102 protein-coding genes and 1 pseudogene (1 of these 103 running past the window's edge) are annotated in these 115343 nt (G+C 59.0%); 65 read left to right on the top strand and 38 right to left on the bottom strand.

Annotated elements, in window-relative coordinates; genetic code table 11:
* A protein-coding gene (gene dnaA, locus BLR20_RS23115) for a chromosomal replication initiator protein DnaA (RefSeq protein ID WP_010428490.1) crosses the window boundary here: on the bottom strand, window positions 1–1429 show its 5' portion. It extends 107 nt beyond the left edge of the window; the window shows 1429 of its 1536 coding nt (coding positions 1–1429); the start codon lies at window positions 1427–1429; the stop codon falls past the left edge of the window.
* Window positions 1430–2013: 584 nt separating this feature from the next.
* Between dnaA and rpmH the strand changes: the two genes are divergently transcribed.
* From rpmH to tssI, 24 genes are all read left to right on the top strand, one after another.
* Entirely contained in the window at window positions 2014–2148 is a 135-nt protein-coding gene (gene rpmH, locus BLR20_RS23110) for a 50S ribosomal protein L34 (protein ID WP_002551315.1), read from the top strand.
* A 16-nt stretch (window positions 2149–2164) separates the two neighbouring features.
* On the top strand, window positions 2165–2566 hold the full coding sequence (gene rnpA / locus BLR20_RS23105; protein ID WP_002551314.1) for a ribonuclease P protein component: 402 nt from the start codon (window positions 2165–2167) through the stop codon (window positions 2564–2566).
* Window positions 2559–2804 (top strand): membrane protein insertion efficiency factor YidD, encoded by a 246-nt coding sequence (gene yidD / locus BLR20_RS23100; protein ID WP_002551313.1) that lies wholly within the window; start codon window positions 2559–2561, stop codon window positions 2802–2804. The genes rnpA and yidD overlap by 8 nt, the downstream gene beginning before the upstream one ends.
* A gap of 2 nt (window positions 2805–2806) precedes the next feature.
* Complete coding sequence (gene yidC, locus BLR20_RS23095) at window positions 2807–4498, top strand: membrane protein insertase YidC (protein ID WP_003315945.1); 1692 nt, start codon at window positions 2807–2809, stop codon at window positions 4496–4498.
* A 78-nt stretch (window positions 4499–4576) separates the two neighbouring features.
* Window positions 4577–5947 (top strand): tRNA uridine-5-carboxymethylaminomethyl(34) synthesis GTPase MnmE, encoded by a 1371-nt coding sequence (gene mnmE / locus BLR20_RS23090; protein ID WP_032611250.1) that lies wholly within the window; start codon window positions 4577–4579, stop codon window positions 5945–5947.
* Window positions 5948–6536: 589 nt separating this feature from the next.
* A complete protein-coding gene (mnmG, locus tag BLR20_RS23085; protein WP_054993407.1) occupies window positions 6537–8429 on the top strand; it encodes a tRNA uridine-5-carboxymethylaminomethyl(34) synthesis enzyme MnmG in 1893 nt (630 codons plus the stop codon).
* Window positions 8426–9070, top strand: coding sequence for a 16S rRNA (guanine(527)-N(7))-methyltransferase RsmG (gene rsmG, locus BLR20_RS23080; protein ID WP_032611247.1), 645 nt, complete (start codon window positions 8426–8428; stop codon window positions 9068–9070). The genes mnmG and rsmG overlap by 4 nt, the downstream gene beginning before the upstream one ends.
* Before the next feature lie 18 nt (window positions 9071–9088).
* On the top strand, window positions 9089–9880 hold the full coding sequence (locus tag BLR20_RS23075) for a ParA family protein (RefSeq protein WP_054993385.1): 792 nt from the start codon (window positions 9089–9091) through the stop codon (window positions 9878–9880).
* A gap of 9 nt (window positions 9881–9889) precedes the next feature.
* Complete coding sequence (locus BLR20_RS23070; RefSeq protein ID WP_003315951.1) at window positions 9890–10762, top strand: ParB/RepB/Spo0J family partition protein; 873 nt, start codon at window positions 9890–9892, stop codon at window positions 10760–10762.
* Between the two features lie 146 nt (window positions 10763–10908).
* Window positions 10909–11316, top strand: coding sequence for a F0F1 ATP synthase subunit I (locus BLR20_RS23065; RefSeq protein WP_002555989.1), 408 nt, complete (start codon window positions 10909–10911; stop codon window positions 11314–11316).
* Between the two features lie 16 nt (window positions 11317–11332).
* Window positions 11333–12202, top strand: a complete 870-nt coding sequence (gene atpB, locus BLR20_RS23060) for a F0F1 ATP synthase subunit A (protein ID WP_010428465.1) — start codon at window positions 11333–11335, stop codon at window positions 12200–12202.
* 139 nt (window positions 12203–12341) lie between these two features.
* Window positions 12342–12599, top strand: coding sequence for a F0F1 ATP synthase subunit C (gene atpE / locus BLR20_RS23055; RefSeq protein WP_002555987.1), 258 nt, complete (start codon window positions 12342–12344; stop codon window positions 12597–12599).
* Window positions 12600–12656: 57 nt separating this feature from the next.
* A complete protein-coding gene (locus BLR20_RS23050) occupies window positions 12657–13127 on the top strand; it encodes a F0F1 ATP synthase subunit B (RefSeq protein WP_003401414.1) in 471 nt (156 codons plus the stop codon).
* 12 nt (window positions 13128–13139) lie between these two features.
* Window positions 13140–13676 (top strand): F0F1 ATP synthase subunit delta, encoded by a 537-nt coding sequence (locus BLR20_RS23045; RefSeq protein ID WP_003315956.1) that lies wholly within the window; start codon window positions 13140–13142, stop codon window positions 13674–13676.
* A gap of 21 nt (window positions 13677–13697) precedes the next feature.
* Complete coding sequence (atpA, locus tag BLR20_RS23040; RefSeq protein WP_002555984.1) at window positions 13698–15242, top strand: F0F1 ATP synthase subunit alpha; 1545 nt, start codon at window positions 13698–13700, stop codon at window positions 15240–15242.
* A gap of 50 nt (window positions 15243–15292) precedes the next feature.
* A complete protein-coding gene (gene atpG / locus BLR20_RS23035; protein ID WP_003367855.1) occupies window positions 15293–16153 on the top strand; it encodes a F0F1 ATP synthase subunit gamma in 861 nt (286 codons plus the stop codon).
* A 27-nt stretch (window positions 16154–16180) separates the two neighbouring features.
* Complete coding sequence (gene atpD / locus BLR20_RS23030) at window positions 16181–17560, top strand: F0F1 ATP synthase subunit beta (protein ID WP_002555982.1); 1380 nt, start codon at window positions 16181–16183, stop codon at window positions 17558–17560.
* A 43-nt stretch (window positions 17561–17603) separates the two neighbouring features.
* The gene (locus tag BLR20_RS23025) at window positions 17604–18029 is read left to right on the top strand and encodes a F0F1 ATP synthase subunit epsilon (protein WP_003413751.1); all 426 of its coding nucleotides are present in this window, start codon (window positions 17604–17606) and stop codon (window positions 18027–18029) included.
* A gap of 125 nt (window positions 18030–18154) precedes the next feature.
* Window positions 18155–19522: a bifunctional UDP-N-acetylglucosamine diphosphorylase/glucosamine-1-phosphate N-acetyltransferase GlmU gene (gene glmU / locus BLR20_RS23020; RefSeq protein ID WP_054993384.1), complete on the top strand. Its 1368-nt coding sequence runs from the start codon at window positions 18155–18157 to the stop codon at window positions 19520–19522.
* Between the two features lie 331 nt (window positions 19523–19853).
* Window positions 19854–20621, top strand: a complete 768-nt coding sequence (locus BLR20_RS23015; RefSeq protein ID WP_010428458.1) for a DeoR/GlpR family DNA-binding transcription regulator — start codon at window positions 19854–19856, stop codon at window positions 20619–20621.
* A gap of 9 nt (window positions 20622–20630) precedes the next feature.
* Window positions 20631–22466 carry a glutamine--fructose-6-phosphate transaminase (isomerizing) gene (gene glmS, locus BLR20_RS23010; protein ID WP_010428456.1) on the top strand — a complete coding sequence of 612 codons (1836 nt, stop codon included), beginning with the start codon at window positions 20631–20633 and terminating at the stop codon, window positions 22464–22466.
* Window positions 22467–23236: 770 nt separating this feature from the next.
* Window positions 23237–24217 (top strand): hypothetical protein, encoded by a 981-nt coding sequence (locus tag BLR20_RS23005; RefSeq protein WP_054993383.1) that lies wholly within the window; start codon window positions 23237–23239, stop codon window positions 24215–24217.
* A 2-nt stretch (window positions 24218–24219) separates the two neighbouring features.
* Complete coding sequence (locus BLR20_RS23000) at window positions 24220–24924, top strand: hypothetical protein (RefSeq protein ID WP_054993382.1); 705 nt, start codon at window positions 24220–24222, stop codon at window positions 24922–24924.
* Between the two features lie 34 nt (window positions 24925–24958).
* On the top strand, window positions 24959–26815 hold the full coding sequence (tssI, locus tag BLR20_RS22995) for a type VI secretion system tip protein TssI/VgrG (protein WP_054993381.1): 1857 nt from the start codon (window positions 24959–24961) through the stop codon (window positions 26813–26815).
* A 738-nt stretch (window positions 26816–27553) separates the two neighbouring features.
* Here tssI and BLR20_RS22990 read toward each other — a convergent pair.
* The 12 genes from BLR20_RS22990 to BLR20_RS22935 form a co-directional block, all read right to left on the bottom strand.
* Window positions 27554–28534 carry an SdiA-regulated domain-containing protein gene (locus BLR20_RS22990; protein WP_054993380.1) on the bottom strand — a complete coding sequence of 327 codons (981 nt, stop codon included), beginning with the start codon at window positions 28532–28534 and terminating at the stop codon, window positions 27554–27556.
* Between the two features lie 41 nt (window positions 28535–28575).
* Entirely contained in the window at window positions 28576–30105 is a 1530-nt protein-coding gene (locus BLR20_RS22985) for an ArnT family glycosyltransferase (RefSeq protein ID WP_054993379.1), read from the bottom strand.
* On the bottom strand, window positions 30102–30386 hold the full coding sequence (locus BLR20_RS22980) for a lipid-A-disaccharide synthase N-terminal domain-containing protein (RefSeq protein ID WP_010428439.1): 285 nt from the start codon (window positions 30384–30386) through the stop codon (window positions 30102–30104). The genes BLR20_RS22985 and BLR20_RS22980 overlap by 4 nt, the downstream gene beginning before the upstream one ends.
* Window positions 30383–31126 (bottom strand): glycosyltransferase family 2 protein, encoded by a 744-nt coding sequence (locus BLR20_RS22975; protein WP_054993378.1) that lies wholly within the window; start codon window positions 31124–31126, stop codon window positions 30383–30385. Before BLR20_RS22975 ends, BLR20_RS22980 begins: the two co-directional genes overlap by 4 nt.
* Before the next feature lie 11 nt (window positions 31127–31137).
* Window positions 31138–32133 carry an NAD-dependent epimerase gene (locus BLR20_RS22970; protein ID WP_054993377.1) on the bottom strand — a complete coding sequence of 332 codons (996 nt, stop codon included), beginning with the start codon at window positions 32131–32133 and terminating at the stop codon, window positions 31138–31140.
* Window positions 32130–33458, bottom strand: coding sequence for a UDP-glucose dehydrogenase family protein (locus tag BLR20_RS22965; RefSeq protein ID WP_032611231.1), 1329 nt, complete (start codon window positions 33456–33458; stop codon window positions 32130–32132). Before BLR20_RS22965 ends, BLR20_RS22970 begins: the two co-directional genes overlap by 4 nt.
* Before the next feature lie 183 nt (window positions 33459–33641).
* Window positions 33642–34685: a FecCD family ABC transporter permease gene (locus BLR20_RS22960; RefSeq protein ID WP_054993376.1), complete on the bottom strand. Its 1044-nt coding sequence runs from the start codon at window positions 34683–34685 to the stop codon at window positions 33642–33644.
* Window positions 34682–35632 carry an ABC transporter substrate-binding protein gene (locus BLR20_RS22955; protein WP_032611226.1) on the bottom strand — a complete coding sequence of 317 codons (951 nt, stop codon included), beginning with the start codon at window positions 35630–35632 and terminating at the stop codon, window positions 34682–34684. Before BLR20_RS22955 ends, BLR20_RS22960 begins: the two co-directional genes overlap by 4 nt.
* 1 nt (window position 35633) lies before the next feature.
* A complete protein-coding gene (locus tag BLR20_RS22950) occupies window positions 35634–36413 on the bottom strand; it encodes an ABC transporter ATP-binding protein (protein WP_054993375.1) in 780 nt (259 codons plus the stop codon).
* Between the two features lie 276 nt (window positions 36414–36689).
* Window positions 36690–37103 (bottom strand): VOC family protein, encoded by a 414-nt coding sequence (locus BLR20_RS22945; RefSeq protein WP_010428420.1) that lies wholly within the window; start codon window positions 37101–37103, stop codon window positions 36690–36692.
* Window positions 37104–37262: 159 nt separating this feature from the next.
* Complete coding sequence (locus BLR20_RS22940) at window positions 37263–38210, bottom strand: methyltransferase (protein WP_054993374.1); 948 nt, start codon at window positions 38208–38210, stop codon at window positions 37263–37265.
* Window positions 38207–39658, bottom strand: a complete 1452-nt coding sequence (locus BLR20_RS22935) for an iron-containing redox enzyme family protein (protein WP_032611321.1) — start codon at window positions 39656–39658, stop codon at window positions 38207–38209. Before BLR20_RS22935 ends, BLR20_RS22940 begins: the two co-directional genes overlap by 4 nt.
* Window positions 39659–39994: 336 nt before the next feature.
* Here BLR20_RS22935 and BLR20_RS22930 point away from each other — a divergent pair, with 336 nt between their 5' ends.
* Window positions 39995–40513 (top strand): DUF4142 domain-containing protein, encoded by a 519-nt coding sequence (locus BLR20_RS22930; RefSeq protein WP_010428410.1) that lies wholly within the window; start codon window positions 39995–39997, stop codon window positions 40511–40513.
* A gap of 69 nt (window positions 40514–40582) precedes the next feature.
* Here BLR20_RS22930 and BLR20_RS22925 read toward each other — a convergent pair whose 3' ends face one another.
* The 3 genes from BLR20_RS22925 to BLR20_RS22915 form a co-directional block, all read right to left on the bottom strand.
* Window positions 40583–41080 (bottom strand): YciE/YciF ferroxidase family protein, encoded by a 498-nt coding sequence (locus BLR20_RS22925; RefSeq protein WP_010428408.1) that lies wholly within the window; start codon window positions 41078–41080, stop codon window positions 40583–40585.
* A gap of 105 nt (window positions 41081–41185) precedes the next feature.
* A complete protein-coding gene (locus BLR20_RS22920) occupies window positions 41186–41383 on the bottom strand; it encodes a hypothetical protein (RefSeq protein WP_054993372.1) in 198 nt (65 codons plus the stop codon).
* 35 nt (window positions 41384–41418) lie between these two features.
* Entirely contained in the window at window positions 41419–42300 is an 882-nt protein-coding gene (locus tag BLR20_RS22915; RefSeq protein ID WP_032611218.1) for a manganese catalase family protein, read from the bottom strand.
* 427 nt (window positions 42301–42727) lie between these two features.
* On the opposite strand from BLR20_RS22915, the gene BLR20_RS22910 reads away from it, so the two are divergent.
* The 8 genes and pseudogenes from BLR20_RS22910 (at window position 42728) to BLR20_RS22875 (ending at window position 52909) form a co-directional block, all read left to right on the top strand.
* Complete coding sequence (locus BLR20_RS22910) at window positions 42728–42952, top strand: DUF6555 family protein (protein ID WP_003316018.1); 225 nt, start codon at window positions 42728–42730, stop codon at window positions 42950–42952.
* Window positions 42953–43377: 425 nt separating this feature from the next.
* Window positions 43378–45408, top strand: coding sequence for a methyl-accepting chemotaxis protein (locus BLR20_RS22905; protein ID WP_054993371.1), 2031 nt, complete (start codon window positions 43378–43380; stop codon window positions 45406–45408).
* 181 nt (window positions 45409–45589) lie between these two features.
* Window positions 45590–46609 (top strand): annotated as a pseudogene (locus tag BLR20_RS28550) (methyl-accepting chemotaxis protein); the annotation flags it as partial.
* Between the two features lie 39 nt (window positions 46610–46648).
* A complete protein-coding gene (locus tag BLR20_RS28545; RefSeq protein WP_390175872.1) occupies window positions 46649–47512 on the top strand; it encodes a methyl-accepting chemotaxis protein in 864 nt (287 codons plus the stop codon).
* A 558-nt stretch (window positions 47513–48070) separates the two neighbouring features.
* The gene (locus BLR20_RS22890; RefSeq protein WP_054993369.1) at window positions 48071–49825 is read left to right on the top strand and encodes an ABC transporter permease; all 1755 of its coding nucleotides are present in this window, start codon (window positions 48071–48073) and stop codon (window positions 49823–49825) included.
* A 22-nt stretch (window positions 49826–49847) separates the two neighbouring features.
* Entirely contained in the window at window positions 49848–51152 is a 1305-nt protein-coding gene (locus tag BLR20_RS22885; RefSeq protein ID WP_024640682.1) for an ABC transporter ATP-binding protein, read from the top strand.
* A 51-nt stretch (window positions 51153–51203) separates the two neighbouring features.
* Window positions 51204–52271, top strand: coding sequence for a sensor histidine kinase (locus BLR20_RS22880; RefSeq protein ID WP_010435078.1), 1068 nt, complete (start codon window positions 51204–51206; stop codon window positions 52269–52271).
* A complete protein-coding gene (locus BLR20_RS22875) occupies window positions 52271–52909 on the top strand; it encodes a response regulator transcription factor (RefSeq protein ID WP_032611208.1) in 639 nt (212 codons plus the stop codon). The genes BLR20_RS22880 and BLR20_RS22875 overlap by 1 nt, the downstream gene beginning before the upstream one ends.
* A gap of 117 nt (window positions 52910–53026) precedes the next feature.
* On the opposite strand, the gene BLR20_RS22870 is transcribed toward BLR20_RS22875, so the two are convergent.
* The 3 genes from BLR20_RS22870 to BLR20_RS22860 form a co-directional block, all read right to left on the bottom strand.
* Entirely contained in the window at window positions 53027–54910 is a 1884-nt protein-coding gene (locus tag BLR20_RS22870; protein ID WP_054993368.1) for an acyltransferase family protein, read from the bottom strand.
* A gap of 95 nt (window positions 54911–55005) precedes the next feature.
* The gene (locus tag BLR20_RS22865; RefSeq protein WP_054993367.1) at window positions 55006–56289 is read right to left on the bottom strand and encodes a hypothetical protein; all 1284 of its coding nucleotides are present in this window, start codon (window positions 56287–56289) and stop codon (window positions 55006–55008) included.
* Window positions 56290–56940: 651 nt separating this feature from the next.
* Entirely contained in the window at window positions 56941–58560 is a 1620-nt protein-coding gene (locus BLR20_RS22860; RefSeq protein ID WP_010434024.1) for a glucan biosynthesis protein D, read from the bottom strand.
* 527 nt (window positions 58561–59087) lie between these two features.
* Between BLR20_RS22860 and hflK (BLR20_RS22850) the strand changes: the two genes are divergently transcribed.
* From hflK (BLR20_RS22850) to cfaB, 5 genes are all read left to right on the top strand, one after another.
* Window positions 59088–61034 carry a protease modulator HflK gene (gene hflK / locus BLR20_RS22850; protein WP_054993366.1) on the top strand — a complete coding sequence of 649 codons (1947 nt, stop codon included), beginning with the start codon at window positions 59088–59090 and terminating at the stop codon, window positions 61032–61034.
* A gap of 11 nt (window positions 61035–61045) precedes the next feature.
* Window positions 61046–62083, top strand: coding sequence for a protease modulator HflC (gene hflC / locus BLR20_RS22845; RefSeq protein WP_010434035.1), 1038 nt, complete (start codon window positions 61046–61048; stop codon window positions 62081–62083).
* Entirely contained in the window at window positions 62080–63150 is a 1071-nt protein-coding gene (gene hflK, locus BLR20_RS22840; protein WP_054993365.1) for a protease modulator HflK, read from the top strand. The genes hflC and hflK (BLR20_RS22840) overlap by 4 nt, the downstream gene beginning before the upstream one ends.
* Window positions 63147–65111 carry a heavy metal translocating P-type ATPase gene (locus BLR20_RS22835; RefSeq protein WP_054993364.1) on the top strand — a complete coding sequence of 655 codons (1965 nt, stop codon included), beginning with the start codon at window positions 63147–63149 and terminating at the stop codon, window positions 65109–65111. Before hflK (BLR20_RS22840) ends, BLR20_RS22835 begins: the two co-directional genes overlap by 4 nt.
* A gap of 237 nt (window positions 65112–65348) precedes the next feature.
* On the top strand, window positions 65349–66536 hold the full coding sequence (cfaB, locus tag BLR20_RS22830) for a C17 cyclopropane fatty acid synthase CfaB (protein WP_054993363.1): 1188 nt from the start codon (window positions 65349–65351) through the stop codon (window positions 66534–66536).
* Between the two features lie 46 nt (window positions 66537–66582).
* Here cfaB and cls read toward each other — a convergent pair whose 3' ends face one another.
* Window positions 66583–68022, bottom strand: a complete 1440-nt coding sequence (cls, locus tag BLR20_RS22825; RefSeq protein ID WP_010434046.1) for a cardiolipin synthase — start codon at window positions 68020–68022, stop codon at window positions 66583–66585.
* 169 nt (window positions 68023–68191) lie between these two features.
* Here cls and BLR20_RS22820 point away from each other — a divergent pair, with 169 nt between their 5' ends.
* Together BLR20_RS22820 and BLR20_RS22815 are read left to right on the top strand one after the other, a co-directional pair.
* Entirely contained in the window at window positions 68192–68713 is a 522-nt protein-coding gene (locus BLR20_RS22820; RefSeq protein ID WP_003316040.1) for a DUF3617 domain-containing protein, read from the top strand.
* Between the two features lie 200 nt (window positions 68714–68913).
* The gene (locus BLR20_RS22815) at window positions 68914–70140 is read left to right on the top strand and encodes an N-acetylmuramoyl-L-alanine amidase (protein WP_025991014.1); all 1227 of its coding nucleotides are present in this window, start codon (window positions 68914–68916) and stop codon (window positions 70138–70140) included.
* A 5-nt stretch (window positions 70141–70145) separates the two neighbouring features.
* Here the strand turns inward: BLR20_RS22815 and BLR20_RS22810 are convergent, their stop codons facing one another.
* On the bottom strand, window positions 70146–70529 hold the full coding sequence (locus tag BLR20_RS22810) for a hypothetical protein (RefSeq protein ID WP_054993362.1): 384 nt from the start codon (window positions 70527–70529) through the stop codon (window positions 70146–70148).
* Between the two features lie 140 nt (window positions 70530–70669).
* Between BLR20_RS22810 and zigA the strand changes: the two genes are divergently transcribed.
* The gene (gene zigA, locus BLR20_RS22805) at window positions 70670–71878 is read left to right on the top strand and encodes a zinc metallochaperone GTPase ZigA (protein ID WP_054993361.1); all 1209 of its coding nucleotides are present in this window, start codon (window positions 70670–70672) and stop codon (window positions 71876–71878) included.
* Complete coding sequence (locus tag BLR20_RS22800; protein ID WP_054993360.1) at window positions 71878–72528, top strand: DUF1826 domain-containing protein; 651 nt, start codon at window positions 71878–71880, stop codon at window positions 72526–72528. The genes zigA and BLR20_RS22800 overlap by 1 nt, the downstream gene beginning before the upstream one ends.
* Before the next feature lie 2 nt (window positions 72529–72530).
* Here BLR20_RS22800 and BLR20_RS22795 read toward each other — a convergent pair whose 3' ends face one another.
* The gene (locus BLR20_RS22795; RefSeq protein WP_054993359.1) at window positions 72531–72905 is read right to left on the bottom strand and encodes a hypothetical protein; all 375 of its coding nucleotides are present in this window, start codon (window positions 72903–72905) and stop codon (window positions 72531–72533) included.
* A gap of 52 nt (window positions 72906–72957) precedes the next feature.
* Between BLR20_RS22795 and BLR20_RS22790 the strand changes: the two genes are divergently transcribed.
* Window positions 72958–73929, top strand: a complete 972-nt coding sequence (locus tag BLR20_RS22790) for a CobW family GTP-binding protein (protein WP_054993406.1) — start codon at window positions 72958–72960, stop codon at window positions 73927–73929.
* 136 nt (window positions 73930–74065) lie between these two features.
* Here the strand turns inward: BLR20_RS22790 and BLR20_RS22785 are convergent, their stop codons facing one another.
* The gene (locus BLR20_RS22785; RefSeq protein ID WP_010434068.1) at window positions 74066–74458 is read right to left on the bottom strand and encodes a DUF3301 domain-containing protein; all 393 of its coding nucleotides are present in this window, start codon (window positions 74456–74458) and stop codon (window positions 74066–74068) included.
* Between the two features lie 118 nt (window positions 74459–74576).
* Between BLR20_RS22785 and pdxY the strand changes: the two genes are divergently transcribed.
* Entirely contained in the window at window positions 74577–75443 is an 867-nt protein-coding gene (pdxY, locus tag BLR20_RS22780) for a pyridoxal kinase PdxY (RefSeq protein ID WP_010434070.1), read from the top strand.
* A 47-nt stretch (window positions 75444–75490) separates the two neighbouring features.
* Here pdxY and BLR20_RS22775 read toward each other — a convergent pair whose 3' ends face one another.
* Window positions 75491–75976: an acyl-CoA thioesterase gene (locus BLR20_RS22775; protein WP_003316052.1), complete on the bottom strand. Its 486-nt coding sequence runs from the start codon at window positions 75974–75976 to the stop codon at window positions 75491–75493.
* Window positions 75977–76267: 291 nt separating this feature from the next.
* Here BLR20_RS22775 and BLR20_RS22770 point away from each other — a divergent pair, with 291 nt between their 5' ends.
* Window positions 76268–78031: a cation:proton antiporter gene (locus BLR20_RS22770; RefSeq protein WP_054993358.1), complete on the top strand. Its 1764-nt coding sequence runs from the start codon at window positions 76268–76270 to the stop codon at window positions 78029–78031.
* 37 nt (window positions 78032–78068) lie between these two features.
* On the opposite strand, the gene BLR20_RS22765 is transcribed toward BLR20_RS22770, so the two are convergent.
* The 3 genes from BLR20_RS22765 to uvrD form a co-directional block, all read right to left on the bottom strand.
* Window positions 78069–78476, bottom strand: coding sequence for an SMI1/KNR4 family protein (locus BLR20_RS22765; protein WP_007252280.1), 408 nt, complete (start codon window positions 78474–78476; stop codon window positions 78069–78071).
* A gap of 131 nt (window positions 78477–78607) precedes the next feature.
* Window positions 78608–79450 carry a Tim44 domain-containing protein gene (locus BLR20_RS22760; RefSeq protein ID WP_010434080.1) on the bottom strand — a complete coding sequence of 281 codons (843 nt, stop codon included), beginning with the start codon at window positions 79448–79450 and terminating at the stop codon, window positions 78608–78610.
* A gap of 200 nt (window positions 79451–79650) precedes the next feature.
* Complete coding sequence (gene uvrD / locus BLR20_RS22755; RefSeq protein ID WP_003367943.1) at window positions 79651–81834, bottom strand: DNA helicase II; 2184 nt, start codon at window positions 81832–81834, stop codon at window positions 79651–79653.
* A gap of 308 nt (window positions 81835–82142) precedes the next feature.
* Between uvrD and hexR the strand changes: the two genes are divergently transcribed.
* Both hexR and BLR20_RS22745 read left to right on the top strand, forming a co-directional pair.
* Window positions 82143–83009 (top strand): transcriptional regulator HexR, encoded by an 867-nt coding sequence (hexR, locus tag BLR20_RS22750; RefSeq protein ID WP_003401299.1) that lies wholly within the window; start codon window positions 82143–82145, stop codon window positions 83007–83009.
* Window positions 83010–83153: 144 nt separating this feature from the next.
* Window positions 83154–83339, top strand: coding sequence for a PA3496 family putative envelope integrity protein (locus tag BLR20_RS22745; RefSeq protein ID WP_162235661.1), 186 nt, complete (start codon window positions 83154–83156; stop codon window positions 83337–83339).
* Here BLR20_RS22745 and BLR20_RS22740 read toward each other — a convergent pair.
* The gene (locus tag BLR20_RS22740) at window positions 83293–84243 is read right to left on the bottom strand and encodes a LysR family transcriptional regulator (protein ID WP_054993357.1); all 951 of its coding nucleotides are present in this window, start codon (window positions 84241–84243) and stop codon (window positions 83293–83295) included. The two genes, BLR20_RS22745 and BLR20_RS22740, sit on opposite strands and share 47 nt — an antisense overlap.
* A gap of 160 nt (window positions 84244–84403) precedes the next feature.
* On the opposite strand from BLR20_RS22740, the gene BLR20_RS22735 reads away from it, so the two are divergent.
* Window positions 84404–85819: an acetyl-CoA carboxylase biotin carboxylase subunit gene (locus BLR20_RS22735; protein ID WP_010434086.1), complete on the top strand. Its 1416-nt coding sequence runs from the start codon at window positions 84404–84406 to the stop codon at window positions 85817–85819.
* A gap of 11 nt (window positions 85820–85830) precedes the next feature.
* Window positions 85831–87639 carry a sodium-extruding oxaloacetate decarboxylase subunit alpha gene (oadA, locus tag BLR20_RS22730; protein ID WP_054993356.1) on the top strand — a complete coding sequence of 603 codons (1809 nt, stop codon included), beginning with the start codon at window positions 85831–85833 and terminating at the stop codon, window positions 87637–87639.
* A 247-nt stretch (window positions 87640–87886) separates the two neighbouring features.
* On the opposite strand, the gene BLR20_RS22725 is transcribed toward oadA, so the two are convergent.
* Genes BLR20_RS22725 through BLR20_RS22715 form a run of 3 tightly spaced genes read right to left on the bottom strand, consistent with a single transcriptional unit; the run spans window position 87887 to window position 89652 of the window.
* Window positions 87887–88555: a GNAT family N-acetyltransferase gene (locus BLR20_RS22725; RefSeq protein ID WP_054993355.1), complete on the bottom strand. Its 669-nt coding sequence runs from the start codon at window positions 88553–88555 to the stop codon at window positions 87887–87889.
* Window positions 88556–88570: 15 nt separating this feature from the next.
* Window positions 88571–89017: a GNAT family N-acetyltransferase gene (locus BLR20_RS22720; RefSeq protein WP_054993354.1), complete on the bottom strand. Its 447-nt coding sequence runs from the start codon at window positions 89015–89017 to the stop codon at window positions 88571–88573.
* Entirely contained in the window at window positions 89014–89652 is a 639-nt protein-coding gene (locus BLR20_RS22715; protein WP_054993353.1) for an FMN-binding negative transcriptional regulator, read from the bottom strand. Before BLR20_RS22715 ends, BLR20_RS22720 begins: the two co-directional genes overlap by 4 nt.
* Window positions 89653–89741: 89 nt before the next feature.
* Between BLR20_RS22715 and pdxR the strand changes: the two genes are divergently transcribed.
* From pdxR to BLR20_RS22700, 3 genes are all read left to right on the top strand, one after another.
* On the top strand, window positions 89742–91304 hold the full coding sequence (gene pdxR / locus BLR20_RS22710; RefSeq protein WP_054993352.1) for a MocR-like pyridoxine biosynthesis transcription factor PdxR: 1563 nt from the start codon (window positions 89742–89744) through the stop codon (window positions 91302–91304).
* Window positions 91305–91358: 54 nt separating this feature from the next.
* Entirely contained in the window at window positions 91359–92570 is a 1212-nt protein-coding gene (locus BLR20_RS22705) for a YeeE/YedE family protein (protein ID WP_054993351.1), read from the top strand.
* Window positions 92571–92689: 119 nt separating this feature from the next.
* Complete coding sequence (locus tag BLR20_RS22700; RefSeq protein WP_003316074.1) at window positions 92690–93577, top strand: bestrophin family protein; 888 nt, start codon at window positions 92690–92692, stop codon at window positions 93575–93577.
* 55 nt (window positions 93578–93632) lie between these two features.
* Here BLR20_RS22700 and BLR20_RS22695 read toward each other — a convergent pair whose 3' ends face one another.
* The 4 genes from BLR20_RS22695 to BLR20_RS28005 form a co-directional block, all read right to left on the bottom strand.
* A complete protein-coding gene (locus BLR20_RS22695) occupies window positions 93633–94637 on the bottom strand; it encodes an asparaginase (RefSeq protein WP_010426592.1) in 1005 nt (334 codons plus the stop codon).
* Between the two features lie 29 nt (window positions 94638–94666).
* Complete coding sequence (locus BLR20_RS22690) at window positions 94667–96118, bottom strand: alanine/glycine:cation symporter family protein (RefSeq protein WP_010426591.1); 1452 nt, start codon at window positions 96116–96118, stop codon at window positions 94667–94669.
* A gap of 281 nt (window positions 96119–96399) precedes the next feature.
* Window positions 96400–97824 carry an aspartate ammonia-lyase gene (gene aspA, locus BLR20_RS22685; protein ID WP_003432831.1) on the bottom strand — a complete coding sequence of 475 codons (1425 nt, stop codon included), beginning with the start codon at window positions 97822–97824 and terminating at the stop codon, window positions 96400–96402.
* 112 nt (window positions 97825–97936) lie between these two features.
* The gene (locus tag BLR20_RS28005; RefSeq protein WP_010426589.1) at window positions 97937–98122 is read right to left on the bottom strand and encodes a hypothetical protein; all 186 of its coding nucleotides are present in this window, start codon (window positions 98120–98122) and stop codon (window positions 97937–97939) included.
* 16 nt (window positions 98123–98138) lie between these two features.
* Here BLR20_RS28005 and BLR20_RS22680 point away from each other — a divergent pair, with 16 nt between their 5' ends.
* Window positions 98139–99044, top strand: coding sequence for a LysR substrate-binding domain-containing protein (locus tag BLR20_RS22680; protein WP_032611160.1), 906 nt, complete (start codon window positions 98139–98141; stop codon window positions 99042–99044).
* 43 nt (window positions 99045–99087) lie between these two features.
* Here BLR20_RS22680 and BLR20_RS22675 read toward each other — a convergent pair whose 3' ends face one another.
* Window positions 99088–99705, bottom strand: coding sequence for a zinc metalloprotease (locus BLR20_RS22675; protein WP_032611158.1), 618 nt, complete (start codon window positions 99703–99705; stop codon window positions 99088–99090).
* Window positions 99706–100107: 402 nt separating this feature from the next.
* On the opposite strand from BLR20_RS22675, the gene purE reads away from it, so the two are divergent.
* The 4 genes from purE (at window position 100108) to BLR20_RS22655 (ending at window position 102866) form a co-directional block, all read left to right on the top strand.
* Window positions 100108–100599: a 5-(carboxyamino)imidazole ribonucleotide mutase gene (gene purE / locus BLR20_RS22670; RefSeq protein WP_003340324.1), complete on the top strand. Its 492-nt coding sequence runs from the start codon at window positions 100108–100110 to the stop codon at window positions 100597–100599.
* A gap of 9 nt (window positions 100600–100608) precedes the next feature.
* Window positions 100609–101691, top strand: coding sequence for a 5-(carboxyamino)imidazole ribonucleotide synthase (locus BLR20_RS22665; RefSeq protein WP_010426584.1), 1083 nt, complete (start codon window positions 100609–100611; stop codon window positions 101689–101691).
* Window positions 101692–101994: 303 nt separating this feature from the next.
* A complete protein-coding gene (locus tag BLR20_RS22660) occupies window positions 101995–102240 on the top strand; it encodes a GlsB/YeaQ/YmgE family stress response membrane protein (RefSeq protein ID WP_003401269.1) in 246 nt (81 codons plus the stop codon).
* Between the two features lie 83 nt (window positions 102241–102323).
* Entirely contained in the window at window positions 102324–102866 is a 543-nt protein-coding gene (locus BLR20_RS22655) for a DUF3299 domain-containing protein (RefSeq protein WP_010426582.1), read from the top strand.
* A 20-nt stretch (window positions 102867–102886) separates the two neighbouring features.
* Here the strand turns inward: BLR20_RS22655 and BLR20_RS22650 are convergent, their stop codons facing one another.
* On the bottom strand, window positions 102887–103798 hold the full coding sequence (locus BLR20_RS22650) for a D-hexose-6-phosphate mutarotase (protein ID WP_032611156.1): 912 nt from the start codon (window positions 103796–103798) through the stop codon (window positions 102887–102889).
* Between the two features lie 91 nt (window positions 103799–103889).
* Window positions 103890–104291 carry an acyl-CoA thioesterase gene (locus BLR20_RS22645; protein ID WP_010426577.1) on the bottom strand — a complete coding sequence of 134 codons (402 nt, stop codon included), beginning with the start codon at window positions 104289–104291 and terminating at the stop codon, window positions 103890–103892.
* Window positions 104292–104721: 430 nt separating this feature from the next.
* Between BLR20_RS22645 and BLR20_RS22640 the strand changes: the two genes are divergently transcribed.
* From BLR20_RS22640 to BLR20_RS22605, 8 genes are all read left to right on the top strand, one after another.
* Window positions 104722–106011: an MFS transporter gene (locus BLR20_RS22640; RefSeq protein WP_010426575.1), complete on the top strand. Its 1290-nt coding sequence runs from the start codon at window positions 104722–104724 to the stop codon at window positions 106009–106011.
* Window positions 106012–106177: 166 nt separating this feature from the next.
* Window positions 106178–107167, top strand: a complete 990-nt coding sequence (locus BLR20_RS22635) for a phosphate ABC transporter substrate-binding protein PstS (protein ID WP_054993350.1) — start codon at window positions 106178–106180, stop codon at window positions 107165–107167.
* A gap of 143 nt (window positions 107168–107310) precedes the next feature.
* Window positions 107311–109596: an ABC transporter permease subunit gene (locus BLR20_RS22630; protein WP_010426572.1), complete on the top strand. Its 2286-nt coding sequence runs from the start codon at window positions 107311–107313 to the stop codon at window positions 109594–109596.
* 69 nt (window positions 109597–109665) lie between these two features.
* Window positions 109666–111282 carry a phosphate ABC transporter permease PstA gene (gene pstA / locus BLR20_RS22625; RefSeq protein ID WP_186005899.1) on the top strand — a complete coding sequence of 539 codons (1617 nt, stop codon included), beginning with the start codon at window positions 109666–109668 and terminating at the stop codon, window positions 111280–111282.
* A gap of 66 nt (window positions 111283–111348) precedes the next feature.
* On the top strand, window positions 111349–112182 hold the full coding sequence (pstB, locus tag BLR20_RS22620) for a phosphate ABC transporter ATP-binding protein PstB (RefSeq protein WP_010426570.1): 834 nt from the start codon (window positions 111349–111351) through the stop codon (window positions 112180–112182).
* A 70-nt stretch (window positions 112183–112252) separates the two neighbouring features.
* On the top strand, window positions 112253–113014 hold the full coding sequence (gene phoU, locus BLR20_RS22615; RefSeq protein WP_003340338.1) for a phosphate signaling complex protein PhoU: 762 nt from the start codon (window positions 112253–112255) through the stop codon (window positions 113012–113014).
* 204 nt (window positions 113015–113218) lie between these two features.
* Window positions 113219–114109 carry a response regulator gene (locus BLR20_RS22610; protein WP_032611152.1) on the top strand — a complete coding sequence of 297 codons (891 nt, stop codon included), beginning with the start codon at window positions 113219–113221 and terminating at the stop codon, window positions 114107–114109.
* A gap of 191 nt (window positions 114110–114300) precedes the next feature.
* On the top strand, window positions 114301–115203 hold the full coding sequence (locus tag BLR20_RS22605; RefSeq protein ID WP_032611151.1) for a peptidoglycan DD-metalloendopeptidase family protein: 903 nt from the start codon (window positions 114301–114303) through the stop codon (window positions 115201–115203).
* Window positions 115204–115343: the final 140 nt, after the last annotated feature.

The raw sequence follows: 115343 nt of genomic DNA, 5'->3' as shown, positions 1-115343 counted from the left end.
CACGACCACCAAACACGTCACCGATTTCCGGAAGACTGTGGTTGGTGAGTTCCTTGGAGAGCGCCATCGCGACCTGCCGAGGCCGGGCGACAGAGCGGGAACGACGCTTGGACAGCAGATCGGAGATCTTGATCTTGTAGTACTCGGCGACAGTGCGCTGAATGTTATCCACACTCACCAGCTTGTCCTGCAACGCCAGCAAGTCCTTCAGCGACTCGCGAATCAGCTCGATGGTGATGTCACGGCCCATGAAGTGCGAGTGAGCGATGACGCGCTTAAGCGCGCCTTCGAGCTCACGAACGTTGGAGCGAATTCGCTGGGCAATAAAGAACGCTGCGTCATGAGGCAAATCGACCTTGGCCTGATCTGCCTTTTTCATGAGGATCGCCACGCGGGTTTCCAGCTCCGGAGGCTCGACGGCAACCGTCAGGCCCCAGCCGAAACGCGACTTGAGTCGTTCTTCAAGGCCTTCGATTTCCTTGGGATAGCGATCGCTGGTCAGAATGACCTGCTGTCCGCCTTCCAGCAGCGCGTTGAACGTGTGGAAAAATTCTTCCTGCGAGCGTTCCTTACGAGCAAAAAACTGGATGTCATCGATCAGCAGCGCATCGACAGAGCGGTAAAAGCGCTTGAACTCGTTGATTGCGTTGAGCTGCAAGGCCTTGACCATATCGGCAACGAAGCGCTCCGAATGCAGGTACACGACCTTGGCGTTCGGATTCTTCTTCAGCAGGTGGTTACCCACAGCATGCATCAAGTGCGTTTTACCAAGACCGACACCGCCATAAAGGAAGAGCGGGTTATAGCCATGCTTGGGATTGTCGGCAACCTGCCAGGCCGCAGCGCGTGCCAGCTGGTTGGACTTACCCTCGACGAAATTCTCGAAAGTGAACGTACGGTTCAGGTAACTGGTGTGCTTGAGCGCGCCTTCTACCTGCACGGTGCGCTGTTCTGCGCGAGCAGGCGCCTGTTGCGAACTGGCACCCGCCATTGGATCGAAGCTGTCACGTGACGGCTCGTCGTGAGCTGCAACATTCTGAACCGGTGCCGGCGTCGCTACGGCAGCGGCTGGTGCGGCCGTGGCAGGAGCGGGCGCCGAGACACTGCTGACCGAATTGGCAGACAGCGCCTGGGAGGCTGCAGCAGCCAATGGTGCATTCGGAGCGGCACGAGGTGCGGAGCTGCGCTTGCTTCCTATTAATAAGGAAAGAGCAGGGGCCATGCCCTGACCATGCTCGCCCAGAAGCTCGAGCAAACGACCGAGGTATTTTTCGTTGACCCAATCGAGAACAAAACGATTCGGTGCGTAAACACGCAACTCGTCGCCTTCGGCTTCGACCTGTAGCGGACGGATCCAAGTGTTGAATTGCTGGGCAGGCAGCTCATCGCGCAAAAGCTCCACGCACTGCTGCCAAAGTTCCACTGACACGGATATCCCCTGAGTTGAAAGCCGGTGAGGCAAAAACAGCCGACATTGTAACGACCCGGAGGCGACTTATCCACATGTAGGTTGCTCACAGACAGCTATAAATCAACGATTTATGCATGAACCACACGACAAACGGTCGACACGTAAGCTCTGTGGATAACCCATCTTCAGCCCATTGCATAAGTCAGGCTTGAACTCTGTGCATAACTCGCCTGTGGATAAAACAGCATTCCATGCACAGCTTTTCCGAGGGTCCGGCACAGGCAGGGCACTGCTTCTCGACAATGTTTCTTACCTCTGTACACACCGAATAATAAGGGCTGTGTAATGTTATCCACAGAAATCCGCTACGTAAGAGTTATAAGCTTTATAAAGAAGCTTTAAATACTCTCTTCTTTTTATTTCTATAACTGGAGCGGGTCAGCGTAGCGGTGAACGAGAGGAAGAGGGCATTCAGCTATAAAAAGACGCCTATGAAGAAAAGCTGGTTGGAAATTGACCTGCGGGCCTGCTTTCTCTAGAATCCCCGGTCTCTTAAAACGGGGGCCATTCCGGCCCGTAGTGGACGAACCAGGTAACACGCCATGAAACGTACTTTCCAACCCAGCACTATCAAGCGCGCCCGCACCCACGGTTTCCGTGCACGCATGGCCACCAAAAACGGCCGCGCAGTTCTTTCGCGTCGTCGTGCCAAAGGCCGTAAGCGTCTGGCAGTTTGATAAATCGGCACAGGAGGTGAGTCGAGACTTCAGTCGGGAAAAGCGTTTGCTTACTCCCCGGCATTTCAAGGCAGTCTTTGACTCCCCTACCGGCAAGGTTCCGGGGAAAAATCTCCTGCTCCTTGCGCGCAACAACGACCTTGATCATCCCCGTCTGGGGCTTGTGATAGGTAAAAAGAGCGTGAAGCTCTCCGTCGAGCGCAATCGTTTGAAACGCCTGATGCGCGAATCATTTCGCCAACACCAAGACAGTTTGGTCGGTTGGGATATCGTTATCGTCGCGCGTAAAGGTTTGGGTGACGTAGAAAACCCTGAACTGATTCAGCATTTCGGCAAGCTCTGGAAACGTCTGGCGCGTAGCCGACCCATTCCGGAAGAAAAATCCGAACCTGCAGGGGTAGACAGTCCAGATGCGTAAACTGGCACTCGTTCCGATCCAGTTCTATCGCTATGCCATTAGCCCGCTGATGGCCAGTCACTGTCGTTTCTACCCCAGTTGCTCCTGCTACGCGTATGAAGCCATCGAGAATCATGGCCTTTTGCGCGGTGGCTGGCTGTCAATTCGTCGTCTTGGTCGCTGTCACCCATGGAATCCCGGTGGTTATGACCCGGTTCCAGCTGTCCCCACCTCCCGTTCTTCTTCGATGGCCGAGTAATCATGGATATTAAACGCACGATCCTGATCGTCGCCCTGGCAATCGTGACCTACGTCGGGGTTCTGAAATGGAACCAAGACTATGGCCAGGCTGCCATGCCGACCCAGAATGTTGCAGCCAGCACCACCGCACCGGGTATTCCGGATACGGCCGCTGGTACTAATGGTTCTGCAAGTGCCGATGTTCCAAGCGCAAACGCTACGGCCAATACGGCTGCAGCCCCCCTTGAAACTCCGGCCGTAGCCAGCAAAGACCTTATCCACGTCAAGACCGATGTGCTCGATCTGGCGATCGATCCGGTGGGTGGCGACGTCGTTCAGCTTCGTTTGCCTCTGTACCCGCGTCGTCAGGATCGTCCTGACGTTCCGTTCCAGTTGTTCGACAACGGTGGCGAGCGTACTTTTCTGGCACAAAGCGGCCTGACCGGGACCAATGGTCCTGATGCACGCGCTGCCGGTCGTCCGGTTTACACCTCCACACAAAAGACTTATCAACTGGCTGACGGCCAGGACACGATGGTCGTGGATCTGAAATTCTCGGAAAACGGCGTCAATTACATCAAGCGCTTCACTTTCAAGCGCGGTCTGTACGATCTGGTCATGACTTACGTTGTGGATAACCAGAGCGCACAACCCTGGTCCGGTAATCTGTTCGCACAATTGAAGCGCGATGCCAGCTCCGATCCTTCTTCGACGACTGCTACCGGCACCGCCACCTACCTGGGCGCCGCCCTGTGGACTGCGGCCGAGCCGTACAAGAAGGTGTCGATGAAAGATATCGACAAGGGTCAGGTCAAGGAAACTGTGCAGGGCGGTTGGGTTGCATGGTTGCAGCACTACTTCGTGACTGCGTGGATTCCGGATCACAACGCGACCAACGCTGTTCAGACCCGCAAAGACAGCCAGGGCAACTACATCATCGGCTTCACCAGCCCGACTTTGTCGGTTGCACCCGGTGCGCAAGGTGAAACCAGCGCTACCCTGTATGCAGGTCCGAAAAGCCAGGCGGTACTCAAGGAGTTATCCCCAGGTCTGGAGCTGACCGTCGATTATGGTTTCCTGTGGTTCATTGCCCAGCCTATCTTCTGGCTGCTGCAACATATCCACGCCATCCTCGGCAACTGGGGCTGGTCGATCATTGTTCTGACCATGCTGATCAAAGGCCTGTTCTTCCCGCTCTCCGCAGCCAGCTACAAGTCGATGGCACGCATGCGCGCCGTGGCTCCGAAGCTTGCATTGCTGAAAGAGCAGCATGGCGATGATCGTCAGAAGATGTCCCAGGCAATGATGGAGCTGTACAAGAAAGAGAAGATCAACCCGCTGGGTGGATGCTTGCCGATTCTTGTACAGATGCCGGTTTTCCTTTCGCTGTACTGGGTACTCCTGGAAAGCGTGGAAATGCGTCAGGCACCTTGGATCCTGTGGATAACAGACCTGTCGATCAAGGATCCGTTCTTTATCCTGCCGATCATCATGGGCGCGACCATGTTCATTCAGCAGCGTCTGAACCCGACCCCGCCGGACCCGATGCAGGCCAAGGTCATGAAAATGATGCCGATCATTTTCACGTTCTTCTTCCTGTGGTTCCCTGCCGGTCTGGTTCTGTACTGGGTTGTGAACAACACCCTGTCGATCGCTCAGCAGGCTTACATCACTCGCAAGATCGAAGCGGCTACCAAGAAAGCAGCCGCCTGATCTAACCTGTGAATAAGTTCTACAAGACGCCCCCTCGTGGGGCGTTTTGCTATCCGTCATTTGTCCGGGAGCCGGAGCATGAACGTTCCTCGTGAAACCATTGCCGCCATCGCCACAGCCCAAGGGCGTGGAGGTGTCGGTATCGTCCGGGTGTCAGGTCCTCTGGCGAGCAAGGCCGCCGAAGCCATTATCGGTCGCACCCTCAAGCCGCGATTTGCGCATTACGGACCTTTTGTCGACGATGCCGGACAAGTACTCGATGAAGGTATCGCGCTGTATTTCCCGGGGCCCAACTCGTTCACCGGCGAGGACGTACTGGAACTTCAAGGCCACGGCGGTCCCATCGTTCTGGACATGCTGCTGCAGCGCTGCCTGCAATTGGGCAGCCGACTGGCTCGTCCGGGCGAGTTCAGCGAACGTGCGTTCCTCAATGACAAGCTCGATCTCGCCCAGGCTGAAGCCATTGCCGACCTGATCGAGGCGAGTTCTGCACAGGCAGCGCGCAATGCTCTGCGATCGTTGCAGGGCGCGTTTTCCCGGCGTGTGGATAACCTGACCGAGAAATTGATCAGCCTGCGCATCTACGTAGAGGCTGCAATCGACTTTCCCGAAGAGGAAATCGACTTCCTTGCCGATGGCCATGTCCTGAGCATGCTCGATGATGTGCGTGCCGAGTTATCCACAGTACTGCGTGAAGCCGGGCAGGGTGCCCTGTTACGCGACGGCATGACCGTTGTGATTGCCGGACGTCCCAATGCGGGCAAATCCAGTCTGCTGAACGCTCTCGCGGGCAGGGAGGCGGCAATTGTCACCGAGATCGCCGGCACAACCCGCGATGTATTGCGTGAACATATCCACATAGATGGAATGCCCTTGCACGTCGTGGACACAGCAGGGCTGCGGGATACTCAGGACCAGGTGGAAATGATCGGCGTGCAGCGCGCGCTCAAGGCCATCGGCGAAGCTGACCGGATTCTGCTGGTGGTGGATGCGACCGCACCAGAGGCAGCAGACCCGTTTGCACTGTGGCCCGAATTCCTCGAGCAGCGGCCGGACCCGTCGAAAGTCACGCTGATACGCAACAAGGCAGATCTGAGTGGAGACCGCGTCGATCTGCAAACCAGCGTGGATGGTCACGTCACCATCAGCCTGAGCGCCAGGTCTGGTGGCGAAGGGCTTGAACTGCTGCGCGAGCATCTCAAGGCCTGTATGGGCTACGAACAAACCTCGGAAAGCAGCTTCAGCGCGCGTCGACGCCATCTTGAGGCGCTGCGCCATGCCAGTGACTCGCTGGAACACGGCAGGGCTCAACTCACCTTGGCGGGCGCTGGAGAGCTGCTGGCCGAAGACCTGCGTCAGGCCCAGCAAGCGCTTGGCGAGATTACCGGCGCGTTCAGTTCCGACGACCTGCTTGGCAGAATCTTCTCCAGCTTCTGCATCGGTAAGTGACAATCCCATACTAATATCCGGCATGACCCGCCCTGGGTCATGCCTTCGCGCATCACCAGACGCCTGTTTTCAGCGGCAGCGTTGTCCACATACTCCGCCATTTCCTCTTTAGACCGCGCCTCGACACCTGAATCTGACGAGCAGACATGCCCGATGGAGGGATTTTCTGTGCCTTATATTTGATGAATAACCGTTTTTTTGTGGATTAAGCCCTGTGAATAACTGCCCTTCAGCTCGGTGGGTAAGCAGGGTGCAAACCTGAAGATAAATCCCCCTGTGGACAAGTGGCTATCTTATCAACAGGCTCAGGACGGTTATCCAACCCCCTCATCCCCACATGAACACAGACTTTTGAAACGCTGTACACATTGAAAATAAAGGCCTGTAGAGATCTATCAACAGAAAGATGGCTCAGTAAGAATAAACATAAAAACAAGGCTTTATAAACTTTCTTTCCTTTTTATTTTCTTTATCCGCGAGTTTTCCACAGCTGGTTAAATTTTGTCCAACGGGTTTCATTCAGGTGGGGTAAGTCCCTATACTTGTCAGCTATCCCAATTTCTCATCGACAACAGGCACGAGGTGCGTGGTGGATTTCCCTTCCCGTTTTGAAGTGATCGTCATCGGTGGCGGTCATGCCGGTACCGAGGCCGCACTGGCGTCGGCACGTATGGGTGTCAAAACCCTGTTGCTGACCCACAACGTGGAAACACTCGGCCAGATGAGTTGCAACCCGGCCATCGGTGGTATCGGTAAGAGCCATCTGGTCAAAGAAATCGACGCCTTGGGCGGTGCCATGGCCATGGCTACTGACAAGGGCGGTATCCAGTTCCGCGTACTGAACAGCCGCAAGGGGCCTGCAGTAAGGGCCACCCGTGCGCAGGCGGATCGCGTGCTGTACAAGGCAGCCATCCGCGAAACCCTGGAAAACCAGCCGAACCTGTGGATATTTCAGCAAGCCTGCGATGACCTGATCGTCGAACAGGATCAAGTGCGCGGCGTCGTGACCCAGATGGGTATGCGCATATTTGCCGATTCCGTGGTGTTGACCACAGGTACGTTCCTTGGCGGACTTATCCACATCGGTATGCAAAATTACTCGGGCGGTCGGGCAGGTGATCCTCCCTCGATCGCACTGGCGCAAAGACTGCGTGAACTGCCGCTGCGCGTAGGCCGCCTGAAAACCGGGACCCCGCCACGCATTGACGGGCGCTCTGTGGATTTCTCGGTGATGACCGAGCAACCAGGTGACACACCGATCCCGGTCATGTCGTTCCTGGGCAACAAGGAACAGCATCCGCCGCAGGTCAGTTGCTGGATCACCCATACCAACGCGCGGACCCACGAAATCATTGCGTCCAACCTCGATCGCTCGCCGATGTATTCGGGCGTGATCGAAGGTATTGGTCCACGTTACTGCCCGTCGATCGAAGACAAGATCCACCGGTTTGCCGACAAGGAAAGCCATCAGGTCTTCATCGAGCCGGAAGGCTTGACCACGCACGAGCTGTACCCGAACGGTATTTCCACGTCGTTGCCATTCGACGTGCAATTGCAGATCGTCCGCTCGATTCGCGGCATGGAGAACGCACACATCGTTCGTCCCGGTTACGCCATCGAGTACGACTACTTCGACCCGCGTGATCTGAAATACAGCCTGGAAACCAAGGTCATCGGCGGTCTGTTTTTCGCCGGGCAGATCAACGGCACGACCGGTTACGAAGAGGCCGGCGCCCAAGGTTTGCTGGCCGGGACCAATGCCGCGCTGCGCGCACAGGGTCGCGACAGCTGGTGCCCGCGTCGCGATGAAGCGTACATCGGCGTTCTGGTCGACGATCTGATCACGCTCGGTACGCAAGAGCCTTACCGGATGTTCACTTCCAGGGCCGAATACCGTTTGATCCTGCGTGAAGACAACGCTGACCTGCGACTCACCGAAAAAGGCCGCGAACTGGGCCTGGTCGACGACGCCCGCTGGGCTGCGTTCTGCACCAAGCGTGAAAGTATCGAGCTGGAAGAACAGCGTTTGAAAAGTACCTGGGTGCGTCCCGGTACCGAGCAGGGCGATGCGATTGCCGCACACTTCGGCACGCCACTGACTCACGAATACAATTTGCTCAACCTCCTGACCCGTCCGGAAATCGATTACGCCAGCCTGATTTCAATCACCGGGCAGGGCTGCACCGATCCCCAGGTAGCCGAACAGGTCGAGATCAAGACAAAATACGCCGGTTACATTGATCGTCAGCAGGATGAAATTGCCCGTCTGCGCGCCAGTGAAGACACCCGCCTGCCGGAAGACATCGATTACGCCGCGATATCCGGCCTGTCGAAAGAAATCCAGAGCAAGCTGGGGATAACTCGTCCGGAAACACTCGGACAGGCATCGCGCGTCCCCGGCGTCACGCCTGCGGCGATATCGCTGTTGATGATTCATTTGAAAAAACGCGGCGCGGGCCGTCAGTTGGAGCAAAGCGCTTGAGTTCTATGGTCACCCCGCAACACGCCGAAGAGTTATCCACCGGTGCCCGCGAATTGGGAATTGACCTCAGTCCGGCCCAGCACGAGCAATTGCTGGCGTACCTGGCGTTGTTGATCAAGTGGAACAAGGCCTACAACCTGACTGCAGTACGCAACCCGGACGAAATGGTATCGAGGCATCTGCTCGACAGCCTCAGTGTGGTGCCCTTCATCGAAGGTACGCGCTGGATCGACGTCGGCAGCGGCGGTGGGATGCCCGGCATTCCCATGGCCATCCTGTTTCCGCAGTGCCAAGTCGCGCTGCTGGACAGCAATGGCAAGAAGACCCGGTTTCAGACCCAGGTCAAACTGGAGCTGAAACTGGATAATCTTGAAGTTATCCACAGCCGTGCAGAAAGTTATCAGCCCGAAGTGCCTTTCGACGGGATCATCTCCCGTGCATTCAGCAGTCTGGAAGACTTCACCGGCTGGACTCGTCACATGGGCGACGTCAATACACGCTGGCTGGCAATGAAAGGGCTGCATCCTGACGATGAGCTGGTAGCATTGCCCTCGGATTTTCACCTCGATAGCGCACACGCCTTGACCGTTCCGGGTTGCCAAGGCCAACGCCATCTGCTGATACTGCGCCGCACGGCATGACTGGGAACACAAGCAAGAATGGCTAAGGTATTCGCGATAGCGAACCAGAAAGGTGGGGTCGGCAAGACCACCACATGCATCAACCTCGCCGCATCATTGGTCGCGACCAAGCGCCGTGTGCTGTTGATCGATCTCGATCCCCAAGGCAATGCGACCATGGGCAGCGGTGTGGATAAACACAACCTGGAAAACTCCGTCTACGACCTGTTGATCGGCGAATGCGATCTGGGCGAGGCCATGCAGTTTTCCGAGCACGGTGGTTATCAACTGCTTCCGGCCAACCGTGATCTGACGGCGGGCGAAGTGGTTCTGCTGGAAATGCAGATGAAAGAGAGTCGTCTGCGCAATGCGCTGGCGCCTATCCGCGAGAATTACGATTACATTCTCATCGACTGCCCACCTTCGCTGTCGATGTTGACCCTGAACGCACTGGTCGCATCAGACGGCGTAATTATCCCCATGCAGTGCGAGTACTTTGCACTCGAAGGTCTCAGTGACCTTGTGGATAACATCAAGCGTATCGGTGAACTGCTCAACCCGCAGCTGAAAATCGAAGGTCTGCTGCGCACCATGTATGATCCACGGCTGAGCCTGATCAACGACGTTTCCGCGCAGCTCAAGGAACACTTTGGTGAGCAGCTGTACGACACCGTGATCCCGAGAAACATCCGTCTGGCCGAGGCGCCGAGTTTCGGCATGCCCGTGCTGGCGTATGACAAGTCGTCTCGCGGTGCGCTGGCTTATCTGGCCCTGGCAAGTGAACTGGTTCGTCGTCAACGTCGCGGCGCAAAAACCGCTCAGCCAACCTAAGGAATTCCCATGGCCGTCAAGAAACGAGGTCTCGGACGTGGGTTGGACGCACTTCTGAGCAGTCCAACCGTCAGTTCGCTGGAAGAACAGGCCGTCAAGGCTCCGCCGAGCGAGTTGCAGCATGTGCCGCTGGACCTGATCCAGCGCGGCAAATACCAGCCGCGCCGTGACATGGACCCGCAGGCGCTCGAAGAGCTTGCGCAGTCGATCAAGTCTCAGGGCGTGATGCAGCCGATCGTGGTGCGCCCTATCGGTGACAACCGCTTCGAGATCATTGCCGGCGAGCGTCGCTGGCGTGCCAGCCAGCAGGCAGGTGTCGAGACGATCCCGGCGATGGTCCGCGATGTACCGGACGAAACTGCGATTGCTATGGCGCTGATCGAGAATATCCAGCGTGAAGACCTCAACCCGATCGAAGAAGCCATGGCGCTGCAGCGTTTGCAGCAGGAGTTTCAACTGACCCAGCAGCAGGTGGCTGATGCCGTCGGCAAGTCGCGAGTCAGTGTGGCCAACCTGTTACGGCTGATCGCCTTGCCGGAGGCCATCAAGACGATGCTGTCTCATGGCGACCTGGAAATGGGCCATGCGCGTGCCTTGCTCGGGCTGGGCGAAGATCGGCAGGTCGAAGGTGCGCGACATGTTGTCGCACGCGGGCTTACCGTGCGCCAGACCGAAGCACTGGTCAGGCAGTGGTTGAGCGGCAAGGCAGAGGCTGCCGAGCCGGTCAAGACCGACCCGGACATCAGCCGCCTGGAACAGCGCCTGGCCGAGCGTTTGGGCTCTGCGGTGCAGATTCGTCACGGTCAGAAGGGCAAAGGGCAATTGGTGATCCGTTACAACTCGCTGGACGAGCTTCAGGGAGTGCTCGCTCACATCCGCTGAAACAATTGCTCTGTAGCGTATAGTCGGAAATCACTACCCGACTGTTGAATAGGGGCTTAACCGCCCCTATACTCTGCGCGCATTTTGTCGGCACAAATTATGCCAAGTTATTGATTATGGCGACCGACATCAAAGGAGCAGTTGCGATGGAATCCCGCATGCCAGACCGCTTGCCGTTCTATCGCCTGGCGGTTTTCCCGCTTTTGCTGGCTCAATTGATCGTGCTGCTCATGGCCGCATTGGTGCTGTGGCAGTGGCAAGGAGTCGTTGCAGGATATTCGGGACTCTGCGGAGGTCTGATAGCCTGGCTACCCAATTTATACTTTGCTCACAAGGCATTCCGGTTTTCCGGGGCCAGAGCAGCGCAAGCCATCGTGCGGTCGTTCTACGCCGGCGAGGCAGGCAAACTGATTTTCACGGCAGTGCTTTTTGCATTGACGTTCGCAGGTGTGAAGCCTTTGGCGCCGCTGGCTGTATTCGGCGTGTTCATGTTGATCCAGGTGGTCAACTGGTTCGCTCCCCTGCTTACGAGAACAAGACTTTCGAGACCTTAGGGCGTTTGAGGCAACCATGGCAGAGCAAACAGCTTCGGGCTATATCCAGCACCACTTGCAGAACCTTACATTCGGGCACCTGCCCAATGGCGAATGGGGCTTTGCCCACACCGCAGCGGAAGCCAAGGAAATGGGTTTCTGGGCCTTCCACGTCGATACGCTCGGCTGGTCGGTTGCGTTGGGTCTGATTTTCGTTCTGATCTTCCGCATGGCGGCCAAAAAGGCAACTTCCGGTCAGCCTGGCGCACTGCAGAACTTCGTCGAAGTTCTGGTCGAGTTCGTCGACGGCAGCGTGAAAGACAGCTTCCACGGCCGTAGCGCGGTTATCGCGCCACTGGCGCTGACCATTTTCGTCTGGGTCTTCCTGATGAACGCGGTCGACCTGGTACCGGTGGACTGGATTCCACAGCTGGCGATGCTGATCTCGGGCGACGAGCACATTCCATTCCGTGCCGTTCCGACCACCGACCCGAACGCCACGCTGGGCATGGCCCTGTCGGTGTTCGCGCTGATCATTTTCTACAGCATCAAGGTCAAGGGCATCGGCGGTTTCATCGGCGAGCTGACCCTTCACCCGTTCGGCAGCAAGAACCTGTTCGTTCAGGCGCTGTTGATCCCGGTCAACTTCCTGCTGGAATTCGTAACGCTGATCGCCAAGCCGATTTCCCTGGCTCTGCGTCTGTTCGGCAACATGTATGCTGGCGAGCTGGTCTTCATCCTGATCGCCGTGATGTTCGGCAGCGGTCTGTTGTGGCTCAGCGGTCTGGGTGTAGTGCTGCAGTGGGCGTGGGCTGTGTTCCACATCCTGATCATCACCCTGCAAGCGTTCATCTTCATGATGCTGACCATTGTCTACCTGTCGATGGCTCACGAAGATAACCATTGAGATTCGTCTCAGGACGCGTCTGATGACCGTCTCGCCACTGGGCGAGGCGGTGCCCGCAAGGGCTGATGTAGAAACGATTTTGTTTTACCGCTTCAATTAAAAAAACCTAACCAATACGACGTAAAAGTCGGGAGGAAAGATGGAAACTGTAGTTGGTCTAACCGCTATCGCTGTTGCACTGTTGATCGGCCTGGGCGCACTGGGTACTGCAATCGGTTTCGGCCTGTTGGGCGGCAAGTTCCTGGAAGGCGCAGCGCGTCAGCCGGAAATGGTTCCAATGCTGCAAGTTAAAATGTTCATCGTTGCGGGCCTGCTCGACGCCGTGACCATGATCGGTGTTGGTATCGCTCTGTTCTTCACCTTTGCGAACCCCTTCGTTGGTCAACTCGCTGGCTGATCACTCGAATTTTCGAGTTGATTGGTGTGATGGACAACGAACGAGCGAGGTGTTGGCGTGAACATTAATGCAACCCTGATTGGCCAGTCCGTTGCGTTCTTCATTTTTGTGCTGTTCTGCATGAAGTTCGTGTGGCCTCCGGTCATCGCGGCTTTGCACGAACGTCAGAAGAAGATCGCGGATGGACTGGACGCTGCTTCCCGAGCAGCTCGCGACCTGGAGCTGGCCCAAGAAAAAGCGGGTCAACAACTGCGCGAAGCTAAAGCTCAAGCAGCCGAGATCATTGAGCAAGCCAAGAAACGCGGTACTCAGATTGTCGACGAAGCCCGTGAAACGGCACGCGTTGAAGCTGACCGTGTGAAGGCTCAGGCTCAGGCCGAGATCGAGCAGGAACTGAACGGTGTCAAAGACGCCTTGCGCGCCCAGTTGGGTAGCCTGGCAGTCAATGGCGCAGAGAAGATCCTGGGTGCCACAATCGATCAAAACGCGCACGCGGAGCTGGTTAACAAACTGGCTGCTGAAATTTAAGCGAGGGCGATCATGGCAGAACTGACCACGTTGGCCCGACCTTACGCGAAGGCGGCCTTCGAGCACGCGCAGGCCCACCAGCAGCTGGCCAATTGGTCAGCCATGCTCGGCCTGGCTGCTGCGGTGTCGCAAGACGACACCATGCAGCGCATGCTCAAGGCCCCGCGACTGACGAGCGCACAAAAGGCCACCACTTTTATTGAAGTGTGTGGCGAAAAGTTCGATGCCAAGGCACAGAATTTCATTCATGTCGTTGCTGAAAACGACCGCCTCCCGCTTTTGCCGGAGATCGCCGAACTGTTCGACCTGTACAAGGCCGAGCAGGAAAAATCGGTCGATGTGGATGTCACCAGTGCTTTTGCATTGAACCAAGAACAGCAAGACAAACTCGCCAAGGTTCTCAGTGCACGGCTCGGCCGGGAAGTGCGCCTGCATGCTGCGGAGGATGCCTCTCTTATAGGGGGTGTCGTCATCCGCGCCGGCGACCTGGTTATCGATGGCTCAGTTCGTGGCAAGATCGCGAAACTAGCCGAAGCATTGAAATCTTGAGTTTGAAGGGGCAGCAGAGCAATGCAGCAACTCAATCCTTCCGAAATAAGTGAAATCATCAAGGGTCGCATCGACAAGCTCGATGTAACCTCCCAAGCCCGTAACGAAGGCACAGTCGTCAGCGTGTCTGACGGTATCGTGCGGATTCATGGTCTTGCCGACGTAATGTACGGCGAAATGATCGAGTTTCCGGGCGGCGTCTACGGTATGGCGCTGAACCTTGAGCAAGACTCTGTGGGTGCCGTTGTACTGGGCGCCTACACGACTCTGGCTGAAGGCATGAGCGCCAAGTGCACTGGCCGCATCCTCGAGGTTCCGGTTGGTAAGGAACTGCTGGGTCGCGTTGTCGATGCACTGGGTAACCCAGTTGACGGCAAAGGTCCGCTGAACAACACCGAGACCGATGCGGTCGAGAAAGTTGCTCCAGGCGTGATCTGGCGTAAGTCGGTAGACCAGCCTGTACAGACTGGCTACAAGGCTGTCGATGCCATGATTCCTGTCGGCCGTGGCCAGCGTGAGCTGATCATCGGTGACCGTCAGATCGGTAAAACCGCTCTGGCCATCGACGCAATCATCAACCAGAAGAACAGCGGCATCTTCTGCGTCTACGTAGCGATCGGTCAGAAGCAATCGACCATCGCCAACGTTGTTCGCAAGCTCGAAGAAAACGGCGCACTGGCTAACACCATCGTCGTGGCTGCAAGTGCTTCCGAATCCGCAGCGCTGCAGTTCCTTGCACCGTACTCGGGTTGCACCATGGGCGAGTTCTTCCGCGACCGCGGTGAAGACGCGCTGATCGTTTATGACGATCTGTCCAAGCAAGCAGTGGCTTACCGCCAGATTTCCCTGCTGCTGCGCCGTCCACCAGGCCGTGAGGCTTACCCAGGCGACGTGTTCTATCTCCACTCCCGTCTGCTGGAGCGCGCATCGCGTGTTTCCGAAGAGTACGTAGAGAAGTTCACCAACGGCGCAGTGACCGGCAAAACCGGTTCCCTGACCGCACTGCCGATCATCGAAACCCAGGCTGGCGACGTTTCCGCGTTCGTTCCGACCAACGTGATTTCCATCACCGACGGTCAGATCTTCCTGGAATCGGCCATGTTCAACTCCGGCATCCGTCCGGCTGTGAACGCCGGTGTTTCGGTATCCCGTGTGGGTGGTGCCGCTCAGACCAAGATCATCAAGAAGCTTTCCGGTGGTATCCGTACCGCTCTGGCTCAGTACCGTGAACTGGCGGCATTCGCCCAGTTCGCATCTGACCTGGACGAGGCGACCCGCAAGCAACTTGAGCATGGTCAGCGCGTTACCGAGCTGATGAAGCAGAAGCAATACGCACCAATGTCGATCGCTGACATGGCGCTGTCGCTGTATGCCGCTGAGCGTGGGTTCCTGACTGACGTCGAAATCGCCAAGATCGGCAGCTTTGAACAAGCGCTGATTGCTTACTTCAACCGCGATCACGCCGATTTGATGGCGAAGATCAACGTGAAGGGTGACTTCAATGACGAAATCGATTCTGGCATGAAAGCTGGCATCGAGAAGTTCAAGGCCACCCAAACCTGGTAAGCCGCAGCGGGGGCCGCAAGGCTCTCGCTTGCTAACCTGATAGGTGTTACATGGCAGGCGCAAAAGAGATTCGCAGCAAGATTGCGAGCATCAAAAGCACGCAAAAGATCACCAGCGCCATGGAAAAAGTGGCGGTCAGCAAAATGCGCAAGGCTCAAATGCGCATGGCTGCTAGCCGTCCTTACGCGGAGCGCATTCGTCAGGTGATTGGTCACCTGGCAAACGCCAACCCGGAGTACCGCCACCCGTTCATGATCGAGCGCCCTGTTAAGCGCGTCGGTTATGTCGTAGTGAGCAGTGACCGTGGTCTGTGTGGTGGCTTGAATACCAACCTGTTCAAGACTCTGGTCAAGGACATGGCGGTGAACCGTGAAAACGGTGTAGAGATCGATCTGTGCGTGGTCGGCAGCAAAGGTGCGGCATTTTTCCGCAACTTCGGCGGTAACGTCGTCGCTGCGATCAGCCACCTGGGCGAAGAGCCGTCGATCAACGACTTGATCGGCAGCGTCAAGGTGATGCTGGATGCCTACCTGGATGGCCGTATTGATCGCCTGTCCGTGGTATCCAACAAGTTCATCAACACCATGACCCAGCAACCAACAGTGGAGCAATTGATTCCACTGGTGGCAACCCCGGATCAAGGGCTCAAGCACCACTGGGACTATCTCTACGAACCCGATGCCAAAGAGCTGCTAGACGGCCTTATGGTTCGCTACGTGGAATCGCAGGTGTACCAGGCGGTGGTCGAGAACAACGCAGCTGAACAAGCAGCGCGGATGATCGCGATGAAGAACGCCACAGACAACGCCGGTGATTTGATCAGCGATTTGCAGCTGATCTACAACAAGGCGCGTCAGGCAGCGATCACCCAAGAGATCTCGGAAATCGTCGGCGGCGCTGCCGCGGTTTAACGGTTCAAATATTAGAGGAACCAGCTAATGAGTAGCGGACGTATCGTTCAAATCATCGGCGCCGTGATCGACGTGGAATTCCCACGCGATAGCGTACCGAGTATCTACAACGCGCTGGAAGTTCAAAGCGCGGCAGGAACCACCCTGGAAGTTCAGCAGCAGCTGGGCGACGGCGTGGTTCGTACCATTGCGATGGGCTCCACCGAGGGCTTGAAGCGTGGTCTGGAAGTAACAGACTCTGGCGCAGCTATCTCCGTACCGGTCGGTAAAGCGACTCTGGGCCGGATCATGGACGTGCTGGGCAACCCGATCGACGAAGCTGGCCCGATCGCCACCGAAGAGCGCTGGGGCATTCACCGTCCTGCACCGTCCTTCGCTGAGCAGGCAGGCGGCAACGACCTTCTGGAAACCGGCATCAAGGTTATCGACCTGGTCTGCCCGTTCGCCAAGGGCGGTAAAGTCGGTCTGTTCGGTGGTGCCGGTGTCGGCAAGACCGTAAACATGATGGAACTGATCCGTAACATCGCCATCGAGCACAGCGGTTATTCCGTGTTCGCCGGTGTGGGTGAGCGTACTCGTGAGGGTAACGACTTCTACCACGAGATGAAGGACTCCAACGTTCTGGACAAAGTGGCACTGGTCTACGGTCAGATGAACGAGCCGCCGGGTAACCGTCTGCGCGTAGCACTGACCGGCCTGACCATGGCCGAGAAGTTCCGTGACGAAGGTAACGACGTTCTGCTGTTCGTCGACAACATCTATCGTTACACCCTGGCCGGTACCGAAGTATCCGCACTGCTGGGCCGTATGCCTTCCGCAGTAGGTTACCAGCCGACCCTGGCTGAAGAGATGGGCACGCTGCAAGAGCGCATCACTTCCACCAAGAATGGTTCGATCACCTCGATCCAGGCCGTATACGTACCAGCGGACGACTTGACTGACCCGTCGCCAGCGACCACGTTTGCCCACTTGGACGCCACCGTCGTACTGTCCCGTGACATCGCCTCCCTGGGTATCTACCCGGCGGTAGATCCACTGGACTCGACTTCGCGCCAGCTGGACCCGAACGTCATTGGCCAGGAACACTACGACACCGCTCGCGGCGTTCAGTACGTGTTGCAGCGCTACAAAGAGCTGAAAGACATCATCGCGATCCTGGGTATGGACGAGCTGTCGGAGACCGACAAGCAGTTGGTTAACCGTGCTCGTAAGATCCAGCGCTTCCTGTCCCAGCCTTTCTTCGTGGCAGAAGTCTTCACCGGTGCTTCGGGTAAATACGTTTCCCTGAAAGACACCATTGCTGGCTTCAAAGGCATCCTCAACGGTGACTACGACCACCTGCCAGAACAAGCGTTCTACATGGTCGGCGGCATCGAAGAAGCGATCGAGAAAGCCAAGAAACTGTAATCCCGGCGCCCGGCAACGGGCGCTATTAGGTTGAGGCAAGCAAATGGCTATGACAGTCCATTGCGACATCGTCAGCGCGGAAGGGGAAATCTTCTCCGGTCTGGTCGAGATGGTGATTGCGCACGGCAACCTGGGTGATATCGGTATCGCTCCAGGCCACGCGCCGCTGATCACTGATCTGAAGCCGGGCCCGATCCGCTTGATCAAGCAGGGTGGGGAAGCCGAGGTGTTCTACATCTCCGGTGGTTTCCTTGAAGTTCAGCCGAACATGGTCAAGGTGCTTGCCGATACTGTGCAACGTGCTGCCGACCTGGATGAAGCTTCTGCTCAGGCGGCCGTACTGGCTGCAGAGAAGGCCCTGAACGAGAAGGGCGCAGATTTCGATTATGGATCTGCAACTGCTCGTCTGGCCGAGGCTGCAGCTCAGCTGCGCACCGTTCAGCAAATTCGCAAGAAGTTCGGCGGCTAACCCTGCTGCACTCGATGCGCGATTGAGAAAAAGGGTAGCCTCGGCTACCCTTTTTCTTTTTTCAGATTTCCTCTTTCAAGTCAGCCCGCCTTCGGTCCGGTTGCCGCTCAGTTGGTAGTCCTATCATGTCTCTCGATATCGTAATTCTCGCTGCTGGCCAAGGTACCCGGATGCGTTCCGCGCTGCCGAAGGTTTTGCACCCCGTGGCCGGCAACTCCATGCTGGGTCATGTTATCCACAGCGCACGTCAGTTATCCCCAAGTGGAATACATGTCGTGATCGGGCACGGCGCTGATGCCGTGCGTGAACAGCTGGCAGCCGATGACTTGAATTTCGTGATGCAGGACAAGCAACTCGGTACCGGTCATGCGGTTGCTCAGGCGCTGCCCGCGCTGACGGCTGACACCGTGTTGATTCTTTACGGCGATGTACCGTTGATCGAAGTGGAAACGCTCTCGCGCCTGCTCAAGCTGGTCAACCCGCAGCAACTGGGCCTGCTGACCGTTACGCTGGATGACCCAACCGGTTACGGCCGTATCGTTCGTGATGATCAGAATCGTGTCTGTGCCATCGTCGAGCATAAGGACGCGAGTGACGCGCAGAAGGCTATCACCGAAGGCAATACCGGAATTCTCGCGGTGCCTGCTGCTCATCTCGCTGACTGGCTGGGGCGGCTGTCCAACAACAATGCCCAGGGCGAGTATTACCTCACCGACGTGATCGCCATGGCGGCCAATGACGGCCTGGTGGTTGCCACAGAGCAGCCCCACGACGCGATGGAAGTGCAGGGCGCCAATGATCGCAAGCAGCTTTCCGAGCTGGAGCGTCACTACCAGATGCGCGAAGCCCGTCGTCTGATGGCGGCTGGTGTGACCCTGCGCGACCCTGCGCGATTCGATGTGCGTGGTGAAGTGAGCGTTGGGCGCGACGTGCTGATCGATATCAATGTGATTCTTGAAGGCAAGGTCGTGATCGAGGATGACGTGGTCATCGGTCCGAACTGCGTCATCAAGGACAGCACCCTGCGCAAGGGCGTCGTCGTCAAAGCCAACAGCCATATCGAAGGCGCGATTCTGGGCGAGGGCAGCGATGCCGGCCCGTTTGCACGTTTGCGACCAGGCAGCGTGCTGGGTGCCAAGGCGCATGTGGGTAACTTTGTCGAGCTGAAGAATGCGAACCTGGGCGAGGGCGCCAAGGTCGGCCACCTGACTTATCTGGGCGACGCCGAGGTCGGCGCACGCACCAATATCGGCGCCGGTACCATCACCTGTAACTACGATGGTGCCAACAAGCACAAGACCACGCTGGGTGCAGACGTCTTCATTGGCTCCAACAACTCTCTGGTCGCGCCTGTGGATATCCTGGACGGTGCGACGACTGCAGCCGGTTCGACCATCACGCAGAACGTGCCTGCTGAACAACTCGGTGTGGCCCGCGCCCGCCAACGCAACATCGAAGGCTGGAAGCGTCCGGTGAAAAACAGGAAAGACTGAGTTATCCACAGCTCATGATGAGTCGCGTGCCAATGCTCAGCATTGGTATGCGTCCGTAACGCTCCAGCGAGACAGGACGCAGAGCGCCCAGAACTGCATCCGCACGCGGAGCATGGGTACGATCAGCAGTCGTTCAGACACTCTCGTTCCTCACGCTCCAGCGTGGGAATGCCGTTCGTGACGCTCCGCGTCACACAGCTGTGCACCACCCCATGTTCAAAAGTCGGTGTAGCGAGTATCCAAGAGAACGCGCCGTCCCAACCCTTGACCAAAAACTCAAAATAGGTTTTGATTGCCTTCGTTATCTTTCGAAACGAAACTTAAGGCAGTCATGTCGAAGCGCAATACACCACAACGCCGCCATAACATTCTCGCCCTGCTCAACGAGCAAGGTGAAGTTAGTGTGGACGATCTGGCCAGACGCTTTGAAACTTCAGAAGTTACGATTCGAAAGGACCTGGCTGCCCTTGAAACCAATGGTCTGCTGTTGCGTCGTTACGGGGGCGCAGTGCCGCTTCCTCACGAGCTTATAAACGACGGTAGTCAGCCGGTTTCCCGTTACAAACAGGCCATCGCTCGCGCTGCGGTCTCGAGAATTCGCGAGCACGCCAGAATCATCGTCGACAGCGGCAGCACCACGGCTGCATTGATCCCTGAGCTGGGCCAGCAACCCGGCCTGGTGGTCATGACCAATTCCCTGCATGTTGCGCGCGCCCTGACCGAGCTGGAACACGAACCGGTCCTGTTGATGACGGGCGGAACGTGGGACCCGCACTCGGAGTCCTTTCAGGGGCAGGTCGCGGAGCAGGTACTGCGCTCCTACGATTTTGATCAGTTGTTCATCGGTGCCGACGGCATCGATCTGGTGCGTGGCACCACCACTTTCAACGAGCTGCTGGGCTTGAGCCGGGTCATGGCGGAAGTCGCCCGGGAAGTGGTGGTCATGGTCGAAGCCGACAAGGTCGGTCGCAAGATCCCCAATCTGGAACTGCCCTGGAGCAGTATCCACACCCTTATTACTGATGATCGCCTGTCCAGTGAGGCACGCGATCAGATACAGGCCCGCGGCATCAATCTGATTTGTGCTGCTGTCAGCTAGGAGATAACCATGTGTGGAATCGTCGGCGCCGTTGCTGAACGTAATATCACGGCCATTTTGCTCGAAGGCCTCAAGCGCCTTGAATACCGCGGTTATGACAGCGCGGGCGTAGCAGTCTTCAGTAACGAAGGCACCCTTGAGCGCCGTCGTCGCTCCGGCAAGGTCAGTGAACTGGAACAGGCACTTGCCGGCGAGCCGCTGATCGGCCGTCTGGGTATTGCCCACACGCGTTGGGCGACCCACGGTGCCCCGTGTGAGCGTAACGCCCACCCGCATTTCTCGGCCAACACGCTGGCAGTCGTCCACAACGGCATCATCGAGAATCACGAAGCGCTGCGTGAACAGCTGAAAGGCCTGGGTTACGTATTCGCATCCGATACCGACACTGAAGTTATCGTCCACCTGCTGCACCACAAGCTCAAGGACACCGCCGATCTGGCGGTTGCCCTGAAGGCTGCGGTGAAAGAACTTCACGGCGCCTATGGTCTTGCGGTCATCAATGCCGCGCAGCCGGACCGCCTGCTGGCCGCCCGCAGCGGCAGCCCGCTGGTTGTCGGCATGGGCCTGGGTGAAAACTTCCTGGCCTCCGACCAATTGGCACTGCGTCAGGTCACCGACCGTTTCATGTACCTGGAAGAAGGCGATATCGCCGAGATCCGTCGCGACAGCGTGCAGATCTGGAACGTCGACGGGGTGTCGGTCGAGCGCGAAGTGGTGCAATACCACGAAGGCGCTGAAGCCGCCGACAAGGGCGAGTACCGCCACTTCATGCTCAAGGAAATTCACGAGCAGCCCAAGGTTGTACAGCGCACCCTCGAAGGTCGTCTGGGTCAGCAGCAAGTGCTGGTCCACGCATTCGGTCCACAGGCTGCCGAGCTGTTCGCCAAAGTACGCAACGTTCAGATCGTCGCCTGTGGCACCAGCTACCACGCCGGCATGGTCGCGCGTTACTGGCTTGAAGGCCTGGCCGGCATCCCTTGCCAGGTCGAAGTGGCCAGCGAGTTCCGCTATCGCAAGGTGGTGGTTCAGCCGGACACCCTGTTCGTCTCGATCTCGCAGTCCGGTGAAACCGCCGACACCCTGGCAGCGCTGCGCAACGCCAAGGAACTGGGCTTTCTGGCCAGCCTGGCGATCTGTAACGTGGGCATCAGCTCACTGGTGCGCGAGTCCGACCTGACCCTGCTGACCCAGGCCGGTCCGGAAATCGGCGTGGCATCGACCAAAGCCTTCACCACACAACTGGTTGCCTTGTTGCTGCTGACCCTATCGCTGGGGCAGGTCAAGGGTTCGCTTGAGCAGGGCGTCGAAGCGCAACTGGTCGAAGAACTGCGTCGCCTGCCAACCCGCCTCGGCGAAGCGCTGGCAATGGACGGCACGGTCGAGAAAGTCGCCGAACTGTTCGCCGAGAAGCACCACACCCTGTTCCTCGGGCGCGGCGCACAGTTCCCGGTGGCAATGGAAGGCGCGCTCAAGCTCAAAGAGATTTCCTACATCCACGCCGAAGCCTACCCGGCCGGAGAACTCAAGCACGGCCCGCTGGCGCTGGTCGACGCCGACATGCCAGTTGTCACCGTCGCCCCGAACAACGAACTGCTGGAGAAACTCAAATCCAACCTGCAGGAAGTGCGCGCACGCGGCGGCGAGTTGATCGTGTTCGCCGATGAGCAGGCCGGCATGAAGAACGGCGAAGGCACCCACGTCATCGCCATGCCACACATCATCGATGCTCTTGCACCGATTCTGTACACCATCCCGCTGCAGTTGCTTTCGTATTACGTGGCTGTGTTGAAAGGGACGGATGTTGACCAGCCGCGGAATTTGGCGAAGTCGGTGACGGTGGAGTGAGTTATCCACAGGGGTGAGGGGACTGGTTTTTGTGAATTAAAACTGCGTAGTTGGGGCCCGGTTGAGAGGCCTTTAGCCTTGCGGAAAGGAGATGCAAAGCTGTCGTCATGACCCCGAACGCTGCTGCTAATCAAGATACTCCGCGGGTATCCAGTCCACGCGGACCCTGTGCCTCAGGCGGGAGCGCTTCTGCGGTCCCATAACCGCTCGGTTAGTAAGAAGGGCTATGTACTTAACAGGTTGACGATTCTGCAAAAGCAGATGGTCCTTGGGCCTTGGGTTGGTCGCGTTTGGGTTCTTTCAGACTTGACCCGCAAGCTCAGTAGTGTTTTCTCAGTGCAGCCGATGGTGTAACGTCTAAGAAACAGTGAACAGCTTCTCTTTTTGGAAACACTGATGGCACTTTCACGCTTTATGCGTGTCTGATCGGGTTGGTGATGGGTGCAGCAATCCCGATTGAATCTGGGCCTGGCCTAAGGCAAAGGCGAGTACTGCAGTTTTGTCCTACGAAATTTCAGGGTTTTTGACGGTGTCGTCGGGTCGCAAAACGCAGGATTGACGCCGCGCCGGAACATAGTATTGCTCGGCGTGAGTTCTAGGCAGCTCCAATCTGCGTTTCTGCCCAGTCGTGAAGGCATACTGGTTTCTCGATGCTTTCGTGACTTTGGATATCGGCGTGTTGCCGCTGCGCGTCAATTGGCATCTAGCCAGCGTATAAAGGGAGGTTGGTTGTGAGAGATGGACTCTATCCATGTACAGCTGCAGATCCCATGGGAACAGGTTCCCAGCAAGGATTATTGGGCGAAGGGTCATTGCCATGGCCAAGTGTTGTTGCCGCTAGGGCTTTCCCCTCATCCTTGGACATCGCAGGCACTTATGCCACTGACGATCTAAGTGCTGCGGAATTTCTCATCAACGAGCTTAGCTCTCCAGAAGCTGAGCTCTCTCCTGAAGAAACCGAAGACTACTACACGACGCTGATTTTCTTGTTTGGTAAGCTAAAAAAAGCCCCTAACGTAGCAGCAAAACAGTTTTTGGAGCTTAAGGAGAAGGCGGAAAAAATTCCGGTCGTGGGCACTTTGCTATTTTCTACGGCTAACCTGCCAGGCACGCTCGCGAGTGTGGGCGGTATTCTCCATGCAGGTTCGAAAGCAACCAAGGTTGAAAACCTACTCGATCTTAGTAAGTCGACAAAGACGCAGCTTAAAAAATGGGCGGCCTCCCGTGGAAAACCAGGAAGTGTCTCTGCTCATCGGGCTTTTCGTGGCAGGATCAAGCTCATTCGCGTAGGCGGTAACTTATACTTTGAAATACCAGCAACGGCCAAAGCCAGTATCTATCGAGTGGGCGGTAAGGTCGTAGGCAATACGGTTCATATCCCAGCATACAATGCAGCTAAAACGTTAAAATCGACTGCGCATGTCGACGGCGACTTGTATGGTCAGCGGGGGGTTGGGAAGATGCTTGTCGGGAAAGCCGCCGGTCCGATTCTCGCGTTCGGTCCACAATTGGTTATGGATATAAACAGCGCCACTAGTGGTAGGGATTTTTTAGAGAAAACTGCCTATAGCCAGCCCACGAATGCTTTAGTTTTTGCAAGTGGAGTAGCGATTGGTGCGACCGTGAGTGCGCCTGCGGTAGTAGTAATTGCGATTGGATTAGGTGTGGGCCTCGCAATACAGATTATTATGAGCGACGATGTAAGCGGGTGGGGTACCTCTTTCGGTAATTTGCTGACGGGAAAAGACTAATAATGTTCCATATTGAACCGCATCGATACTTAGCCACCATATGGGGAGCTTGGTTTTTGTTCACCCTGCTGGCCGTGTTTTCGGCGGCTGTTGTACCGAGTGTGTTAACTATTCCCTCCGCTGTATTTGTGATGTGGGTAACTTACTGGTGCGTTGACTGCGCGTACCGGACTGAAAGGTTTAGTAAGTATGCCAGTCTTAGGCTGTTTACGAATTTGGGTGTTGCCCCTGGATTCGCTTTTTTAATGGCGTTAGTCGCGACTTATAAGCAGTTTAAGGTGGGGCTTGGCATGTCTTTACTGATCAGTTGTATGCCGCTAGTTCTCTGCACGATTATCTATTCGCTATTATGTGTATGGCGGAGTCCTAGAAAGTCTCTGGTCGTACGCTCGCAGCGCGTGGAGGTCGTTGAGCCAAAGCATGAGAATCGTTGGGCACTCGGCGCTGTTGGGGGCGGCCTGGGAATACTGATTTATCCAGTTTTCCACGCTTATAGATCGCCAGCGATGCTGCTCGTCTTTTTATTTATAGTTATTGCCCTATTTATGCTGTTTTACCATCGCACCAGTATCTCATCTCTACGTACTTTGAAGGATCAAGAGGCGCGAGAACATCAGGAATACACATTCATGAATGTGGAAGAGCTTCGTTCAAGGCGCGCGGCGTCTTGGATTGGCCGCATTTTCGCTACCAAGGTAGACCGATGAGTTTTGCCAGTAGCCAGTTTTCAAGGAGCGCACAATGTTGACGGATCTTCTTTCCATGCTGAGCCCGCAGAATAAAAGGCTTTTCAAGCTAAATACATTTGGGTCCGGCGGTGAGGAGGAAATGCTGCTGGAGCATTTTTCTGGTTCAGAAAGCCTCTCCCGGCTTTTCGAGCTAGATTTGGCGCTACTAAGCCAGCGTTCCGATGTGAAGCTAAAATCACTCATTGGCCGCCCCGCGACTGTGGAAATCGAACTTGCCGATGGTTCTAAACGCTACATCAACGGCTACGTGAACCGCTTCAGTACTCAAGGTAGCGATGGGGGGCTTTCTCGCTACAGTGCGGTGCTTGGGCCGTGGTTATGGATGCTTACCTGTAGGTTTGACACGCGAATATTTCAAGATAAAACAGTTCAAGATGTGTTAACTGAGGTATTTGGCAGCTACGGAGCATTTCCAAAATACGAATTTCGCCTCAGCAAGTCCTTAAAAAATCATAGTTATGTCACTCAGTACCGCGAAAGTGACTTTAACTTTGTACAGCGACTGCTTGAAAATGAGGGTCTTTTTTACTATTTCGAGCACACTGCCGACTCGCACGTGATGGTTGTGGTTGATGACTCCAGCACATTAGTGCCTTTGGCGGAGCAGCCTCAGATTCGTTTTCACACAGCCTCAGTGACCGAGACGGCTGACTCGATTACCCAGTGGAATGCGACCCGCCAACTGCAGTCTGGCAAAGTTTCCGTACGTACCTTTGATTACCGCCAGCCAAATAATGCGCTGCCAGTCACCATGCAGAGTATGAATCAGCAGGGAGACATTGATAGCTTCGAGATATACGATTTCCCTGGGCAGTATACTCATGGAAACTATGAGGATGGTGAGGCGATGGTCCGTAACCGGATTGAGGCCTTGGAGTTATTGGGTAAAACATTTTATGGCGATAGCAACTGTCGTGTCATGAAGCCGGGCTATACGTTCGAGCTGACCCAGCACTATGAGCACGATACTGGAACCGCTGAAAATCGGCAGTTCTTAATTATATCGGTTGACCATGTAGGTAGTAATAACTACTTGACTGGTGATCAGGCCGGTTACCTCAACAAATTTGTATGTGTTCGCAAAAAAATTGCTTATCGGCCTCAGTTAGCAACTCGCAAACCCTCAATTAACGGCCCACAAACCGCCATTATCGTTGGCCCCCCCGGTGAGGAGATTTACACCGATGAAATGGGCCGCGTGAAAGTGCAGTTCCACTGGGATCGCAACGGCCAGTTCGACGACAAAAGCTCTTGCTGGGTACGCGTCGCCCAGTCCGGTGCAAGTGGAGGCTTCGGCAGCATTCAGATACCCCGTGTCGGCGACGAAGTCGTCGTGGTATTCCTCGACGGCAACCCTGACCGTCCGCTGATCATGGGCAGCCTCTACAACAGCCAGAATACCCCGCCATGGTCGCTTCCGGCGAACAAGACTCAGAGTGGTTTCTTGACCCGGTCGATGAAGGGCGACGGCGGTACGGCGAATTTCTTCCGGTTCGAAGACAAGGCCGGCGCCGAGCAGCTCATCATGCATGCCGAGCGCAACATGGACACCGAGATCGAGCTCGACGAAACCCATAAGGTCGGCAACAACCGCACGATGACTGTCGATGGCAGGCAAACCGAGATCATCAAGAAAGACACCGTGATGAACGTTCAGGAAGGTTCACTGACGATTCAGGTGGATAACCAGTTCATCCAGGTCAACGCCAAGCAACACATCATTCTCCAAGTGGGGGAAAGCAGCATCACCCTCACGCCGGATGGCATTGAGATCAAGGGCAACGCCATTACTACAGTGAGCAAGGGTACGACTCAAATCACCGGTGCGCCGGTCAGAGTCAATGACTGAGGTAAAGAGCTTTTAACGCTGATGCAGAATTGACCCATCTTCCGACTTGGCGATGCCCCATAAGTATTCAGTCCCAATTCAGACCTGCTAACGCTTTACGAAGTAGAAGTTTGGGTCAGCGAATTTTCGGCAGTAGGGTCAATTCTGCATCGGCGGCAGCGAGCTGCGGTTTGGCGCTTACGTCGTGCACATTAACCCGAATCAGTTGCCCAGCAGAGCAGCCGGGTGTTTTGCCGGATAGGACTTGCAGCAGAGCAAGAACCTGCCCTAGTTTCGCTGATTGGGTCGACTCACCTGTCGCCGCCTTGAGGGATCGCTGCGGCTGAACCTCGCAGCGACAGCTCACAGAAGCTTTCGGCTATATGGCTACCGGGGGCGGTGCAATCACGATAGAGGGGTGTCGACCGCATGACCTGCTGCCAGGTCAGAGCGATCGGTGGCCATGGTCCAAAGCCTGAGGACGAGATTAGTCTGACTGACAAAGGGCAGGGAAAATGAGCACCTTTATGAAGCGTTCCTCCTGTGCTGGCTCCCCTAATAAAGTATCCTGCGAGTATTGATAAAGCCTCTCCCGTGAGGATCGATAGCATTGTGAAAGCAGCGCAACTGACGTTTGCGCTTGGTCAAGACCTGTCGAAAAGCCTCAGCGTCCGATTTTCCGAATTCCGTAATCCCTCCCAAAACAGACCCTGCCCCCACTCCCCGAAAGTCACCCTCAAGGCCGGGTTTCTTCACTACCTATTCCGGCACTTTCGAAAACTTGTAAAACAGATTCGGCTCGCTGACCACGTATAGGTTACCTGCGCGGTCCATGGTCAGGCCTTCGGGTTGCGGGGCGCTGTGCTTGAGGTCGGAGAAGGTACCCAGCAGTGATCGAATGCTGACGAATCGTCCCTTGCTATCCAGTTCCGTGATCGAGTGCGACTGGTCGCTGAGCAGCAGTAAATGGCCGGTTCGCGGATCGTAGTAACCGTCTGAAAGGTCGCGTGCAGCGACACTTTTCGTGATCCAGTCGATCCGGTCGGCAATTTTGATCTGCAGACGGCCCTGATCGATGGAGCGCAGGACGCCGGAAACCTCGAACATCTGCCGTGGATCGCGCTCCTTGATCGCGAACAGGCGGTCGTTGGCGGGATCGTAGGTTACGCCTTCGAATCCCTTGTTATGAATACTGGGGTTGATCAGTAGTGCAATGAACTGAGCTTCCTCGACGTGGATGGGGCGTGCTTGCGGCGGCAACGTGATGATGTCCAGTTGCTGGAGATCTTCGTCGCACAGCACGATGCGACCGTTGCCCAGATAAGCCACACCTTCTGTGTCGTCGAAACCGATCAATGGGTAGCGGGCGATTATGTCGCCGTTCGCGTCCAGCGCCAGCAGTTGCCTGGGGCCTTTGTTGGTCACTGCCAGCAGTCGGCCATTGTCGTAGTCGTAGGTGATCCCGGAGATATTGGCGACGTCCGGGGCAAGGGGCTTGGCGTCGATAACCACGTGGAAATCCGGCAGCCAGATATTCTTGTCGGCTGCCGTATTGCCCTTTAACCAGGTGCGACCGTACTGGTACAGCTGTTGGTGGACCTGAAAGTGTGTCAACACTGCGTAGGCCAGGATCAGCAGCCCGAGAGCACCTGCACTCAGCACGAGTTGTGCGAGTGATACCTGCCTTCGTGCGACGTTCGACCACGTCAGGCGCTTTGCCTTGATCGTTTCCAGTTGCATGGCTTCATTCACTCCCGCGTGTTGGGCGGCTGGGCGGGGGATTAATCAACATTTTGCTGCCAGGCGAAGCGATAGGCCTGCATCGGACTTTCCGGTCTGCACCGGCCGTTGTCGGCATCGGCATCGACGATGAACCAGTCAGCTCTGGAGGTCTGACCTAGCGGCCGGGCTTTTTCCGGCAAGAAGCAATTGGCCAGTTGCTCGCCTGGCACCAGCGCAAAGGTGCCGGGGTTTTCCCTTAGCCAGCGGGCAGCCTGTTCGGTTGCCGACGGCTTGGCAAAACCGAAATGCACAATGGGTTGGCGTGCATAGAGCCAGTGCCCCTCGCGCCAGTTGACCAGCACCAGATCGGCACCTTGCGTGACGTAAGCGGCTTGCTCCATCAGTTCCTTGTGTGGGTTTTGGCCCTCTATGACGGGTTCGACGAACCCTCTGGCGAACCACAGACCAAGCCAGATAACCACCACCACCGGGACGATTTGCCGAGCCCTGACGCGGTCATGGAACCAGCGTTTCAACAACCAGGGCAGCAAGGGGGCCGCCACCAGTATCAGGCCGGGCAGCGCCGGAAAGATGTAGATCTTGCGTTTGCCACTGGAGAGGCTGAAGAACAGCAGCACCAGCAACACCCAGCCGAGCAGTACCAGAACCCGGCCGTCGCGCTTGCTCAACTGTCGGCGCCAGGCCGGGATCAGCCAGGGCAGCACCAACACCAGCGGCAGCCAATACTGCGGGATGACTTTGACGAAGAAATACCAGAAGGGCTCGCGGTGGTCCCAGGCGCTGGCGTAGCGGTTAGCCGTCTGGTGCAAGAGTATTTCCTGCACATAGGCGAAGCCTTCCGGGCCGCCGTCACGCACGACCGAGATAATCATCGGCACCAGCCACAGGCAGCAGGCCAGCAATAACACCAGCAGACCCAGCGCCCAGCGCGCGGCCTGTCCAGGCATGGCCACCACACCGTGCCAACCTTTACGCGCGGCATAGGCGTAAGGGATCAACATCAAGGCGGGAACAAAACCGACGCCCTTGGTGATAATGCCCAGGCCCATGGCCGCACAGCTGAAATAGAACCAGCCCCAGGCCGGCCCAAGCAACACGTGGCGGACCAGGCCGTAGAAGCCCAGCGCAATCCACAGGCACAGAAAACTGTCGATCTGCCCGGTGCGCAGGATGCTGTAGGTCTGATAGGTGGCCAGGAACAACAAGGCGGCGTACCGACCGATGCGTCGGTTCCACAGGCGGGTGCCCAGATCGTAGAGGACTGCGGTGGTTGCGCCTGCAGAGAGCAGCCCGGGCAGGTACAGCGCTATGTTCGGGCTGCCCGTCAGCCAAATGAAGAATGCCGTCGCCCACATGAACAGCGGCGGTTTGTCGGCATAGATCTGCGCGGCCCGGTGCGGGACGAACCATGAGCCGTTCTGCAGCATTTCCAGGGCAACGCCGAGAAACCGCTCTTCGTCCACGTTCTGCGGCAGACGCAAGCCCAGGCCGCCCCCGACCATTAAGACGGCCAGCGCGACCAGTAGCCATCCCTCGAGGCGAGGCGAAAGGTGAGTTCGCACCGTCATTGCTCCTCGGATGTCTTGGCCTGTCGGCTGATTAGCTGCAGGTTGCGCATGTACACCAGCAGACCAAAGGCCTGGCCGGCGATGAAGACCGGGTCCTGTCGATAAATGGCGTAGGCCAGCAGGATCGTGCTGCCCAGCATGCTCAGGTACCAGAAGCCCACCGGGATGATGCTGCGCTTCTTGAATTCGCTGTACAGCCATTGCAGGACAAAGCGTCCGGTAAAAACCGCCTGCCCGACAAAACCCAGGACCAGCCAGAAAGTCTCGTTGTCCGGCTTCATGACTGCAGTTCCTGTGCCTGAACATCCAGGCGAGTCCGGCGGATCAGCCACCAGACGCCGACCAGATCAAGAATGCCCACCAGCGCGCGGTCCAGGTTGCCGTACTTGGACACGCCGGCCTGGCGATGGCGGTGGTTGACGGGGTGCGTGACCATACGGCCGTTATGTCGCTGAATCAGCGCTGGAATGAACCGATGCATATGGTCGAAGTACGGCAGACGCAGAAACGCGGCCCGCTCGATCAGTTTCAGGCCGCACCCGGTGTCTGGAGTTGCGTCCTTGAGAAGCCGGCTGCGCAGGCCGTTGGCAAAGCGCGAGGCCCAGCGTTTGCTGGCGGTATCTCGCCGATTCACTCTGTGGCCTGCCACCAGCTGTATCGGCCCGGAGCCGTTTGCGTGAGCGCGTACCAGCGCCAACATCCCGGGAATGTCCGCCGGGTCGTTCTGCCCGTCACCATCCAGCGTCGCCAGCCAGGTGCCGTTGGCCGCCAGTGCTGCGTGATAGACCGAAGTGCTCTGCCCGAGCGATCGCTCGTGGCGCAGGATTCGCAAAACGGTCAGCCCGCTGTCCTTGAGGTGAGTCAGCACTTGCAAGGTGGCGTCTGTGCTGCCGTCGTCAACGACCAGTATTTCGTAGCGTTCCCCGTCCAGCGCTGTGCAAATTTCCTTTATCAGGCTGGGCAGGTTGTCGGCTTCGTTTTTGGCCGGGATCACGACGGAGAGAAAAGTGGGCGTGGTCATGGAAGTCCTTGTTATTGAAGTGGCACACAGAGCCGGGCCTGATAGTGCTCCCGATACCAGTCGACGAAGGCCCTGACGCCGGTGTCGACCGAGACCTGTGGTTGAAAGTCGATCCATTGGCTCAGCGCACTGACATCTGCCCAGGTTTGCAGCACGTCGCCCGCCTGCAAGGGCAGGTAGCGCCTCTGCGCGCGCAGGCCTAGCGCGGCCTCCAGGCAATCGACGAACTCCAGCAGCTTGACGGGCTGACCCCGGCCGATGTTGAAGAGCTGATGAGGCGGCTCGCTGCCAACGGCATCGGGCGGCAGCAGACGCAGGCGCAGGATGCTTTCGACAATGTCGTCGATGTAGGTGAAGTCCCGCGCCATTTCGCCGTGGTTGTAGATATCCACAGGCTGCCCGGCGAGCATGGCTTTTGTGAACTTGAACAGCGCCATGTCCGGCCGGCCCCAGGGGCCGTAGACGGTGAAAAAGCGCAGCCCTGTGGCGCGTAGGCCGTACAAGTGGCAATAGCTGTAGGCGGTGAGTTCGTTGGCACGCTTGGTGGCGGCATACAGGGACAGCGGCCGGTCGACGGCATCCTCTACCTGAAACGGCATGCGCGTATTGGCGCCGTAGACCGAGCTGCTCGACGCGTAGATCAGGTGCGCCGGTCGATACTGCCGACAGGCCTCGAGCACGTTGATAAAGCCGACCAGATTGGATTGGGCGTAAACATTCGGCTGTTCAAGCGAATAACGCACACCGGCCTGCGCCGCCAGATGAATGACCTGTTCGAAGGTATTTTGCGAGAAGAGGGTGGACAGACCTTCGGCATCGGTGATGTCCAGCCTGTGGAACGTGAAACCTGGCAGGCGCTGGAGTATGGCCAAGCGCGATTGCTTGAGCTCGACGCTGTAATAATCGTTGAGGTTGTCGATGCCGACGACCTCCACACCGAGCTCGCACAGACGCCTGGCGACATGAAAGCCGATGAACCCCGCAGCACCTGTCACCAGTACCGTCATGGCGGAGTCGCCCGGCCACGACCAATGCCGTAGTAGGTAAAGCCCGCCTCACGCAGCTGCGACGGGTCGAACAGGTTGCGGCCATCGAACACCACGCGATCACCGAGCTTTTCGCCGAGCTGGTCCAGGTCCAGCACCCGGTAGTCCTGCCACTCGGTTACCACCACCAGAGCGTCTGCGCCTTCCAGAGCATCCTGCTTGCACTGCACCAGTTGCAGGTCGTTTCGCTCGCCGTAATGATGCCTGACCGCTTCTATTGCTTGAGGGTCGTGCGCTTGAACCCTGGCACCGGCTGCCCAGAGCGCTTTGAGCAGGGTATGGCTGGAGGCTTCGCGAATATCATCGGTATTGGGCTTGAAGGCCAGTCCCCAGACGGCGAAGACCTTGCCACTGAGATCACCACGATAATGCGTGTGGATATTTTCAAACAGGCGGTGCTTCTGGCGGCGATTGACCTGTTCCACAGCATTGAGCAACGCCGTTTCCACGCCGTGCTCGCTGGCTGTGCCGATCAGCGCCTGCAAGTCCTTGGGAAAGCATGAGCCGCCGAAGCCGCAGCCTGGGTAAATGAAGTCATAGCCAATGCGCGGGTCGGAGCCGATGCCTAGCCGCACCTGTTCTATGTCGGCACCTACTTGTTCAGCGAGGTTGGCGATCTCGTTGATGAACGAAATCTTGGTCGCCAGCAGGCAGTTGGCAGCGTATTTGGACAGCTCTGCGCTGCGCGCATCCATGACCACGAACTTCTCGCGGTTGCGACTGAACGGCTGATACAACTCGCGCATCTGCTCCAGCGCTCGCGGGCTGGCCCCGCCGATGATAATGCGATCCGGACGCAGGCAGTCACTGACCGCGCAGCCTTCCTTGAAAAACTCGGGGTTGCTGATCACTTCAAAGCCGTCATCGCGTCGCGCACTGGCAGCGATCTCAACGAGCAGGCGGTCAACGGTGCCCACTGGCGAGGTCGACTTGTTGACAATGATCGGGGCGCTCTCGGCGTGTCTGATCACCGAGTGCAGTACGGCAAGCACCTGGCTCAGGTCCGCCTTGCCGTCGACTTGCGCTGGCGTGCCGACTGCGATGAATAGCAACTCTGCAAAGCGACTGGCGTGTACTTCATCGGTCGTGAAACTCAGTCTCTTGCAGTCCAGGCCATTGCGCAGAAGTTCGCCAAGACCGGGCTCGAATATCGGACATATACCTTCGCGCAGCGCGTCAATGCGCTTGCTGTCGACGTCCATGCAACACACGGTATGGCCTACTTCAGCCAGACAAGCAGCAAGGGTAAGTCCCACATAACCGGTTCCGAACACTGTCACTCTCAAGTGTCGCTCCTTCTGCTTCATGCATGAATGGATGAGCCGGTTTGTATTCAGGTGCGTCGGCAGCCTTAAATAACCAGCGCAAAATAAATGTCATAAAGGTGTTAAGAAACGATGACACAAGTTTGTCATGTAGCCAGAAGGGCCGCGGGCAGTCCTGTTTGCACGCGGCAAACACGTTGCCCGTTACTGACCGCGCTTCATCATGAAAATGAAAAACAGCCCTCCCAACAAGGCGGTGGTAATGCCTATCGGCAGGTCTTCAGGGGCAATCAGCGTGCGGGAGATGACGTCTACCCAGACCATCAACAATGCACCCAGAAGGGTGGCGACAGGCAACAGCCGTCGATGCTCGGAGCCCACCAGACGTCTGGCCATGTGCGGCACCATCAGGCCGACGAAACCGATGGAGCCGCACAGGGCGACCAGTACGCCGGTCATCAGTGAGGCGATCAGGAAAACCAGCAGGCGCACATTTCGCACTTGCAGGCCAAGGCTCACGGCGGTCTGGTCGCCACCCATCAGTGCATTCAGTGAACGACCCAGCCCTTGCAGCAGGACCCAACCGCACAGCACCGTGATAAACGGCACTGCAAGCAATTCCCAGCGGGCCAGACCCAACCCGCCCAGCATCCAGAACAGCACCGAGGAGCTGGCGCGGTGGTCGCCCAGAAACAATGACAGGTTGGCGATTGCCATCATCACGAAGGACACGGCCACGCCGCCGAGCAGCAGGCGCTGGCTGTCCAGGCGGCCTTGGTGACTGGCCAGCCACAACACCAGGCACAGGCTGACCAGCGAGCCGACAAAGGCGGCCAGCGGCAATGTCAGCATGCCAAACACTTCCCCCACATGCATGACCACGATCACTGCGCCAAGCGTGGCGCCCGAGGTCGCTCCCAGCAAATGCGGATCGGCCAGTGGATTGCGGGTCGCGGCTTGCAGAACGCAGCCGATCAGCGCCAGCCCTGCGCCTGCCAGCGCGCCCAGCAACACGCGGGGCGTGCGTATCAGCCAGACGATGGTTTCCTGTCCCGCCGTCCAGAGCGGTGGATGTTCGGCAGTGCCGCAGAGTTTGAACATCAGGATATCCATTACCCGGCTCAAGGGCACAGGGGCCGCGCCGAAGGTGATGCACACCAGGCATGACGTCAGCAGCAAAAACGTCAGAGCGATCAACAGGCCCCGGTAACGGCGTGGCCGTTCGGTCAGCCACTGTGCCAGCGTCATCGCTTCACGTCATGAAATGCCGCTGCAAGCGTTTCGATAGCCGTGACATTGTCGATGCCGGGCGTCACCGCCACATAGGGCAGCACGACATAACGCCGGTTGCGGATCGCGTCGACGGATTGCAGGGCCGGATTGCTTTCAAGAAAGTGCTGTTTCTGCGCGGCGCTGACTTCGCCGTAGTCGACGATCACGATCACCTCGGGATTGTTTTGCACGACCGACTCCCAGTTGACGTGGGTCCAGCTGGCCGCCACGTCGCCCATGACATTGCGGCCGCCTGCAGCGCTGATCAGCGCCTGAGGGATTGCCAGACGCCCGGCGGTCATCGGCCGGTCTTCACCGCTGTCATACAGAAACACCCTGGGCGGCGATTTGCCTGCCACGCTTTTTTCGACGTCGCTCACGCTGCGGCGCATCTGTGCAACCAGCGTTTCGGCCCGGGTCTGCACATCGAATATCCGGCCCAGATTGAGCAGGTCGTTGTAGACATCCTCCAGCGTCGCCTCGGCGCGGGGCATTATCTGGGCGCAGGATTCGGTCAGTTCATAGGCCTGGATGCCCAGCGGTGCCAGACTTTGCGGAGTGACATCGCCACCCACGCGCATGCCATAGTTCCAGCCGGCAAAATAGAAGTCGGCGTTGGCATTGAGTAGCGTTTCCAGAGACGGATATTTACTGGACAGCTCGGGCAGCTTGCCCAGCTCGCGCAACAGCGCCTGGTCGGGCTTGTTCCAGCCGGTGATGCCGCTGTAGCCGACCATGTGCGATTGCAAACCCAGGGCAACCATCATTTTGGTGAGGTTCACATCGTTGCTGACGGCACGCTGCGGCGCAGCCGTGAACGTCACCGAGCGGTCGCAGCTTTGCACGGTGACGGGGTAGGCGGCATGCGCCATCGGGCTGCATAGCAACGCAGCCAAAGCCAGGCGGGCGGACAGGCAGTTCATGTCAGGGTATCCAGGTGATGCGTGGGTAGTCACGCAGAGGGTGGCTGTCGACCAGCGCCTTGGCGCCGAACACGTTGAGCAGCATTTCCTGGGTCAGTACCTCCCGGGGCGTGCCTTGCGCAATGAGCCGGCCGTGATGAATGACACACAGGCGATCACAGAATGCCGCCGCCAGGTTCAGGTCATGGATACTGGCCAGCGTGGCCATGCCAAGCTGTCTGACCAGCCCGAGCAATTCCAGTTGATGGCGCGGGTCGAGGTGGTTGGTGGGTTCGTCCAGCACCATCAATCGGGGTTCCTGCACCAGCGCCCGAGCCAGCAGACAACGCTGCTTCTCGCCGCCGGAAAGCGTGTCGAATCGATGCTGCTCGTAGCCCGCCAGCCCGACGGCGTTCAGGGCTTTTTGCACAATCGCGCGGTCGTGGTCACTGTCTGTGGCAAAGAACCCCTGATGAGGGGCGCGCCCCATGTTTGCCACATCCAGCAGCGTCAGGCCGAATGCATCGGGAAACTCCTGGGCAACCACTGCCACGTGCCGGGCGCACCAGCGCGGAGTGCAGGACCAGATATCGCGGGCATTGATTGCGACCTTGCCGCTGTGCGGGCGGCTGTAGCGGAATGCGCAACGCAGCAGGCTGGTCTTGCCGCTGCCGTTGGGCCCGATCAGGCCGACGAACTCGCCTGCGGCGATCTGCAGGTCGATATCCTTCAAGGCAAAGTGTTCGTGCGTGCAGACTGACGTCTGTTCCGGTGCCCACGCGAGGCGTTCCAGCGCCAGCATCAAACACGCGTACCCACAGTGACGTGCCGCGAGGGCGGCTCACCTGGTATCCATTGCCGAATGTGCTGACCTGCCTGCAAGGCGTGCTTTGTGATGACTGGAAAGGATTGGGAGACACGGTTGATCATGGCGTCGGAAGATCGCTTGAGAAGGCTGCGTTAAGAATCTTCAATTGTTATAACATAGCATTTGAAGCGCAGCACTCTCGCTTACCAACCTTCGATTGCCCTCGGTTTATAGCCCCACCTTTTGCAGGCTGCACCTGACCTGCGTGATTCAATAAATCGCCCAGCAGCCAGGCGTCAAGAGTTCGACAAGATTCTCATCGGGGTCGCGGAAGTAAATGCTCGACCCGCCTTTGGGCCATTCGGTACGGCCTTCGATGGCGACGCTGGCCCTGACGAGGCGATCGGCCCAGGGTTGCATCTCGTCGGCATTGATGGCGAAGCACACATGAATCCGGCCCTGTGCGTCGTGGGGTGGTATCTCTCCGCCGCTCAGGTACTGCGTCTGCAGTGAAGCGCCGCGCTTGAACAGCAGCAGGGTGCTCACACCTCCGACGTTGAGCGCCACCAATGTCGCGCTTTCGAACATCACTTCCAGTTCAAGGGTGGCGGAATAGAATTCCCTGGCGTTCGCCAGATCGTCTACGTAAAGGGCTGTTTCGATAATCCTGTTCAGGCGTGGCATGTGTCGTCATCCTTTTCGGTGTGCAACGAGTCTCCATCGATCAACCGCAGGGTGTTGATCGATGGCTCGTGGCAAGTTTCACAGGGATGCTGACAGGCTGACCAATGCTCGGTTCTTATGCTCTCTATAAGCGCGAACTATTGAAGATATTTCGGTGGGTCATGCAGGCCGTCGGGTGACCACCAGTTCGACCGCTGCGATACGGTCCACGTCCTCATACCCCTCTTCAAGCAGCTCTTCGCCGAAGACATCCGGGTCCAGTTCACGGTAGGTCCATGCCAGTGCCGCATGGTCGATATCGGCCTGCACCGCTTCAAAGAACGGGTCGTGCTCGCCCACCATGGCCACGCCGGTGTAAAGCACCAGCGAGCCGCCCGGAGTCAGGCGGTCCACAGATTCGCGCAGGATGCGCACGGACAGGTCCGCGCCCAATGCATCACCACCGTGGCGGTAGGCGCGGCGCTTGGTGTCTTTCATGTAGGGCGGGTTCGCGACGATCAGGTCGAAATTTCCGCTCAGGCCCGAGAGGATATCGCTGTGGCAGCACTCCATATTCTTCAGCCCGGCGACCGTGGAATTGGTCTGCGCGAAATGCAGCGCCTTGGGGTTGATGTCGACGGCATGAACCTGTGCCTGCGGGCGGGCAACCGCGATCAGCATGGCGCCGGCACCTGTACCGCAGCCGATGTCGACGGCGCGGTTGATCGGGTGCGACGTGCCTTGCAGGTGGCGATTGATGGACTGCGCAAAGCGATAGGTATCGGGACCGAAGAATACCGAGTCTTCATCTGAGGTAGGAAACGCCGAATGCACCAGCAGCAGATTATCCAGGCTGGAAAATCTCACCCGGCTTTTCAAGCCGTCTTCCTTGCGCTCCAGAATGCCGGCAGCCAGCAGGCCTTGAGCCTCTTCGACCGGAAGCATGGATTCCGGTATCAGCCGGCTCCAGCCGAAGACGTCGCGCAGTGACGCGGCAGTACGATTTTCCGGGCGTTGATTGACGTGTTGATGAGTCAGGGGCGTGGGCGTGATAAAGCGATAGCCACTGGTTTCAAGGCGCTGCGCCAAGGCAATCAGCGCGGCGCTGTCGGGGAGGGGATGACTCATGCCTGGGCTCCTGTCATTCGCTCGGCCATGCTGCTCACAAACAGACGCGTCGCGTGCAGGCCGGCGGCTGTTGCATGCCTTGCCGGCGACATGCTTTCGATCAACGTGGACATCTTTTCTGAGGAGGGTGCAGATTCCAGTTTCATGTGCAGTTCGCGCACATCCGGATCAGCGTCCGCCGAGGCAGGCGCAGCAAGCGCAGGAGAGGGCTGAGCACCGTCTTGCAGGTTGCGGAAGCGCGAGCGAAAGGCTTCCGGAAGCCGTTTGCCGACTGTGGGTTGAGCGCTGCCATCCGATAGCCACTCACCGGCGATCCAGTCGTGCACGAGTTGCTTTTCATAACCGTTGAAGACGCCGAACATCGGTGCACCGGCGCCTTCGAACAGTTTCCAGAAGCGGCTGTGCAGAGGGTCTTCGTGACGCTTGATCCAGCCTCTGTTCTCCAGTACAGCAAGAAATTCCGGGATCTGATCGGGCTCGGCGAGCCACTCGTTGACGGTCTTGCCATCCAGGCGGCAGTAGTCGGAATGCATGTGCTGACCGAACGTCCGCTTGCGCTCAAGCATGGCGATCACTTCCTGCTCCAGGTCGAACGACTGGATCACCTGAGTCGACCCCATCCCCAGCTCATTGAGGCGGTAACCACTGGCGACACGACGATAAAACTCGTCACGTTCCTGGCCGACCGGCAGCAACTCAAGGACGCTCTGCGCCGCCTTGCGCGCATGGCCGGTGCTGGCGTTATCGATCGTCACATGCAGGGTGAAGTAGTAAGGATCAATGCCCAGTTCATTCAGCTCGAATGAGGTGATGAGCAAGTGCAGCGGCAGCTGTTCATAGCCCAGGTTGTAACCAATGACCTCGGGGAGGTACTGCTCGCTCAACTGCCCCAGTGACAGTTGAATGGCGCCCTGCAGGTAGGCGTCATCGGCCAGTGGCGCGCTGGTATCGCAGTCCAGGTCCGCCAACAGTTTCCGGTACAGCGAGACATGGTTCTGCGCCTGTTCGCCGTCACCGAGTTCTTCAAGGTATGTCCGAATCAGGCCATGAAAGCGGTAGTCCGCCCAGCGCGGCAGCAATCCGTATAGCCAGGCGCCGTCGACCATTTTGGTCGGTGCCACCTGCTGAATGAAATACATCGCGTGCGCTTTGCTCTTGAAAAACCGTCTCGGTTTTCCGGCGCGGCGTTGCTCGAGATAGAGTGCGTATTGATCAGCCACGACCCCTACGTTCTGCTCCATCCACTGTTCAAGCGCTTCAGGCTGGGCCGGAAGATCGCAGTGCTCCCGCTCGGCCAAGGCCAGGCAGTGATTCAGAAACATGACCGCATCGTGTTGATGTTCGGGAGCACGTTCATTCATCCATGATTGATAGACGGTTTTTGAACGGGCTTCTTCAACGACGGTTTTGACGACGGCATCGCCGGTCATCACTTGAAGAGACGTCATGAAAATCGTACCTCGGCAGTTGAACATCACGATTGACGCAGTCATTCGAGACTTTCTGTTTTTCTATGCAGCGTAGATAAGTGAGTGCCTCGGTACGGGGAAATTCAGCGTAATTTTCCAGGCACCGATAGGTGGTGATCGTGCTTATTCCTGGGGGCGATGGTTGCGCGGAAAAAAATGTATTGCCGGTTTGGGTTTACATCTGCAACAGGTGACCGTGGTACCGGCGTATGCCGCGTCTGATCAAAAAGGCTGAACGCAGGTATTTGAAGCAGGTCGTAATATTCGTGTCATCGATAACGATGACGTATTCAGCCCATAAAAGGATGACCGAAAATGACCAATTATTTTCGCATGAGCGCCATTGCCGTTGTACTTTCGCTAGGTTCGCAAATGGCTGTTGCCGCTCAGGACGCTGACGATTTTGTAGAGGATGCTTCTGCCAAGGGCATCGCCGAAGTTCAGGTTGGCAAGCTCGCACAGGATGAAAAAGGTGTCTCTGCAGACGTGAAGGAATTCGCCAAGCAGATGGTCACGGATCACACCGCCGCCAATGAGAAGCTGGCTGCGATCGCAAAAAGCAAGAACCTTGAAGTATCTGAAGATCCAATGTTGATGGACAAAGCCAAGGCAATGATTCTGGAGATGCGCGAGAAGTCATTCGACCAGGCTTACGCCAACAATCAGGTCTCCGCGCATGAACAGGCGATCAAGCTGTACAAGGAAGAGGCCGAGAATGGCAAGGATCCAGAGTTGAAGGCATTTGCGAAGGCAACGCTGCCTACGCTTGAGAAGCATCTGGAGCATGCGAAAAAACTCGCTGCTGCCCATGGCGGTGATGCTGCCAAGAAGTAAATCCTCTACACCGCATGACGGGATCTACACCCTGTAGAGCGTCATGCGGGTACCGCCGAGAAACCCTCATTACTTTTTCGAAGTGGCCGCCTGGGTTCCGCCCTGTTCGGCGATCGCCGTCAGCTTTTCGTCTGCGCCTTTTTCTTCTGCCAACGTGGCACTCAACAGAGCGGTTGCCTCTTTCATCTTCAGATGTTTGGCCATTGCGATGAGTGTGCCGTAGCTGGCGATCTCGTAATGCTCGACCTTCTGACATGCGCCGATCAACGCGGCATCGAGCACAGCGCCTTTTTCGATCTCTTCCAGCAACTCCTTGCTTTCTTCGATCAGACCTTCCATGGCCGCGCATTTCATGCGTTTCAGCTTCAGACCAGCGCCTTCCACCAATTCATCGATACGATCGATCTGACCTTGAGTTTCTTCAAGATGAGCCTTGAAGGCTTCTGCCAGCAGTGGATTGGTCGAAGCGCGTGCGAGGCGCGGGAGTGCTTTGGTAATTTGCTTTTCGGCGCTGTATACGTCTGAAAGTTCGTGAATGAACAAATCTTCTATGGTCGTGCGAGTCATGTTCTTACCCTTTTCAGCGAAGAGAGACTTGTCCACAGGCAAGCATGTGGTCTGTAAGCCTGTGGACAAGTCGGATGGAGCGCTTAACATTGATGACCTGCGGGGTCATCGACGTGGCAGGTTATTTTCAAGCAGGGTTCCAACTCCGAAACCCTTGGTCGCCATCACCACTTGAAAGCCTCGGCGTGCAAGCAGCGCCTGCGCCTCGAAAGCACGAAGCCCGTTTACAAATACCTTGTCGGTCAACACGCTATCCAACTCGTCGCGAGGCGTGAGAGGTCGACGGGAGCTGAGCTTTTTCATGATTCCATTCTCCTGATCAAACGATTGTTGCCGCTTCAGGCGTCTTTGCCCTGGACAAAGCCAGAGCCCAGATCTGCACCGGTAATCGGGTTGGCGGCCGGATCGGACTGGGTCCGTTCCTTCATCATTTCCAGCACCTCTGTGTCCTTTTTATTCAGCGTGACCGAGGCCGTACCTTCGCCGCCATCGACAGCCGCTTGTGGCGATTCCACATACTCCCAGTCACCGCCCTGATTCCAGGCGCCGCGTACATTGGGTTCGCCAGACATGTTGAAGTATTTGTTGGTGAACTCCGGCATGCCCGGCAGTTTGCCCTGCGGGAAGTTCGGCTGTATGGCGTGCAGGGCTTTTTCAAAAGACAACTGGTGTGCGATTTCCCGAGTCATGAGAAAGCCCAGCGCTTCTTTAACGCCAGGATCATCGGTTACATTCATCAATCGCTCGTAAACAATCTTGGCTCTGGATTCTGCGGCGATGTTAGACCGGAAGTCCGCTGTCGGCTCGCCGATAGTATCGATATAAGCCGCTGTAAAGGGCACGCCGGCGGAGTTGGTCAACGGCGCACCGGAGCCGTACAGCAGGCTGGTGATATGTGAGTCATTGCCGTTACCGTTGATAGAGCGATACAACTCGCCTTCTTCTTCGATGCCTTCAGCCAATTGGCCTTTGGCGCCCTTATTGAGCATGACAATAATGGAACCCACAATTTCAAGGTGGCTTAGTTCTTCAGTGGCGATGTCCATCAACAGGTCTTTACGGCCTGGATCTTCTTCGCTCAATCCTTGGGTGAAATACCGTCCGGCGGCGGCCAGTTCACCCTGAGCCCCACCGAACTGCTCAAGCAGAAGGTTGGCCAGTCCAGGATTGGGTCTTGCTACGCGTACGGTATATTGAAGTCGCTTGTTATACATGAACATGTCGTATCCTCAGGCTTTGATTTCTCGGGAAGCGTCAACCCATGGGCATGGGTTCGATTCAACGCAGTCACAGGTTATGAGAGACTGAGGAGCGCGATCGTTACTGCTAACTTTTTTAAAGAGGACCGACGGTGTAAGCGCTGCCGTTCAATAGAATTTTAATATCCCTTAAGGTGACGCGCATTTTGCTTATATTACCGTGAAGGCCTATTCAAATTGGCGATCAGCCAGGCCGCATTGCCCCGTCAGAGAACCCGGGAAAATTGCAGTTATAAACAAACTCTATCATCAACTAAACCGAGCGGTTCAGGTATACCATACATCGCTAGATGGCAACATGACATCATTTAGATTATGGCATTAATATTTTGAATTTTTTGAAACTGCAGCGATCTGTTTTGCGAGTCTACAAAGCAGGAGCAACACAATGGCCGATGAAAAACACTACCGTATCGATTACCTGCTGCATGGCAGTTACAAGACGTTCTACATAAGAGCAGGTGCCATGGACAATAAGGAGGCCTGGCACTGGGCGTCAGTGGATGCCGGGTTCGGTGCGATCCCCAAGTACCGTTCCGATCCGGTGCCGAAGCTGAGCAAGCCTCAGGCGGAAAAGCTCGGTCTGTCGAACGTGGAGTGGGCGAGGGCTTGAACAGCCCTCGGTCACCTCGATACGACGCCTACCGTCGTGCGTCACGATGCCGCACGACGGTATTACCCTTTTGCAAAGTCTACGGTCGCCAGACTGTCAGATGAACAGTTGTTTCCCGCCTGCTTGACCTGAACATCCTCATTCGGATCACGCCTGCCGCAAGCGTCATACCGGCAAAGCGCTCTCGCTCGGCACCCGCCTGATGATCCTGACCTCACGTTAACCGTGACCCGGTCGATAGCCCGAGTATCAGGCTATGGCACCCATTGAACTTCCTGATGGGCCACTGCTCTCAAGTGATGTCAATGTGCCTTCATCTGAGCGGATGACCTCGTTCATCCTGTCACAGCCGGCCCGTACTACCCGTGATGCAAAGAAAGGAGCTTTTCCACTCGGATTGGACCCCTAATTAAAAAGAGAAAACTATGAACATCCTTTCGCCTGGTATCTACCTAACCAATCGCCTGCGCTTCCCTGCCAAGTTTGCCGTTTTAGCCATCATTATCGTTATCCCGCTGATCGTTCTCGGTCTGCGGGTTTTCAACAGCCTGAATGCAAGCATCGACACCGTCGCGCAAGAGCGCGTTGGCCGTGAGTACCTGCAATTGACCACCCCCGTTCTGCGACTCTCCATGTGGCAGCGTGCGGCCAGCAACCGTCTGCTCGCCGGCGATGCCTCCGCCGCTCAGGACCTGGCCAGCAATCGTGCTCAGCTCGAGACAGCTCTTGCTAACCTTGCCGATATGGATGCACGACAGGGGCAGCAGCTGGAGACCGAGAACCGCGTACAGCGCCTGCGTGAAAGCACCCGTTCCCTGATGGACAGTATCAAGCCAGGCATGTCGCAGGACGAAGTGTTCGCCCAATGGAACGAGCAACTGGCCCAGACGCTCAACTTTATCTACTTCGTCTCGGCCACCTCGGGCATGGTGCTGGACGAAGACTATGCATCGCTGTTTCTGATCGACCTGAGCACCATTCGTATGCCTCGGGAAATCAACGTCGCCGGTCAGATCCGCGGTATTACGGCAGGCTTGATAACCGGTCAGGGCCTGAGTGTAACGATGCGCGGCTCGCTCGAGAGCCTGCTGAAGATCGAACTGCAATTCCGTGCGGAGCTGGAGCAGAGCATTCGCCTGCTCAAGCGTCGTTCGCCAGAGCTGGCCGCGCGCATCAGTGATCCGATCACTGCCGCTACTTCAGCGATGGACAGCTTTCGCGGCGATCTGCATGCGTACGTAAAAGGCACAGAGTTCTCCGTGCAGCAGGGGCAGGCGCTGAGTGCGCGCGGTAACGTGGTTGTCTCGGGTCTCTACAAGGCTCAGGACGAAATTCAGACTGCGCTTCAGGATGAATTGAATTCGCGCTACGACGCTCTGGTGCTGCAACGCGAAGTCGTCATTGCCATGTGTGTGATCATGGGCTTGCTGCTGCTCTACGCGTTCTGCAGCATCTACCGTGCCTTGCGCCTGACCATCGACAGCCTGCTGGGCGTTACCCGCCGTCTGGGCGAGGGCGATCTGAGTGCACGCGTAGCGGTCGTCAGCAAGGACGAAGTGGCGGATATCGCCAACGGCCTGAACCTGATGGCCGACGCCTTCGCCAGTTCCATCTCGCACATGGACCGCACCTCTTATGAACTGACTGATGTAGCGTCCCGGCTGGGCGCATCCATCGGCCTGGCCAAGCAATCAATGAACGCGCAGCAGGCTGAAACTGAGCAAGTGGCGACCGCGATCAACGAGATGACCGCGAGCGTTGCCGACGTGGCGCAGAACACCGAAGGTGCTGCGTTGGCCGCCGATGAAGCGAACACCGCATCACGTAACGGTCTGCGCATCATGCATCAGGCTCACTCGACCATTCAGGCGCTGGCCGAAGAAGTGGAACTCAGTGCCCAGAAGGTCCAGGCGCTGGCCCTGCACAGTCAGTCGATCGGTGGCGTTATCCAGGTCATCAGCACCATTGCCGATCAGACCAATCTGTTGGCCCTCAATGCCGCCATCGAAGCCGCGCGGGCGGGCGAGCAGGGTCGCGGGTTTGCCGTGGTGGCTGATGAAGTCCGCACGCTGGCTTCGCGCACTCAGGCGTCGACCGAAGAAATTCGCGGCATCATCCAGCAACTGCAAGGTGCCACCGATGCTGCCGTGCAGCAGATGCAGGCCGGGCAGCAGAAGGCCCATGCGTGTATCAGTGCTGCCAGCGATGCCTCGGGCAGCCTGTCGAGCATCAGTCAGGGCGTGGAGCGCATCGTCGAGATGAACACGCAGATTGCCAGTGCTGCCGTGCAGCAGCATGCGGTCTCCGAAGACATCAACCGCAATGTCATGGAGATTCGTAACAGCTCCGGGACGTTGATGCTGGGTATCGACAACAACGCGGTAACCGCCGATGAACTGGCGCGGGTCGCCAGCGACATGCGCAATGTCGTGGCGCGTTTCAAGCTCACTGCCTGATTGAATCGGGGGCTGTTCAGCCCCCGATTTCCCTCCCGAATCGGCGCGCTCGCGCGGATTGTCTTTTTCCGATCAAGTTTTGCTCTTCTGCGGCCGATAGCTCTGGCGCGCGGTTTTGCTGTCTATAAAAACAAATCTCAGCTCTTTCGTTGCGCACAAAAAAGCATTTTCAGGAGATTTTATGAACAGCAGATTTGCGAATATCAGCGTCAACATGAAGTTGGCATTGGGCTTTGGGACCGTTCTTTTCTTCACGGCTGTCCTCGCCCTCGTCGGCTGGACCAGCCTCGACAAGCTCATCTATCGCACCGACCGCATCGGCGATATCACCAGGCTGAGTGACAACCTGACCAATCTGCGAATTGCGCGTCTGCAATACATGCTGACTGACGGCGATGAAACCGCAGCACAGAACATGCAAAGCAAGCTGGATGTGTTCAAGGCGCAGCAGCAATCCCTGCTCGTCAGCTTCAACAATCCGGTCAACCTCAAGCCGCTGCGCGAACTGGCCGATGTCACTCGCGACTATGAGGCCTCCCTGAACAGCATGCGCGCCGTGTATCAGTCCGGGGCCAAGGTGCGCAACGAGATGACCGCCACTGGCACAGCGGCCATGCAGGCCGTCGAGTCGTTGAACAATGCCGTCATGCAGATCGACCCTTCTGACCCGGCACGCTTCGATCTGGCCCAGTTGGCGAACAGCGCTCGGCAAGACCTGGTTCTGGTGCGTTATGAAGTGCGCGGCTATACCGGCAATCCGAGTGACAAGACCGAGACAGCAGCCTTTCAGCAGCTCGATAGCGCGATCAGCCATCTGGACAGGCTCAAGGGCGCTTTTGGCACTGCCAATCGCGAACAGATCGCACAGTTTGAAACCGCTTTGCGCAATTACCGCAGCTCGGTCGATGCCTTCAAGGCAACCACTCAGACAGCTGCGAGCGTGCGCAAGGATCTGACTACTCAAGGCGCCACCATCGTCAAGCTGGGCGAAGAGCTGTACGGCCTTCAGATGCAGATGGGCAAGGAAGACACCGCTCACGCGCGCAGCCTGCAGCTGGGTTGTGTGGTCTTGGTCATGCTGTTGGGCATTCTTGCCGCTGTGGTCATCACGCGTCAGATCACTCGTCCATTGCGCGATACGCTGGCGATCGTCGAGCGGATTGCGTCCGGCGACCTGACCCATACCGAAGCGGTTACCCGACGCGATGAACTGGGCGTGTTGCAGCAAGGTATCCAGCGCATGGGTACAACCTTGCGCGAACTGATCTCCGGTATTCGCGACGGCGTCACGCAGATTGCCAGCGCGGCCGAAGAACTGTCGGCAGTTACCGAGCAGACCAGTGCGGGGGTCAACAGCCAGAAAGTCGAGACCGACCAAGTGGCCACCGCCATGCACGAAATGTCGGCGACCGTGCACGAAGTGGCGCGCAATGCCGAGCAGGCGTCCGTGGCGGCTTCCGATGCAGACAAGCAGGCGCGTGATGGCGACAAGGTCGTCGGCGAGGCCATCCAGCAGATCGAGCGACTGGCCGCCGAGGTGGTTCGCTCATCTGACGCAATGAATGTGCTTGAGCAGGAAAGTGACAAGATCGGCAAGGTCATGGATGTGATCAAGGCGGTCGCCGAACAGACCAACCTGCTGGCCCTCAATGCTGCCATCGAGGCCGCGCGTGCAGGGGAAGCCGGCCGGGGTTTTGCCGTGGTGGCCGACGAAGTTCGTGGTCTGGCGCAGCGTACCCAGCAGTCCACCGAAGAAATCGAAGGGCTGGTGGCGGCCTTGCAGAATGGCACGCGTCAGGTGTCGGGCATCATGCTCGGCAGCCGCACGCTGACTGACAGCAGTGTCGAGCTGACGCGCAGGGCCGGTACGTCACTGGAGAGCATCACCCGTACGGTATCGAGCATTCAGGCGATGAACCAGCAGATCGCTGCCGCCGCCGAGCAACAAAGCTCGGTAGCCGACGAAATCAGCCGCAGCATCGTCAACGTTCGCGACGTATCCGAACAAACCGCCGAAGCCAGCGAAGAAACCGCAGCCTCCAGCGTTGAGCTGGCACGCCTCGGTGGCCAGCTGCAGATGATGGTCAGCCACTTCCGGGTGTGACGGTCGTGCCCACGCGGAGTAGCCGGATACCTATCGTTCCGCACGCTCCAGCGTGGGAATGCATTTCGTGACGCTCTGCGTCACAGCCCCATGCCGCGCCGCCTTCTCAAGAGAGGACGCAGAGCGTCCAGAACGGCATGCGACGCGGAGCGTCGCACGATAGTCGAGATTATCGTTCCGCACGCTCCAGCGTAGGAATGCATTTCGTGACGCTCTGTGTCACAGCCCCACGCCGCGCCGCCTGCTCAAGGGAAAACGCGGAGCGTCCGCAACGGCATGCCTACGCGGAGCATGGGCACGATGATGTTCTTTTGCACAATACTTAACAGGTCTGAACAACAGAGCCATAGTTATATAACTATACGTTGGTATATCTCACTCATACTTACAGATAAACATGAGCTACTTTTGCAGGTTTCTACTGTTGATCGAAACGCTATAAGCTTTACCTCACTGTCCGGCAACTATTAACTCACGGCCTTTATACGTTATTGCTGACTGCCTGTTTGCTTATAAAACGGGTGGGTCTGCGCCTGCGCGGCCGGCTCGAGGTGAGCAATGCATTCGATATTTGAATTCGGTAAAAGCCTGCGGACGCCCCGTTTCGTAAAACCCGGTGCACGCACGCCTTATTGGGCCGATGGTATTTGCCTGGCCATCCTGACTCTGTTTATTGGCCTGTTCATTTATGGCTTTGGGCAGATGATGCAGCCCCTGACTGTGCTGAATTCCAGCCCCATGAGCCTTGATCCGGCGCGCCTGCCCGAATATGCCTTGCGCACCACGCTGCGTATGTTCATCGCGCTGGGCGCTTCGTTGATCTTCACTTTTGTCGTCGCCACGCTGGCAGCCAAAAGTCGCAAGGCCGAACAGGTGATCATCCCGGCGCTGGATATTCTTCAGTCGGTACCGGTGCTGGGTTTTCTGACGTTCACCGTGACCTTCTTCATGGGACTGTTTCCCGGTCGGCAGATGGGCGTCGAATGCGCAGCGATCTTTGCCATCTTCACCAGCCAGGCCTGGAATCTCGCGTTCAGTTTCTATCAGTCACTGCGTACTGTGCCGAGTGATCTGAACGAAGTCAGCCGTCAGTTCGGGCTGTCTGCGGTACTGCGCTTTACACGCCTGGAACTGCCGTTCGCCATACCGGGGCTGGTGTGGAACATGATGATGTCGATGTCCGGCGGCTGGTTTTTCGTGGTCGCCTGCGAGGCCATTTCGGTCGGCGATACCACGGTCAATCTGCCGGGTATCGGTTCCTGGCTGGCGCTGGCCATCGAGCAGAAAAACCTGGCTGCGATTGCCTGGGCAGTGGGCGCAATGGCGCTGGTGATTCTGGCCTATGACCAATTGCTGTTCAGGCCGATCGTCGCCTGGGCGGACAAATTCCGCTTCGAGCAAACCGCATCGTCGAAGCGTCCGCGCTCTTGGATGTACAGCCTGCTGGGCCGCTCCCGTGTGGCGCCGATGCTGGCTTCGGTCCTGGCTGCACCGTGGAAATGCCTGATGCTGATCGACTGGCGCGTGTTCTCCCGGCTGTGGAAAGTGAAGCTCACCCCAGGCATCGCTCGCGTGCTCGACTACGCGTGGCTGGGTCTGGTCATGGCCGCTTGCCTGGCCGGCAGCGTGTACCTGTTCAGGTTCATCGAAGCGTCACTGGGCACCAGCGACATGGTCACTGCCTTTGGTCTGGGCCTGGCGACGATGGTGCGTGTGATCGTACTGATCGTCATCGCAAGCCTGATCTGGGTGCCCGTCGGTATCTGGATCGGCTTGCGTCCGGTCTGGGCCGAACGCTTGCAGCCTATCGCGCAGTTCATGGCGGCGTTCCCGGCCAACGTCCTGTTTCCGTTTGCCGTGATCGCGATTGTCGGCCTGCACCTGAACCCGGATATCTGGCTGTCGCCGCTGATGGTGCTCGGCACCCAGTGGTACATCCTGTTCAACGTGATCGCCGGAGCCAGCGCCTTGCCGACTGACCTGCGCGAAGCAGCGACCATGTTCAACATGCGCGGCTGGCAGTGGTGGCGCCGTGTCGCGCTGCCTGGCGTGTTTCCCTACTACATCACCGGTGCGCTGACCGCGTCGGGTGGTTCGTGGAACGCCAGTATCGTCGCCGAAGCGGTTTCCTGGGGCGATCAGCATCTGGAAGCGGCAGGCCTGGGGTCATACATCGCCAATGCGACCCAGGCGGGCGACTTTCCACGTGTCGCGCTGGGCATTGTGGTCATGTCGGTCTTCGTTATTGCTTTCAACCGGTTGCTGTGGCGCCCGCTGTACGGGTTTGCCGAGCGACGTCTGAGTCTTGTCTGATCGTGTGTAAGGGGAGGGCGTCATCATGATGGCTGTCGAAACGCGTTGCCTGGTAGATGTTCAAAAGGTCCGACATGTGTACGGCAAAGGCAGCAAAGAGCGCCTGGTGCTGGATGACGTGACACTGACGCTCAACGAGAACGAAATAGTAGGCCTGCTGGGCCGGTCCGGTTCGGGCAAGTCGACCCTGTTGCGCTCCATCGCCGGGCTGGTGGTGCCCACCGAAGGTGAGGTGAATTTCCCTCGTCGTGCGCAAGGGCGTGCGATGTCGGTGGGCATGGTGTTCCAGAGCTTTGCGCTGTTTCCCTGGCTGACAGTGCTGGAAAACGTCGAAGTCGGCCTCGAAGCGCAACGTGTGCCCGCCGCAGTACGTCGCAAGCGCGCACTGGCGGCCATCGATCTGATCGGCCTGGACGGTTTCGAGAGCGCCTACCCCAAGGAGCTGTCCGGAGGCATGCGCCAGCGGGTTGGAATGGCGCGCGCGCTGGTCATCGATCCTGACGTGCTGTTGATGGACGAACCGTTTTCCGCGCTGGACGTGCTCACCGCAGAAACCCTGCGCACTGACTTGCTGGACATGTGGAGCGAAGGGCGCATGCCCATCAAGTCGATCCTGATGGTGACGCACAACATTGCCGAAGCCGTGCTGATGTGCGACCGCATCCTGCTGTTCTCCTCCAATCCTGGGCGGGTGATCAGCGAGATAAAGGTCGATCTGCCCCAGCCTCGCAACCGCCAGGACCCTATCTTCCGGGCGCTGGTGGAAGAAATCTACGTGCTGATGACCCAGGACAATGACGCCGGCGAGATTCGTCAGGGCGTGTTTCCGGGCACCGGGCTGGGGATGGTATTGCCGCAGGTTTCCACCAACGCACTGGCCGGGCTGATCGAGGCGATTCACGCGCCGCCCTACAGCCTGAAAGCCGACCTGCCGGAGCTGGCCGCTGCGCTGCATTACAACGCCGACGAGCTGTTCCCGATTGCCGAGGTGCTGCAACTACTGCGCTTCGCTGAACTGAAGGGCGGCGACATTCGCCTGCTGCCTGCCGCCAATCGCTATGCGCTGGCGGATGTCGACGAGCGCAAGCAACTGTTCGCCCAGCATTTGCTGAGCTTCGTGCCGCTGGTCGCGCACATTCGGCGGGTGCTGGATGATCGTCCCACACACACCGCACCGGCACGGCGCTTTCGCGATCAACTCGAAGACTTCATGTCCGAAAGCGATGCCATGCAGACCCTCAATGCAGTGATTCAATGGGGGCGCTACGCGGAGTTGTTTGCCTATGACGAACTGGCCGATCAGTTCAGCCTGGACAACCCGTCCTGAGGTTTGTAGGACATACTCAACGGGCCTTTTGAAACCAGCGGGAAGATGCACATGCGTGAACCTGAATCCTACGGCAAGGCCGCTATGGCGGTACGGCTGATCGCGTTGCTGATGCTGGCGCTGGTCATTGCGGTTGCCGACACCTTGACCGACCTGGAAATTGCCGTGGGTGTATTCCAGATTGTTGTGGTGCTGCTGGCGGTCAGGCTCCTGCCGGTCGCAGGCGTTATCGCGATGGCGTTGCTGTGCATGGTGCTGACCGTGATCAGTTACGAGATGACGACCTCCAGAGGCAGTGAGGCGTCCGGGCTTATCAATTGCATTATCAGCCTGGCGGCCATCGCCATGACCACCTGGCTGGCGCTGCGCATGGCGCTGGCTATCCGCTCGGTACATGAAGCGCGCTCGCAACTGGCGCGGATCGCACGGGTCAATCAACTGGGTGAGCTGACGGCGTCCATTGCTCATGAGGTCAATCAGCCGCTGTCGGCCATTGTCACCAGCGGCAATGCCTGCCAGCGCTGGCTGGCCAGCGAGCCGGTCAATCTGGACAAGGCCCGTCAGGCCGTGGAACGCATGATCAGTGACGCGAACCGCGCCGGGGACATCATCGTCCGGGTGCGCGCTCTGGCAAAACGTTCGTCCACTCACAAGGAGTGGATCAGCGTGGCCGATACCGTCGCCGAGATCGTGGCGTTGGCGCACAGCGAGATAGAAGGGCAGGGCGTGGCACTGCTGGTCGACGTTCCGGAGGGCCTGCCGCCGCTGCTGGCTGATCGGGTGCAGATCCAGCAAGTGTTACTGAACCTGATGCTCAATGGCGTCGATGCGATGAAAAGGCTCGAGGCGGATCAGGCGCAACTGGAGGTTCGGGTGGGCTGGCATGACGGCGGCAATATCGGATTTTCGGTCATCGACAATGGCATCGGCGTGCCACCGGAAAACCTCCATCAGTTGTTCGACGCGTTCTACACCACCAAGGAGGAAGGGATGGGGATTGGTCTGGCGATCAGCCGTTCGATCATCGAAGCTCATGGCGGGCGCATCTGGGTCACGCCCAACCCTGCAATCGGTGCTACGTTTCACTTCACCCTGCCCACTGGAAAGATGGAAACCTGATGAGTACAGCTGTCACTGCATCGCAGGCCGAAGAACCGATCATCTACGTCATCGATGACGACCTGTCGGTGCGCTCCTCGCTGGAGGACCTGCTGGCCTCGGTCGGATTGCGCAGCATGCTGTTCGGCTCGACCCGCGAGTTTCTGGATACTCCGCGCCCTGACGCGCCGGGCTGTCTGATTCTGGACATTCGCATGCCGGGCATGAGTGGCCTGGATTTCCAGGAACATATGGCCAGGTCAGGGATTTCCCTACCGGTCATTTTCATCACCGGGCACGGCGACATTCCCATGTCCGTACGGGCCATGAAGGCCGGTGCAGTGGAGTTTCTGACCAAGCCTTTTCGCGATCAGGACTTGCTCGATGCCATCCAGCAGGGGTTGGCGCAGGATCGCAGCCGGCGCCAGAGTGCCGCCGTGGGAGCCGAACTGCAGCGCCGCCACGCCAGCCTCAATCCCGGTGAGCAGCAGGTGATGGAACTGGTGGTCAGCGGCCTGCTCAACAAACAGATTGCAGCGCGGCTGAACGTGAGCGAAATCACCGTCAAGGTCCGCCGTGGCTCGGTGATGCGCAAGATGGAAGCCGATTCCCTGGCCGACCTCGTCAAGTTTGCCGAGCGCCTCAAAGAGCTGCATTGATCGACAACCCCATCGGTTATACCCATGTCTCTTGGGAGCGAGCCGGGCGACGCTTCGCTTGCTCGCGAAGAGGCCGGTACAGCCTCCAGAAACAGGACGTTTGTACTCAGCGGCTCACTAATTCATCAACTGCGGCAGTACGTAATTGCGCACCACGTACAGCGAGCCTTCTACGCTCAAGTGCCCCGAGTCGATCTGTAGCAGAGAGCGGTTGTCTTCCAGGCGTACCAGGCAGGCATCGGCGATGCACAGTTTGTCGATCAGCGACACGAACTGGATGCCTGCCGATGCGGCCAGCGCGCGGGTTGCCTGATCCACCAGCATGACGCTTTGATCCAGAGCCGGATCGCGGATGTGCGATTCGCTCAGCCCCCAATGACGGTTGGCGATCACACTGGGCAGCGACGGTTTCCATTGCGGGACCGGGCCGATCAGCACGATATGCTTCACGCCAAGACCCTTGAGCCGGACCGCGATCTGCGTCCAGTCGGTCTTGTCATGCCCATCCTTCTGCGCGATGACCACGATATCCGGACGCAGCCTTTCGATGCTCTGCAAGGCTGTTCTGTTGGAGTAGTCACAGGCCCTGCTGGTCGCCGATGTGCGTCCTTCATGGTTACTCAGAGCGGGACGGCAACTGGCCGAGGCGACCTGATAGAAGGGCGTGCTGTGTGTCAGCAAGGTACGCAAGCCGAGCGACAGCGCCTGTGCATGAGAGTCGCCCCACAGGAACACTCCGCCTGCGCCCTGTTTGCGGATGCAAGCTTCGTCGATGCCTGATTGGCCGCGCTGGGTCAGGGCGGAGAAAGCGTCACATTTCAGCCAGTAAGGCTCGTACAGATTGTGCTGACGATCAGCGTATTCCTGAATGAAACGCGCCTTGTCCGAAACGCTGACCGGGCGCAGTGGCGATACCACGCCGCTGGTCGCGCTCACCAGCGCTCCGCCCACGAACACCAGAGCGATCAGTGTTCCAGGCATGGCAAGCCTGCCGCGCTGATCAGACGACGGTCTGCTGGCGGGCTGCTCGATCAGCCGCCATGAGACCAGACCCAGCGTCACGGCCACGCCCATGCCCACCAGCACTGTGCGGGTCTCGCCCAGCAACCCGGCGTCATTCATCCACACCACCACCGGCCAATGCCACAGGTATAGCGAGTACGACCGTGTGCCGATCCATTGGGCCAGCGGGTTACAGGTCAGCGGCGAGTCGTTGCGTGCGGCGACGATCACCGCGAACGTCCCCAGCACCGGCATCAGCACCAGGTAACCCGGCCATGTGTCCTGTACGGACAGCAGGAACAACCCGGCCCCTATCAGGGCCAGTCCGACGTGTTCCAGAGCGCGCTGCTGCAGGGCCTTAAATTGCATCGGGAACAGGCAGGCCACGCCACCTGCCAGTAACTCCCAGGCGCGGCTCGGCAGCAGATAAAACGCGGCCTCCGGCCATTGCAAGGAGGCAGATATGCACACCACAAAGCCTGCCAGACTCGTGCCCAGCACCCACCAGCGCAGGTTGTTCAGCGCGACCAGACGACTGAGCACCAGCAGCGCAATCGGGTACAGCAGGTAAAACTGCCATTCCACCGACAGCGACCACGTATGCAGCAGCCATTTCTCATGGGCACTGGCAGTGAAGTACCCCGCCTCACGCCAATAGACAACGTTGGAAACGAACCCCAGGCTGCTGGCCACATGTGTGCCCAGCGCGCTGTAGTCCAGCGGCAGCAGGGAGATCCAGCCCAGCAGCAGCAGGGCAAAACACAGCGCGGCGAGGGCCGGGACGATGCGTCTGGCCCGTGACGTGTAGAACGCCGCCAGCCTGAATTTGCCGCGCCTCAAGCCGCGCAGGATGATCCCGGTGATCAGATACCCCGAGATCACGAAGAACACATCCACACCGGCAAAGCCGCCAGGCAGCCAGTCGGGGTGGAAGTGGAAGAGCAGCACTGCGATCACCGCGATGGCGCGCAGGCCATTGATGTCTTTTCTGAAGTCCATTGGAGAAAACCATCCGGTGGCTGATCGTGAGGGAGATGTGCCGGGGATCAGCCGAAACGTATCGGCGGCCAGCGTGGTGATGAGTGTGGTGGCGGTCAGCGGGCAGTCGACGACAGTCCGGGCGCATGGCTCGCAGGGGCTTGCCTGCCGGCAATCACATGACCAATGGCCAGACCTATGAACAGGTTGGCGACAGCGACCTCGAACATGTCGGTGGTCCAGCTGATCAGGCACCAGCAAAAGCTGATCGCCAGCAGCATATGGCCGACACGTGTCTGATCATCGATCAGTCGGAACAACAGCGGGATCTGCAGCGCATACAGCAGCAAGCCAAGCACGCCGAGCATTGCCCAGAGATACAGGGCGGAGCTGTCCATGCCGAGAAATACCCCGGCACCGTTCACTGGAAACAGCCCCATCGTGCTGCCGACCATGCCGAAGCCCGCGCCGCTGATCATCCAGCCTTCGCGACTCATCGCATTGATCAGGCCGGGCCAGGTGTTGATCAGCCGGTCATACAGCGAGGCCAGAGAGCCGCCGCTGCTGACCGCGTAGGCATCAGGACTCACAATCAGCCCCAGTGCCGGCAACAGCAGACCGATGCCCACCACCACGGTGCACAATGTTCTGCAGGTCCAGTGCATCCGCCGCATCAACAGCAGCATGACGGTCAGGGCGAAGGCCGCAGCTGGCGCTTTGCTGGTGGTCAGCACGATGGCGTAAAGCGCCACCCCACTCAGCAACAACATCATCAGGCGCGAGCGCAGAAACATGAGCAGGTACAGCGTGTAGAAGGCGATCATGATCGACAGCACGTTGGACACTCTGGCGAAACCGGCAATGCGATCCACTTCGTCCGCACTCCATGAGGTGTTGGCGCTCAACTGGGTTTCACCGACGCTGTAGCTATAGCCTTTCCAGGGCACGGAGGTGAGCTTGTCCAGGGCAATCCCCAGCAGCGAGGCCAGCAGGCAGAAACCAATGGCGCGGTACAACAGCTTGCGGCGATACAGCAGGTGCCGGCCACATACCAGGCCGAACACCAGCGGGCTCAGCGCGAACAGACTGAACGCCAGGTTGTGCACGCTGGCACGATGCAGCATGGCCAGCAGCCCGGAAAGCAGCCACAGGATCGTGAATGTCCAGAACAACCGTCCTGCCCTGAAGGTGCGCAGTTCCAGCGCAAACAGCAGGATGCAGGCGGCCTTGGGCAGATAGAGCAGGGGGCTTATGCCTGCCTGATCGAAGTAGAAGCGCAAGGCTCCGGAAAAGGTCTCGACCAGAATCAGGCTGATGGCGACCCACACCACCACCGTGGACTTGTCAAAGGACATCAACGACGACCTGGCGTCGACGCTGCTCGCAGTATTCAACGCCATGCTGGCTGCCTTGTGAAATACGTCAGGGGAATTGCGCGGACAAAGCTACCGCCCGACGATCACGGCAACGTGTCGACACAGGCAGGCTTTGGGAGATGGGGGTCTGGAGCGGACGCTCGCAACGGCATGACAACAGGTATATCAGTCGCAGTTGGGGCAACTGTCAATTAATTAGTCAGGATTAATGGTTATGCGCTGCACGCCCCGTGCCCATGATCGGACGCGGAGCGTCCGGAACGGCGTGCCCACGCTGGAGCATGGGCACGATAGTGTTCCCGAGAACCCCTATCGTTCCTCACGCTCCGCGTGGGAATGCCTTTCGTGACGCTCTGCGTCACAAATCTGCGCCGCGCTGCAGTACCGAGGATCGGACGCGGAGCGTCCAGAACGGCGTGCCCACGCTGGAGCATGGGCACGATGGTGTTCCCGAGAACCCCTATCGTTCCTCACGCTCCGCGTGGGAATGCTCTTCGTGACGCTCTGCGTCACAAATCTGCGCCGCGCTGCAGTACCGAGGATAGGACGCGGAGCGTCCGGAACGGCATGCCCACGCTGGAGCATGGGCACGATGGTGTTCCCGAGAACCCCTATCGTTCCTCACGCTCCGCGTGGGAATGCCTTGCGTGACGCTCTGCGTCACCCATCTGCGGATTACGGGTATTTACGTTTGTCCGGTGCAGGCGGGAAGTACTGATAGAGCCAGGTCTCGCTCAGCGTACGGTCGCCAGTGCGGATGAACATGCGCATTTCAACCGGCTCGACCGAGTCGCTGTCCGGTACCCAATCGAAGGTGACGCGGTAACCCTTGATGTCCGGCAGCACGAGGATGTTGAAGTCCTGCACCTTGCCATGAGTGACCGTGACGATGGGTTCGATCCCGGTGCCTTCCGGCAAGCGATCCAGGCCGCCGCCGTTGAAGTCCACCGCAAAGCGGCGTGCCCAGGTTTTCGGGTAATGCTCGCCCGGTGCCCAGCCTTCGAGGAAACCGCCCATGCCTGAACGTGTCGCGTGGACCTGGGCCAGCGGCGTGCTCACCGGCGGCAGCGGGCTCCAGAACAGCTTGTAGCCGTAGTTCATCGAATCCCCGGCCTTGACCGGCGTCTTCGGCGTCCAGAACACCACGATGTTGTCCATCGTCTCGCCCGTGGTCGGCAGCTCCAGCAGGCTGACCTCGCCTTCGCCCCACGCCGTGATCGGCTCGACCCACAGGCTTGGACGGCGGCTGTACCAGACAACGGTGTCCTGATAGCTGGAGAACTCGTGATCGCTCTGCACCAGCCCGAAGCCTTTCGGATCGGTGTCGGAGAACGCGCTGAATTGCGGTTTGGCCGGGTTGTTCAGCGGACGGCAGATCCACTCACCGTTGCCACGCCACATCGACAGGCGATCCGAGTCGTGGATTTGCGGGTGGATGGTGTCGCACATGCGACGTTCGTGAGTGCCGCAACTGAACATGCTGGTCATCGGCGAAATGCCCAGCTGCTGGATGTCGGTACGCGCATTGACGTGCGCGTCGATTTCCATGACCACCTGGCCGGCCTGACAGTCGATGTCGAAGCGGTAGGCGCCGGTCGCACTCGGCGAGTCGAGCAGTGCGTAAACCACGAAGCGTGTCGCGTTCTTGTCCGGTGTTTCAAACCAGAACTTGGTGAAGTCCGGGAATTCTTCCTGACGCTTGGCGTAACTGTCGATGGCCAGGCCGCGGGCCGAGAGGCCGTATTGCTTGTTGCTGTCCACGGCGCGGAAATAGCTGGCGCCAAGGAACGAGACGACGTCATTGATGGCGATTTCAGGCGCCTTGAACAGTTTGAAACCGGCAAAGCCAAGGTCGCCCTTGACCAGGTTCTTGTCGATGCCGCTGTTCTCGTAGTTGAACAGGTCATGGCGGAAATGCACTTCCCGCGCCTGCTTGCTCTGCGGATCGACGCTGTACATGCGCACGGGCGTCTTGAAGCCCATGCCGACGTGGAAGAAATGCACGTCGAGCTGGCCGTGGACGTCTTTCCACAGCGAGTGATTCGGGTCGTAGCGGATGGCATTGAATTGCTGCGGCGTCATGTTCGCAAGTACCGGTGGCAGCACCTGCTTGTTGCTCACATACCCTTTGCTCGCAAGCTTCTTGGCATGCGCCTGCAACTCTGCAAAATCGAAGTGTTCGATCTCGCCATCGGCTGCGGCGGCCAGTGCCCGCGCAGCAAAAAGCCCTGAGGCCGATACGCTGCCGTAGGCGGCCAACGCCATGGACGCTTTCAGGAGATTTCTGCGATTCATAAAGGTGAAGCCTCTGAGTAATTCTGTGCGTCCTGCACAAAAAATGGCGCGCCAACGACTCCTTGCCGAACGCAAACTACCCACAACAGATAACAAAGACGAGATACGGTTCGGAAATCGGCCAAAAAAAAATGTCGATAATGGGTAATGAATCGGCGTGTTGACCGCCATAAAGCTTATTTTTGCGTGACTGCAGACTAATCGATTAAGCGCATCGCCGCTTGGCGCAAGGCTTCCAGACGATCGGGGCAAGAAACGCCGCTCAACTCGTTGCCTTTGGCCGACGCTAAAAACTTTTTCGCCAGGCAATATTCAGCAATCATTTTGCTGGCGCGCGGGCTCACCCTCTGCACGGCTTCCGGCCGATTCGCCAGCTGGGCGTTACCGCTATCGCACATTCGTTCAGCTAATAGTCCTGACGAAAGTTTCACTCCGCGTGTTATATCGTAACGCTATGATTCACTGGCATTCAGATGCCAATGCAGGGCTCTCCAAAGGGCGATAAATAAGCGGGTGCCGGGGTAGTGATGCGGGTTGATTTGGATGAGCACGAAGGCCTCGAAGGCCTGCCGCGTTTTCAAATGGCGGTGCAACAGGTTCGGCGTCTGGGACGATTGATGTATGTGACCGGTGGAGCAGGGGCGTTCGGGCTGCTGCTGGCGTTGTCCATCGATCTGTTTTCCCCCGGCTCTTTGTGGATGGCCGTGTTGTGCAACGCCTCGGCGGCGTTGTTTCTGCTTACGGCGGGCTTGCAGTCGGCGCGGCATGTCGCGCTATGGCGGGCTCGCGCGTTGCGTTCGCCGGAGGCAGACACGCTCGACGAAAGCCTGCCTGCTGGCGACGAGAGCGGCTGGTACGAGCGTCTGCTTGAACGCCTGAGTGACTCGGGCAAATCGCTGGTCAGGCACGTTGGCAGCTCGACCCTGTGGCTTGCCGGTTGGGCGGTGCTGGCGTTGATCGTCATTCGCGCCTTCTGGAACCTCATGTTATCCGGCGCCGACCTCTCCACGGCCGGTAGTCTTGCCGGCAGCGTCATGCTGCTGTTGGCGTTCGGGCTGCTGGTCATCGAGCGACAACTGAGCAGCGAGTCCGACAGTCAGTCGCCGGAGGCCGGAGCCCTGGCGCAACTGGTGCGCATGACGCTCATCGTCCTGCTGATCGGCGCGCTGTGCCTGTTTTTCTCCAGTGCAGATCGTGTCTGGCCGGCGCGGCTGGCGGTGTTGATCGGCCTGCTGCCGCTCGGCGTGGCGCTGGAGTTCCTGCTGCGCGCTGTGCTGTCGGTGTTCAGCCCGCGCAACTCACGTATCGAACCGCGCCTGCTGGCCGCCAGTTTCATCGCTGACCTGTTGCGCTGGCCGCCGCGACCGCTGCTCGCCTTGCAGCACGAACTGCACAACCGTTTCGGCATCGATCTGCGCCAGATCTGGGCCTTTACCTACATGCGTCGCGCATTTCTGCCGGTGCTGGCAGTGGTCGCAGCGCTGGGCTGGGTATTGAGCGGCGTGCATGAAATTCCCATGCAGGGGCGGGGCATTTACGAGCGGTTCGGCAAGCCGGTCGATGTGTTCGGACCCGGTCTGCATGTGGGTTTGCCCTGGCCGTTCGGGCGCGTGCTGGCCGTTGAAAACGGCGTGGTTCATGAGCTGGCGACCAGCGTTTCTGCCGCCGACTCTTTCGAGCAGACGCTGGACCCTGCCGAAGGCCCGCCGCCGGGCAGCGCCAACCGTCTGTGGGATGCCAGCCATATCAACGAAAAATCCCAGGTCATCGCCAGCAGTGCAGGCGACAAGCAGAGTTTTCAGATCGTCAACATGGACGTGCGGTTCGTCTACCGCATCGGCCTGACAGATGCCGCAGCCATGGCATCAACCTATAACAGCGCAGATATTCCGGCCTTGATTCGCAGCACCGCCAGCCGTGTGCTGGTGCACGACTTTGCCTCGCGCACGCTGGATGAATTGCTCGGCGAGCAGCGCAGCGGGCTGGCCGATGATATCGGCAAGGCCGTGCAGGCCGACTTGCAGCGTCTGGACAGTGGCGTCGAATTGCTCGCCACGGTGGTCGAAGCCATCCATCCGCCCGCCGGTGCTGCCAACGCCTATCATGCTGTGCAGGCTGCGCAGATTGGTGCACAGGCGCTGATCTCCCGCGAACGCGGCGCGGCCAGCGACAAGGCCAATCAGGCGCAGCTCAATGCCAGCGTGGCGCGTGATCAGGCCAGTGCCGCCGCCCGCGAGATTCTGGCCGGGGCACAAGGTGCAGACCTGCGTTTCAGTGCTGAACGTCAGGCCTATGCCAGGGCAGGGCAAGCGTTTTTGCTGGAGCAATACCTGGCCCAACTGACCGAGGGCCTGGGCAATGCGAAGTTGCTGATACTTGACCATCGTCTGGGCGGCGACAGTGCGCCGACCATCGACCTGCGTACCTTCACCCCACCGGCAGACCCAACGGCGCCGCGTAAAGCCGTTCAGTAAGGAGTCGTCCCTTGAGTCTGTTCCATCATCATCACGATCACGCCGACCACGATAGCCATGACAGTCACGGCCATGGCGGCCACGGTCATCACCACCATCATCATGGCGCGACCGGCCCGGCCGCGTTCCCCTGGCGACGGGCAAGCCTGGCGGCGGTGCTGATCGCGTTTGCGATTGCGGCAGCGAGCCTGGTGCAGGTGCGTTCGGGAGAGGCGACCGTCGTCACGCGCTTTGGCAACCCGTCCCGCGTACTGCTGGAGCCGGGCCTCAACTGGCGCTGGCCGGCACCCTTCGAGGCGACCATCCCGGTGGACCTGCGCCTGCGAACCACCTCCAGCGGCCTGCAGGACGTCGGCACCCGCGATGGCTTGCGCATCATCGTTCAGGCCTACGTGGCGTGGCAGGTGCAGGGCGACGCCGACAACGTACAGCGCTTCATGCGCGCGGTACAGAACCAGCCCGACGAGGCGGCGCGGCAGATCCGCACCTTTGTCGGCTCTGCGCTGGAGACCACGGCGAGCAGTTTCGACCTCTCCAGCCTGGTGAACACCGACGCCAGCAAGGTGAATATCACCGCCTTCGAAAATCAGCTGCGTCAGCAGATCGATCAGCAACTGCTGGCCACTTACGGCGTGCGTGTCCTGCAGGTCGGCGTTGAACGGCTGACCCTGCCGTCGGTGACGCTCAACGCAACCGTGGACCGCATGCGCGCCGAGCGCGAGACCATCGCCACCGAGCGAACTGCCGTGGGCAAGCGCGAGGCAGCGCAGATTCGTTCGGCCGCCGAGCGCGACGCACGGATTGTCGAAGCCGATGCCACGGTCAAGGCGGCCGATATCGAAGCACAGTCGCGGGTCGAAGCCGCGCAGATCTATGGCCGTGCCTATGCGGGCTCGCCGCAGCTCTACAACCTGCTGCGCTCGCTGGACACGCTGGGCACCATCGTGACGCCCGGCACGCGTCTGATACTTCGTACCGACGCCGCACCGTTCCGCGTGCTGGTGGACGGCCCGCCGACGCTGGATGGCAAGAGCGGAACGCAGCCATGAGCCAGCCGCTCGACGAAGCCGTGGCGCCGCGCCCTCCGTCAACCAGCCCCTGGTTGCAGGCCAGTCGTCTGGCATTTCTTGGGTTATATGGCGTGACCCTGCTTGCCGCGCTTGCCTGGGCGACGTCCAACGTACGCCAGATCGATCCACAGAACCGCGCAGTGGTCATGCACTTCGGCGCGATCAAACGGGTTCAGAACGCGGGGCTGCTGATTGCCTGGCCGCAGCCGTTCGAACAGGTGGTGCTGCTGCCCTCGGCTGATCGGGTGATCGAACGGCGCGTGGAAACCCTGCTGCGCTCGCCGGCTGCGTTGAAAGCCGATGAAGTCGCGACCCTGTCTGCCCCCATGAGCGATGCACTGGCAGGCTCCGGTTTTCTGCTGACCGGCGATGCTGGTGTGGTGCAACTGGACGTCACGGTGTTTTACAAAGTGACTGATCCCACTGCCTTTGTGTTGCAGGGCGAGCATGTATTGCCCGCGCTGGACCGGTTGGTCAATCGCAGCGCTGTAGCGCTGACTGCGGCGCGGGATCTGGACACCATTCTGGTTGCCCGGCCCGAGCTGATCGGTGCTGACAGCCAGGCTGCCGAGCGCCGTGAACGGCTGCGTGGCGATCTGGTGCGCGGCATCAACCAGCGTCTGGCCGAGCTCAAGGCGACAGGCACGGGCATCGGTGTCGAGGTCGCTCGGGTGGATGTGCAGTCGAGCCTGCCGACCTCTGCAGTCAATGCGTTCAATGCCGTGCTGACAGCCAGTCAGCAGGCCGATCAGGCCGTGGCCAACGCGCGCACTGATGCCGAGAAGCTGACCCAGACGGCCAACCAACAGGCTGACCGAACCCTGCAGGTGGCGCACGCACAGGCTTCCGAGCGTCTGGCCAAGGCGCAGGCAGCCACCGCAACGGTCGTCAGCCTGACGCAATCAGCCGAAACCCGCAGCGATCCCGGTCTGATGCAACGCCTCTACCGTGAACGCGTACCGGCCATTCTGCATCAGGCGGGTTCGGTGACCACGGTCGATCCCAAAGACGATTCCCGCCTGATCATTCAGGGAGCACCACAATGAGTGGCGAAGCCGTTCACACCCATGAGGCCAGCCAGCCGCAAGCGCCTGGCAGTCTGCTGAGCAGCGCAGAACAGCGCAGTGCAGCCCGACAACTGACCCTCGCAATGCTGGCGTTGGGCTTGCTGGGATTGGGACTGGTCTGGCGTTTTTTCGCCCCGGAGCAGGAAGGTGTCAGCCAGTTGCTCCTGGGCGCTGCGTCACTGTTGGTGGCGATACCGGTGATCAGCGCCGGCTGGCACAGCCTGCGGCATCCGAGCCTGCACGGCATCACCGATCAGTTGATCGCGCTGGCGATGCTCGGTGCCTGGGCCACCGGTGACCTGATGACCGCCGCCTTGCTGCCGATCATCATGATCTTCGGCCATGTGCTGGAAGAGCGCAGCGTGATCGGTTCGCAGGAGGCCATCGAAGCGCTGGGCCGCCTGACCCGCAGCCAGGCGCGTTTGCTGGGTGCCGACGGCAGCGTGCGCGAGGTCGACAACGCGACGCTGAAAGCCGGCGATCAGGTGGAAGTGCGAGCGGGCGACCGCGTTCCGGCGGACGGCCGGGTGCTGTCCGGGCAAGCCAGTCTGGATACGTCGTCGATCACCGGCGAATCGGTCCCGCTGGAAGCCAGTGTCGGGGTCGAGGTGTTCGGTGGCGCCATCAACCTGGACGGCCTGCTGCGCATCGAAGTGACCCGCATCGGCGACCAGTCCACACTGGGCAAGGTCATCGCGCTGATGCAAAGCGCGGAGCGTTCCAAGCCGCCTATCACGCGTCTGCTGGAACGTTACGCAGGCAGTTACATGGTGCTGGTCTTGCTGATCGCGGCGCTGACCTGGTTTATCACTCAGGATGCGCAGGCGATGCTGGCGGTGCTGGTTGCGGCCTGTCCGTGTGCGCTGGTGCTTTCGGCTCCGGCCACCGCCATTGCAGGTATTGCGGTCGCGGCACGGCACGGGATTCTGATCCGCAGTTCGGCGTTTCTTGAAGAACTGGCTGACCTCAACTCGCTGGTTGTGGACAAGACCGGCACCCTGACCTATGGCCGTCTGCGCCTGCAGTCCGTGCAGGCTGACGGTCCACAGCATCCACAATTGCTGGAGCTGGCCGCGAGCCTCGGGTCAGCCAGCAGCCACCCGGTCAGTCGGGCTTTGGCCGGGCTGGTGGATAACGCCCGATTGCTGCCGCTGACCGACACCCGTGAGCGTCAGGGCCTGGGGGTGGTGGCGTCGACCGGGCAGGGCGATGCGGCACTGGGCCGCCCGGAGTTGTTCGCGCAGATGGGCATCATCACGCCTGCCGTCCCTGTACATGACGGCCCGCTGGCAGGGCTGTCGCTGGACGGTGTTTTTCTGGCCTGGCTGCTGTTGGCCGACAGCGTCAAACCCGAAGCCCAGGCAGCACTGTTCGAATTGCGCGGGCTGGGTCTGGGCCGACAGTTGCTGTTGACCGGCGACCGGCAGAGCGTGGCCGACAACCTGGCGCAGGATATCGGCATCGCTGACGTTCAGGCGCAGGCGCTGCCTGAAGACAAACTCAACCGCGTCATGGGCGAGATATCCAGTGGGTTCCGGCCGATGGTGGTGGGCGACGGGGTCAACGATTCGCTGGCCCTGAAGGCGGGCGTAGTCGGCGTGGCGATGGGCGCGGGTGGGGCGGATATCGCGCTGGCGTCCGCCGACATCGTGCTGATCGGCAGCGACCTGCGCCGTCTGGGCACCTGTGTGCGGCTCAGCCGTCAGTGTCGTCATACCTTGCAGGTCAACGTCATCATCGGGCTGGGCTGGACGCTGGCCATCGTGGCACTGGCCGCCTTTGGTCTGCTGGGTGCTGCTGGCGCGATGGTCGCAGCTATCCTGCACAATCTGAGCACCCTGTTGGTATTGGGCAACGCTGGACGTTTACTGCGCTTTCAGGAGCCCTTGCTCAAGCTCGAGGACGCGGGTGTGCAGCATCAGAGTGCGCGTCTTCGCTGATAATCCGTGCGTCAAAACGGCTTGAGCTTTGACGCATTCTGTTACAGATTAAGCGCGATGTTTCATTGTGTGATCCAAATTCAGGCTGACTCTCGGCTCGAATCAGAGGGCACAGGGCTGTTCCCCCGCAGTTGATTCATAGCAATTTTGCCGTCGCCAATGCCTTTTCGGGCCCTTTTGCGGGGCCTTTGCTGGATTACTCTTTTTTGAGTTTCTGGATAAGGGGGTGATTTTGAAATGCTTACACAACTTCCAACGACCCTGCAGAATCTCCATCTGCCGTTGCGGCTAAAGCTCTGGGACGGTCATCAGATGGACCTCGGGCCTGCGCCTAGCGTGACGATAGTCGTCAAGGATCCGCAACTGGTCTCCGACTTTAGCCATCCCAGTCTGGGCCTTCTTGGCAGCGCGTTCGTGGAGGGGCGGCTGGAACTGGAGGGTTCAATCAGCGAAGTGGTCCGGGTCTGCGATGAACTGACCCACGCGCTGGTGGACGATGATGACAGCGCTGGCAATCCGGTCCGGGTCGAGCATGACAAGGACACTGACGCGGCGTCGATTGCCTATCACTACGATGTTTCCAACGACTTCTACCAGCTCTGGCTCGACAGGGAGATGGTCTATTCCTGCGCGTACTTCAAGACCGGCGACGAATCGCTGGAGCAGGCGCAGCAGGATAAATTCCACCACCTGTGCCGCAAGTTGCGGCTCAAACGCGGTGAGTACCTGTTGGACGTCGGCTGCGGCTGGGGCGGGCTGGCGCGTTTTGCGGCTCGCGAATACGGCGTGAAGGTTTTTGGCATCACACTCAGCCAGCAACAATTGGCGCTGGCCCGCGAACGGGTGCAAGCCGAGGGCCTGCAGGACAAGGTCGACCTGCAACTGCTCGACTACCGCGACCTGCCGCAGGATGCGCGCTTCGACAAGGTGGTCAGTGTCGGCATGTTCGAGCACGTCGGGCATGCCAACCTGCCGTTGTATGCGCAACGCCTGTTCGGCGCGGTGAAGGAGGGCGGCCTGGTGATGAATCACGGCATCACTGCACGGCACACGGACGGTCGTCCTGTCGGGCGTGGTGCCGGCGAGTTCATCGACCGCTACGTTTTCCCCAATGGCGAGCTGCCGCACATGGCCATGATCAGCGCCCATATCAGCGAAGCCGGGCTCGAAGTGGTCGACGTAGAAAGCCTGCGCCCGCACTACGCGAAAACCCTTGAGCACTGGAGCGCGCGACTGGAATCCCGGCTCGACGACGCCGCGCGCATCGTGCCCGAACAGACCCTGCGGATCTGGCGGCTGTACCTTGCAGGCTGCGCCTATGGATTCACCAAGGGCTGGATCAACCTGCACCAGATACTCGCCGTGAAACCCTTCGCCGACGGCAAGACCGGACTGCCGCTGACGCGCGAGGATATTTACCAGTGAAGTCCCGTTAGTCCCCCCAAGGCAAGCAGCGTAGCGCGCACAGGTCTCACAGAATCGGTGAAATCAGCCGCGCCACGCGCATACCCAGTTGATGCAGACGCCGCGTTTCGTGGCTTTCCTGCACGGAGATTTCGCGGGCGAGGTTGAAGTCGGCGGTGAGCATGGATTCCACCTGGCTGGAGAAGTCGCTGTCGACCGTCAGCAGCATCAGTTCGAAATTGAGGCGGAACGAGCGGTTGTCGAGGTTGGCGCTGCCGATAGCAGTAATCTCGTTGTCGACCAGGACGACCTTCTGATGCAGGAAGCCCGGTTCGTAGCGGAATACCCGCACCCCGGCACGCACGGCATCGAAGGCGTACAGACTTGAAGCGGCGTACACCACGTAATGGTCGGGGCGCGACGGCAGCAGCAGACGCACGTCCACGCCGCGCAACACCGCCAGGGTCAGCGCAGCGGTGACGGCTTCGTCAGGTATAAAGTAGGGGCTGGTGATCCAAACGCGCTCCTCGGCAGCATGGATGGCTTCAACGAAGAACAGCGAGCAGGTTTCCTGCGCATCAGCCGGGCCACTGGTCAGCAACTGGCACAGCACACCGTCTTCGGGAAATTCATCAGGCAGGCTGAGCGGTGGCAGTTCGCGGGTGGCCCAGAACCAGTCTTCGGCAAACGACTCCTGCAGGCAGGCGACCACCGGGCCGATGACTTGCACATGAGTGTCGCGCCATGGAGCCAGCGGCGGCTTCAGGCCCATGTATTCGTCCCCCACGTTATGACCGCCCATATAGCCTTTCAGGCCATCGACGACGACGATCTTGCGGTGGTTGCGGAAGTTGATCTGAAAGCGATTGAGCCAGCCGCCGCGTGTGGCGAAGGCTTTTATCTGCACGCCACCGTCGCGCAGCTTGTCGATATAGGCACCTGGCAAGGCATGGCTGCCGATGCGATCGTAAAGTACAAAGATCGCTACGCCTTCGGCGGCTTTTTCCAGCAGCAGCGATTGCAGCTCGCGCCCGAGTTTGTCGTCATGAATGATGAAGAACTGAATCAGAATGGTTTTCTTCGCTTCACGGATGGCCTGAAAAATGGCCCCGAAGGTTTCTTCGCCATTGATCAGCAGCCTGACCTTGTTATTGGCCAGCGCCGGCATGTTACCCAGCTTGGGCATTGCACGCAGCGCTGCATAGGCATCTGATCGACGCGCTGCGACTGCTTCCTCGATCCATGGCCGCCAGTTGAGACTGCCGATCGCGATGCGCATTTCCTGGTTTGCCTGACGACGCGCCTTGATGTACGCGTCGAATGAGCTTCGGCCGAACACCAGGTAAGGCAGCAGGGTGAAATAGGGAATGAACAGCAGCGGCATCGCCCAGGCAATTGCGCCCTGAGAGGTACGCACTGTCAACAACGCATGGATGGCGGCGCCGGTACCGAGTAAATGAATGAAACCCAGGACGTAACCGAAAAAGTACGGGTCGTGATAATCCATGTGGAACAATGCTCCTCGCCTTTGCTGCCTAACAGACCACAGCTGAACAGGAATGTCGCTATTTAATTCCGGGTGCAACTGGGCGTCCTGTGTGCCGTCTAAGGTTTATCTTTTGGCTGGATTATTCCAGTCTCGTTTTCATCCGCAATGCCCGATCAGGAATCTTGAAATGAACAAACGCATGTTGGCTTGGATGTTTTGTCTGGCGGCTCCTTTGGCTCAGGCGCAGATGCTGCAACCGGGTTTGTGGGAGCTGACCTCCAGCAATATGAAGGTGGACGGACAGCAGCTGCCCGACATGCAGCTGATGCTGGGGCAACTGCAGAACCTGCCGCCCGAGCAGCGCGCAATGATGGAACAGATGATGAAGAAGCAGGGCGTCACCCTTGGCGGCAAAGGAGTGAGGGCTTGCCTGACTCAGGCGCAGGTGCAGTCGGACGACATTCCGCTGACTGACCCGGCATCCGGATGCACGCAGAAGATCACTGCGCGCAACGGCAAGACCTGGAACTTCCAGTTCAGCTGCCCGAAAGCCAAGGGCACCGGGCAGGCGCAGTTCCTGAGTGATCGCGAGTTCACCACCAACGTTGTCGGCACATTCAATGCCACCGGCCAGCAGCAGAACGGCAGCATGGACACCCGCGCAGTGTGGCTGGGGCCGCAATGTGGCAACGTCGCCCCGCGTACCTGATCAAATTCAGACAGTTATGTTCCACGTGGAACACGCTGCGTAGGGGTGATGATTTTTTGTCGCCTCTGACAGCGTTTCAGATGACTTAATCTTCATGAAGGGCCTCATCTTTCGTCCGTAACTGCATGTTATATTGTTACTAATGATGTGGATGAACCCTTCGTGAGCCGGGATGCTCAATTTGCTCTTTGAGACGTTCCATGCACCGACGCCAAGTGTTGCTCAACATGCTGCTGGCCAGCGCGGCCCTGACGTTGCCGTTGGGTGCCTACGCCACGCAGATTCGTAACGCCCGCCTTTGGCGTACCAACGACAAGCTGCGACTGGTCCTCGACCTGAGCGGCCCGGTGCAATACAAAACCTTCACACTGACAGCCCCCGACCGCCTGATCATCGACGTCAGCGGTTCGCGGCTGACCGGCGACTTCAGTCAGTTGGCGCTGGACCGTACCGTCATAAAATCGATTCGTTCCGGGCACTACGGCCAGGGTGACGACACACGCATCGTGCTGGACCTCACCGCCCCGGTACAGCTCAACAGTTTCCTGCTCGGCCCGGAAGGCGGTCAGGGGCATCGACTGGTGCTGGACATGAGTTCCACGGCCCATGCGCCTGTGCAGATGGCTGAGCTGCCGCCGCCGGTACCTGTGCCGATCCCGACCAACAAGGCGCACACCGGACGCGACATCATGGTGGTGGTCGATGCCGGTCATGGCGGCAAGGATCCTGGCGCGGTAGGGTCGCGGGGTGAACGCGAAAAAGATGTGGTGTTGTCCATTGCTCAGTTGCTGGCCAGACGCTTGAAGCGTGAGAAGGGCTTCGACGTACGTCTGGTGCGCAACGATGACTTTTTCGTACCGCTGCGCAAGCGCGTCGAGTTCGCGCACAAGTCCAACGCCGACATGTTCATCTCCGTGCACGCCGATGCTGCGCCTCGTCTGACGGCATCGGGTGCTTCGGTGTTTGCCCTTTCCGAAGGCGGTGCAACGTCTGCAACAGCGCGCTTCATGGCTCAGCGGGAAAACGGCGCTGACTTGCTGGGTGCCACGTCGCTGCTCAACCTGAAAGACAAGGACCCGATGCTTGCCGGGGTGATTCTCGACATGTCGATGAACGCCACCATTGCAGCCAGTCTGCAATTGGGCCACACCGTTCTGGGCAGCCTCGAAGGCATCACCACGCTGCATCAGAAGCGCGTTGAACAGGCCGGGTTTGCCGTTCTCAAATCACCCGATGTGCCGTCGATTCTGGTCGAGACCGGCTTCATCTCCAACAGCCGCGACAGCCAGCGCCTGGTCACTGCGCGTCATCAACAGGCCGTTGCCGATGGGCTGTTCGAAGGCTTGCAGCGCTATTTCCAGCGTAACCCGCCAGTCGACTCGCACATGGCCTGGCTGCAGGCGCAGAAGCAGGAACAGCCGGTCTGATCGGCTCATCGGCAGCCGTTCAAGCGGCTGCAGGTGATCTTGCTGCGCGTGCCGCTTGAGCTGGATACCCGGGTGATTGTCGTCCAGCCCACACGCTGCACAGTGCCTACCCAAGCCTCGCCATCAGACGCCAGCCCGGTAAAAAACGTCAACTGGCCATAGCGGTTGTTGGTCTGCGCCCAGCGGCGCTTGTCGAGTACCTCGTACCCCTTCAACCAGGTCGTTGATCCGGCGGTGGCCACGCTGTAGCTATTGCCTTGAGCATCGCTGCACGCCAGCAGCGTCGCGCTGCGCGTGCAGGTGGCGAGATCGGCGGAGGGTCTTGGTGGTGCAGCCATCAAATGCACGCTGATCAGCATTGCCAGCAAACCTGTTAAAACCTGTCTCATGAAGATCCCTTCGCCAAGGCCATAGCTATTTCGGGTTGTTATAATATAACATCCTGTTGTGATTAGAGTTGGCTGCCTGAGGGATTCGTCGTAGCCGACATGAACAAGGTTCAAACCTTGCAGCTGCCTGGAGAATCCTGATGACAAATCTTCTACCCGTTACCGTCCTGTCCGGCTTTCTCGGGGCCGGTAAAAGCACTCTACTCAATTATGTGCTGCGCAACCGTGAAAACCTGCGGGTTGCGGTGATCGTCAACGACATGAGCGAGATCAACATCGACGGCAGCGAAGTTCAGCGTGATGTTAGCCTGAACCGTGCCGAAGAAAAGCTGATCGAGATGAGCAATGGCTGCATCTGCTGCACCCTGCGCGAGGATCTGCTCGAAGAGGTCAGCCGCCTGGCTCAGGACGGTCGCTTTGATTACTTATTGATCGAATCCACAGGAATCTCCGAACCGCTGCCCGTGGCTGAAACCTTCACGTTTCGCGACGAGGCTGGCAAAAGCCTGATGGACCTGGCACGCCTGGACACCATGGTCACCGTAGTCGATGGCGTGAACTTCCTGCTTGATTACGAGGCGGCGGACGGCTTGTCCACACGCGGTGAAACCTTGGGTGAAGACGATGATCGCTCTATCACCGACCTGCTGATCGAGCAGATCGAGTTTGCCGACGTCATCCTGCTCAGCAAGATTGATCTGATCAGCTCCAGTGAACGTGAAGAGCTGATGGCGATCCTCAAGCGCCTCAACCCGGAGGCCGAGATTGTGCCGATGGTGATGGGCCAGGTGTCGTTGACGACGATTCTCAACACCGGGCGTTTCGACTTCCAGCGCGCTTCCCAGGCACCGGGCTGGCTCAAGGAAATGCGCGGCGAACACACGCCGGAAACCGAAGAATACGGCATTGCGTCAACCGCCTATCGCGCTCGCCGTCCGTTTCATCCGGAGCGTTTTTTCGATTTCATCAATCGCCCCTGGAGTAACGGCAAGCTGCTGCGCTCAAAAGGCTTCTTCTGGCTGGCCAGCAAGTACAAGGATGCGGGCAGCTGGTCGCAGGCAGGCGGCTTGATGCGCCACGGCTTTGCCGGGCGCTGGTGGCGTTTCGTGAACCGCGAAAGCTGGCCCGAGGACAAGGAAAGCGTCAAATCCATTCTGGAGAACTGGACGAGTGAAACCGGCGACTGTCGGCAGGAGCTGGTGTTCATCGGCCAGAATATCGATTTTGCGCGGCTGACCGCCGAGCTGGACAACTGCCTGCTCACTGATGCGGAGATGGCGGCGGGTGTCGAGCGTTGGCGTGCGCTGGCCGATCCGTTTGGCGATTGGTACGAAGAGGTGGCCGCCTGATGCTGGCTTATCGTTTTAAACCTGAAACCGCAGTCCGGCAGGCGCAGGGTGTTACGCCCGACGTGTTGGGCGAGATTCTGCAGGACGGCGTCAACCTTGCGCTCTGGCAGCGTCAATTGCCTGCGCACATAGAGGATTTCGGTGCCTTGCTCCTGTCGATGGACGAGCCTCTAGCCGAGTCCATGACCCTGGAAGTGCAGGGCGGTGAGGTCGAGCCTGACTTGAGCACGCTGGCATCGGGCTATTCCGATCTGCAGGGCTATCAGGGGTTCGTTGCCGACGTTTCCTGGCTGGTAGGCGCCTATGCCTGCCTGCTGGGCGCCGAATGCGTTGGCCTGCGCCTGCGGGTGCTCGACAAGGCCATGTGCCCGCGCTTCCATGTCGACCACGTGCCGGTACGTCTCATCACCACTTACGGCGGGGTTGGCAGTCAGTGGCTGCATGAAGGGGTGATGGATCGCAAACAACTGGGGCGTCTGGACGCCGAGCCGACGGACGCTGCCCATATCCAGCAGATCAATAGTGGTGAAGTGGCGCTGCTCAAGGGCGAGCGCTGGCACGGCAATGAAGGTTTCGGCCTGATCCATCGCTCGCCGCAATTGCTGCGCAACGAGCGCAGGTTGATTCTGACGCTGGACTGGCTGGCCTGAGGTCAGTCAGGGGTAATCCACTGCCCCTTGCTCTGGCCTTCGCAGAAGGGCTTGAGGTACAGCGCGTCACCGGCGACGCCGTAATAGTGGATGTGCTCGCGATACGGCATATTGGCAACCTGCGCATTGCGGCAGACACCGAACGCACCTGTCGGGCATTGTTGCGAGTAGCTGGTCTCGGTCTTCTGCCCGGCCAGTTGCGGCTGGCAGAAGCTGTCGTGAAACAGGTTTGCCGGGATGTTGATATTTTCCTGGCATACCTTCACGTCGAGCCTTTCGGCCTGGCTGTGGACCAGACACGCTTCAGCCCATGCCGAACTGGAAGACACCGTCAGCAGCATCAACGCCAGGCGGGCAGACAGCCGGATTACTTGCATCGTTATCCTTCCTTGCTCTTCAATGAACCACGCATTCGCCAAAAGTGATTCCATGCTGCAAAACATACCGACGCATGTCATCGGTGGCCCGCTGGGCGCCGGCAAGACCAGCCTGATCAAGCGCCTGCTGGCGCAGAAACCTGCCCATGAGCGCTGGGCCATACTGATCAACGAGTTCGGCCAGATCGGCCTGGACGCCGCGCTGCTGACCGTGGATGCCGATGGTATCGCACTTGGCGAAGTGGCTGGCGGCTGCCTGTGTTGCGTCAATGGCGTGCCATTCCAGATCGGTCTGGGTCGTTTATTGCGCAAGGCCCGGCCAGACCGTCTGTTGATCGAGCCTTCGGGGCTGGGCCATCCCGCACAACTGATGACGCAATTGCGCGAAGCACCGTGGCGCGGCGTGCTGGATGTTCAGCCCGGCGTGGTGGTGCTGGACGCGCAGGCAATGCTCGCCGGACAACCGTTGCCGAACACTCAGCAGGAAGCACTGGCGCATGCAGGGCTAGTGGTCATGAACAAGTCCGAGCAACTGGATGACGCCTCTCGCCAGGCATTGGCCGAACGGTTGCTGCCGCACACCTTGATCTGGACCCGTCACGGGGAGTTGCCCCTGAGCCGCGTGCCGGGGTTCGCCAGCGGCACCGCTGTGGATAAACAGGCTGTGGATAAGCTGATGCTGCCCAATGGCGTCGGCCACGTGCCTGCGCTATGGACCGACCGTAAAGTGCCGATCTGTCTGAGTCAGGTCAGTGCTGACGGCTGGAGCATCGGCTGGCGCTGGCATCCCTCGCAGCGCTTCGACCTGCAGCGCATTCTGCACTGGCTGGAAAGCCTTGCGTGGCGGCGGGCCAAGATGGTTATCCACAGCGAGGGCGGCTGGTATTCCGGCAACGTGGTCGACGGGGCCCCGTTGGCCTGGCAAATCAGCGAATGGCGTCAGGACTCACGCCTGGAATTGATCTTTTCCACAGCGCAGGATGGGGATAAGTTGCAGGCGCAGATGGCGGAGTGTCTGGCGTGACTGGTGCCAGTAGGCAACTGAGGGCCGAACGCAGAGTGTCCGGAACGGCATGCCAACGCGGAGCATTGGCACGCTAGTCAGTCAGGTTTACGCATGGACATGAGCGCTGAATCGCCGCAACGAGAGCCGTGCGCGGCTACTGCTTCCATTTCTGATGCGATTGACGCCATTCGCTCATCTGAATAACTTCAGCGCTGGGCGGTGGTGTTTTGATTTCAAACGGGTAGGGCGCCAGTTCGATTTGCGCCGTGTGCGCGCCGAACATTGTGATCGTGCCTGGGTGACGTTGCTCGCCGGTCACCGTGAACTCGAAGCCATACACGCGGGCCAGACGTTTGCGGCCCTGAGCGTCGCGGGCAAAGGTAAGGCGGCGCAGGGCAACCGCGTCGTCCAGCAGTTGCAGCTCAAGGCGTGCGCAGTGCTGCTTGACGCGTGCCAGCGCCTTTTCGCGCAGACCATGGGCGTGCCACCACCAGGCCGCGGCGCTCGCGAACAGCATCAGCACGAAGATGTTTCCCAGGGTCAGCATGACAGAGTGCTCCAGCGTAGGAGTCGTCAGCTTAACTGTCCTGAGTGATTTACAGCCATACTGCGCGACTTATATTTCTCATTATTGCATTTGCATCGTGTTCAGGATTCCGCCCCCCATGAAACGTACGCCTCATTTGCTCGCCATCCAGTCCCATGTGGTATTCGGCCACGCCGGCAACAGCGCAGCGGTGTTCCCGATGCAGCGTATCGGGGTCAACGTCTGGCCGCTCAACACGGTGCAGTTCTCCAACCACACGCAGTACAAGCAGTGGACCGGCGAAGTACTGGCCCCGCAACAGATTCCTGCGCTGATCGACGGGATTGCCGCCATCGGCGAGCTGGGCAACTGCGACGCGGTGCTGTCGGGGTATCTGGGCAGTGCGGCGCAGGGCAGGGCGATTCTCACGGGCGTGGCACGCATCAAGGCGGCCAATCCGAAAGCGCTGTACCTGTGCGACCCGGTGATGGGCCATCCTGAAAAAGGCTGCATCGTAGCGCCCGAAGTCAGTGATTTCCTGCTGCAGGAAGCGGCGGCCATGGCGGACTTCATGTGCCCCAATCAACTGGAACTGGACAGCTTCTCGGGGCGCAAGCCCGAATCACTACACGACTGCCTGGCGATGGCGCGGGCCTTGCTGGCGCGTGGTCCCAGAGCGGTTGTGGTGAAACACCTCGATTACCCCGGCAAGGCCGCCGATGGTTTTGAAATGCTGCTGGTCACCGCCGAGGCCAGCTGGCACCTGCGTCGGCCGTTACTGGCGTTTCCGCGGCAGCCGGTCGGCGTGGGCGACCTGACCTCCGGGTTGTTTCTGTCGCGTGTGCTGCTGGGCGACGATCTGGTTGCCGCGTTCGAGTTCGCTGCGGCCGCAGTCCACGAAGTGCTGCTGGAAACCCAGGCCTGTGGCAGCTACGAGCTGGAACTGGTGCGTGCTCAGGATCGTATTGCGCATCCGCGGGTCAGGTTCGACGCCGTGCGTCTGTAAGCCCGGCTGCCATCGACGACTCGGGCATCCGTGCCCGAGTCTGCCTCTTACAACGCTTCTTCCTTGATGTCCTGATAACGCTTTTCCAGTTCCTGACGAATCTGGCGGCGTTGCTGCGCCTGGATGAAACGTCGCTTGGCATCGGCCGATTCGGGCTCCAGGGGCGGGACGCTGGCGGGCTTGCGATTGTCGTCCACGGCAACCATGGTGAAGAAGCAGCTGTTGGAATGACGTACCGAGCGCTCGCGGATATTTTCGGTGACCACCTTGATGCCCACCTCCATGGACGTGTTGCCGGTGTAATTGACCGAGGCGAGAAAGGTCACCAGTTCGCCGACATGCACCGGCTCACGGAAAATCACCTGGTCTACCGACAGCGTCACCACATAGCGCCCGGCGTAGCGACTGGCACACGCGTAGGCCACTTCGTCCAGGTACTTGAGCAATGTGCCGCCGTGTACGTTGCCAGAGAAGTTGGCCATGTCCGGGGTCATCAATACAGTCATCGACAGCTGGGCGTTTCCGGGTTCCATAGCGTACTCACACGGTCAAGGTGTTCAAGGGGCGCCTATGCTGGCGCTCAAGGGGCTTGCGACAGTTATCGGGACGCTGGCCAGCAGGCGGCCGTCACGCGTCATAACTATCTGTTTCCATATATTGCACCGCCTTTATGTCGAAGGGGGCGGTGTTAACCTGCAAAAACCTGTGGATCGGGTTTTTTCCTACGTCTTTATAGGATTTTAGTGACGAAAAGGATAGCTGTCGCCCTGAAGGGCACGGCGATATCGGCTTGCAACGTCATCATCACAAGGAGCTTCGCCATCATGCATGCCATCAATTTCATTCAGGATCTGGCAGTGATCATGCTGGTGGCCGGTGTGGTAACCATTCTGTTCCATCGCCTCAGGCAGCCGGTGGTACTGGGCTATATCGTTGCCGGGTTCATCATCGGTCCGCACACTCCGCCATTCAGTCTGATCCATGACGAAGACACCATCAAAATTCTGGCCGAGCTGGGAGTGATCTTCCTGATGTTCTGCCTCGGGCTGGAGTTCAGCCTGCGCAAGTTGTTCAAGGTCGGCGCCACAGCGTTCATCGCGGCCTTTCTGGAAATTGCTCTGATGATCTGGATCGGTTACGAGATCGGACAGTTCTTTGGCTGGAAAGCCATGGATTCGCTGTTTCTCGGCGCGATTCTGGCGATCTCTTCCACCACCATCATCGTCAAGGCGCTCAACGACTTGAAGATGAAAAACCAGCGCTTTGCCCAGTTGATCTTCGGCGTGTTGATCGTGGAGGACATTCTCGGCATCGGCATTATCGCGCTGCTGTCCGGCATCGCGGTCAGCGGCTCGGTCAGTTCCGGAGAAGTGTTCTCCACTGTGGGCAAGCTGTCGCTGTTCATGATCGTGGCGCTGGTGGTCGGGATCCTTGTGGTGCCTCGATTGCTGTCCTATGTCGCCAGATTCGAGAGCAACGAGATGCTGCTGATCACCGTGCTGGGCCTGTGTTTCGGCTTCTGCCTGCTGGTGGTCAAGCTGGAATACAGCATGGTGCTGGGTGCCTTCCTGATCGGCGCGATCATGGCCGAGTCGCGTGAGCTGCTGAAGATCGAGCGTCTGATCGAACCGGTTCGCGACATGTTCAGCGCGATCTTTTTCGTCGCCATCGGTTTGATGATCGATCCGGGCATCCTGCTGCAATACGCCTGGCCGATCGCCGTCATTACCGTTGCCGTGGTGCTGGGCAAGATGTTGTCCTGCGGCCTGGGCGCCTTCATCGCAGGCAACGATGGTCGTACCTCGCTGCGCGTGGGCATGGGACTGTCACAGATTGGCGAGTTTTCCTTCATCATCGCGGCGCTGGGCATGACCCTGCAGGTCACCAGCGACTTTCTGTACCCGGTGGCAGTCGCCGTATCCGCCATCACCACCTTGCTGACACCGTACCTGATTCGCGGCGCGGACCCGTTGTCGCTCAAGCTGGCGGCGATCATGCCCCGGCGCGTTGCACGAGTGTTCGGCATGTACGGCGAGTGGCTGCGCAGCATCCAGCCGCAAGGGCAGAGTGCAGTGCTTGCCGGGATGATCAGGCGGATTCTCTTGCAGGTCGGCGTCAACCTGGCGCTGGTGATGGCGATATTTTTCAGCGGCGGCTATTTTGCCGAGCGTCTTGGTGGCTACATGAGCGAGTGGGTAGGCGATGTCAGCCATCAGAAAGCCTGGATCTGCGGCGCCGCATTGTTGCTGTCACTGCCGTTTCTGATTGCCGCGTACCGCAAGCTCAAGGCGCTGTCGATGCTGCTGGCGGAAATGGGCGTGAAACCCGAGATGGCGGGCCGTCATACCGTGCGCGTGCGCAAGGTCGTGGCCGAGGTGATTCCGTTGTTATCGCTGGTGGTGATTTTCGTGATGCTGGCGGCGTTGTCGGCAAGCATCCTGCCGGCCAACGAACTGCTGCTGGTGGTTGCTCTGGTTGCTGCGCTTGTCGCTGCATTGTTGTGGCGCTGGCTGATTCGTGTTCATACACGGATGCAGATTGCGTTGCTTGAGACGCTGGGGAATCATCCGGAATCCCCCGGGCATTAGCGCCCGGAGATCCTTCAAACGCGCGCGGCTGGGTGTCTCAGCTTTCCAGCCAGACATCCCGAGCCCAGTGCCAGACCGATTCCCAGCTGTCTTCGGTGACCAGTTCTTCTTCGGCGGACCACAGCAATACAGTGCCGTCTTCCTCGACGCAGTAGTAGTCGTCACCGTCCTGACAGATCGGGATCAGCTCGCGTGGTACGCCCAGATCCCAGGCGGTTGCACACACTTCCGGAAGGTAGGTGTGTGACTGCGGATCGGTTACGGTGACGGGTTCAAGGCTGCCATACACCACATCGCTGACTGTCAGGAGAAATTCCTTGAAGACAAACGGAATGTTGATGAACAGCTGTTCCTCGATTTCGACCAGTTGGTCTTCGTCAGGCAGCTCAAGCGGAACCGGAACCGGTTCATTTGCTTCACGCAGTTGTTCAATGACTTCTTCCACGACACAGATCCTCTCACTTGATGGCGCGGGTTATACAGTAGCGTAAAGCCTTTCTCAAAATAACTATCCGAACGGATAAACAAAAAACCCCGGATATGTCCGGGGTTCTGAACGCGAGAACGGGTTCTGGTTCAACCGTTCTGGCGAATTCCTGCCACCAGCCAGGGCTGGTTATCGCCTTGCGGACGTTCCATGTTCCAGCTTTCGCTGAACACTTCGCCCTGGTCGAAACGCGACGTCTTGGACACGCCCGAGAACGTCAGGGTGGCGATGGTCTTGTCGGCCCGATCATCCACACCATCCAGTTGAACCTGAAGGTTTTCGATGTAGGTCGACTGGAAGCCGTCGCCCAGGTCCGCACGTTCCTTTTTCAGGAATTGCAGCATTTGCGGGGTGACGAACTCGGCGATCTTGTCCATCTCGTTGGCGTCCCAGTGCTGCTGCAGCGACTGGAAGTGGCCGCGAGCAGCGTCCAGGAAGCGCTGTTCATCGAACCAGGCAGGTGCGTTGATCACGGGCGCAGCGGAGGCCGGGGAAGAACTGCCGAAGACCGGGTTCTGCGCAGGCTGGCTGGTTTCGCGCTGATACGGAGCACCGGCAGCAGCCATCTTCGGCTGTTGCTGCTGACGACGACGCGCAATGAAGCGGAAGATCAGGAAGGCGATGAGGCCCATGATCAGGATGTCGAACAGTTGCAGGCCGTTGAAGCCGTCACCCATGAACATCGACGCGAGCAGGCCACCGGCAGCGATACCGGCCAATGGGCCCAGCCAGCGCGAAGCACCGCTTGCCGCAGGGGCAGGACGACCCGCAGCGTTAGGCGCTGCCGCAGGTGTGGAAGGCGCAGCCTGACGTGTCTGATGCGTAGGCGCCGAGCCCATGCTCTTGCCACCACCGAAACGCGCGGCGTTCACATCCAGGCTCATGGTGAGCCCGATGCACAGCGCCATCGCGATGCTTAGAAAACGTTGCATAAGGGTATTCCCGTTTTGTGATTGCACGCGCGCCATGTTGCACAGCGGATGGCAACATGACCAGCGCGTTAGTGTTTCGGACTTTTACATAAACAGCGTAGGACTTTTCTACGCGCTTCGTAAGATGTGCACGAGGATTATCGTTCCTCACGCTAGCGTGGGAACGATAGTCAGGGACGTATGGGCGATGATTGACCGGCCTACAACGGTACCAGTTTCGCGTAGCCCATCATCAGCCACTTGCTGCCCTCGGGGAAGTTGACCTGCACCCGCGCCTGAGCGCCGGCGCCTTCGAAGTTGAGGATCACGCCTTCGCCGAACACCGCATGCTGGACGCGCTGGCCCATGGTGAACTCGGTTTCCGGAATGCCGGTACCGTTGAACAGGCTGCTGCTGTTGAATTTCGGCGTGCCGCCGAACGGACGGTTGACGCTGTTCGACAGCCGGACTTCCTGAATCAGCGCAGGCGGAATCTCGCGTACGAAGCGAGAGACCTTGTTGTAGGTTTCGCTGCCGTACAGACGACGTGTCTCGGCGTAGGTCATCACCAGCTGTTTCATGGCGCGGGTGATACCGACATAGGCCAGACGCCGCTCCTCTTCAAGACGGCCCGGCTCCTCAAGACTCATCTTGTGCGGGAACAGGCCTTCTTCCATGCCCACCAGGAACACGTGCGGGAACTCCAGACCCTTGGCGCTGTGCAGGGTCATCAGCTGAATGCTGTCTTCATGCTCCTGCGCCTGGGTGTCGCCCGCTTCCAGGGAGGCATGGCCCAGGAACGCGGCCAGTGGCGTCAGGTCTTCTTCGCTTTCGTGATTCTCGAAAGCGCGGGCAGCGCTGACCAGTTCCTCAAGGTTTTCTACCCGCGCCTGACCTTTCTCGCCTTTTTCCTGCTCGTGATAGGTAATCAGCCCGGACTGTTCGATCACCGTCTGGGTCATCAGGTGCAGCGGCATTTCCATGACCTTGGCCGCGAGGTTCTCGATCAGCTCGATGAAGCCGCCCAAGGCAGTGGCGGCGCGCCCGGTCAGGCCCTTGTTGGCAACCAGCAGACGCATCGCTTCCCACATGGAGACGTCGGCATGCCGTGCATGCTCGCGAATCGCTTCGACGGTCTTTTCGCCTATGCCGCGCGCCGGAACGTTGATCACCCGCTCCAGCGCCGCATCGTTGCCACGGCCTTCCAGCAAGCGCATGTAGGCCATGGCATTCTTGATCTCGGCGCGTTCGAAGAAGCGCTGTCCGCCGTAGATTCGATAAGGAATACGCTCGCGCAGCAGCGCTTCTTCGAGCACTCGCGACTGGGCGTTGGAGCGGTACAGAATGGCGATGTCGTTGCGCGAGATACCGGTTTTCAGCGCGCTCTCGATGGTCTCGACCACGTAGCGCGCCTCATCGTGCTCGTTGAACGCGGCGTACAGATTGATCAGCTCGCCATCGCCGACGTCGGTCCATAGTTCCTTGCCCAGGCGACCACTGTTATTGATGATCAAACCGTTGGCGGCCTTGAGGATGCTCGCCGTGGAGCGGTAGTTCTGCTCCAGGCGGATGACTTCGGTGTCCGGGAAGTCCGAGGAATACTGGTGGATGTTCTCGATCTTCGCGCCACGCCAGCCGTAAATGGACTGATCGTCGTCGCCGACCACCATCAGGCTGTCGCCCCCCTGGGCGAGCAGGCGCAGCCACGCGTACTGCACGGCGTTGGTGTCCTGGAACTCGTCCACCAGAACGTGGCGGAAGCGGCGCTGATAATGCGCCAGCAAGCCCGGGTTATCGCGCCACAGGTCGAGCGCGCGCAGCAGCAGTTCGGAGAAGTCGATGACGCCGGCCCGCTGGCAGGCGATCTCGTAGGCTTCGTAGACGCTTTTCATGGTGGTCAGGAACAGGTCGCCGCTGGCCTGAATATGTTTCGGGCGCAGGCCTTCGTCTTTCTGACCATTGATGAACCACTGGGCCTGACGTGCAGGCCAGCGTTGTTCGTCCAGACCCAGCTCGCGCATCACGCGCTTTACCAGACGCTGCTGGTCATCGCTGTCGAGGATCTGGAAGGTCTGTACCAGCCCGGCTTCCTGCCAGTGTGCACGCAGCAGGCGGTGCGCCAGACCGTGGAAGGTGCCCACCCACATGCCCGCCGGGCTGATGCCCATCAACTGCTCGATACGGTGGCGCATCTCGGCGGCAGCCTTGTTGGTGAACGTCACCGACAGGACCGAATGCGGGGAGGCTTGCTCGACCTGCATCAGCCATGCGATGCGATGCACCAGCACACGGGTTTTGCCGGAGCCAGCACCAGCCAGGACCAACTGACGACCCAGAGAGGCGGCTACGGCCTGACGCTGGGCATCGTTGAGGGAATTCAGAAGAAGAGAGAGATCATCGCGCATCCGCGCATTCTAGGGTGCTGCGCCATGACGGGCAAACCATGCTTTGCGTCAGGCAATAAAAATGGCGGGGGCGCTGACGACCGGTCGTCGCCTGTTGCCGGGAGCGAATGCGTTGCGTCTACCTTTATTGGTGAACAGGCAGGCTCTGACTGGGGAATTGGCCTAATGTAGGATTATTCCCACAATTGTCGCTGATAACGCCCGCACGGCACGTTCCAGCTTCGTTTAACTGGGCGGCTGGCGGGTCATGTAGTATAACTACAAGAAAGCTACAGCCCAGCCCATCTCTCTTTTGCCGAGTCTGCCCCTTGAATCTGCTGCAACACATCGCCCAGTCACGTAATTTGCTGCGCAAATCGGAGCTCAAGGTAGCTGACCATGTGCTGCTCGACCCCGCGGCCGTGATGCACAGTTCCATGGCAGACCTGGCGCACAGTGTCGGTATCAGCGAGCCGACCATCGTGCGTTTCTGCCGGGCCATTGGCTGCACCGGGTTTCAGGACCTCAAGCTCAAGCTGGCGCAGAGCCTCGCGGCAGGTGCAAGTTTTGGGCAGTTTGCGATTCACGAAGACGATTCGGTTGCCGACTACAGCCTGAAGATTTTCGACACCACGCTGCACACGCTCATGGAAGTGCGCGAAAACCTCGACCCCCATGCGTTGCAACTGGCAGTCACGGCCATGGCCGGGGCCAACCGTGTCGAGTTCTACGGGTTCGGCGCGTCCGGCGCAGTCGCCGCCGATGCGCAGCACAAGTTCTTTCGTCTGCTGCTGACCGCGGCGGCGTATTCCGATCCGCACATGCAGGCAATGTCTGCCGTCACGCTCAAGCCGACAGATGTTGCTGTATGCATTTCGCAGTCAGGCCGTTCCAAGGATTTGCTGATCACCGCCAACCTGGTCCGCGAAAGCGGCGCGACGCTGATCACCTTGTGCCCCAGTCAGACACCGCTGGCCGAGCTGTCGTCGGTCAATCTGGCCATCGATGTGCACGAAGACACCGAAATCTACACGCCGCTGACTTCCCGCATTGCACATCTTGTAGTCATTGACGTGCTGGCAATGGGCGTTGCCATGGCTCGCGGCCCCGGTCTGGTCAACCACCTCAAGAGCGTCAAGCGCAGTCTGCGCGGCTTGCGTCTGTCGCCAAAGTCGATCAAGACCCACGAAGACTGAGCCGATCCCGTTACATCAAGTTTCATCGATCTGTCATGTGTCCGCCGCCTGATTGTCACTGTCACGCTCCATTCTGGTGCTCCCACAAAACGTATTGGGAGACAGGATATGGCTCGGCATTACGATGATTTACCTACCAGCACCGTGAAAACCCGCCGTCAGCAGGAAGATCAACGTCGCATGGAGTTTCGTCGGGCAATTGAAAGCTATAGCGAGGCACGTCAGCTCAATCAGGAGCTGTGTGACTACATGGATGGCATGAATAACGCTGTTTGGCAGACGATCAAGTTGCCCGCGGTCGACCGTCGAAACGCTCGACAAGCTGGCTGATCTGCGCACGTTCGCTACGGATGAACGCAAGAAAGGCATGTGCTACCGGTGAAAGGCGTTTGTCACCGGCCTGAGCCACGCACCAGCTTCGATACAGCGGCAACTCCGCCACGGGCAGCTCCACCAGAGCGCCTGTGGCGAGCTCCTGGCACACCGCGTGCCGGGTCAGCATCGCCAGGCCCAGCCCGGCTACCACGCATTCACGTTGTGCTTCGCTGGAGGAGACTTCCAGCGTCTGCGTGAAATGCACGCGCTTCTCCTTGAAGAACTCCTCGCAGGCCCGACGCGTACCCGACCCTGTTTCCCGGGTCAGCAGGGGCCATGGCTCCAGGTCTTTCAGGCTGAGCGTCTCACGGCTGCTCAGCGGATGGTCAGGCGGGGCCACGGCGACAATCGGGTTATTCAGGAAGGGCAAGAACTCCAGGCCCATGTCCAGCGGCACTGCCGACATCACCACAAGATCATCGCGGTTATCCGCCAGACGTCTGATGACTTGCGCGCGATTGACCACCATCAGACTCAGGCTGACTTCCGGGTGCTGGCGCTTGAAGGCGGCGAACAGGTGAGGAATAAAGTATTTGCAGCTCGACTCGACTGCCAGCTTCAACTGGCCTTGCAGCGAGCCCTGCATGTCGGAAAGCTGCATGTCCAGGCTTTCCAGGCGCCCGAAAATATCCCGGCTGGCCTGTTGCAGCGCTTGTGCCGCTTCAGTCAGGTAGAGCTTTTTGCTGACGTACTCGAACAGCGGCTGGCCGATCAGCTCTTCTAGCTGGCGAATCTGCAGGCTGACAGCGGGTTGTGTCAGCGACATCTCTTCGGCCGCACGGCTGTATGAGCGCAGATCGCACACTTCATTGAAAATGCGCAGCTGACGCAATGTCATACGCATCAATGACTTACGCATTTATAAAGGCTCCGCGATCTGACTGGAGCGCCAACTATAAGCTTTTACTTATGCACCTCCCAACTTTTACTCATTTTTGTTAATCCTTGATTTGGCATAGGGTGGGCCTGCGACATTCAGTCACATACACGGTTACAAGTGTGGGTCGAGGGAAACGCCAGTGATAACAAAAATTCTGATCGCCAACCGCGGGGAGATTGCCGTTCGCATCGTGCGTGCATGCGCCGAGATGGGCATTCGCTCGGTAGCGATCTTTTCCGAAGCTGACCGGCATGCCTTGCATGTCAAACGTGCCGACGAAGCCTATAGCATTGGTGCCGAACCTCTGGCGGGTTACCTGAACCCGCGTAAATTGGTGAATCTGGCAGTGGAAACCGGCTGCGATGCATTGCATCCCGGTTATGGCTTTCTTTCCGAGAATGCCGAATTGGCCGATATCTGTGCCGAGCGAGGGATCAAATTCATCGGTCCCTCCGCAGAAGTGATTCGCCGCATGGGTGACAAGACCGAGGCCCGGCGCAGCATGATCAAGGCCGGCGTGCCGGTCACGCCCGGCACCGAAGGCAACGTGGCCGATATCGACGAGGCGTTGATTGAAGGCGAGCGTATCGGTTACCCGGTGATGCTCAAGGCCACCTCCGGGGGCGGTGGACGTGGTATCCGCCGCTGCAACAGCCGCGAAGAACTTGAGCAGGCCTTCCCGCGCGTGATTTCCGAAGCGACCAAAGCCTTCGGCTCGGCAGAGGTCTTTCTCGAGAAGTGCATCGTCAATCCCAAGCACATTGAAGCGCAGATTCTGGGCGACAGTTTCGGCAACGTGGTGCACCTGTTCGAGCGCGACTGTTCGATTCAGCGACGCAACCAGAAGCTCATCGAAATTGCTCCCAGCCCGCAGTTGACGCCCGAACAGCGCGCCTACATCGGCGATCTGTCGGTACGTGCAGCCAAGGCAGTCGGTTACGAGAACGCTGGCACCGTGGAGTTTCTGCTCGCCGAGGGCGAGGTGTACTTCATGGAAATGAACACCCGGGTGCAGGTCGAGCACACCATCACCGAAGAAATCACCGGCATCGATATCGTTCGCGAGCAGATTCGTATCGCCTCCGGTCTGCCGCTGTCGGTCAAGCAGGAAGACATCATCCATCGCGGTTTTGCCCTGCAGTTCCGGATCAACGCCGAAGACCCGAAGAACAACTTTCTGCCCAGCTTCGGCAAGATCACCCGTTATTACGCGCCCGGCGGGCCTGGCGTGCGCACCGACACGGCGATTTATACCGGCTACACCATTCCGCCGTTCTATGACTCGATGTGCCTGAAGCTGATTGTCTGGGCGTTGACCTGGGAAGAGGCCATGGACCGCGGCCTGCGTGCGCTCGATGACATGCGTCTGCAAGGGGTCAAGACCACGGCTGCCTATTACCAGGAAATTCTCCGCAACCCGGAGTTTCGCAGCGGTGAGTTCAACACCAGCTTTGTCGAAAGCCACCCCGAGCTGACCAATTATTCGATCAAACGCAAACCCGAAGAGCTGGCCCTGGCCATCGCCGCCGCCATTGCCGCACACGCCGGTCTGTAAGGAACAGTGAAATGTCCAAGAAGATTTTCGTAACCGACACCATCCTGCGTGACGCTCATCAATCGTTGCTGGCGACCCGCATGCGTACTGAAGACATGCTGCCGATCTGCGACAAGCTCGACCAGGTCGGCTACTGGTCGCTGGAAGTCTGGGGCGGCGCCACCTTCGATGCCTGCGTGCGTTTTCTCAAGGAAGACCCGTGGGAACGCCTGCGTCAGCTGCGTGCGGCCTTGCCCAATACCCGGCTGCAGATGCTCCTGCGCGGCCAGAACCTGCTGGGCTATCGGCATTACAGCGATGACGTGGTCAAGGCGTTCGTCGCCAAGGCGGCGGTCAACGGTATTGATGTGTTCCGTATTTTCGATGCCATGAACGATGTGCGTAACCTGCGGGTTGCCATCGAGGCGGTGAAGGCTGCGGGCAAACATGCACAGGGCACCATCGCCTACACCACCAGCCCGGTGCACACCATCGAGGCCTTCGTGGCGCAGGCCCGGCAGATGGAAGCCATGGGCTGTGACTCGGTGGCGATCAAGGACATGGCCGGCCTGCTGACGCCTTATGCCACGGGTGAGCTGGTCAAGGCGCTGAAGACCGAGCAGTCGCTGCCGGTGTTCATCCACTCGCATGACACGGCCGGTCTGGCCGCCATGTGTCAGCTCAAGGCGATCGAAAGCGGCGCGGACCATATCGACACGGCGATCTCCAGCTTTGCCTGGGGCACCAGCCATCCGGGCACCGAATCGATGGTGGCCGCGCTCAAGGGCAGCGAGTTCGATACCGGTCTGGACCTGGAACTGCTTCAGGAAATCGGTCTGTACTTCTACGCGGTGCGTAAGAAATACCACCAGTTCGAGAGCGAATTTACTGCAGTCGACACGCGGGTGCAGGTTAACCAGGTGCCTGGCGGCATGATTTCCAACCTGGCCAATCAGTTGAAGGAGCAGGGCGCACTCAACCGCATGAGCGAAGTGCTGGCTGAAATTCCGCGCGTGCGCAAAGACCTCGGTTATCCGCCATTGGTAACGCCGACCTCGCAGATCGTTGGTACTCAGGCGTTCTTCAACGTGTTGGCCGGGGAGCGTTACAAGACCATCACCAATGAAGTGAAGCTTTATCTGCAAGGCGGTTACGGCAAGGCGCCGGGGCAGGTGGATGAAAAACTGCGTCGTCAGGCGATTGGCAATGAAGAACTGATCGACGTTCGTCCGGCCGACCTGCTCAAGCCGGAGATGACCAAACTACGGGCCGATATCGGCGCACTGGCCAAGTCTGAAGAGGACGTGCTGACGTTCGCCATGTTCCCGGACATTGGCCGCAAGTTCCTTGAGGAACGTGCAGCCGGGACGCTGGCGCCGGAAGTGCTGCTGCCGATTCCCGAAGCCGGAAGCGTTGCCAGGGCGGGCGGTGAGGGCGTGCCGACCGAGTTCGTTATTGATGTGCACGGCGAAACCTATCGGGTCGACATCACCGGTGTGGGCGTCAAGGCCGAGGGCAAGCGCCACTTCTACCTGACCATAGACGGCATGCCGGAAGAGGTGGTGTTCGAGCCGCTCAACGAATTCGTCGGTGGCGGGGTCAGCAAACGCAAGCAAGCTCACGCACCGGGCGACGTCAGCACCACCATGCCCGGCAACATCGTCGATGTGCTGGTCAAGGAGGGCGATGTGGTCAAGGCCGGTCAGGCTGTGCTGATCACTGAAGCGATGAAGATGGAGACCGAGGTTCAGGCGTCGGTCGCGGGCAAGGTCGTCGCCATCCACGTCGCCAAGGGCGACCGCGTCAATCCGGGCGAAGTGCTGATCGAGATCGAAGGTTGAGCTGACACCTGCGCACCATCCAAAGGTTTACCTCAGGGAAGCACTCGTGGCTTCCCTTTTTTTATTCTGTACAGGCGCTGCCAGTGGTCACGACTATCGTTCCGCACGCTCCAGCGTGGGAATGCCGTTCTCGACGCTCTGCGTCGTAAAGAGAACGCGGACGTCCGGAACAGTATGCCGACGCGTAGCGTCGCACGATGGTGGTTATTCGGACGTCATACTCGTGCAGCGTTGCCTGGCCATAGGTTCACCGAAACGCCTCAAGCCCCTTGATCTGTTGCCCGTCAGTGAAGTTATCCACAGCCAGCCAGTGTTCAAATGCCTTGCGCAATTCAGGCCATTCGCTGTCGAGGATCGAGTACCACGCGGTATCCCGGCTCTGGCCTTTGACCACCATGTGCTGGCGGAAGGTGCCTTCGTAGCTGAAGCCGAATCGCTCGGCAGCGCGTTTGGAGCGGGCGTTGTTGGCGTTGCACTTCCACTCCAGGCGGCGATAGCCCAGTGCGAAAATCTCTCTGGCCAGCAGGTAAATGGCTTCGGTGCCTTTGGGTGTGCGTTGCATGGCCGCGCTGAAGGTGACATGACCTATTTCGATACGCCCGTGGGCCGCGACGATCGACATCAGGCTGATGACGCCTTCGGCCTTATCGGTCTGCTGATCGACCACGGTGTAAAACCACGGATCGGTGGCCGCCTGATGCCCGGCCAGCCATGTATCGAAGGCGCTACGGTCGCTGAACGGCCCGTAGGGAAGATAATCCCACAGCTTGGGGTCCGCATTCGGGCCTTCGAGTGCCGCCCACAGGTCATCGGCGTGACGCGCGGCATCGAGTTTTTCCAGGCGAATGAAGCGGCCTGTCAGTGTATGGACCGTGGGCGGTGCAGCGGCTTGCCAGTCCAGCAGGGTGTCAGACATCAGTCACTTCCTGTTTCAGAGTGCTTTACGAAATTGTATGAGGCCGGGCCGTTCGGCGATGCGCTCGTACAACTGAATGGCCGTGGCGTTGGTTTCGTGAGTCAGCCAGTGCACCTTGTCGCAACCGTCTGCCTTGGCAGTGGCGTAGACAAACTCGATCAGTTGCCTGCCAATGCCTGTTCCGCGTTGTTCGGGCGCGACGATCAGATCTTGCAGGTAGCAGGCATTGTTGATGCTCCAGTTGGAGCGGTGGTAGATGAAGTTCACCATGCCCACCGCTTCGTCACCCCGCCAGGCGAGTGCCGAGTGGGTCGGTTCGTTCGGGTCCACAAGGCGTTGCCAGGTGGTGTCGCTGACGCCTGCGCCCAGCTCGGTGTTGTAGAAGCGCAGATAGGCCTGCCACAGAGGCAGCCACGCGTGATGGTCGTCGACGGTAACGGGGCGAATCCGCACATCGGTCATGAGTTGCTCCCTTCGCTCATCAGGCGAGCGATGTGTTGGTCATTTGTATCCTGGCTTGCAGCGAGGCCGTTGCGCACACCGGCCATGTCCGCAGCGCTGCGATTCTGACTGAGTTTACGTTTGCCCTGCAGCCGCTGCACCGGAATGGCGAATCCGACAATCGCTCCGAGCATTTTTGCGATGTAGTCCGCTGGCGCATCGTCAATGGACCAGGGTTGCGCCCGGTCGGATTCATGGCGATGGGTCAGGTCATCCAGCAACTGGTGCAATTGCGCGGCGTCGGTAAAAACCTCGGCCTGCCCATAAGCATGCACTGCCACATAATTCCACGTGGGTACGACCTTGCCGTGCTCCCTCTTGCCCGGATAGAACGACGGGCTCACGTAGGCATCGCCGCCAGGGAAAATCACCAGTGCTTCGGCGCCGGAGCTAAGTTGCTGCCACTGTGGATTGGCTTTGGCCAGATGCCCGTAAAGCGTGCCATACGAGCCTTCATCGCGGCGCAACAGCAGTGGCAGGTGGGTCGCCTGCAATCCTTCTGCGCCGTGCGTGACTAGAATCGCCAGGCGCGTCTGCTCAATCTGCTCGTGCAGGCTAGGTGTGTCGTTATTCTTGAAAGCGGTAGGAATGTACATGGGTAATGTCCTTGGCTGATAACAGGATCGTAGGCAAGGCATTGGTCTGATGTAAGATCCATTTTTGATCGTTTTAACAGGGCCAATGCATGCCTGATCTCAGTGTTGCGTTTCCGTCCACACTCACCGGTATCGTGCTGGACCCGAATCAGGGCTTGAGCAAGCAGCTTTATGGCCTGTTGCGCCAGCAGGTCCTTGATGGGCGCCTGAGGAGCGGCACGCGTCTGCCAGCCAGTCGCGATCTGGCGCGTTCACTGGGCATCTCCCGTAACAGCGTGATACGGGCCTATGACCAGCTGTATGCCGAGGGTTTCATCGAAGGGCGCGTTGGCGACGGCACGTATATTGCGCAGCTCTCTGAACAAAGTGCTCTGCCTCGACGGATGCGCCATAAAAAACTATCCACCAACTTACCCACAGGTGTATCCACAGGGTTACACACAGGTTTGTCCACAATAGCGGCCGAAATGCCGTCAGATTCCTCCTGTGAAGTTATCCACAGCCCGGTGCTCGCGCTGCTTGAAAAGCATCATCTGCATGAACCACCGACAGGTCGCCCGCGGGCCTTTCGGGTCGGTGTTCCGGCGTTCGATCTTTTCCCGTTTGCCTTGTGGGGCAAGCTATATGCCGCTTTCTGGCGCAAGCCAGACCTTGCTCAGCTCGGTTATGGTTCGGCTGCTGGAGACTCGCGATTGCGCGAATTGATTGCGGTCTACCTGCGCTCATCGCGTGGGCTGCATTGCAACGCTGAGCAAATTGTGATCACCAGTGGCGCACAGCACGCTATCAGCCTTTGTGCACAGTTGCTGCTGACCCGGGGCGAGGGCGTTGCCGTTGAGAATCCGGGTTATCGGGCGGCCGGTCATGCGTTCGCACTGGCGGGTGCCCGATTGCAGGGGGTGGCTGTGGATAACGAAGGCATGCGCTGCGCAGACCTTGAGCAGGCAGACTGCAGGTTGGCCTACGTGACGCCATCACACCAATACCCGACCGGCGTGGTAATGAGCCTGGCACGGCGTCTGGAATTGCTGGCCTGGGCCGAGAAGCACAAGGGCTGGATTGTCGAGGATGATTACGACGGCGAGTATCGCTACAGCGGTTCACCCTTGGCTCCTCTGGCCGCGCTCGACCGCAACGCGCGAGTACTCTACGTCGGGACGTTCGGAAAAATCGCTTTTCCCGCGCTGCGCCTCGGGTATCTGGTTCTGCCAGAGCAACTGGTACCGGTGTTCAGCCAGCGCAAGGCCGTGGATATGCGCCATACCGAAATAGGCGTTCAGGCGGTCATGGCGCAATTCATTGCATCGGGTCATTTCCAGCGACACATACGTCGCATGCGGCGTGCGGCGTTCAGTCGGCGCGATGTGCTGCTGGACAACTGGCCTGCCGATATCCCGGGATGCGCGTCAATGCCCAGAGTGGTTGCCGGGCTGCATGTCATGGTCAAGGTCGACAGCGTGGCGCGTGAACGAGCGCTGATTGCCAAGGCTAACGGCGTCGGTGTCGAAATGAATGCCCTGAGTGATTACTGGCTGCCCGATTCCGCCGAGCCTGTGGATAGCCGCGCCGGGCTGGTGCTGGGGTTTGCCGCAGCCCCCGAGTCCGAAATTGTCGATGCAGTGAACAGGCTGCGCGAGGTCTGGTCCGAGTAGTCCCGTTGCCAGGCGTATAATCTGCGCTTTCTGTTACCTGTCCTTGAGATACCCATGAACAATTCTCTTACTGCAACACCCGGACGCAAGTTCGGCGCGCCGCTGGCCGCGCTGTTCCTGCTGCTGATGGGCGCCCAGTTCCTTCTGCTCAGTGTCGGCACCCGCCAGGTGATGCTGTGGATCGTCGGCGCGGCGCTGGGCGTAACGCTGTATCACGCGGCATTCGGTTTCACCTCGGCGTGGCGGGTATTCATCCGTGAGCGGCGGGGTGCAGGGCTGCGCGCGCAAATGGTCATGCTGGCGGTTGCCGTGCTGCTGTTTTTCCCGGCACTGGGCGCGGGCACGCTGTTTGGCCAGCCGGTCACCGGCCTGGTTGCGCCGGCCGGAGTTTCGGTCGTCGTCGGCGCGTTCATTTTCGGCATCGGCATGCAGCTGGGCGGTGGCTGTGCGTCCGGCACACTGTTCACTGCCGGCGGTGGCAATGCGCGAATGCTGGTGACGCTGCTGTTTTTCATCCTCGGCTCACTGATTGCCACCCATCACGTCGACTGGTGGTTTGCCCTGCCTTCGTTCCCGGCCGTATCGGTGGTCAAAACCTTCGGCGTACTGCCTGCGCTGCTGGTCAATCTGGCGCTGTTCGCCTTGATTGCCCTGGTGACCGTCAAGCTCGAAAAGCGCCGTCATGGCCAGCTTGAAGCGCCGCCAGTCACTGACCATCGCGGCCTTAGCCGTGTGCTGCGCGGGCCGTGGATTCTGGTCTGGGGCGCTATCGCGCTGGCGCTTCTCAACTACGCAACGCTGGCGTTGGCCGGTCGTCCGTGGGGTATCACATCGGCGTTCGCGCTATGGGGTGCGAAGGTGGCCAGTGGGCTAGGTGTGGACGTCGGCAGCTGGGTGTTCTGGCAGAGCGCTGCGAACGCCAAGGCGCTGGCGGCTCCGGTGTGGGAAGACATCACCAGTGTGATGGACATCGGCATCATGCTCGGCGCGTTACTTGCGGCAGGTCTGGCGGGTCGTTTTGCGCCCAGCCTCGATATCCCCACGCGCTCGCTGGTGGCGGCGGTCATTGGCGGCCTGTTGCTGGGTTACGGCTCGCGCCTGGCCTACGGCTGCAACATCGGTGCGTACTTCAGCGGCATTGCCTCCGGCAGCCTGCACGGCTGGCTGTGGCTGGTGGCAGCCTACGCCGGTAACGTGATCGGCGTCCGCCTGCGGCCGGTTTTCTTCACCGGCGAGCGTCCGCAGGTGGCATTGAGTGGCTGCTGAAAACGTCTGAAACCCCGAGATAAGCGGGCCGCTTGCGAACCAACTGCCGGTTTCGTATTCAAAGGCCATGCGGTAACTGTGCGTATGCGGTTCGCTTATTTTTCGATGGGGTGGTTCTTTTGCAGCAAACGATCATTTCGAAAATCCGTTTTCTCGGCAAGACCATCGGCTATGTAGGGTGGTCGCTTTTCTGGCTGTTGATCTGGGACGTGATTGTCACGGTCGACTTCATGCTCTACCTGGAGCGCAAGATCACCTTGCCGTCCATGCCGTTGACCCTGCTGGGCTCGGCGCTGGTGGTGCTGACCAGCTTCCGCAATTCAAGTGCCTATAACCGCTGGTGGGAAGCCCGCACGCTATGGGGCGCGCTGGTCAACAGTTCGCGCAGCTTCGCCCGGCAGGTGCTGACGCTGGTCGAGGATGACGACGGGATCAACCCGGTCAAGGCCACGCTGTTGCGCCGCCATGTTGCATATGTGAAGTGCCTGTCTGCACACCTGAAGGGCGCCAAATGTGGTGATGAGGTTCAGATGCTGATTCCTCGCGAGGAATTCGAACGTCGTCACGACACCAATAACTTCCCTAACGACCTGCTCAATACGTCGGCTGCGCTGTTGGCCAAGGAGTATCAGGCCGGACGGCTGGACAGCATTCGTCTGGCGCGTCTGGAGTCGACCATGGTGGATATCTCCAATTGCCAGGGCGGCATGGAGCGTATTGCCAATACACCGTTGCCTTATCCGTACGTGGCCTTTCCGCGCCTGTTCATCACGCTGTTCTGCCTGATCGTACCGATTGGCCTGGTCGAAACCCTTGGCTGGTTCACGCCTCTGGCGTCGACGGTGGTGGGTTTCATGCTGTTGGCGATCGAGAAGATCGGTACCGACCTGCAGAGCCCGTTCCGTGCCAGTGAACACGAGATTCAGATGACGGCATTGTGCGAAAACATCGAGCGCAATCTGGATTCGATGCTCAGGGGCGCACAGGAAGAATGCAAGGCTTCGTGAAGGGGGGAGGCGTCGCGCGAGTGCGTGACGCCTCGGGTAAAGCAGAAGCAGCCGCTTAACGCAGCTCGCCGCACAGGTCCAGTTCGACCAGGCGCCGTACTTCCTCGGTGGTCAGGTCTGCGCCCAGCAGGGCATGCAGTTTGCCGAGCGCTGCTTCACGGGTCATGCCACCACCGGAGAGTACGCCTGCACCGCGCAGACGGCTGCCCGCTTCGTAGACATCCAACTCGACACCGCCCTCATGGCACTGGGTAATCGCAACCACACAGACACCCAGCGCTCGCGCGTTCTCCAGACTGGCCAGAAATTGCGGATCGTCACTGGGGCCGGTGCCGCTGCCGAAGCATTCGAGCACCAGACCGCGGATACCGCTGTTGATCAGGCCGTCCAGCTGGGCAGCACCGACACCGGGAAACAGTGGCAATACCGCCACCTCTGCCAGTGTCTTCGGCTGGCGATAGTTCAATGCGTCAGGGAGCGAAATCACCGCATGGCCGCCACGCGAGCGTTGCAGCGGTGCGAACGGTTGCCGACCGAAGCTGCGAATTTTCGCGCAGCGTACGGGTGTCATCAGTTGCCCGTGAAAATACAGCTGCACGCCTGACACCAGACCCGAACCCAGCGCCAGCAGGGCGCCGTTGACGTTTTCCCAGGCATCGCTGTCCTGCACGCCGGCAGGCAGCATCGAACCGGTGAACAGCACCGGCGCGCTGAACCCCAATAACTGGAAGCACATCGCCGCCGCGCTGTACGCCAGGGTGTCGGTGCCATGCAGCACCAGCACCGCATCGCAGCCTTCGACCTCAACCGCCTCGATCACCGCCTCACGCAGGCGCAGCCAGTAGGAAGGCGTCATGTTGGCGCTGTCGATCAGCGGCGACATCTCACGGAAGCGCCACTGCGGCACCACCAGTTCCGGGTGCTCGGCCAGTTGCCCGGCCATTCGCGCTTCGAAACCGGAGGCCGGTGCCAGGCCGTTGGCGCTGGCCTGCATGCCGATGGTGCCGCCGGTGTAAAGAACCATCACGCGTTGGGCAGGTTGTTGTCCGTCATGAGGCATGGCTCTTCTCCGGCGTAGTGTCGCGGTGGTTATCGTGCTTCTGGCACAGACTTGGCTGCCGCTTCGGCATCCTGTGTCGACTGACGGGTCGGATTGGCCGGCCATGCATTGCGGTCCAGGTCCAGATCAGGGAACTGGCTGGAATCGAACACCGGCGTCTTGACCCCGGCCCGGCGTTGCGCATCGTAGTCATTCAAAATGCGCTTGACGACTTTGAACAGCATTGCGAGCGCGATCAGGTTGACGAACGCCAGCATGGTCATGGTGATGTCGGCGAACGCCAGTACATCTTTCAGGTCGACGACGGCACCCCACATGATCAGTACCAGCACCGCGATGCGGTAGATGATGATGGTCTGGATCTTCTCGCCAAACAGGAACCGCAGGCTGTTTTCGCCCAGGTAGTAGTTGTAGAGAATCGAGGTGAAGACGAACAGTGCCAGCGCCACGCTGATGAACACTCTGCCCCAGTCACCGACCACGGCTGCCAGCGAGTTCTGTGCCAGAACGATGCCGTTGCCGTCGTAGCCGATGTCGTAGATACCGGACAGAAGAATCAGCAAGGCGGTGCAGGTGCAGATCACGAAGGTGTCGAGGAACACGCTGAACGCCTGAACCACGCCCTGTGCCACCGGGTGCTCGACCTGTGCCACGGCAGCCACGTTGGGCGCACTACCCAGACCGGCTTCGTTGGCGAAGACGCCACGCTTGACGCCCATCACGATCGCGCTGCCGATCAGGCCGCCGAATACCGGATCAAGGCCGAAGGCGCTTCTGACGATGGTCATCAGCATGCCGGGAACGTGGTCGATCTGCAGGGCGATGACGTAGATGGTGACCGCGATGTAGATCAGGGTCTTGACCGGAACCAGCAGGTCGGAAATGGCCGCGATACGCTTGATGCCGCCGACGAAGGCCAGGCCCAGCAGCACGACCAGGCAGATGCCGGTGGTGCGGGTATCGACGTTGAACGCGCTTTTCAGCGAGTCGGTCACGGCGTGCGACTGCAGGCCGTTGAAGGCAAAACCGAAGGTCACCAGCAGCAATACCGCCATGACCATACCCAGCCAGCGCTTGCCCAGACCATACTGGATGTAGAACGCCGGACCGCCACGGAACTGACCTTCGGAATCCTTGCGTTTGTAGAGCTGAGCGAGGGAACACTCGATGAAGCTGCTGGCCATGCCGACCAGTGCGGTCACCCACATCCAGAATACGGCACCCGGACCACCGAGTGTCACGGCAATGCCGACGCCTGCGATGTTACCGGCACCGACGCGGCCCGCCAGGCTGAGCATCAGGGCCTGAAACGAACTCAACTGGCCCGCGCTGCTGCGCAGACTGTCGCGAAAAACCGAGAACATGTGGAAAAAATGTCGAAACTGAACGAAACGCGAGCGGATCGTGAAGTAACTACCCAGGCCTACGATAAGTACGATCAGTACCTTACCGGAGAGAAAGTCGTTAATCATTTCCAGCATTTTTGTTATTCCTCGCTACTTTTGAGGGGGCGCACTATACCGGTGCAAAGTTTTTACGTCTGTAGTCGCTTTCTTGGACGGCTGATTCTTCATTCGCGACGATGAATGAATACTTCCACGGATGACTCCGCAAAAGTAGGGTGCCGAAGGCTCTGGGTCCAGTGTCGGAGCCCTTTGCTGCAGGCAAAAAAAAGGGTCTGGAGAATCACTCCCAGACCCTCAAAAAATTGAGGGGTGTCTAGGCCCTCAATCTGGTGAGCAGGTTGCGCAGGTCATTCCTGTCAGGCCTTCAAGGGGGCCAGACGGGGAGCGATCATGTTTTCCGGGCGCAGGATGTCGTCGAGCATGGCGTCGTCGAGCAGACCTTCCTCACGCACCAGTTCCAGCACGCCGCGGCCGGTTTCCAGCGCGATGCGGGCGATACGGGTGGAGTTCTCGTAACCGATGTAAGGGTTCAGGGCGGTGACCAGACCGATCGAGTGCTCGACCAGCTCGCGGCAGCGCTGTTCGTTGGCCGTGATGCCGACGATGCAGTGCTCGCGCAGCATGTCCATGGCGCGCTGCAGCAGGCGGATCGAGTCGAAGATCTTGTAGGCGATCAGCGGCTCCATCACGTTGAGCTGCAATTGTCCGCCTTCGGCAGCCATGGTCAGCGACAGGTCGTTGCCGATGATTTCGAAGGCCACCTGATTGACCGCTTCCGGGATCACCGGGTTGACCTTGCCGGGCATGATCGAGCTGCCTGGCTGGCGTGCCGGCAGATTGATTTCGTTGATGCCGGTGCGCGGGCCGCTGGACAGCAGGCGCAGGTCGTTGCAGATTTTCGACAGCTTGACCGCAGTACGCTTGAGCATGCCCGAGAACAGCACGAAGGCGCCCATGTCGGAGGTCGCTTCGATCAGGTCGGCTGCAGGCACCAGAGGCTGGCCGCTGATGAGCGCCAGGCGATCGACTGCCAGCTTCTGATAGCCGGGGTCGGCGTTGATCCCGGTGCCGATGGCGGTACCGCCCAGGTTGACTTCGGTCAACAGCTCGGGAGCCAAGCTGCGCAGGCGGTTGAGGTCTTCTGTCAGGGTGGTGGCGAAGGCGCGGAATTCCTGACCCAGGGTCATTGGAACGGCGTCCTGCAACTGGGTGCGGCCCATCTTCAGCACATGGTTGAATTCTTCGCCCTTGGCGGCGAAGGCCTGAATCAGGCTGGAAAGGCTGGCGAGCAGGGCGTCGTGACCCAGCAGCAGACCCAGACGGATCGCGGTGGGGTACGCGTCGTTGGTCGACTGCGCCATGTTGACATCGTTGTTGGGGTGCAGATGTTTGTATTCGCCTTTTTCGAAACCCATGGTTTCCAGAGCGATGTTGGCGATGACTTCGTTGGCATTCATGTTGGTGGACGTGCCGGCGCCGCCCTGGATCATGTCGACCACGAACTGATCATGGAAGTCGCCGCGGATCAGGCGGGCACAGGCCTCGCTGATGGCCGCATGCTTGGCGTCATTGAGGTGTCCGAGCTGATGGTTTGCATCCGCTGCCGCCTGCTTGACCATGGCCAGCGCGACTACCAGTTTCGGGTAGTGCGAAAGCGGCACGCCGGAGAGGTGAAAGTTGTTCACCGCTCGCAGGGTCTGGATGCCGTAATAAGCGTTGGCAGGTACTTCGAGAACACCAAGCAGGTCTTTTTCGATGCGCGATGATGCAGGCGAGGACATGATAAAAAAAGTCTCAAAAGGCACGGACAATGCCGGAACGCCACGAATAGTGGGCTTGCCACCCTCGATTGACCAATGCTGTTAAACGCTGGGCTATGCAATAACGGCATAATCAGCGCGTGACCTGGATTCCGTTCAGTGCGTAAAGGGGGCAAAATGTCGCACCGGTGCGCTTCTTCGATCGTATCTGCTGCGCCGTCCGGGCATGTATCCGCACTTCATCGACGGGCGTCCCATCGGGGCGCTGCAAATCGGTGCCATTGGGCATGCGTAATTGCCTGTCGAAGCCGTCATCCATTGTCCGGGAGGACCTGATGAATCTGGAAAGCAAATGGCTGGAGGACTTCAGCGCCCTGGCGGCCACCCGCAGCTTTTCTCAGGCCGCCGAACGTCGCTTCGTGACTCAGCCGGCATTCAGCCGGCGTATTCGCAGTCTGGAATCGGCGCTGGGGCTGACGCTGGTCAATCGCTCGCGTACACCCATCGAGCTGACCGCCGCCGGACAATTGTTTCTGGTCACGGCACGTACCGTGGTCGAGCAACTGGGCGAAGTCGTGCGCCATCTGCATCATCTGGAAGGCGGGCAGGGCGAGGTCATGCAGGTTGCCGCGGCGCACTCTCTGGCGCTTGGATTCTTTCCGCGCTGGATCGCCCAGTTGCGCAACGAAGGGCTGAACATTGCAACGCGTCTGGTGGCGACCAACGTCGGTGATGCGGTGCACGCGTTGCGCGAAGGTGGCTGTGATCTGATGCTGGCGTTCTACGATCCCGATGCCGCGCTGCAGATGGACGCCGAAATCTTTCCCTCGCTGCATTTGGGGCATACCGAGATGTTGCCGGTCTGTGCTGCCGATGCCGAGGGGCTGCCGTTATTCGATATGGAAGGCGAGGGCAGTGTGCCGCTGCTTGCCTACAGTGCCGGGGCCTTTCTCGGGCGTTCGGTGAACCTGTTGTTGCGTCAACGCAATCTGCGCTTCACCACGGTCTACGAGACGGCAATGGCCGACAGCCTGAAAAGCATGGCGCTGGAAGGGCTGGGGATTGCCTGGGTGCCGCAATTGAGTGTGCGCGCCGAACTGGCACGCGGTGAACTGGTGGTCTGTGGCGGACCGCAGTGGCATGTGCCGCTGGAGATCCGCCTGTATCGCTGCGCATTGGTGCGCAAGGCCAATGTACGCCTGCTGTGGCGCAAGCTTGAAAGCCCTGCGGCAGCAGGCTGAGCATAAAATGGCCGGGTATGATGATTCATGCCCGGCCGATTATTCACTCAACGCCGGGTATGTTGTCGACGTAGTCGCGAATCAGTTGCTTGTTGGCGTCGCTGAAGTAATAGCAGGGGATAATCGATGTAGTGGAGTTTTCCCACATCGTCGTCTGGCATGGAAAACCGGTTGCAGCCTCATGCTCGGCACCAAACAGGTGGCCGACTTCGTGTGGCAGCGTGTTGTAATCTTTAAGGGACGCCATTGCGACGTTATAGGCTTCTGCCGTGACGCCGTGTACTGTCCCGTTGATTTTATTGGAAGTGACCAGCACATATTTATGCCGCTCCGAAGGGCTCGGCAGGTTCTTTGCTTTTGCATATTCGATGCTCTCCCTGGACAACCGGTATAGCAGCTTGTCCAGCTCCTCCCCGCGATAGGCGAAGTTTGTCAGTCCTGGTTCGTTTTCGATGAGCGTGACCGTTGTCCTGCGTCCGGTGATTTCCTCCAACTGAGCGAGCAGGGGATTCAAGTAGCTATCCGCCAGTTCAGCGCGTTCATGTTTTGTAAGTTGATCGTGCATGATCAGGAACAGTCCCAGATTGGGACCGCCGGCGCTGGCAAACGGCAGGTAAAAAAAGATGACCAGTGACAGCCAGGTTTTCAGTGTGTTCTTCATGGGTACGTTCTCATCCTTGAGCGTCAGGTTAGATATCGACTTCAAATGTCGATGAGGCAGTTAAACAAATACGGTTTGTGCCTGACAGTCGCACTCTGCGCCTGACGCGGTAGGCCAAGGGGTGTCATGGCGTAAGATGCGCCGGTTAACGTGTCGGAGTTCCAGCGTAACGTTGGCAGGACTCCGGCTCACTTGGGGGCTGCCGGCCCTGTCTGTGTCGATGTCTTGCAGGACTGCTGACAGAAGGTGATTGCAGGTGCTTTAAACGCACTACTTTGCGTTATACTGCGCGGCCTTTGGCCGGTTAAATCGGTCACTATTCGTACAACAAGCCACGCCGGTCTCCCCGCGTGGCTTGTTGTTTTAAGACGCGCCTGCGGGCGCCCGATGAGAGGCACGACGATGAGCGCACTGGTTGGCGTGATCATGGGCTCCAAGTCCGATTGGTCCACCCTTAGCCACACCGCCGATATGCTGGAAAAGCTCGGCATCCCTTTTGAAGTCAAGGTAGTGTCAGCTCACCGCACACCGGATCTGCTGTTTCAGTACGCCGACGAAGCGGAAGGCCGTGGCATTGAGGTGATTATCGCCGGTGCCGGTGGCGCTGCTCACTTGCCGGGCATGTGCGCTGCCAAGACTCACCTGCCTGTATTGGGCGTTCCGGTGCAGTCTTCGATGCTCTCGGGTGTCGACTCGCTGTTGTCGATCGTGCAGATGCCGGCCGGTATCCCGGTCGCGACCCTGGCCATCGGCAAGGCGGGTGCAATCAACGCAGCGCTGCTTTCAGCGAGCATCCTCGGCGCAAAGCACCCGCAATTCCACGCAGCGCTGAAGAAATTTCGCACTGAGCAGACAGACAGCGTCCTGGACAATCCAGACCCACGCCACGCCTGAGGTTTTTCCATGAAGATCGGTGTAATCGGTGGCGGCCAGCTGGGCCGCATGTTGGCATTGGCAGGTACGCCGCTGGGCATGAACTTCGCCTTTCTCGATCCCGCGCCGGACGCCTGTGCTGCGGCACTTGGTGAGCATCTGCGTGCCGATTACGGCGATCTGGATCATCTGCGTCAGTTGGCGGATGAAGTCGATCTGGTGACCTTCGAGTTTGAAAGCGTTCCGGCCGAGACCGTGGCGTTTCTGTCACAGTTCGTACCGGTCTATCCGAGCGCCGAGGCGTTGCGCATTGCGCGTGATCGCTGGTTCGAAAAAAGCATGTTCAAGGACCTGGGCATCCCGACGCCGGCATTCGCCGACATTCAGTCGCAGGCCGACCTGGATGCCGCGGTAGCCAGCATCGGTCTGCCTGCCGTGCTCAAGACCCGCACTCTGGGTTATGACGGCAAGGGCCAGAAGGTCCTGCGTTCGGCGGCCGATGTGGTCGACACATTCGCCGAGCTGGGCAGCGTGCCTTGCCTGCTGGAGGGCTTCGTGCCGTTCACCGGTGAAGTGTCGTTGATTGCAGTACGTGCGCGTGATGGCGAGACCCGGTTCTACCCGCTGGTGCACAACACGCATGACAGCGGCATCCTGCGTCTGTCCATCGCCAGTACCGATCATCCTTTGCAGACACTGGCCGAAGACTACGCCGGCCGCGTTCTGAAGCAGCTGGATTACGTGGGCGTGCTGGCATTCGAATTCTTTGAGGTCGACGGTGGCCTGAAAGCCAACGAGATCGCGCCGCGCGTCCACAACTCCGGTCACTGGACCACCGAAGGCGCCGAGTGCAGCCAGTTCGAAAACCACCTGCGGGCGGTTGCCGGTCTGCCGCTGGGCTCTACAGCCAAGGTCGGCGAAAGCGCCATGCTCAACTTCATCGGTGAAGTGCCGGCAGTGGACAAGGTCATCGCTGTCCAAGACTGCCACCTGCATCACTATGGCAAGGCGTTCAAGGCTGGCCGCAAGGTCGGACACGCCACTGTCCGCAGTGCCGACCGCGTCACGCTGGATCGTCAGGTGAAGTTGGTAGAGGCGCTGATCAAGGGCTGATCAGGTCAGCGGCTATCGTGCCGATGCTCTGCGCTCTGCGTTTTACACAAATCCAGCTGAATATCGTGCCAATGCTCCGCGTTGGCATGCATTGGGTGACGCTCCGCGGCACGAATCTGCAGCCTGGCGCGGAGCGTGGGAACGAGAATCATCGGGTGTCAGCCCTGTCATGCATGAAGAATTCTCCACCCCGAAGCAAACTGACCACTTCGCCGGAACCATTCCCTGTCGCTGTTCTCAGATAGCAGTAAGTCGGGGCTGCTATTAGCCCGGGCCTATTCACTTAATACAGAGGGAAATGGCATGGGTATCATTGGAACCATCTTTATCGGCCTGATCGTTGGTCTGTTGGCTCGCTTTCTGAAGCCGGGCGACGACAGCATGGGCTGGATCATGACCATCGTGCTGGGTATCGCCGGTTCGCTCGCAGCCACTTACGGCGGTCAGGCGCTGGGTATCTATCAGGCAGGCGAGGGTGCAGGTTTCCTCGGCGCGCTGGTAGGTGCAATCATCCTGCTGGTTATCTACGGCATGATCAGAAAGAAATAACGTTTATGCGTCAGCCCTCTGTTTTACAGTGCGCAGAGGGCTAGAATGCTCGGCAACTGTCCACCCCTTTGCCGAGCTTTATCATGCGTCGCTTCCTGTTGATGACTCTTCTGCTGTTATCCGCACTCTCCGGACCTGCACACGCCCAGTTGCCGGAAACCGACTGGCTTGAGCTGATGCCCAAGTCCGACCAAAAAGCCCTCGAAGCCATGCCCGAGATTGACCACAATTCTCCGGAAGCCATGGGCACGTTCGACAGCAAGGGTGGGTTGAAGCAGAGCAAGGGTTTGCCTGCGGTCATGTATTCGACCAAAACCGTCCCGGCCATGAACGGCAAGACGATTCGTCTCGGCGGCTATCCTGTGCCTCTCGAAACCGACGCCAAAGGCCATAGCACGCTGTTCTTCATCGTGCCTTATCCGGGCGCCTGCATCCACGTTCCGCCACCGCCGCCCAACCAGCTGGTGCTGGTGCGTTACCCCAAGGGCCTGAAACTGGATGATATCTACACACCACTGTGGGTAGAAGGCACCCTGAAAATCGAGAAGGTCAGTAACGATCTTGCCGATGCGGCGTACGCGATGGATGCGTCAAAGGTCCGTGTGGTGGTTGAATCGGACCTTTGATGGGCTTGATCAATTCCTGATCAGAGCGCCTCGCTCCAGATACTCACACCCAGAACATGCATCTGGTCAGGGGCCAGCGTGACCACGTCATCCAGCACGTTGGCGGTTTCGACGCAGACCATGCGCTGCCAGCCGTCTGCCGCCATGTCGGTGAACTTGCCGGTCTTCTCGATCCACGGGTTCCACAGGATGGCTGAGTTCGAGCCCGTGCTGCGGATGTGGATGCGTCGCTGCCACTCTGGGTCAACGATGCTGAGCACGCCCGGCGTGTCCTTGTAGATGCGGTCGGTTTCGCCTGTGAAGGTCAGGTCGCCGCTCTGCTCGCGTTCTTCCCAGTTTTCCAGGGTTTCGATGTAACGCAGGCCGTCGAGCCCTTCGACGCTGACCTGACGTACGTCGCTGACTGCGAAATAGGTGTGCAGCGCCTGGCTGATTACCACAGGCTCAGTGCCACAGTTGTAGCTGACCAGACTGACATTCAGTGCGTGGTCAAGACGAATGCTCAGTTTCAGGGCGACGTTGTGCGGCCAGCCCGGCAAGTGGCCTTCGGCCTCGGGAAGAACGAACTCCACCAGCAGTGCGTCGCCATCTGCGCCGATACCCAACAACTGCCAGTCCAGCGCTCGCACTTCGCCATGTGCCTTGGCCGGCTCGCTGCTGTCGCGCATGGCCTGCACGCTTTGCGGGTTGCGATCCAGATTACCGAACCACGGCCAGCAGATCGGCATGCCTGCACGAATGGGTTTGCCGCGTTTGAAAACGGCCTCTTCGTTCAGCCACACCAGCGGCTGCTGCCCGGCCACTTGATAGCTGAGGATGTGTGCGCCTTGTTGCGCAACCAGCAGCTCAGCTTCGCCGTGGCAAATACGCCAGCAGTTCAGCTCATCGTAAAGGATGGATTCGACGGTGGGTTCAACCGGGGATGTTGGCATGCATAGTTCTCACTCAATGACCGTGACGAAAATAGACCGCTTCATGCAGGGCGAGTTTAACCGGGCAGCCAATCTGTAGCCGAGCGACAATTTACCGTCGCGCGGGAACCGAGCGGGTCCGGCCGCTGGGGTCTATCGCCACGAACACGAACGCAGCCTCGGTGACCTTGCGCCATTCGCTGGTAAGCGGGTCGTCGCTCCACACTTCGACCATCATCTTGATCGAGGTGCGTCCGACTTCCAGGGTGCGGGTATAGAAGGAAAGCTGTTCGCCGACCGCGACCGGGACCAGAAACGCCATGCGATCTATGGCGACGGTCGCCACACGGCCACCCGCGACTTTGCTGGCCATCGCTGTACCTGCCAGGTCCATCTGGGACACCAGCCAGCCGCCGAAGATGTCGCCAAAGCCATTGGTTTCGCGGGGAAGGGCGGTGATTTGCAGGGCAAGGTCGCCTTGCGGGGTTGGATCTTCTTGTTCGAGCTCGATCATGCCTAGGGTGCCTCTGACCCATGACTCTCATTATTGTATGTCGCGGTTAACAGGTGCCATTCAAAACCATGAGCATGAACATTGTGTGTTCTGCGCCGGTGTGGCCCAAAGGGAAACTCTGCGAAACCCGCTGATTCAGACGTTTTCGCACAACTTCCCAAGGCTGTTGACGACTTGCGAGTATATCGGGCGTTGCGTCATAGAACGACCGTGGGTCTTCATTTTGTGTCAGTGGCAGTTCTGCCATGTGTTTTTTGTAGCAATTTGCTATCTTGCTGGACCTCTACAGGTGACAAGACTGCCTGTACACGCAATTTTGGTGCCTATCTGCGCCGTTGCTCCCGACAATCGCTTCTGCACGGCACCCCGCAGCAGCCAGCGTCGCTGTCGCTCGCCCCTTTTCAAAGAATAAGTAAAGAGAAGCCTTGTCATGTCATCTGTTCCTTCAAGTTCCACGCAGCCTGCGCGGCCTTTGACTCGCAGCGATTACAAAACCCTTTCGCTGTCGGCTCTGGGTGGCGCGCTGGAGTTCTACGACTTCATCATTTTCGTGTTTTTCGCGGCGGTGGTCGGCAAACTGTTTTTCCCGGTGGACATGCCCGACTGGCTGCGCATGATGCAGACGTTCGGCATTTTCGCCGCCGGTTATCTGGCGAGGCCCCTGGGCGGCATTATCATGGCGCACTTCGGCGATCTGCTGGGGCGCAAGAAGATGTTCACGCTGAGCATTTTCATGATGGCGGTGCCGACCCTGATCATGGGTCTGTTGCCGACCTACGCGCAGATCGGCATGTGGGCGCCGATTCTGCTGCTGTTGATGCGCGTCATTCAAGGTGCCGCCATCGGCGGTGAAGTGCCGGGAGCCTGGGTCTTTGTGTCCGAGCATGTGCCTGCACGTCGTGTCGGGTATGCCTGCGGCACCCTGACCGCCGGCCTGACAGCAGGCATCCTGCTGGGCTCGCTGGTCGCCACGGCGATCAACAGCATCTATACCCCGGTCGAGGTCTCGGATTACGCATGGCGTATCCCTTTCCTGCTGGGTGGCGTGTTCGGCCTGATGTCGGTGTATCTGCGCCGCCTGCTGCATGAAACGCCGGTCTTTGCCGAGCTGCAACTGCGCAAGGCACTGGCCGAGGAGGTACCGCTCAAGGCGGTACTGCGCGATCATCGTGGCGCCGTTGCGCTGTCGATGCTGATGACCTGGCTGCTGTCTGCCGGCATCATTGTCGTGATCCTGATGACGCCGACCATCCTGCAGACCATTTATGGCTTTCCGGCTGCTACGGCGCTGAAAGCCAACAGCCTGGCCATTGTCTTCCTGAGTATCGGTTGCATCGCTGCCGGCGCGCTGGCGGATCGTTTCGGCGCAGGCTGGGTGTTCCTGCTGGGCAGCGCAGGTTTGCTGATCAGTTCGTGGACGTTCTATCACATCCTCGGCAGCCATCCTGAGGTGCTGTTTCCGCTGTATGCCGTGACGGGCCTGTTCGTCGGTACGATCGGCGCGGTTCCTTATGTCATGGTCAAGGCATTTCCGCCTGTGGTGCGCTTCTCGGGGCTGTCGTTCTCCTACAACCTGGCGTACGCGATTTTCGGAGGTCTGACGCCGATGGTCGTGACCTTCATGCTCAAGAGCAGTCCGATGGGGCCGGCGTGGTACGTCGCTATTCTCTGCGGCCTGGGCATGGCCATCGGTGTGTTTTTGCTGAGCCGAAAGCGCTGATCATCCCCCGCTGTCAAATCGCTCGGGCACCGCTACAGCCAAAGGCTATCTACCTGCACAGGTCGATAGCCTTTTCATCTTATTGTCATAATCAATTCATAGAGTAGTCACAAGACTGGCCAAACAAGGCTCGTGGACACCTACATACCCTGCCGGGAGCGCAAGGATGACACTCAAGCGTTTGATGACTGCACTGACATTGGTTGCCGCCGTAGTGACGGCAGCCAATACGCTGGCTGCGGTCGACCCTGCCATCAAGGCCTATACCAAGACCTCCGGTGTGTCGGGCAATCTCTCCAGTGTCGGCTCCGATACCCTGGCAAATCTCATGACCCTGTGGGCCGAGGCCTACAAGAAAGAATACCCGAGCGTGAATATCCAGATCCAAGCGGCCGGCTCCTCCACGGCGCCACCCGCGCTGACCGAGGGCACGGCCAATCTGGGCCCGATGAGCCGCAAGATGAAAGACGGCGAGTTATCGGCTTTCGAGCAGAAGCATGGCTACAAGCCGACCGCCATTCCGGTCGCGGTGGATGCATTGGCGGTTTTCGTGCACAAGGACAACCCGATCAAGGGCCTGACCCTGCAGCAAGTGGACGCGATCTTTTCCGCGACCCGCCTGTGCGGCGCCAGGGCCGACGCGAAAACCTGGGGTGATGTCGGCGTGACCGGCGATCTGGCAGGCAAACCGATCCAGTTGTTCGGTCGTAACTCGGTGTCGGGCACTTACGGTTATTTCAAGGAAGAAGCCCTGTGCAAAGGCGACTTCAAGGCCAACGTCAACGAGCAGCCCGGCTCTGCTTCGGTGGTCAGCGCGATCAGCAATTCGCTTAACGGCATCGGTTACTCGGGCATCGGTTACAAGACATCCAACGTCAGGACTGTTCCGCTGGCGAAGAAGGAAGGGGGCGAGTTTGTCGAAGACAGCGAAGCCAATACCCTGAACGGCAGTTATCCACTGTCGCGCTTTCTTTATGTGTATGTGAACAAGGCGCCGAACCAGCCCTTGGCGCCGCTGGAAGCCGAATTTGTGAAACTGGTGCTGTCGAGACAGGGCCAGGAAGTGGTGATGAAGGACGGTTATATCCCGCTGCCTGCCCGTGTCGTGGAGAAGGCGCTGGCTGATCTTGGCCTGCAGGGCGTGGCGGTGAAGTAGTCACGTACACGTTGCGAGTGAGGCTCAATGGACTGGCCTGCACACAAATTGAACAGTCCGCCGCCGGTTTCGCAGGCAGCGGGCTTTCTTGCGTCACCTTGCTGTAATGTTTCTGTCATACAAGGCGTCTACGGTGTGTGCGCATGAATGAGCTGTTCAAATCGACGATGGACCAGAGTTCGCCTCCAGCGCGTATTGATTTCAATACTCCTGCGATGGTGCGAAAGCGTCGTGTCCGTGCGTTTAAGGACCGGCTCACTCACTGGTACGTCGCCATTGGTGGCCTTGCCGTGCTGGCGGCCATCACGCTGATCTTCTTCTACCTTGCCTACGTCGTTGCGCCGCTTTTCAAAGGCGCCAGCCTGACCGCCGAACCAGCGCTGAATGCCGCCTGGCTGCAGGACGCCGGCGCGCCGCTGATGATCACCATCGAAGAGCAGAACCAGATCGGCATGCGCATTTCCGACAAGGGCGAGGTGGTCTTTTTCAACATCGAGGACGGCGCAGAGCTGCAGCGCATTGCCTTGCCGCTTCCCGCTGGCGTGTCCGTTGCGTCCATCGGCAAGGATCAGCCCGGTGCGCCACTGATAGCCCTTGGCTTGTCCAACGGTCAGGTCCTGGTGTTCAGGCACTCGTACCTGACGACCTACCCGAACGATCGGAAAACCATCACCCCGAGCGTGGCCTGGCCCTACGGCGAAGCGCCTTTGGTACTGGATGAGGCCGGGCGTGCGGTCGAGCATGTCACTGTCAGTTCCGATGGCGACAGCCTCAAGCTGGCAGGGGCGACCGGCACTCAGTTGCATGTCATCTCGCTCGAACAGAAAGAAAACATGATGACCGGCGAGATGACCCGCGAGCAGACGCGTGTCGAGTTGCCGCAGATGTCCGCAGCGGTCAAGGCGATCTACATCGACCCGCGCCAGCAATGGTTGTATGTCATCAACGGGCGCGCGCAGGCGGATGTGTTCAGCCTGCGCGATCGCAGCCTCAATGGCCGCTATAAACTGCTGGAAGACGGCAATGCCGAGATCACGGCGAGCGCTCAGCTGGTTGGCGGCATTTCGCTGATCATCGGCAACTCGAAGGGCAGCATGTCTCAGTGGTTCATGGCCCGGGACACTGACGGCGAGCAGCGTCTGATGCGCATCCGCGATTTCAGCCTCGGCAGCGCGCCTATCGCGCAGATCAAGGCCGAGCAGCGCCGCAAGGGCTTCATCGCTCTGGATGCTTCCGGCAAGCTGGGCGTATTCCACAGCACGGCGCACCGCACCCTGCTGATCGACAAGGTCGCCGAGGGCCCCGGCATTCTGGCGCTATCGCCACGCGCCAACCGGATTCTGATTGAAAGTGCTGGCAAGCTGCTGCCGCTGACGCTGGACAACCCGCACCCGGAAGTCTCCTGGAGTTCGCTGTGGGGCAAGGTCTGGTACGAGAATTACGATGAGCCCAAGTACATCTGGCAGTCCACGGCATCCAACTCCGACTTCGAACCCAAGCTGAGCCTGGCGCCGTTGACCTACGGCACGCTGAAAGCGGCGTTCTACGCGATGTTGCTGGCCGCACCGCTGGCCGTTGCTGCCGCGATCTATACCGCCTACTTCATGGCCCCGGGCATGCGCCGCAAGGTCAAGCCGGTGATCGAATTGATGGAAGCGATGCCGACAGTGATTCTCGGCTTTTTTGCCGGATTGTTTCTGGCCCCGTACCTGGAAGGGCATCTGCCCGGCATCTTCAGCCTGTTGCTGCTCACGCCGATCGGCATTTTGTTGGCGGGCTTTTTCTGGACCCGTCTGCCTGATTCGCTTCGCCTGCGTATTCCCGATGGCTGGGAAGGCGCGATTCTGATTCCGGTCGTGCTGTTGGTGGGCTGGTTCTCGCTGAGCATGAGCCCGCACCTGGAGAGCTGGTTCTTCGCCGGGGACATGAGCACCTGGATTCGTGACCATCTGGGTATCACCTACGATCAGCGCAATGCGCTGGTGGTCGGTATCGCCATGGGGTTCGCGGTGATCCCCAACATTTATTCGATTGCCGAAGACGCCGTGTTCAGTGTGCCGCGCAGCCTCACACTGGGTTCGCTGGCATTGGGCGCGACGCCGTGGCAGACCCTGACGCGGGTGGTGATCCTGACCGCCAGCCCCGGCATCTTTTCCGCCTTGATGATCGGTATGGGCCGGGCAGTGGGGGAGACCATGATTGTGCTGATGGCGACCGGCAATACGCCGATCATGGACATGAACCTGTTTGAAGGCATGCGCACGCTGGCGGCCAATGTCGCGGTGGAGATGCCGGAGTCGGAAGTGGGCGGCAGCCATTATCGGGTGCTGTTTCTGGCGGCGTTGGTGCTGTTGATGTTCACCTTCGTGATGAACACCCTCGCGGAGCTGATTCGTCAGCGTCTGCGCAAGCAATATTCGTCGCTGTAAGGAAGGTAGGCGTTGGTGAAGCGGAACTCCCTCAGGAACTGGTTCAAAAGTGGCGCCCCCGGCGTCTGGATGAGTGCGGGCGCCGTATCCATCGCTGTGATCATGACCATCGGCCTGTTGGCGGTGATCGCCGTGCGTGGCCTTGGGCATTTCTGGCCCGCCGACCTGGTGAGCGCTCAGTACGCGGTACCCAATCAGGAATCGAGCGTTCTGGTCGGTGAGCGGGTCGAGCAGGAGCAAGTACCTCGTGCGCGCCTGAAAAGCGCGGGCCTGCCGGTGCCTGATCAAGGGCCGGAGTTCATGACCCGCGAGCTGTACAAGGTTGGCAATCGCGATCTCAACCCCAGTGACTTTAACTGGGTGGTGGGCGAATGGCTGACCGGACAGAGCCGTCCCGCAGACCTGATGACGCTGGAGCGCCGCGAGTGGGGCAATTTTTACGGCTATCTGGTCAACGTCAAGGAAGGCGGGCGCGTCGTGGCCGAAGGCGAGGCGGCCTGGCCGGCCCTGCAAGCGCGCATCAAACGCGTCGAAAAGCTGGCTGACGAACTTTATACCCTGGAAAAGAAAGACATCGGTGCCATCAATCACGGCATCGAGCGCCTGCGTCTGCAGGCCCGCAAGCTGGAGCTCGATGGGCGGCTGGATGCCGCCGCGCAAGCGGACATGGCTGCCGAGCGGGCCGAGCTGGATGCGCGTTACAAGGTTATCGAGGCGCGTCTTGACGGCCTGCACCAGGCCTTTGATCGCGACAGCCTGACCGCACGCGATGGCAACGGCAAAGAGATCGAACTCAGCCTGGGCAAAGTGGTGCGTGCCTATCAGCCCAATGCGATGGGTACGGTGACCAAGCTTGGCTTCTACTTCGAGAAGCTGTGGGAATTTCTCAGCGCCGATCCACGCGAAGCCAATACCGAAGGCGGTATCTTCCCGGCGATCTTCGGCACGGTGATGATGACCCTGATCATGGCCGTGATCGTCACGCCATTCGGCGTGCTGGCGGCGGTCTACCTGCGTGAGTACGCGCGTCAGGGGCCGGTTACCCGGTTGATTCGCATCGCGGTGAACAACCTCGCCGGTGTGCCGGCGATTGTCTACGGCGTGTTCGGCCTTGGGTTCTTCGTCTATGTGCTTGGCGGCTCGGTGGATCGGCTGTTCTTTCCCGAAGCGCTGCCTGCCCCGACGTTCGGTACGCCGGGCCTGCTATGGGCTTCGCTGACCCTGGCACTGCTCGCTGTGCCGGTAGTGATTGTGGCCACGGAAGAAGGGCTGGCGCGCATTCCGCTGACCCTGCGTGAAGGTTCGCTGGCGCTGGGTGCAACCAAGGCCGAGACGCTGTGGAAGATCGTGTTGCCAATGGCCAGCCCGGCGATGATGACCGGGCTGATTCTCGCGGTGGCGCGTGCCGCCGGCGAGGTTGCACCCTTGATGCTGGTGGGCGTCGTCAAGCTGGCGCCGTCGCTGCCGCTGGACGGCAACTATCCTTATCTGCATCTCGACCAGAAGATCATGCACCTGGGTTTCCATATTTACGACGTCGGCTTCCAGAGCCCCAACGTCGAGGCAGCACGCCCGCTGGTCTATGCCACCGCGCTGCTGCTGGTACTGGTCATCGCCTTGCTCAATCTGTCGGCGGTGAGCATCCGTAACCATTTGCGGGAAAAGTACAAGGCACTCGACAATTGATCCCGAATTCGCCCTTTGGCAAACGCGGCCGTTCGATGACGCGAATAGTTCGCACAGGAGCAATCCATGCAGCATGAAAGCCCGACGAGTGGCATGAACATGTCGGCCCTGAGGCGTCACAAGCAAAGCCTGGATCTGGCCGACGAAAGCGTGGCCATCGAAGTGCCGGGCCTGAATCTGTTCTATGGCGACAAGCAGGCGCTGTTCGATATTGCCCTGAATATCCCGAAGCAGAAGGTGACCTCGTTCATCGGTCCGTCCGGGTGTGGCAAGTCGACGTTGTTGCGCTGCTTCAACCGCATGAACGACCTGGTCGATGGTTGCCGGGTCGACGGTGCGATCAACCTGTACGGTCACAACATCTACACCAAGGGCGAGGAAGTCGCCGAGTTGCGTCGGCGCGTCGGCATGGTGTTTCAGAAGCCCAATCCGTTCCCCAAGACGATTTATGAAAACGTGGTCTACGGGCTGCGCATTCAGGGGATCAACAAGAAGCGCGTGCTCGATGAAGCTGTCGAGTGGGCGCTGAAAGCCGCTGCGCTCTGGGATGAAGTCAAGGATCGACTGCATGAGTCGGCATTGGGTTTGTCCGGGGGGCAGCAGCAGCGTCTGGTCATTGCCCGAACGATCGCCGTGGAGCCGGAAGTCCTGCTGCTCGACGAACCCTGTTCGGCACTCGATCCGATTTCGACCCTTAAAGTCGAAGAACTGATCTACGAACTGAAATCGAAATACACCATTGTGATCGTTACCCACAACATGCAGCAGGCGGCTCGGGTGTCGGATTACACCGCGTTTATGTACATGGGCAAACTTGTCGAGTTCGGTGATACGGATACCTTGTTCACCAACCCGGCAAAAAAACAGACAGAAGACTACATCACCGGTCGTTACGGGTAGTACGTGCTTCGTCAGCCCTGAACCACCGCTGCGTTTTCGCAATTAACCGGACGTTCCAAGGACACCCAGCATGATCCACAAAGACAGCCATACGCATCACATTTCCCAACAGTTCAACGCTGAACTCGAAGACGTTCGCAGCCATTTGCTTGAAATGGGTGGCCTGGTCGAGAAGCAGGTGAACGATTCGGTCACGGCGCTGATCGAGGCCGATTCCGGTCTTGCCCAGCGTGTTCGCGAGGTCGACGACCGGATCAATCAGATGGAGCGCAGCATCGACGAGGAATGCCTGCGCATTCTGGCTCGTCGCCAGCCTGCAGCATCCGACCTGCGCCTGATCATCAGCATTTCCAAGTCGGTGATCGACCTGGAGCGCATTGGTGATGAAGCGACCAAGATCGCGCGCCGTGCCATCAAACTGTGCGAAGAGGGCGAGGCACCGCGCGGGTACGTCGAAGTGCGTCACATCGGCGATCAGGTGCGCAACATGGTGCGCGATGCGCTGGATTCTTTCGCCCGTTTCGACGCCGAGCTGGCCCTGTCGGTTGCGCAGTACGACAAGACCATCGACCGCGAGTACAAGACGGCCCTGCGCGAGCTGGCGACCTACATGATGGAAGATCCACGCTCGATCTCCCGGGTACTGGACGTCATCTGGGTGCTGCGCTCTCTGGAGCGAATCGGCGACCATGCACGCAACATCTCCGAGCTGGTGATCTACCTGGTGCGCGGGACCGACGTGCGGCACATGGGTCTCAAGCGCATGAAGGAAGAAGTGCAGGGTATATCGAGCGAAACCGCTAATGTTCCGGGCAACGCTGACGATAAGTAAGATTGCCTGCGAGAAAAACGCCCAGCACGCGCTGGGCGTTTTTCGTTGTGCAGATCAGTATTTCCCGTCGCCAGCGGACTAAATGTCGCGGCGCAGTCAATCAATATGGCAGTTGGCTATCAGTCAACGCTATGCTTGCCGAAACAAAGGGCGTGTTGGCATACCGCAGTTCGCCTCCAGGTGAACACGCCCGCAGGAGCGTCGATGAGTAAGGTCAGTGTATTGGTGGTGGATGACGCGACTTTCATTCGCGACTTGGTCAAGAAAGGGCTGCGCAATTATTTTCCCGGGATTCATACCGAGGATGCAGTCAATGGTCGCAAGGCTCAGACGTTGCTGGGCAAAGAGTCGTTCGATCTGATTCTGTGCGACTGGGAAATGCCCGAAATGTCCGGCCTGGAGCTGTTGACCTGGTGCCGTGAGCAGGACAATTACCTGAGAACCGTTCCGTTCATCATGGTGACCAGCCGTGGTGACAAGGAAAACGTGGTGCAGGCCATTCAGGCCGGAGTAACCGATTTTGTCGGCAAGCCGTTCACCAATGAGCAGCTGCTGACCAAGGTCAAGAAAGCGCTGGCCAAAGTCGGCAAGCTTGACGCCGTCATGTCCACAGCCCCGGCGCGTATGAACTCGCCGCTCAATGACTCATTGAGTGCATTGACCGGTGGCAAGGCCGAAGTGGTTCGTGCCGCGCCTGCTGCAGCCGCAGCAGCAGCCCCCAAGCCAGCGCCTGCACCCGCCCGATCGGCAGAGCCGACTGGTCGCGGACAGGGCCAGTTGCGCCTGCCCAACGGCATTCAGCCGTGTGTGATCAAGGCCCTTACCCTGAAAGACGCCACACTGGTGATACGCGTCAGCGAAAACCTGCCACAGGTACTCGACAGTGCGGTGCTGGACCTTGAGCAGGGCGAGAGCAACGAAGTGGCGCGCCTGAATGGCTATCTGCACTCAGTCGCCGCGTTCGAGCAGAAGCCCGACAGCGAATGGCTGCAAGTGACCTTCCGCTTTGTCGATCATGACGCGCAGAAGCTCGATTACCTTTCGCGCCTCATTGCTCGTGGCACCGCGCAGAAACACTTCATCCCGGGCGCCTGATACCCGCTTCTGAGCTGAATGGCATACCGCTGCTGCATGAGCCTTGCGCGGTGTCACACGACACTGCGTAACGTGCGTCTGACGTGCCTTCCTTGACGCTTCATTCATGTCCGATTGATACCCTTGCGTCCTCTTCTGCCTGCAAGGCTGCTAGGCTTGGCCCCCAGTGCCCTTGAACCCGAACATCTCCGATGCTTGAACGCCTGTTTATCCTGTTTGCCCTGACGTTGACTGTGCAGTCGGCCGGGGCTGTCACGATTTATAAATTCACCGATGCCAGTGGCGTGGTGTCCTTTTCGGACCGGCCGACGCCCGGCGCATCGGTCATGGTGTTTCGGGACCGCATGGTCGAGCGCATCGACGGCCAGGTGCACTTGAGTGTCAGGCGTGAAAGGGGCGTACACAGCCTGTATGTACGCAACGATCTGTACGCCCCTGTCGAAGTCGAACTCAGGCTTTCCAGTGTGACCAACGTGTTGGGGGTCTCTGGCTCGTCAGCAACGCTGCGCCGCACGATCCCGGCGCGCAGTAACCAGCGCGTGGTGGTCTTGAGCCCCAAGGTGGGGAGCAAGCCGATGAACTACGCCTCGGTGCTGAGTTCAACCCTGGGCGATCCCAAGGGCTTGGTGCAGGCCTATAAATACCCGCTGCCATGGATTGGCGGGCCGTTTCGCCTGACCCAGGGACCGAATGGCAGATACAGCCATTACGGCGTCAAGGGGCGCTATGCAATGGACATCGCCATGCCGGAGGGAACGCCGATCATTGCCGCGCGCGGCGGCACGGTGGTGAAGATCGAAAACAGCCAGTCAGGGCGGGGCTCGAATGCGTCAGGCAACTTTGTGCGCATTCTGCACGACGACGGCACGATGGGCGTCTACCTGCACCTGATGCGTGGCTCAGTGAGTGTCAGGGAAGGTCAGCGGGTGAGTGTCGGAACAGCGCTGGCGCGGTCGGGCAATACCGGCAACAGCACCGGCCCGCACCTGCACTTCGTTGTGCAGCGCAACTCGGGCAATGAGCTGATCTCAATCCCCTACGAATTCGCCACCCCGGTGCAGAGCCTGCCCAACTTCGCCGTCGGCGGGAATTGAGTAGGGGGCCATTCATAGCTCCCATGCTCTGCGTCCGATCTTGAACGGGCGGCGCGACTCAGACCTGTGACGCGGAGCGTCACGCAATGCATTCCCACGCTGGAGCGTGAGGAACGATAGGTGTCCGGGAGAACACCTAT

It is taken from the genome of Pseudomonas congelans, from assembly GCF_900103225.1.
Classification (GTDB): domain Bacteria; phylum Pseudomonadota; class Gammaproteobacteria; order Pseudomonadales; family Pseudomonadaceae; genus Aquipseudomonas; species Aquipseudomonas congelans.
This window is presented reverse-complemented; position numbering and strand designations above follow the sequence as displayed.

Coding starts and splice junctions, on each gene's coding strand:
- BLR20_RS22680 (WP_032611160.1), top strand. CDS start 98,139: ATGAATCTGGAAAGCAAATGGCTGGAGGACTTCAGCGCCCTGGCGGCC.
- BLR20_RS22605 (WP_032611151.1), top strand. CDS start 114,301: ATGCTTGAACGCCTGTTTATCCTGTTTGCCCTGACGTTGACTGTGCAG.
- BLR20_RS22865 (WP_054993367.1), bottom strand. CDS start 56,289: ATGGCGTTGAATACTGCGAGCAGCGTCGACGCCAGGTCGTCGTTGATG.
- BLR20_RS22795 (WP_054993359.1), bottom strand. CDS start 72,905: ATGCAAGTAATCCGGCTGTCTGCCCGCCTGGCGTTGATGCTGCTGACG.
- BLR20_RS22970 (WP_054993377.1), bottom strand. CDS start 32,133: ATGACGGTACTGGTGACAGGTGCTGCGGGGTTCATCGGCTTTCATGTC.
- BLR20_RS22910 (WP_003316018.1), top strand. CDS start 42,728: ATGGCCGATGAAAAACACTACCGTATCGATTACCTGCTGCATGGCAGT.
- BLR20_RS22890 (WP_054993369.1), top strand. CDS start 48,071: ATGCATTCGATATTTGAATTCGGTAAAAGCCTGCGGACGCCCCGTTTC.
- hflK (WP_054993366.1), top strand. CDS start 59,088: ATGCGGGTTGATTTGGATGAGCACGAAGGCCTCGAAGGCCTGCCGCGT.
- BLR20_RS22705 (WP_054993351.1), top strand. CDS start 91,359: ATGAACAATTCTCTTACTGCAACACCCGGACGCAAGTTCGGCGCGCCG.
- aspA (WP_003432831.1), bottom strand. CDS start 97,824: ATGTCCTCGCCTGCATCATCGCGCATCGAAAAAGACCTGCTTGGTGTT.
- BLR20_RS22645 (WP_010426577.1), bottom strand. CDS start 104,291: ATGATCGAGCTCGAACAAGAAGATCCAACCCCGCAAGGCGACCTTGCC.
- BLR20_RS23065 (WP_002555989.1), top strand. CDS start 10,909: ATGGAATCCCGCATGCCAGACCGCTTGCCGTTCTATCGCCTGGCGGTT.
- BLR20_RS22790 (WP_054993406.1), top strand. CDS start 72,958: ATGCTGCAAAACATACCGACGCATGTCATCGGTGGCCCGCTGGGCGCC.
- BLR20_RS22880 (WP_010435078.1), top strand. CDS start 51,204: ATGCGTGAACCTGAATCCTACGGCAAGGCCGCTATGGCGGTACGGCTG.
- BLR20_RS22905 (WP_054993371.1), top strand. CDS start 43,378: ATGAACATCCTTTCGCCTGGTATCTACCTAACCAATCGCCTGCGCTTC.
- yidD (WP_002551313.1), top strand. CDS start 2,559: ATGCGTAAACTGGCACTCGTTCCGATCCAGTTCTATCGCTATGCCATT.
- BLR20_RS22660 (WP_003401269.1), top strand. CDS start 101,995: ATGGGTATCATTGGAACCATCTTTATCGGCCTGATCGTTGGTCTGTTG.
- BLR20_RS22760 (WP_010434080.1), bottom strand. CDS start 79,450: ATGCAACGTTTTCTAAGCATCGCGATGGCGCTGTGCATCGGGCTCACC.
- pdxR (WP_054993352.1), top strand. CDS start 89,742: ATGCCTGATCTCAGTGTTGCGTTTCCGTCCACACTCACCGGTATCGTG.
- cfaB (WP_054993363.1), top strand. CDS start 65,349: ATGCTTACACAACTTCCAACGACCCTGCAGAATCTCCATCTGCCGTTG.
- BLR20_RS28545 (WP_390175872.1), top strand. CDS start 46,649: ATGGGTACAACCTTGCGCGAACTGATCTCCGGTATTCGCGACGGCGTC.
- BLR20_RS23045 (WP_003315956.1), top strand. CDS start 13,140: ATGGCAGAACTGACCACGTTGGCCCGACCTTACGCGAAGGCGGCCTTC.
- BLR20_RS22610 (WP_032611152.1), top strand. CDS start 113,219: ATGAGTAAGGTCAGTGTATTGGTGGTGGATGACGCGACTTTCATTCGC.
- atpD (WP_002555982.1), top strand. CDS start 16,181: ATGAGTAGCGGACGTATCGTTCAAATCATCGGCGCCGTGATCGACGTG.
- BLR20_RS22665 (WP_010426584.1), top strand. CDS start 100,609: ATGAAGATCGGTGTAATCGGTGGCGGCCAGCTGGGCCGCATGTTGGCA.
- yidC (WP_003315945.1), top strand. CDS start 2,807: ATGGATATTAAACGCACGATCCTGATCGTCGCCCTGGCAATCGTGACC.
- atpG (WP_003367855.1), top strand. CDS start 15,293: ATGGCAGGCGCAAAAGAGATTCGCAGCAAGATTGCGAGCATCAAAAGC.
- BLR20_RS22870 (WP_054993368.1), bottom strand. CDS start 54,910: ATGGACTTCAGAAAAGACATCAATGGCCTGCGCGCCATCGCGGTGATC.
- BLR20_RS22650 (WP_032611156.1), bottom strand. CDS start 103,798: ATGCCAACATCCCCGGTTGAACCCACCGTCGAATCCATCCTTTACGAT.
- BLR20_RS22820 (WP_003316040.1), top strand. CDS start 68,192: ATGAACAAACGCATGTTGGCTTGGATGTTTTGTCTGGCGGCTCCTTTG.
- BLR20_RS22675 (WP_032611158.1), bottom strand. CDS start 99,705: ATGAAGAACACACTGAAAACCTGGCTGTCACTGGTCATCTTTTTTTAC.
- BLR20_RS22655 (WP_010426582.1), top strand. CDS start 102,324: ATGCGTCGCTTCCTGTTGATGACTCTTCTGCTGTTATCCGCACTCTCC.
- rpmH (WP_002551315.1), top strand. CDS start 2,014: ATGAAACGTACTTTCCAACCCAGCACTATCAAGCGCGCCCGCACCCAC.
- oadA (WP_054993356.1), top strand. CDS start 85,831: ATGTCCAAGAAGATTTTCGTAACCGACACCATCCTGCGTGACGCTCAT.
- BLR20_RS22740 (WP_054993357.1), bottom strand. CDS start 84,243: ATGCGTAAGTCATTGATGCGTATGACATTGCGTCAGCTGCGCATTTTC.
- BLR20_RS22800 (WP_054993360.1), top strand. CDS start 71,878: ATGCTGGCTTATCGTTTTAAACCTGAAACCGCAGTCCGGCAGGCGCAG.
- BLR20_RS22775 (WP_003316052.1), bottom strand. CDS start 75,976: ATGGAACCCGGAAACGCCCAGCTGTCGATGACTGTATTGATGACCCCG.
- uvrD (WP_003367943.1), bottom strand. CDS start 81,834: ATGCGCGATGATCTCTCTCTTCTTCTGAATTCCCTCAACGATGCCCAG.
- BLR20_RS22955 (WP_032611226.1), bottom strand. CDS start 35,632: ATGAACTGCCTGTCCGCCCGCCTGGCTTTGGCTGCGTTGCTATGCAGC.
- pstB (WP_010426570.1), top strand. CDS start 111,349: ATGCAGCATGAAAGCCCGACGAGTGGCATGAACATGTCGGCCCTGAGG.
- BLR20_RS22940 (WP_054993374.1), bottom strand. CDS start 38,210: ATGAGTCATCCCCTCCCCGACAGCGCCGCGCTGATTGCCTTGGCGCAG.
- BLR20_RS22950 (WP_054993375.1), bottom strand. CDS start 36,413: ATGCTGGCGCTGGAACGCCTCGCGTGGGCACCGGAACAGACGTCAGTC.
- BLR20_RS22920 (WP_054993372.1), bottom strand. CDS start 41,383: ATGAAAAAGCTCAGCTCCCGTCGACCTCTCACGCCTCGCGACGAGTTG.
- BLR20_RS22875 (WP_032611208.1), top strand. CDS start 52,271: ATGAGTACAGCTGTCACTGCATCGCAGGCCGAAGAACCGATCATCTAC.
- pdxY (WP_010434070.1), top strand. CDS start 74,577: ATGAAACGTACGCCTCATTTGCTCGCCATCCAGTCCCATGTGGTATTC.
- BLR20_RS22935 (WP_032611321.1), bottom strand. CDS start 39,658: ATGACGTCTCTTCAAGTGATGACCGGCGATGCCGTCGTCAAAACCGTC.
- cls (WP_010434046.1), bottom strand. CDS start 68,022: ATGGATTATCACGACCCGTACTTTTTCGGTTACGTCCTGGGTTTCATT.
- BLR20_RS22715 (WP_054993353.1), bottom strand. CDS start 89,652: ATGTACATTCCTACCGCTTTCAAGAATAACGACACACCTAGCCTGCAC.
- BLR20_RS22915 (WP_032611218.1), bottom strand. CDS start 42,300: ATGTTCATGTATAACAAGCGACTTCAATATACCGTACGCGTAGCAAGA.
- atpB (WP_010428465.1), top strand. CDS start 11,333: ATGGCAGAGCAAACAGCTTCGGGCTATATCCAGCACCACTTGCAGAAC.
- tssI (WP_054993381.1), top strand. CDS start 24,959: ATGTTGACGGATCTTCTTTCCATGCTGAGCCCGCAGAATAAAAGGCTT.
- BLR20_RS22815 (WP_025991014.1), top strand. CDS start 68,914: ATGCACCGACGCCAAGTGTTGCTCAACATGCTGCTGGCCAGCGCGGCC.
- BLR20_RS23075 (WP_054993385.1), top strand. CDS start 9,089: ATGGCTAAGGTATTCGCGATAGCGAACCAGAAAGGTGGGGTCGGCAAG.
- glmS (WP_010428456.1), top strand. CDS start 20,631: ATGTGTGGAATCGTCGGCGCCGTTGCTGAACGTAATATCACGGCCATT.
- pstA (WP_186005899.1), top strand. CDS start 109,666: ATGAGTGCGGGCGCCGTATCCATCGCTGTGATCATGACCATCGGCCTG.
- BLR20_RS22930 (WP_010428410.1), top strand. CDS start 39,995: ATGACCAATTATTTTCGCATGAGCGCCATTGCCGTTGTACTTTCGCTA.
- BLR20_RS23015 (WP_010428458.1), top strand. CDS start 19,854: ATGTCGAAGCGCAATACACCACAACGCCGCCATAACATTCTCGCCCTG.
- BLR20_RS22810 (WP_054993362.1), bottom strand. CDS start 70,529: ATGAGACAGGTTTTAACAGGTTTGCTGGCAATGCTGATCAGCGTGCAT.
- BLR20_RS23005 (WP_054993383.1), top strand. CDS start 23,237: ATGGGAACAGGTTCCCAGCAAGGATTATTGGGCGAAGGGTCATTGCCA.
- atpE (WP_002555987.1), top strand. CDS start 12,342: ATGGAAACTGTAGTTGGTCTAACCGCTATCGCTGTTGCACTGTTGATC.
- purE (WP_003340324.1), top strand. CDS start 100,108: ATGAGCGCACTGGTTGGCGTGATCATGGGCTCCAAGTCCGATTGGTCC.
- BLR20_RS23070 (WP_003315951.1), top strand. CDS start 9,890: ATGGCCGTCAAGAAACGAGGTCTCGGACGTGGGTTGGACGCACTTCTG.
- BLR20_RS22785 (WP_010434068.1), bottom strand. CDS start 74,458: ATGCTGACCCTGGGAAACATCTTCGTGCTGATGCTGTTCGCGAGCGCC.
- phoU (WP_003340338.1), top strand. CDS start 112,253: ATGATCCACAAAGACAGCCATACGCATCACATTTCCCAACAGTTCAAC.
- BLR20_RS22635 (WP_054993350.1), top strand. CDS start 106,178: ATGACACTCAAGCGTTTGATGACTGCACTGACATTGGTTGCCGCCGTA.
- mnmE (WP_032611250.1), top strand. CDS start 4,577: ATGAACGTTCCTCGTGAAACCATTGCCGCCATCGCCACAGCCCAAGGG.
- BLR20_RS22980 (WP_010428439.1), bottom strand. CDS start 30,386: ATGAAGCCGGACAACGAGACTTTCTGGCTGGTCCTGGGTTTTGTCGGG.
- BLR20_RS22720 (WP_054993354.1), bottom strand. CDS start 89,017: ATGACCGATGTGCGGATTCGCCCCGTTACCGTCGACGACCATCACGCG.
- BLR20_RS22725 (WP_054993355.1), bottom strand. CDS start 88,555: ATGTCTGACACCCTGCTGGACTGGCAAGCCGCTGCACCGCCCACGGTC.
- BLR20_RS23000 (WP_054993382.1), top strand. CDS start 24,220: ATGTTCCATATTGAACCGCATCGATACTTAGCCACCATATGGGGAGCT.
- BLR20_RS28005 (WP_010426589.1), bottom strand. CDS start 98,122: ATGGATGACGGCTTCGACAGGCAATTACGCATGCCCAATGGCACCGAT.
- BLR20_RS22960 (WP_054993376.1), bottom strand. CDS start 34,685: ATGACGCTGGCACAGTGGCTGACCGAACGGCCACGCCGTTACCGGGGC.
- BLR20_RS22835 (WP_054993364.1), top strand. CDS start 63,147: ATGAGTGGCGAAGCCGTTCACACCCATGAGGCCAGCCAGCCGCAAGCG.
- BLR20_RS22925 (WP_010428408.1), bottom strand. CDS start 41,080: ATGACTCGCACGACCATAGAAGATTTGTTCATTCACGAACTTTCAGAC.
- zigA (WP_054993361.1), top strand. CDS start 70,670: ATGACAAATCTTCTACCCGTTACCGTCCTGTCCGGCTTTCTCGGGGCC.
- glmU (WP_054993384.1), top strand. CDS start 18,155: ATGTCTCTCGATATCGTAATTCTCGCTGCTGGCCAAGGTACCCGGATG.
- BLR20_RS22630 (WP_010426572.1), top strand. CDS start 107,311: ATGAATGAGCTGTTCAAATCGACGATGGACCAGAGTTCGCCTCCAGCG.
- BLR20_RS22990 (WP_054993380.1), bottom strand. CDS start 28,534: ATGCAACTGGAAACGATCAAGGCAAAGCGCCTGACGTGGTCGAACGTC.
- BLR20_RS22945 (WP_010428420.1), bottom strand. CDS start 37,103: ATGCCACGCCTGAACAGGATTATCGAAACAGCCCTTTACGTAGACGAT.
- BLR20_RS22975 (WP_054993378.1), bottom strand. CDS start 31,126: ATGACCACGCCCACTTTTCTCTCCGTCGTGATCCCGGCCAAAAACGAA.
- BLR20_RS22860 (WP_010434024.1), bottom strand. CDS start 58,560: ATGAATCGCAGAAATCTCCTGAAAGCGTCCATGGCGTTGGCCGCCTAC.
- atpA (WP_002555984.1), top strand. CDS start 13,698: ATGCAGCAACTCAATCCTTCCGAAATAAGTGAAATCATCAAGGGTCGC.
- BLR20_RS22985 (WP_054993379.1), bottom strand. CDS start 30,105: ATGACGGTGCGAACTCACCTTTCGCCTCGCCTCGAGGGATGGCTACTG.
- BLR20_RS23025 (WP_003413751.1), top strand. CDS start 17,604: ATGGCTATGACAGTCCATTGCGACATCGTCAGCGCGGAAGGGGAAATC.
- hflK (WP_054993365.1), top strand. CDS start 62,080: ATGAGCCAGCCGCTCGACGAAGCCGTGGCGCCGCGCCCTCCGTCAACC.
- BLR20_RS22690 (WP_010426591.1), bottom strand. CDS start 96,118: ATGCTGGAAATGATTAACGACTTTCTCTCCGGTAAGGTACTGATCGTA.
- BLR20_RS22770 (WP_054993358.1), top strand. CDS start 76,268: ATGCATGCCATCAATTTCATTCAGGATCTGGCAGTGATCATGCTGGTG.
- BLR20_RS22640 (WP_010426575.1), top strand. CDS start 104,722: ATGTCATCTGTTCCTTCAAGTTCCACGCAGCCTGCGCGGCCTTTGACT.
- BLR20_RS22695 (WP_010426592.1), bottom strand. CDS start 94,637: ATGCCTCATGACGGACAACAACCTGCCCAACGCGTGATGGTTCTTTAC.